Source organism: Phycicoccus ginsengisoli (genome assembly GCF_054779295.1).
In genome coordinates, this window is record NZ_BAAGYN010000001.1 from 339764 (window position 1) to 453023 (window position 113260).

Annotated in this window: 108 protein-coding genes and 1 pseudogene (2 of these 109 cut by a window edge); 75 read left to right on the forward strand and 34 right to left on the reverse strand. The window is 72.4% G+C overall.

What is annotated here, in order from left to right:
• From ACYVDO_RS01530 to ACYVDO_RS01540, 3 genes are all read left to right on the forward strand, one after another.
• Positions 1 to 1580, forward strand: partial view of a recombinase family protein gene (locus ACYVDO_RS01530; protein ID WP_460932315.1) — the 3' portion only. 37 nt of this gene lie to the left of the window's left edge; 1580 of the gene's 1617 nt are visible here — the last part of the coding sequence; its start codon lies beyond the left edge, outside the window; the stop codon is at positions 1578 to 1580.
• Between the two features lie 220 nt (positions 1581 to 1800).
• Entirely contained in the window at positions 1801 to 2430 is a 630-nt protein-coding gene (locus ACYVDO_RS01535; RefSeq protein WP_460932316.1) for a hypothetical protein, read from the forward strand.
• A gap of 156 nt (positions 2431 to 2586) precedes the next feature.
• Positions 2587 to 3270 (forward strand): hypothetical protein, encoded by a 684-nt coding sequence (locus tag ACYVDO_RS01540; RefSeq protein ID WP_460932318.1) that lies wholly within the window; start codon positions 2587 to 2589, stop codon positions 3268 to 3270.
• Here the strand turns inward: ACYVDO_RS01540 and ACYVDO_RS01545 are convergent.
• The 11 genes from ACYVDO_RS01545 to ACYVDO_RS01595 form a co-directional block, all read right to left on the reverse strand.
• Positions 3267 to 3557 (reverse strand): hypothetical protein, encoded by a 291-nt coding sequence (locus ACYVDO_RS01545; protein ID WP_460932320.1) that lies wholly within the window; start codon positions 3555 to 3557, stop codon positions 3267 to 3269. The genes ACYVDO_RS01540 and ACYVDO_RS01545 overlap by 4 nt on opposite strands.
• A complete protein-coding gene (locus ACYVDO_RS01550) occupies positions 3554 to 4120 on the reverse strand; it encodes a recombinase family protein (RefSeq protein WP_460932322.1) in 567 nt (188 codons plus the stop codon). The genes ACYVDO_RS01545 and ACYVDO_RS01550 overlap by 4 nt, the downstream gene beginning before the upstream one ends.
• A gap of 415 nt (positions 4121 to 4535) precedes the next feature.
• On the reverse strand, positions 4536 to 7031 hold the full coding sequence (locus tag ACYVDO_RS01555) for a bifunctional DNA primase/polymerase (protein WP_460932324.1): 2496 nt from the start codon (positions 7029 to 7031) through the stop codon (positions 4536 to 4538).
• A complete protein-coding gene (locus tag ACYVDO_RS01560) occupies positions 7028 to 7255 on the reverse strand; it encodes a hypothetical protein (RefSeq protein WP_460932326.1) in 228 nt (75 codons plus the stop codon). Before ACYVDO_RS01560 ends, ACYVDO_RS01555 begins: the two co-directional genes overlap by 4 nt.
• On the reverse strand, positions 7252 to 7458 hold the full coding sequence (locus ACYVDO_RS01565) for a hypothetical protein (protein ID WP_460932328.1): 207 nt from the start codon (positions 7456 to 7458) through the stop codon (positions 7252 to 7254). Before ACYVDO_RS01565 ends, ACYVDO_RS01560 begins: the two co-directional genes overlap by 4 nt.
• 232 nt (positions 7459 to 7690) lie before the next feature.
• A complete protein-coding gene (locus tag ACYVDO_RS01570; protein WP_460932329.1) occupies positions 7691 to 9205 on the reverse strand; it encodes a terminase large subunit domain-containing protein in 1515 nt (504 codons plus the stop codon).
• The gene (locus tag ACYVDO_RS01575; RefSeq protein ID WP_460932331.1) at positions 9202 to 9408 is read right to left on the reverse strand and encodes a hypothetical protein; all 207 of its coding nucleotides are present in this window, start codon (positions 9406 to 9408) and stop codon (positions 9202 to 9204) included. Before ACYVDO_RS01575 ends, ACYVDO_RS01570 begins: the two co-directional genes overlap by 4 nt.
• On the reverse strand, positions 9401 to 10231 hold the full coding sequence (locus ACYVDO_RS01580; RefSeq protein ID WP_460932333.1) for a hypothetical protein: 831 nt from the start codon (positions 10229 to 10231) through the stop codon (positions 9401 to 9403). Before ACYVDO_RS01580 ends, ACYVDO_RS01575 begins: the two co-directional genes overlap by 8 nt.
• Positions 10228 to 10476, reverse strand: coding sequence for a hypothetical protein (locus ACYVDO_RS01585; RefSeq protein WP_460932335.1), 249 nt, complete (start codon positions 10474 to 10476; stop codon positions 10228 to 10230). Before ACYVDO_RS01585 ends, ACYVDO_RS01580 begins: the two co-directional genes overlap by 4 nt.
• Complete coding sequence (locus ACYVDO_RS01590; RefSeq protein WP_460932337.1) at positions 10476 to 10766, reverse strand: hypothetical protein; 291 nt, start codon at positions 10764 to 10766, stop codon at positions 10476 to 10478. The genes ACYVDO_RS01585 and ACYVDO_RS01590 overlap by 1 nt, the downstream gene beginning before the upstream one ends.
• Entirely contained in the window at positions 10763 to 10936 is a 174-nt protein-coding gene (locus ACYVDO_RS01595; RefSeq protein WP_460932339.1) for a hypothetical protein, read from the reverse strand. Before ACYVDO_RS01595 ends, ACYVDO_RS01590 begins: the two co-directional genes overlap by 4 nt.
• Before the next feature lie 120 nt (positions 10937 to 11056).
• Here ACYVDO_RS01595 and ACYVDO_RS01600 point away from each other — a divergent pair.
• From ACYVDO_RS01600 to ACYVDO_RS01635, 8 genes and pseudogenes are all read left to right on the forward strand, one after another.
• Positions 11057 to 11680 (forward strand): annotated as a pseudogene (locus ACYVDO_RS01600) (ATPase, T2SS/T4P/T4SS family); the annotation flags it as partial.
• Entirely contained in the window at positions 11677 to 12546 is an 870-nt protein-coding gene (locus ACYVDO_RS01605; RefSeq protein WP_460932341.1) for a type II secretion system F family protein, read from the forward strand. The pseudogene ACYVDO_RS01600 and the gene ACYVDO_RS01605, both read left to right, overlap by 4 nt.
• On the forward strand, positions 12543 to 13490 hold the full coding sequence (locus ACYVDO_RS01610; protein WP_460932343.1) for a type II secretion system F family protein: 948 nt from the start codon (positions 12543 to 12545) through the stop codon (positions 13488 to 13490). Before ACYVDO_RS01605 ends, ACYVDO_RS01610 begins: the two co-directional genes overlap by 4 nt.
• A gap of 37 nt (positions 13491 to 13527) precedes the next feature.
• Complete coding sequence (locus tag ACYVDO_RS01615) at positions 13528 to 13725, forward strand: hypothetical protein (RefSeq protein ID WP_460932345.1); 198 nt, start codon at positions 13528 to 13530, stop codon at positions 13723 to 13725.
• 3 nt (positions 13726 to 13728) lie between these two features.
• Positions 13729 to 14136 (forward strand): TadE/TadG family type IV pilus assembly protein, encoded by a 408-nt coding sequence (locus ACYVDO_RS01620; protein WP_460932347.1) that lies wholly within the window; start codon positions 13729 to 13731, stop codon positions 14134 to 14136.
• Complete coding sequence (locus ACYVDO_RS01625) at positions 14133 to 14618, forward strand: pilus assembly protein (protein WP_460932349.1); 486 nt, start codon at positions 14133 to 14135, stop codon at positions 14616 to 14618. Before ACYVDO_RS01620 ends, ACYVDO_RS01625 begins: the two co-directional genes overlap by 4 nt.
• A gap of 110 nt (positions 14619 to 14728) precedes the next feature.
• Entirely contained in the window at positions 14729 to 15154 is a 426-nt protein-coding gene (locus tag ACYVDO_RS01630) for a pilus assembly protein TadG-related protein (protein WP_460932351.1), read from the forward strand.
• 108 nt (positions 15155 to 15262) lie between these two features.
• Positions 15263 to 15682, forward strand: a complete 420-nt coding sequence (locus ACYVDO_RS01635) for a cupin domain-containing protein (protein ID WP_460932353.1) — start codon at positions 15263 to 15265, stop codon at positions 15680 to 15682.
• Positions 15683 to 15706: 24 nt separating this feature from the next.
• On the opposite strand, the gene ACYVDO_RS01640 is transcribed toward ACYVDO_RS01635, so the two are convergent.
• Positions 15707 to 17641: a DUF5107 domain-containing protein gene (locus ACYVDO_RS01640; RefSeq protein WP_460932355.1), complete on the reverse strand. Its 1935-nt coding sequence runs from the start codon at positions 17639 to 17641 to the stop codon at positions 15707 to 15709.
• Positions 17642 to 17773: 132 nt separating this feature from the next.
• Here ACYVDO_RS01640 and ngcE point away from each other — a divergent pair, with 132 nt between their 5' ends.
• From ngcE to ACYVDO_RS01715, 15 genes are all read left to right on the forward strand, one after another.
• Positions 17774 to 19192, forward strand: coding sequence for an N-acetylglucosamine/diacetylchitobiose ABC transporter substrate-binding protein (gene ngcE / locus ACYVDO_RS01645; protein ID WP_460932357.1), 1419 nt, complete (start codon positions 17774 to 17776; stop codon positions 19190 to 19192).
• 136 nt (positions 19193 to 19328) lie between these two features.
• On the forward strand, positions 19329 to 20312 hold the full coding sequence (locus ACYVDO_RS01650) for a carbohydrate ABC transporter permease (protein WP_460932359.1): 984 nt from the start codon (positions 19329 to 19331) through the stop codon (positions 20310 to 20312).
• The gene (locus ACYVDO_RS01655; protein WP_460932361.1) at positions 20312 to 21220 is read left to right on the forward strand and encodes a carbohydrate ABC transporter permease; all 909 of its coding nucleotides are present in this window, start codon (positions 20312 to 20314) and stop codon (positions 21218 to 21220) included. Before ACYVDO_RS01650 ends, ACYVDO_RS01655 begins: the two co-directional genes overlap by 1 nt.
• Positions 21221 to 21440: 220 nt before the next feature.
• A complete protein-coding gene (locus ACYVDO_RS01660) occupies positions 21441 to 22649 on the forward strand; it encodes an acetyl-CoA C-acetyltransferase (protein ID WP_460932363.1) in 1209 nt (402 codons plus the stop codon).
• Positions 22650 to 22696: 47 nt separating this feature from the next.
• Complete coding sequence (meaB, locus tag ACYVDO_RS01665) at positions 22697 to 23659, forward strand: methylmalonyl Co-A mutase-associated GTPase MeaB (protein WP_460932365.1); 963 nt, start codon at positions 22697 to 22699, stop codon at positions 23657 to 23659.
• Positions 23660 to 23733: 74 nt separating this feature from the next.
• Complete coding sequence (locus ACYVDO_RS01670) at positions 23734 to 25320, forward strand: serine/threonine-protein kinase (protein WP_460932367.1); 1587 nt, start codon at positions 23734 to 23736, stop codon at positions 25318 to 25320.
• A gap of 36 nt (positions 25321 to 25356) precedes the next feature.
• The gene (locus ACYVDO_RS01675) at positions 25357 to 27063 is read left to right on the forward strand and encodes an NAD(P)/FAD-dependent oxidoreductase (protein WP_460932369.1); all 1707 of its coding nucleotides are present in this window, start codon (positions 25357 to 25359) and stop codon (positions 27061 to 27063) included.
• A gap of 136 nt (positions 27064 to 27199) precedes the next feature.
• Positions 27200 to 27808, forward strand: a complete 609-nt coding sequence (locus ACYVDO_RS01680) for a GNAT family N-acetyltransferase (protein WP_460932371.1) — start codon at positions 27200 to 27202, stop codon at positions 27806 to 27808.
• A gap of 52 nt (positions 27809 to 27860) precedes the next feature.
• Positions 27861 to 28997, forward strand: a complete 1137-nt coding sequence (locus ACYVDO_RS01685; protein WP_460932373.1) for a GNAT family N-acetyltransferase — start codon at positions 27861 to 27863, stop codon at positions 28995 to 28997.
• 205 nt (positions 28998 to 29202) lie between these two features.
• Positions 29203 to 29511: a thiamine-binding protein gene (locus ACYVDO_RS01690; RefSeq protein WP_460932375.1), complete on the forward strand. Its 309-nt coding sequence runs from the start codon at positions 29203 to 29205 to the stop codon at positions 29509 to 29511.
• A 183-nt stretch (positions 29512 to 29694) separates the two neighbouring features.
• Positions 29695 to 32814, forward strand: coding sequence for an FtsX-like permease family protein (locus ACYVDO_RS01695; RefSeq protein WP_460932377.1), 3120 nt, complete (start codon positions 29695 to 29697; stop codon positions 32812 to 32814).
• Positions 32811 to 33698, forward strand: a complete 888-nt coding sequence (locus ACYVDO_RS01700; RefSeq protein WP_460932379.1) for an ABC transporter ATP-binding protein — start codon at positions 32811 to 32813, stop codon at positions 33696 to 33698. The genes ACYVDO_RS01695 and ACYVDO_RS01700 overlap by 4 nt, the downstream gene beginning before the upstream one ends.
• The gene (locus tag ACYVDO_RS01705; protein WP_460932381.1) at positions 33691 to 34389 is read left to right on the forward strand and encodes an ABC transporter ATP-binding protein; all 699 of its coding nucleotides are present in this window, start codon (positions 33691 to 33693) and stop codon (positions 34387 to 34389) included. Before ACYVDO_RS01700 ends, ACYVDO_RS01705 begins: the two co-directional genes overlap by 8 nt.
• A 21-nt stretch (positions 34390 to 34410) precedes the next feature.
• Entirely contained in the window at positions 34411 to 34926 is a 516-nt protein-coding gene (locus tag ACYVDO_RS01710; RefSeq protein ID WP_460932383.1) for a MarR family winged helix-turn-helix transcriptional regulator, read from the forward strand.
• A gap of 172 nt (positions 34927 to 35098) precedes the next feature.
• On the forward strand, positions 35099 to 36856 hold the full coding sequence (locus tag ACYVDO_RS01715) for an acyl-CoA mutase large subunit family protein (RefSeq protein WP_460932385.1): 1758 nt from the start codon (positions 35099 to 35101) through the stop codon (positions 36854 to 36856).
• A 37-nt stretch (positions 36857 to 36893) separates the two neighbouring features.
• On the opposite strand, the gene ACYVDO_RS01720 is transcribed toward ACYVDO_RS01715, so the two are convergent.
• A complete protein-coding gene (locus ACYVDO_RS01720; protein WP_460932387.1) occupies positions 36894 to 37541 on the reverse strand; it encodes a TetR/AcrR family transcriptional regulator in 648 nt (215 codons plus the stop codon).
• A gap of 150 nt (positions 37542 to 37691) precedes the next feature.
• On the opposite strand from ACYVDO_RS01720, the gene ACYVDO_RS01725 reads away from it, so the two are divergent.
• The 5 genes from ACYVDO_RS01725 (at position 37692) to ACYVDO_RS01745 (ending at position 43073) form a co-directional block, all read left to right on the forward strand.
• Positions 37692 to 38351, forward strand: coding sequence for a hypothetical protein (locus tag ACYVDO_RS01725; protein WP_460932389.1), 660 nt, complete (start codon positions 37692 to 37694; stop codon positions 38349 to 38351).
• Positions 38348 to 39331, forward strand: coding sequence for a hypothetical protein (locus tag ACYVDO_RS01730; protein ID WP_460932391.1), 984 nt, complete (start codon positions 38348 to 38350; stop codon positions 39329 to 39331). The genes ACYVDO_RS01725 and ACYVDO_RS01730 overlap by 4 nt, the downstream gene beginning before the upstream one ends.
• Positions 39332 to 39418: 87 nt before the next feature.
• Entirely contained in the window at positions 39419 to 40393 is a 975-nt protein-coding gene (locus tag ACYVDO_RS01735) for a tetratricopeptide repeat protein (protein WP_460932393.1), read from the forward strand.
• A 91-nt stretch (positions 40394 to 40484) separates the two neighbouring features.
• Positions 40485 to 41807 (forward strand): ATP-grasp domain-containing protein, encoded by a 1323-nt coding sequence (locus ACYVDO_RS01740; protein ID WP_460932395.1) that lies wholly within the window; start codon positions 40485 to 40487, stop codon positions 41805 to 41807.
• A 672-nt stretch (positions 41808 to 42479) separates the two neighbouring features.
• Positions 42480 to 43073 carry a helix-turn-helix domain-containing protein gene (locus ACYVDO_RS01745; protein WP_460932397.1) on the forward strand — a complete coding sequence of 198 codons (594 nt, stop codon included), beginning with the start codon at positions 42480 to 42482 and terminating at the stop codon, positions 43071 to 43073.
• Here the strand turns inward: ACYVDO_RS01745 and pgm are convergent.
• Genes pgm through ACYVDO_RS01770 form a run of 5 tightly spaced genes read right to left on the reverse strand, consistent with a single transcriptional unit; the run spans position 42986 to position 52307 of the window.
• Complete coding sequence (gene pgm / locus ACYVDO_RS01750; protein ID WP_460932399.1) at positions 42986 to 44629, reverse strand: phosphoglucomutase (alpha-D-glucose-1,6-bisphosphate-dependent); 1644 nt, start codon at positions 44627 to 44629, stop codon at positions 42986 to 42988. The two genes, ACYVDO_RS01745 and pgm, sit on opposite strands and share 88 nt — an antisense overlap.
• A complete protein-coding gene (glgB, locus tag ACYVDO_RS01755; RefSeq protein WP_460932669.1) occupies positions 44626 to 47016 on the reverse strand; it encodes a 1,4-alpha-glucan branching protein GlgB in 2391 nt (796 codons plus the stop codon). The genes pgm and glgB overlap by 4 nt, the downstream gene beginning before the upstream one ends.
• Positions 47017 to 47021: 5 nt before the next feature.
• Positions 47022 to 48461 carry a maltokinase N-terminal cap-like domain-containing protein gene (locus ACYVDO_RS01760; protein ID WP_460932401.1) on the reverse strand — a complete coding sequence of 480 codons (1440 nt, stop codon included), beginning with the start codon at positions 48459 to 48461 and terminating at the stop codon, positions 47022 to 47024.
• On the reverse strand, positions 48454 to 50166 hold the full coding sequence (treS, locus tag ACYVDO_RS01765) for a maltose alpha-D-glucosyltransferase (protein WP_460932403.1): 1713 nt from the start codon (positions 50164 to 50166) through the stop codon (positions 48454 to 48456). Before treS ends, ACYVDO_RS01760 begins: the two co-directional genes overlap by 8 nt.
• A complete protein-coding gene (locus tag ACYVDO_RS01770) occupies positions 50166 to 52307 on the reverse strand; it encodes an alpha-1,4-glucan--maltose-1-phosphate maltosyltransferase (RefSeq protein ID WP_460932405.1) in 2142 nt (713 codons plus the stop codon). Before ACYVDO_RS01770 ends, treS begins: the two co-directional genes overlap by 1 nt.
• Before the next feature lie 118 nt (positions 52308 to 52425).
• Between ACYVDO_RS01770 and glgP the strand changes: the two genes are divergently transcribed.
• Positions 52426 to 55020 carry an alpha-glucan family phosphorylase gene (glgP, locus tag ACYVDO_RS01775; protein ID WP_460932407.1) on the forward strand — a complete coding sequence of 865 codons (2595 nt, stop codon included), beginning with the start codon at positions 52426 to 52428 and terminating at the stop codon, positions 55018 to 55020.
• A 122-nt stretch (positions 55021 to 55142) separates the two neighbouring features.
• On the opposite strand, the gene ACYVDO_RS01780 is transcribed toward glgP, so the two are convergent.
• Positions 55143 to 55964 (reverse strand): LLM class flavin-dependent oxidoreductase, encoded by an 822-nt coding sequence (locus ACYVDO_RS01780; protein WP_460932408.1) that lies wholly within the window; start codon positions 55962 to 55964, stop codon positions 55143 to 55145.
• A 142-nt stretch (positions 55965 to 56106) separates the two neighbouring features.
• A complete protein-coding gene (locus ACYVDO_RS01785) occupies positions 56107 to 56703 on the reverse strand; it encodes a YdeI/OmpD-associated family protein (protein WP_460932410.1) in 597 nt (198 codons plus the stop codon).
• 192 nt (positions 56704 to 56895) lie between these two features.
• On the opposite strand from ACYVDO_RS01785, the gene ACYVDO_RS01790 reads away from it, so the two are divergent.
• On the forward strand, positions 56896 to 57516 hold the full coding sequence (locus ACYVDO_RS01790; protein WP_460932412.1) for a LysE family transporter: 621 nt from the start codon (positions 56896 to 56898) through the stop codon (positions 57514 to 57516).
• A 60-nt stretch (positions 57517 to 57576) separates the two neighbouring features.
• Here the strand turns inward: ACYVDO_RS01790 and map are convergent, their stop codons facing one another.
• The gene (map, locus tag ACYVDO_RS01795; protein ID WP_460932414.1) at positions 57577 to 58347 is read right to left on the reverse strand and encodes a type I methionyl aminopeptidase; all 771 of its coding nucleotides are present in this window, start codon (positions 58345 to 58347) and stop codon (positions 57577 to 57579) included.
• 80 nt (positions 58348 to 58427) lie between these two features.
• Entirely contained in the window at positions 58428 to 60596 is a 2169-nt protein-coding gene (gene glgX / locus ACYVDO_RS01800; RefSeq protein ID WP_460932416.1) for a glycogen debranching protein GlgX, read from the reverse strand.
• Between the two features lie 35 nt (positions 60597 to 60631).
• Here glgX and ACYVDO_RS01805 point away from each other — a divergent pair, with 35 nt between their 5' ends.
• From ACYVDO_RS01805 to ACYVDO_RS01835, 7 genes are all read left to right on the forward strand, one after another.
• Positions 60632 to 61123 carry a T3SS (YopN, CesT) and YbjN peptide-binding chaperone 1 gene (locus tag ACYVDO_RS01805; protein WP_460932418.1) on the forward strand — a complete coding sequence of 164 codons (492 nt, stop codon included), beginning with the start codon at positions 60632 to 60634 and terminating at the stop codon, positions 61121 to 61123.
• Positions 61120 to 61899, forward strand: coding sequence for an enoyl-CoA hydratase/isomerase family protein (locus ACYVDO_RS01810; protein WP_460932420.1), 780 nt, complete (start codon positions 61120 to 61122; stop codon positions 61897 to 61899). The genes ACYVDO_RS01805 and ACYVDO_RS01810 overlap by 4 nt, the downstream gene beginning before the upstream one ends.
• Positions 61899 to 62861, forward strand: coding sequence for a methyltransferase domain-containing protein (locus ACYVDO_RS01815; RefSeq protein ID WP_460932422.1), 963 nt, complete (start codon positions 61899 to 61901; stop codon positions 62859 to 62861). The genes ACYVDO_RS01810 and ACYVDO_RS01815 overlap by 1 nt, the downstream gene beginning before the upstream one ends.
• 11 nt (positions 62862 to 62872) lie before the next feature.
• Positions 62873 to 63529 (forward strand): acyltransferase, encoded by a 657-nt coding sequence (locus tag ACYVDO_RS01820; protein WP_460932423.1) that lies wholly within the window; start codon positions 62873 to 62875, stop codon positions 63527 to 63529.
• A 105-nt stretch (positions 63530 to 63634) separates the two neighbouring features.
• Complete coding sequence (locus tag ACYVDO_RS01825) at positions 63635 to 64114, forward strand: DUF2231 domain-containing protein (RefSeq protein ID WP_460932424.1); 480 nt, start codon at positions 63635 to 63637, stop codon at positions 64112 to 64114.
• A 75-nt stretch (positions 64115 to 64189) separates the two neighbouring features.
• A complete protein-coding gene (locus ACYVDO_RS01830) occupies positions 64190 to 64873 on the forward strand; it encodes a response regulator transcription factor (protein ID WP_460932426.1) in 684 nt (227 codons plus the stop codon).
• Positions 64870 to 66108 carry a sensor histidine kinase gene (locus tag ACYVDO_RS01835; RefSeq protein ID WP_460932428.1) on the forward strand — a complete coding sequence of 413 codons (1239 nt, stop codon included), beginning with the start codon at positions 64870 to 64872 and terminating at the stop codon, positions 66106 to 66108. The genes ACYVDO_RS01830 and ACYVDO_RS01835 overlap by 4 nt, the downstream gene beginning before the upstream one ends.
• Positions 66109 to 66157: 49 nt before the next feature.
• Here the strand turns inward: ACYVDO_RS01835 and ACYVDO_RS01840 are convergent, their stop codons facing one another.
• Complete coding sequence (locus tag ACYVDO_RS01840) at positions 66158 to 67687, reverse strand: 1,4-alpha-glucan branching protein domain-containing protein (protein ID WP_460932430.1); 1530 nt, start codon at positions 67685 to 67687, stop codon at positions 66158 to 66160.
• 170 nt (positions 67688 to 67857) lie between these two features.
• Here ACYVDO_RS01840 and arfB point away from each other — a divergent pair, with 170 nt between their 5' ends.
• Positions 67858 to 68268 carry an alternative ribosome rescue aminoacyl-tRNA hydrolase ArfB gene (gene arfB / locus ACYVDO_RS01845; RefSeq protein WP_460932670.1) on the forward strand — a complete coding sequence of 137 codons (411 nt, stop codon included), beginning with the start codon at positions 67858 to 67860 and terminating at the stop codon, positions 68266 to 68268.
• A 63-nt stretch (positions 68269 to 68331) separates the two neighbouring features.
• On the opposite strand, the gene ACYVDO_RS01850 is transcribed toward arfB, so the two are convergent.
• Positions 68332 to 69006, reverse strand: coding sequence for a class I SAM-dependent methyltransferase (locus tag ACYVDO_RS01850; RefSeq protein WP_460932432.1), 675 nt, complete (start codon positions 69004 to 69006; stop codon positions 68332 to 68334).
• 231 nt (positions 69007 to 69237) lie between these two features.
• On the opposite strand from ACYVDO_RS01850, the gene ACYVDO_RS01855 reads away from it, so the two are divergent.
• The 10 genes from ACYVDO_RS01855 to ACYVDO_RS01900 all read left to right on the forward strand — a co-directional run bounded on the left by ACYVDO_RS01855 (position 69238) and on the right by ACYVDO_RS01900 (position 75629).
• Positions 69238 to 70176 (forward strand): tyrosine-type recombinase/integrase, encoded by a 939-nt coding sequence (locus tag ACYVDO_RS01855; RefSeq protein WP_460932434.1) that lies wholly within the window; start codon positions 69238 to 69240, stop codon positions 70174 to 70176.
• A 113-nt stretch (positions 70177 to 70289) separates the two neighbouring features.
• Positions 70290 to 70706 (forward strand): hypothetical protein, encoded by a 417-nt coding sequence (locus ACYVDO_RS01860; RefSeq protein WP_460932436.1) that lies wholly within the window; start codon positions 70290 to 70292, stop codon positions 70704 to 70706.
• Between the two features lie 439 nt (positions 70707 to 71145).
• Positions 71146 to 71340 (forward strand): excisionase family DNA-binding protein, encoded by a 195-nt coding sequence (locus tag ACYVDO_RS01865; RefSeq protein WP_460932437.1) that lies wholly within the window; start codon positions 71146 to 71148, stop codon positions 71338 to 71340.
• Positions 71337 to 71564, forward strand: coding sequence for a hypothetical protein (locus ACYVDO_RS01870; RefSeq protein ID WP_460932439.1), 228 nt, complete (start codon positions 71337 to 71339; stop codon positions 71562 to 71564). The genes ACYVDO_RS01865 and ACYVDO_RS01870 overlap by 4 nt, the downstream gene beginning before the upstream one ends.
• A 122-nt stretch (positions 71565 to 71686) precedes the next feature.
• Positions 71687 to 71848 (forward strand): hypothetical protein, encoded by a 162-nt coding sequence (locus ACYVDO_RS01875; protein ID WP_460932440.1) that lies wholly within the window; start codon positions 71687 to 71689, stop codon positions 71846 to 71848.
• A 649-nt stretch (positions 71849 to 72497) separates the two neighbouring features.
• The gene (locus ACYVDO_RS01880) at positions 72498 to 72779 is read left to right on the forward strand and encodes a hypothetical protein (RefSeq protein ID WP_460932441.1); all 282 of its coding nucleotides are present in this window, start codon (positions 72498 to 72500) and stop codon (positions 72777 to 72779) included.
• The gene (locus ACYVDO_RS01885; RefSeq protein ID WP_460932442.1) at positions 72776 to 72955 is read left to right on the forward strand and encodes a hypothetical protein; all 180 of its coding nucleotides are present in this window, start codon (positions 72776 to 72778) and stop codon (positions 72953 to 72955) included. Before ACYVDO_RS01880 ends, ACYVDO_RS01885 begins: the two co-directional genes overlap by 4 nt.
• Complete coding sequence (locus ACYVDO_RS01890) at positions 72948 to 73442, forward strand: hypothetical protein (protein WP_460932444.1); 495 nt, start codon at positions 72948 to 72950, stop codon at positions 73440 to 73442. Before ACYVDO_RS01885 ends, ACYVDO_RS01890 begins: the two co-directional genes overlap by 8 nt.
• 143 nt (positions 73443 to 73585) lie before the next feature.
• Positions 73586 to 74407, forward strand: coding sequence for a phage major capsid protein (locus tag ACYVDO_RS01895; RefSeq protein WP_460932446.1), 822 nt, complete (start codon positions 73586 to 73588; stop codon positions 74405 to 74407).
• Between the two features lie 208 nt (positions 74408 to 74615).
• The gene (locus ACYVDO_RS01900; protein WP_460932447.1) at positions 74616 to 75629 is read left to right on the forward strand and encodes a hypothetical protein; all 1014 of its coding nucleotides are present in this window, start codon (positions 74616 to 74618) and stop codon (positions 75627 to 75629) included.
• A gap of 117 nt (positions 75630 to 75746) precedes the next feature.
• Here ACYVDO_RS01900 and ACYVDO_RS01905 read toward each other — a convergent pair whose 3' ends face one another.
• Both ACYVDO_RS01905 and ACYVDO_RS01910 read right to left on the reverse strand, forming a co-directional pair.
• On the reverse strand, positions 75747 to 76154 hold the full coding sequence (locus tag ACYVDO_RS01905; protein WP_460932449.1) for a hypothetical protein: 408 nt from the start codon (positions 76152 to 76154) through the stop codon (positions 75747 to 75749).
• A gap of 3 nt (positions 76155 to 76157) precedes the next feature.
• The gene (locus ACYVDO_RS01910) at positions 76158 to 76688 is read right to left on the reverse strand and encodes a hypothetical protein (protein WP_460932451.1); all 531 of its coding nucleotides are present in this window, start codon (positions 76686 to 76688) and stop codon (positions 76158 to 76160) included.
• A 337-nt stretch (positions 76689 to 77025) separates the two neighbouring features.
• On the opposite strand from ACYVDO_RS01910, the gene ACYVDO_RS01915 reads away from it, so the two are divergent.
• Together ACYVDO_RS01915 and ACYVDO_RS01920 are read left to right on the forward strand one after the other, a co-directional pair.
• Positions 77026 to 77814 carry an electron transfer flavoprotein subunit beta/FixA family protein gene (locus tag ACYVDO_RS01915; RefSeq protein ID WP_460932453.1) on the forward strand — a complete coding sequence of 263 codons (789 nt, stop codon included), beginning with the start codon at positions 77026 to 77028 and terminating at the stop codon, positions 77812 to 77814.
• Positions 77815 to 77848: 34 nt separating this feature from the next.
• Positions 77849 to 78808, forward strand: coding sequence for an electron transfer flavoprotein subunit alpha/FixB family protein (locus tag ACYVDO_RS01920; protein ID WP_460932454.1), 960 nt, complete (start codon positions 77849 to 77851; stop codon positions 78806 to 78808).
• A gap of 224 nt (positions 78809 to 79032) precedes the next feature.
• Here ACYVDO_RS01920 and ACYVDO_RS01925 read toward each other — a convergent pair whose 3' ends face one another.
• The 3 genes from ACYVDO_RS01925 to ACYVDO_RS01935 form a co-directional block, all read right to left on the reverse strand.
• Entirely contained in the window at positions 79033 to 80490 is a 1458-nt protein-coding gene (locus ACYVDO_RS01925; protein ID WP_460932456.1) for a S8 family serine peptidase, read from the reverse strand.
• A 123-nt stretch (positions 80491 to 80613) separates the two neighbouring features.
• Positions 80614 to 81903 (reverse strand): sigma factor-like helix-turn-helix DNA-binding protein, encoded by a 1290-nt coding sequence (locus ACYVDO_RS01930; RefSeq protein WP_460932458.1) that lies wholly within the window; start codon positions 81901 to 81903, stop codon positions 80614 to 80616.
• 15 nt (positions 81904 to 81918) lie between these two features.
• Positions 81919 to 82149, reverse strand: coding sequence for a sigma factor (locus tag ACYVDO_RS01935; RefSeq protein ID WP_460932460.1), 231 nt, complete (start codon positions 82147 to 82149; stop codon positions 81919 to 81921).
• Positions 82150 to 82245: 96 nt separating this feature from the next.
• On the opposite strand from ACYVDO_RS01935, the gene ACYVDO_RS01940 reads away from it, so the two are divergent.
• The 5 genes from ACYVDO_RS01940 to ACYVDO_RS01960 all read left to right on the forward strand — a co-directional run bounded on the left by ACYVDO_RS01940 (position 82246) and on the right by ACYVDO_RS01960 (position 87211).
• The gene (locus tag ACYVDO_RS01940; RefSeq protein WP_460932461.1) at positions 82246 to 83433 is read left to right on the forward strand and encodes a cysteine desulfurase family protein; all 1188 of its coding nucleotides are present in this window, start codon (positions 82246 to 82248) and stop codon (positions 83431 to 83433) included.
• The gene (gene mnmA, locus ACYVDO_RS01945) at positions 83433 to 84518 is read left to right on the forward strand and encodes a tRNA 2-thiouridine(34) synthase MnmA (protein ID WP_460932463.1); all 1086 of its coding nucleotides are present in this window, start codon (positions 83433 to 83435) and stop codon (positions 84516 to 84518) included. The genes ACYVDO_RS01940 and mnmA overlap by 1 nt, the downstream gene beginning before the upstream one ends.
• A gap of 24 nt (positions 84519 to 84542) precedes the next feature.
• A complete protein-coding gene (locus ACYVDO_RS01950; RefSeq protein ID WP_460932465.1) occupies positions 84543 to 84938 on the forward strand; it encodes an MmcQ/YjbR family DNA-binding protein in 396 nt (131 codons plus the stop codon).
• Between the two features lie 295 nt (positions 84939 to 85233).
• Complete coding sequence (locus ACYVDO_RS01955) at positions 85234 to 86220, forward strand: uroporphyrinogen decarboxylase/cobalamine-independent methonine synthase family protein (protein ID WP_460932467.1); 987 nt, start codon at positions 85234 to 85236, stop codon at positions 86218 to 86220.
• A gap of 7 nt (positions 86221 to 86227) precedes the next feature.
• The gene (locus ACYVDO_RS01960; protein WP_460932469.1) at positions 86228 to 87211 is read left to right on the forward strand and encodes a DMT family transporter; all 984 of its coding nucleotides are present in this window, start codon (positions 86228 to 86230) and stop codon (positions 87209 to 87211) included.
• Here the strand turns inward: ACYVDO_RS01960 and ACYVDO_RS01965 are convergent.
• On the reverse strand, positions 87208 to 88710 hold the full coding sequence (locus ACYVDO_RS01965) for a long-chain-fatty-acid--CoA ligase (protein WP_460932471.1): 1503 nt from the start codon (positions 88708 to 88710) through the stop codon (positions 87208 to 87210). The two genes, ACYVDO_RS01960 and ACYVDO_RS01965, sit on opposite strands and share 4 nt — an antisense overlap.
• A 204-nt stretch (positions 88711 to 88914) precedes the next feature.
• On the opposite strand from ACYVDO_RS01965, the gene ligA reads away from it, so the two are divergent.
• The 3 genes from ligA (at position 88915) to ACYVDO_RS01980 (ending at position 93159) form a co-directional block, all read left to right on the forward strand.
• Entirely contained in the window at positions 88915 to 91158 is a 2244-nt protein-coding gene (gene ligA, locus ACYVDO_RS01970) for an NAD-dependent DNA ligase LigA (RefSeq protein WP_460932472.1), read from the forward strand.
• Entirely contained in the window at positions 91155 to 91601 is a 447-nt protein-coding gene (locus tag ACYVDO_RS01975) for a DinB family protein (RefSeq protein ID WP_460932474.1), read from the forward strand. Before ligA ends, ACYVDO_RS01975 begins: the two co-directional genes overlap by 4 nt.
• A gap of 163 nt (positions 91602 to 91764) precedes the next feature.
• Positions 91765 to 93159 (forward strand): tannase/feruloyl esterase family alpha/beta hydrolase, encoded by a 1395-nt coding sequence (locus ACYVDO_RS01980; RefSeq protein ID WP_460932476.1) that lies wholly within the window; start codon positions 91765 to 91767, stop codon positions 93157 to 93159.
• A gap of 51 nt (positions 93160 to 93210) precedes the next feature.
• On the opposite strand, the gene ACYVDO_RS01985 is transcribed toward ACYVDO_RS01980, so the two are convergent.
• Positions 93211 to 93966, reverse strand: coding sequence for a FadR/GntR family transcriptional regulator (locus tag ACYVDO_RS01985; protein ID WP_460932478.1), 756 nt, complete (start codon positions 93964 to 93966; stop codon positions 93211 to 93213).
• Between the two features lie 135 nt (positions 93967 to 94101).
• On the opposite strand from ACYVDO_RS01985, the gene ACYVDO_RS01990 reads away from it, so the two are divergent.
• The 14 genes from ACYVDO_RS01990 to ACYVDO_RS02055 all read left to right on the forward strand — a co-directional run bounded on the left by ACYVDO_RS01990 (position 94102) and on the right by ACYVDO_RS02055 (position 108898).
• The gene (locus ACYVDO_RS01990; RefSeq protein WP_460932480.1) at positions 94102 to 95406 is read left to right on the forward strand and encodes an ABC transporter substrate-binding protein; all 1305 of its coding nucleotides are present in this window, start codon (positions 94102 to 94104) and stop codon (positions 95404 to 95406) included.
• 65 nt (positions 95407 to 95471) lie between these two features.
• Positions 95472 to 96389, forward strand: a complete 918-nt coding sequence (locus ACYVDO_RS01995) for a carbohydrate ABC transporter permease (RefSeq protein WP_460932482.1) — start codon at positions 95472 to 95474, stop codon at positions 96387 to 96389.
• Positions 96389 to 97300, forward strand: a complete 912-nt coding sequence (locus tag ACYVDO_RS02000) for a carbohydrate ABC transporter permease (RefSeq protein WP_460932484.1) — start codon at positions 96389 to 96391, stop codon at positions 97298 to 97300. Before ACYVDO_RS01995 ends, ACYVDO_RS02000 begins: the two co-directional genes overlap by 1 nt.
• A 3-nt stretch (positions 97301 to 97303) precedes the next feature.
• Positions 97304 to 98455 (forward strand): galactonate dehydratase, encoded by a 1152-nt coding sequence (gene dgoD, locus ACYVDO_RS02005; protein WP_460932486.1) that lies wholly within the window; start codon positions 97304 to 97306, stop codon positions 98453 to 98455.
• On the forward strand, positions 98449 to 99114 hold the full coding sequence (locus ACYVDO_RS02010) for a bifunctional 4-hydroxy-2-oxoglutarate aldolase/2-dehydro-3-deoxy-phosphogluconate aldolase (RefSeq protein ID WP_460932488.1): 666 nt from the start codon (positions 98449 to 98451) through the stop codon (positions 99112 to 99114). Before dgoD ends, ACYVDO_RS02010 begins: the two co-directional genes overlap by 7 nt.
• Complete coding sequence (locus ACYVDO_RS02015) at positions 99111 to 100061, forward strand: sugar kinase (protein ID WP_460932490.1); 951 nt, start codon at positions 99111 to 99113, stop codon at positions 100059 to 100061. Before ACYVDO_RS02010 ends, ACYVDO_RS02015 begins: the two co-directional genes overlap by 4 nt.
• Positions 100062 to 100082: 21 nt before the next feature.
• Positions 100083 to 101312 carry a D-mannonate dehydratase ManD gene (gene manD, locus ACYVDO_RS02020; RefSeq protein ID WP_460932492.1) on the forward strand — a complete coding sequence of 410 codons (1230 nt, stop codon included), beginning with the start codon at positions 100083 to 100085 and terminating at the stop codon, positions 101310 to 101312.
• A complete protein-coding gene (locus tag ACYVDO_RS02025) occupies positions 101302 to 101835 on the forward strand; it encodes a gluconokinase (RefSeq protein WP_460932494.1) in 534 nt (177 codons plus the stop codon). Before manD ends, ACYVDO_RS02025 begins: the two co-directional genes overlap by 11 nt.
• 69 nt (positions 101836 to 101904) lie before the next feature.
• Positions 101905 to 103023: a peptide chain release factor 2 gene (gene prfB, locus ACYVDO_RS02030; RefSeq protein ID WP_460932496.1), complete on the forward strand. Its 1119-nt coding sequence runs from the start codon at positions 101905 to 101907 to the stop codon at positions 103021 to 103023.
• 137 nt (positions 103024 to 103160) lie between these two features.
• Positions 103161 to 103850, forward strand: a complete 690-nt coding sequence (gene ftsE / locus ACYVDO_RS02035; protein WP_460932498.1) for a cell division ATP-binding protein FtsE — start codon at positions 103161 to 103163, stop codon at positions 103848 to 103850.
• Between the two features lie 83 nt (positions 103851 to 103933).
• Complete coding sequence (gene ftsX, locus ACYVDO_RS02040) at positions 103934 to 104839, forward strand: permease-like cell division protein FtsX (RefSeq protein ID WP_460932500.1); 906 nt, start codon at positions 103934 to 103936, stop codon at positions 104837 to 104839.
• Between the two features lie 139 nt (positions 104840 to 104978).
• The gene (locus ACYVDO_RS02045; protein WP_460932502.1) at positions 104979 to 106325 is read left to right on the forward strand and encodes a M23 family metallopeptidase; all 1347 of its coding nucleotides are present in this window, start codon (positions 104979 to 104981) and stop codon (positions 106323 to 106325) included.
• A gap of 120 nt (positions 106326 to 106445) precedes the next feature.
• Positions 106446 to 106913 (forward strand): SsrA-binding protein SmpB, encoded by a 468-nt coding sequence (gene smpB / locus ACYVDO_RS02050; protein ID WP_316005878.1) that lies wholly within the window; start codon positions 106446 to 106448, stop codon positions 106911 to 106913.
• Positions 106910 to 108898: a DUF2207 domain-containing protein gene (locus tag ACYVDO_RS02055; RefSeq protein ID WP_460932505.1), complete on the forward strand. Its 1989-nt coding sequence runs from the start codon at positions 106910 to 106912 to the stop codon at positions 108896 to 108898. Before smpB ends, ACYVDO_RS02055 begins: the two co-directional genes overlap by 4 nt.
• Before the next feature lie 105 nt (positions 108899 to 109003).
• On the opposite strand, the gene ACYVDO_RS02060 is transcribed toward ACYVDO_RS02055, so the two are convergent.
• From ACYVDO_RS02060 to ACYVDO_RS02070, 3 genes are all read right to left on the reverse strand, one after another.
• A complete protein-coding gene (locus ACYVDO_RS02060) occupies positions 109004 to 109177 on the reverse strand; it encodes a CsbD family protein (protein WP_460932507.1) in 174 nt (57 codons plus the stop codon).
• Positions 109178 to 109330: 153 nt separating this feature from the next.
• Complete coding sequence (locus ACYVDO_RS02065; protein WP_460932509.1) at positions 109331 to 112726, reverse strand: pyruvate carboxylase; 3396 nt, start codon at positions 112724 to 112726, stop codon at positions 109331 to 109333.
• A 199-nt stretch (positions 112727 to 112925) separates the two neighbouring features.
• On the reverse strand, positions 112926 to 113260 hold the 3' portion of the coding sequence (locus ACYVDO_RS02070) for a hypothetical protein (protein WP_460932511.1). It continues 22 nt past the right edge of the window; the window shows 335 of its 357 coding nt (coding positions 23-357); its start codon lies beyond the right edge, outside the window — the gene reads right to left on this strand; it ends in the stop codon at positions 112926 to 112928.

Consider the following 113260-nt stretch of genomic DNA (forward strand, 5'->3'; position numbering starts at 1 on the left):
GCGTGACTCGGAGGGGCGCCGCCAGCGTCTCGCTCGACGTCCAGGAGCAGAAGTGCCGCCTGTGGGCCGAGAGCCAGGGCTACGCGGTGACCGGCGTCTTCGCGGACCCCGACACGAGCGGCAGCAAGAACGCACCGTCGGAGCGCGCCGGCTGGCGGGCCCTCCGGGCGAGCGAGTTCGACGTCGTGGTGATCTACCGACTCGACCGACTCTCGCGGAACTTCCTCCAGTTCTGGGACACGGTGAAGGACCTGCAGGCCGACGGGCGCACCCTCGCGAGCGTGTCCGAGAGCCTCGACCTCGGGACGGGCCCCGGGAAGATGGTCGCGTCGGTGCTGGCCGTCGTCGCGGAGATGGAGGCCGACGACATCAGTCAGCGCGTCGCGGACTCCCGGCAGCGCCTCATCCGCGACGAGGGCCGTGCGGCTGGCGGTAAGGTGCCCTACGGCTGGCGCAACGTGCCGGTTGACCCCGAGAACCCCCGGGCCGGCAAGGTGCTCGACCAGGACCCCGAGCGAATCGAGTGGGTCCGACGGATGGTCGAGCGGACGCAGGCCGGCCACTCGGTGTACTCGACGGCGCGGTGGCTCACCGAGCAGGGCGCGCCGACCCCGGCGGGCCGGAGCGCGACGTTCCAGCCCTCGACCGTGGAGCGCATCCTGCGGCACCCGGTGCTCGCCGGCATGACCCCATGGAACCCGGGCCGGGTGGGGGAGAGGACGCGGGGCGCCGACGTCCTGCGCGACAGCTCCGGCCTGCCCAAGGTCAACAAGGAGCTGGCGGTCATGTCGGTGGCCGACTGGCGCGAGATGGTCGCGGCGCTGGACCGGCGGGACAGCCCGCAGGCCCGGGCTCGGTCCCTGTGCGCGACCACTTCGGCACTGCTCTCCGGGCTCGTCCTGTGCGGCGAGCACGACGAGCCCGCCCGCATGTGGCGCGGCACGACGCAGGCACGCCCCGGGTACTCGTGCCCGGTTCAGGGGTGCGGACAGACGATCACCAACTTCGAGGACGCGGTCATCGAGGAGTTCCTCCGCGTCAAGGGCGCGGACGTGCGGTGGCGGGTCGTGCGGGAGGTCCGCACAGGCGGCGCGGCGGCCCTGCCCGAGATTGAGGCCCGCCTGGACGAGCTGGACGACCTGATCCGGCGCGCGCCGGACCGCGCCGCCCGGATGGAGCTCCAAGGGCAGCAGGCGAACCTGCTCGACCTCCGCGACGAGAAGCGCGCCGAGGCGCCAGCGGTGACATACCGGCAGGAGGGGCCGACCCGCACGTTCGCTGAGGACTGGGCCGACGCCAAGACGGTCGAGGAGCGCCGGGTCGTCCTCGACGGCGCGCTCGCAGGCATCACGGTCCGGCGCGGCCGGCCCGGCCGACGCACCCGCGAGGCGCTGATGGCGCGGCTGACGATCGACTGGCGGGAGACCTACGGGCGGTCGTTGGGGCCGCCGGACGACGAGACGCTCGCGCGCTGGGCCGAGGAGGACGAGCGGCTACACGGGCGCGTGACCGTTCCCGTCAAAGCCCGCCTGCACCATCCGGCCCCAACACTGGGAGAAGCGCCTGCACGGCGTTCCTAAGGCAGTGCCAGCGCCGGAAGGGCGTACCGCGGTCCGGTCTCCGCGCGCGTGAGCTGGCCTAACGCGGGAGGGAATGAACTACACACGTGTAGGTCGTATGCGGAGGAACGCATACGCCATTTTCGAATGCGACTTGACACGGCGTATGGCGTACCTCATTCTCGGAGAGACGCACGGGGGTCCCCCTGAGCGTTTCCTACGATTTGGCCTAGGAGGCCGAATGAGCACTAACCCCGCCGAGGCGGAACCGAACCCGAACAGCGGCACGGCTCAGGGACTGATCGACTTCCTGACGTGGGTGCTGGACAACGACTACATGAACGCGGCCACCGCCAGTGGTCTGCGCACCGGCGTGAAGAAGGTGCTCGAGGCCGAGCCCGACCTCAGCGCCCTGGACATCCGCCACGCCGACGTGGACGACATCCTGCTGCGCTTCCGCAACCGCAACCGCGGCAAGATGAAGGACAAGTCGGTCGAGGTCTACGAGAGCCGCTTCAAGTCGTCCTGCGACATGTACGTGAAGTGGCTGAACGGCGACAAGGACTGGAACCCCGTGGCCTCGCGCAGTCGGCGCCCGTCGAACGGGGAGAAGCGGGTCAGCAAGCCCCAGCCCTCGCCGGTGGTCGCCCCCCGGGAGGACGACGTGACCCACGTGGCCGCGCAGCCCGGCTTGATCACGTACCCGTTCCCGATCCGGTCCGGCCTGCAGGGCAAGATCACGCTGCCGGAGAACCTGACTCAGCGTGAGGCCGAGCGCATCAGCGCCTTCATCAAGACGCTGGCGTTCGAGGACGAGGTCGTCTACGAGCCGCGCCGCGAGATCGCGTCGGCGGCCTACGAGGAGAGCTAGGTCCCGGGAGTGGTGTGAAAAGGCCCGGCTCCCGAGATGATTCCAGCACCTCGGGGTCCGGGCTCACTCACAGGCTAGCGCTTGTCCTCCGCGAACGGCAGTTCGGCACTCCTTCTCGGGTACCGGGGCGAGGCCGAGACGTCTAGGCTGCCGCGCATGACGTGGGGGGACGGGGTGATGGCCCTGCTGACGGCCGCGAGCGTCGTCGTCGCGGCCCTCGCGCTCGGGCACGCTCGGCGAGCGACGTCGGCAGCCGGGAAGGCGGCGCTGGAGGCCGCCGAGGCCAACCGAATCGCTAAGGAGTCAAACAAGATCGCCGTCGACAGCAACGGCATCGCGGCGCGCGCGGCCCAGGACGCCCGCGACGCCCCAGTCGCCGTGGCGTGGGACGAGCTGGTGGCGGCACTCGCCGCCGTGCAGGCGTTCGACGCCGCCAGCAACGAGGTCGACGTGGGGCCTTACCTGACGGCCCTCCGGACGCGCGCGACCCTGCTGGTGGACAGGGTGCCGTGGGACCACTTCGACGAATGGCTGGCGGCCGAGCAGGTGGCGGGCGTCATGCTCATGCGCGACGCGGCGGAGAGGGGCAACGAGGTGAGAGTGAGGCGTCGGGGCAACCCGCTGAGCCCGGAGGAGGCGCTCGCCCTGAACGAGCACTTCCACCTGTGGGCCGCTGCGTACACGAAGAACCTCAGGCTGGCGCGCAAGACCGGCCCGGCCGGCGTCCCGTTCGGGCGGCTGACGGAGGAGGCGTGGAAGACGATCCGAGGGGTGTGCGTGCGCAACGGCTGGCCCGTGCCGACGGGCACGATTCGGGGGCTGGCCCCGCTGGACGCCTAGTGCTCCCTCCGCTGCCGCCGGGGGGCCTCCGCCTCGTCGGAGTCCGAGTCGGCGAGCAGGAGCAAGGCCTCCTCGTCGGTGTCGCTCATCAACTCGACCACGCCTGGACGTCCCTCGGCGACGTCGGCGCTCGCGATCACGAGGTCGCCGGGAAGGTACCAGCCGCCCTCGACGCGGCGGAGGACGAAGTTCCCTTCTGCCCCAACGACTCTCGCGACCGTACCGGGCGCGGCCGCCTCGAGGGCCGCCTCGAGCGCGTCGAGGTCGGTCGTGTCGAGGTAGCTCACGCGTACACCCCCGTCCCGGCGAGGACGTGCTGCATGGTCGCCTTGGCGACCCCGTAGTCCTTGACCAGGCGGGCGAGGGTGACGCCGTCGCGGTGGCGCTGGCGGGCGACCGCGACCTCGTCGGGCGCCAGGGCCGGCTGCCTGCCCTTGTAGGCGCCCCGGGACTTGGCGAGGGCGATGCCCTCGGCCTGCCGGGTCCTGATCAGGCTGCGCTCCAGCTCGGCGAAGGCGCCCATGACCTGCATGAGGCAGCGCGCGTACGGGTCGCTGCTCTCCGGGTCGAAGACCATGCCCTCCTTGACGAACTCGACCCGCACGCCCCGGGCCGTCAGGTCGTCGACGAGCGCGAGCAGGTCTGTCAGGCTGCGGGCCAGCCGGTCCGCGGAGTAGCAGCGGAGGGTGTCGCCCTCGCGGACGTAGGCGAGACAGGCGGCGAGGCCGGGCCGGTCGCGGTCCTTGCCGCTGGCCCGGTCCTCGAACAGCTTGTCGACCTCGCCGAGGTCCTGCCGGTCGAGGCGCTGGTCGGTGCTGGAAACGCGGCGGTAGCCGACGGTGGCTGTCATGGGTCCGCTCCTTCGGTAGTCGGCCCGGCCGGGCCGTTTGGTTGAACCTTCAACCTTATTTTGCCCAGTTTTCTGGCCGTCCGCTGACCGTTGAAGGGTTTACCCCAGCCAGCCACGACACCGTGACGGGCGCGGCGGGGAGCCGAGCCGGCGGCGCCGGCGGCGGTCGTTCGTTTCGAGTCTCGCCTACCCCAGCTCAGGCCGGTGTCGCGTTTTCGGTGCCCTCCCCGCCCGTTTCGTTCTTCCTGCTTTTGCTGGGAGTGCGACACCGGGGTGGCCTGGGGTAGGCGAGACTCGAAACGAACGACGAGCGCCCCGGGAAGGGTGCGCCCGCCGTTTCCGAGTGTCGCCGGGGTCCCGGCCCGGGGTTTCGCGGGGCGCCCCCGCCCCGGCCCGGGACCCTAGTTGGCCCGGCCTACAGCAGCGCGAGGTCCTCGGCGGACAGCGCCGGCTCGAACCACCACCGTCGGCCGCGCTTGCGCAGGACGAGACCTCCCTCGGTCGGCCGGTCCTGCCAGCGCGCCAGCCACCGGCCCAGCGTCTTGTCGTTCGGCCGGCCGCCGTGCGCCGGGCGGGGGATCACGTCCGCGAGCTCGCCGCCGAACTCGGCCTCCCGGACCGCGTCGCCCGCCGTCCAGGCGCGGGTCCCGAAGAACGCGAAGAGGGCGTCGAGCACGTCGCCGTCGTCCGCGTCCTCGGTTCCCCCGTCCCGCTCGCTGCCGCCGACCGTGCCCTTCACCCCGGCCCAGTCGAGGATCCCCTGCGTGACCTGCGTCCACCGTGTGAAGTCGTCCGAGCGCTCCGGCGCGGGGACCGGTCGGCCGGCCTGGCACCAGCCGACCACCAGCGTCAGGAGGGCCCCGAGCAGCTCCCCGCGGTGCGCCCGCACCCACGGCTTCAGGTCGATCTTGAACCCCGTCCGGGCCTCCGGGTGGGCCATCTTCGCGTCGATGGTCACCCAGCGGACCCGCCGCCGCATGTCACCGCCGAACTGCAGGTTGTTGCCCGTCACGGTCCACACCCGGTCGTTGGCGAGGCTGACCTCGCGTGTCTCCCCCAGCGGCCGGTCGGACCACACGTCGCTCGTGAGCAGCCCGTCGAACCGGGCCGAGCGGAAGACGCCGGAGAGGTTGTCGAAGGTCACGACCGGCGCCGAGGTCTGGTCGAGGATGCTCGTGATCTGCTTGCGCAGCTCCTCGTCCGAGCGGGGCAGCTCGGCCCGGAAGACGCCGCCGTGCAGCTCCCGCATGATCCACGCGAGGTACGACTTGCCGCTGCCCGGCGTCGGCGCCCCGATCGCGGTCAGGGGGTAGGGCGGCGGCACGACCTCGCGGAGGAGGGGCGTCAGCAGGGCCGCGAGGTAGGTCGCGCGGTCGTCCGGCGTCTCGAACGGGAACCCCTCCAGGAGCAGGTCGAGCAGGGCCACCGCCGCGTCCGCCTGGGCCCCGGTGACGTCGCCGCTCGGGACCGGGACCTCCAGCTCGGGGAGCAGCATGACCCCCGTGGCGTCGTGGTAGCCGGGCGTGCTCAGGACGGAGCAGTCGGCGAGCACGACCGGGGTGTGGACCACGGCCCGCAGGGGGCGCGCCCCCTCGACGTACCGGGGCGCGGCCACGAGCAGCCCCGCGACGTCCGCCGGGAGCAGCGCCGAGCGCGGCTCGGGGCCGTGGCCGCCGCGCGGGGTGACGAGCTTGAACAGGTCCGCGTTGTGGGCCATGAACGCCCGGAGCCCGGCCAGGTCGAGCCGGCGGACCTGCGCCGGGCCGTCCTCGTCCTTGCGGTTGTCGGTCAGCGGGACGTAGCCGTCCTCGTCGATCCGGGGCGTGTGGACGAGGCTGTCGTCCCGGCGGAACACGCCCGCCATCGACCCGGTGCCCAGGACCCGGCACGCCTCCTTGTATGCGTCGTCGGGGTTGGTGACGTCGATCGAGAGCTTCGCCCGCGGCCCCGGCCCGGCCGGGGAGAAGTCGTCGGCGGCGTCGCGCCGGCCCCCGTCCCACGGGCGGTCGCGCGTGGCCTCCCCCGGGTCGCGGACGCCCGCCTCCCAGCCGCGGCGGAGCGTGTCGTTTGCCTTGTGTTCGTCGGCCGGCACGCCGATCGCCTCGAAGACGTCCCGCACGGCGTCCTGCAGCGCGTCCTCGGACAGGTCCTCCACCGCGAGGTCCTCGGGGAGGCGGGCCCATAGGCCGCCGAGGAAGTACGCGGCGCCGTTGATCCGGGCGTTGCGCTCGCCGCGCTCGCTCGCGCGCAGCCACCGGAGCATTCCGTCGCGGCGCACGCGTGCCCCGTCCGCCCGGAGGGGCGCGGCGGCGACCGGCTCGGCCGGGGCGGCATCCTTGGTGAGCTCGTCCACCCACCCGGCCGGCAGGTCGGCCGCCGATGCCCAGCCGTCTTGGGGCGCGCCCGGCAGCTCGTCACCGTCGGCGTCGTACCAGTGGTACTCGCGACCGGTGTCGGGGTGGACCGAGGGCCACACGACGGCGTACCGGTGGCCCCACCACACCGTCTGGACGCCTGTCCCGACGTCCTTCCAGCGCAGCCCGGCGGGCACCCGGTAGAAGGCGATCCGGGAGCCGTCGTCGCGGGACGTGCTGTGGAGTGTCGGCGGGAGCCCGCCGAGGTCGATCTCTAGGAACGCGACCGTCTGGTCGCCCCCGTCACGGACGTCCACGTCGATGCCGACCAGGTCCTCCGGCAGGCGGAGCCCGACGTTGCCCTTGGGTCGCTGCGCCGCGAGGTACCGCAGGTCCGCGTCGGTGTCGGCATACACGCCCCGGTGCTTCTCGCCGGTCCAGCCGGCGACCGGCTCGCTCTTTGCCTTGCGCGGCAGGGAGACCGGCCCCATGCCTGCGTCGCGGTAGTGCTCGGCGGCGCGCTCGAACGGCCCCCTCGGGTTCGTGAAGACGCTCACTTGTCGTTCTCCTGCATCTGCTTGTGGTGGCGGCGCAGGTCGGACTCGCCCTCGCGCTCGGGGGACTTCGCGTTCTTCGGGGTGGAGCTCAGGGACGTGACCAGGTGGCCGTCCGGGTCGTAGACCTTGTAGTGGCTGTTGCGGCGCGAGTACACGGCGGTGTACCCCAGCGGCTCCCACCGCTCGCGGAACCACCGCAGGTTCCGGCGGTGCCGGGCGTTCATCGCGCGTCCCGCATGATCAGGCGCACGAGCCGGGCGCGCTGGTCGCCGGTGAGGGGTGGGTCGTCGGCGAGGGCGCGCTCGATGGCGGCCTCGATCTTGGCGGTGGCCAGCGCGGCTCGGGTGGCGTCGATGGCCTCCGGCGTGCCGAGGCGGACGGCTCGGGCGTGCGCCAGCGCGGCGAGGTTGACCTGTGATGTGGACATACGTGCTCCCGTGTCGAAGTGACACGGGAGGCACCTGCCCGAAACCTCACCGCGACAAGGGGTTTCGCCCCTTGCCCTGCTTTCAACCGGCTACCCGCGTACGGCTGGGTCTGCCTCACGGACCGGTGTGGCTCGCACTTTTGGCCTGACGGCCCTAGTTGCTACTGACCCCATTGCGGGTGCCACACATCCATTATTACGTGGCTTTGGCGAAACGCCTTCGCCACAGCCGCTACCAGCCGGAACGCCGCCGGAATCGGTCGTACGCGCTGAGCCTGCCGGGCACCTTCCGCGGCACCCCGACGGCCGGGGTCTCCAAGGTCCGCTTGCCGATCCGCGCCCGCTCCCGCTGCGCGCGGGACACCGGTGCGCCGCGCCGGTAGTCCAGCGCCGCCAACGACGGCAGGTTGTTGACGTGCGGAATACCGAAGTGCGGCTGGGACATCAGGAACTCGACGGCCATGCTGAGCGCGTCGGCCTGGTCGTCGCGCCCGGCTCCGGACGAGTCCATCTGTACCGTGGCCCTGCCCCCGGCGGTACTCGTCTTCACCACGACCGTGAGCAGCTCGTCCGTCTGCTCTTTGACGTCCAGCAAGTCGAGCCGGCGCTGCTCGAACGCCGACTGCAGCGCGGCGGTGCAGTTGTGGTTGTACGCGACGTTGATCGTCACCGCCTCGATCAGCACCCGGTCCTGGACCTCTTGGATCATTAGCCGAGCTTGGTTCGGGTCGATGCGGATCGGTGCGCCGCCGTAGTCCTCGTGCAGCCGGACTAGCTCGTCGCGGACCTCGGGCAGCGGCACGTTGCGCCCCAGCCGGGGCACCCAGCGACGGTGGGCGTCCTGGACCACCCGGTTGCCCTCGCGGTGACAGACGTTGATCACGGACGCGTCGTGGGAGGTCCCGAGGTCGGCGGTGATCACGTAGCTGTGCGCGGCGTCGTAGGGGCGCACCCTGACGCCGGCCGCGACGGCCGCCAGCAGGTCCTCCTCGCCCACGAGCGCATCCTCGGCGGTCGTGAACTCGTTGAGGTGGAACATGCGGAACGCCGCCAGCGAGGACAGGCCCTCGCGCTGCTTCTCCAGGTCCTCCGGGCTACGCCACGGCGCCGGGCCGGGGGCGAGGCTGTAGCGCCAGTGCTTTGACCTGCGGAACGAGGCCAGCCGCTCGTACGCCCACGTCCCGATCGGGCCGGCCGACGTCACGATGAGCACGCGGGTGTCGCTGCTCTGCTTGGGCACGCCGGAGTACGTCGCGTCCCACAGGGCACGCAGGGACGGGGTGTCTCGCCAGTTCGCGAACTCGTCGATGATCAGGAGGTAGGGGCTCGCGCCGAGGCTCGACGCCGAGTCGGAGGTCTCGACGCGCACCGTCGCACCATTGCTGAGCAGCGTGACGCCGTTGGCCGTGACCTTGGTCGGGGCTGCGTCGGACGGCATGTGCCCCAAGATGGTCCGGACGGCGGTCATGATGTGGCGAGCCTGATCCTGATCGTTCGCGAACACCTGGATCACGCCGTTGGGTGGGGCGTCGGCCAGCAGGGTCGACGTCGCGGCCACAGCCGAATCCGTCGTCTTCATGTAGCCGCGCGCCCGCTGCCAGACGTGTTGGTTCACGACCGGCTCGGCCAGCAGCGCGTGCAGGTCCGCCTTCTGTCGGGGGTCGGCCACCGATCCCCACGGGACGGGCGACGCCGAGCCCGCCATGACACGCATGGTCAGGGCCAGCCTGTATGCCGCTTCGCTCACGCCGCCCTCCCGGTGTGGTGCAGCTCCCAGTAGAGCGTGCGGAGTGTCGGCGCCTTCTGCCGGCTCGTCCGGTAGACGCCGAGCACCTCCTCCAGCGCGGTCCGGCAGCGACGGCAGGGCTGGACCACCGCGCTGTCGGACGGCGAGGCGAAGAACGCGAGCACCCTCGCGTTGCAGAGTTCGCTGTAGCAGAAGTCAAACATCGCGACCCTCCAACGCCGCGACGCGCTCCGTCAGGTCGGCGATCAACTCCATGGCGGCCGTCCAGGGGTCCAACTCCTGCACCGGCGGGCTCGTGTCGACCCAGTCCCAGCCGGCCTCGCGCGGCGGCAGGCCGGTCGCGGCCCACGCGCGCAGCCGGGGCGGGACGTGGTCGAGGCCCTTGGCCTGCGTGACGGCCCGCTCAAGGAAGTTGGGGCCGGCGGCCCCGACCTCGGCGTACACCGGACCGCAGGCGTCGCACAGGTAGCCGGTGACCATCCCCGGCCCCCGGGTCAGCGCGTTGGTGGTCAGCGGCCCGTACCACCTGAGCGACAGGCCGAGGCCGCAGGCGAGGCACGCTGGCGGGGCGCCGTCTGGCGGCGGGGTGGGGACGTCCGGCCCGGCCGCCGCCTCGCGCTCGCGTTCGAGGCGCAGCGCGACGAGGCGCGTGTGGCCCCACCGGAGCGCCTTCCTGCCGGCGCGGTCGACGTGCCCGAAGGGCTTGCGCTGGGGCTCGCGGCGCCGACCGCGCACCGGGTCGTTGAAGTCGAACAGGACCGCCGTGACGTCGACCCCCGCCAACTCGAACGCCTCCGCGGCGAGCGGGTCGTCCTCGGGCTTGCCGAGCACCCGCAGAGCGGCGCGGACGGCGAGCCCGGGACGGTCCGGGTCCAGCGTCAGGCAGGCCGGGCAGGTCGTGACGAGGTAGTCGCGCTGGGGGGTGGGCCGGCCGTAGGACGTCGTCGTGCGGCGCCGGATCATCGGCCCGTCCGACTCCACGCCGCACACCTGACAGGCGACGGGCTCGATGGCCTCGGCGGTCATCGTCGGCCTCCCTCGCGCCAGCGGGCGGCGTCGCGCTCGTCGCGCTGGTCCTGGTCGAGGAGCCGCCTGCGTTCCTCGGGGCTCCGCTGGCCCCACAGGGGGTCCATCGCGCGCCGGCGCTGGACGAGCCTCACGCGCTCGGCGAACGCGCCGCGTCGTCTGGTCGGGACGGGCCGGGCGGGGGCCGCCGACGGCCTCTCGGGCTCGCCGTATGCCTCCCCGCTGGCGAATCGGTATGGCTCCATCACTGATCGTCCTTCCGTGCGTTCTGGATGCTGTCTTGGTTCTGAAGGAGGCCGCGGCGGGCCGATTCGATGCGCTCGTTCGGGGTGCCGCCCGGCAGCGAGGCGAGGATCTCCTCGTTCTCCGCGTCGGCGGTCAACCGCCGGTCCCGCACTTGGGCCTCGCGCTCCTGGTCCTCCGTCAACAGGCGCGCCCCCCGGCGAGCGGAGCTCGCCTGCGTAGCCCGCCGGGCGTACTTGTCGGTGTGCGGGGCCGCCTTCGGGGGCGTCTGCTTGGCGACGTGCTTGCTCACGGCCGGCTCCCGGCGAGCAGGTCGGCGGCGCGGTCGAGCAGGGCTGCCGCCTTCGCTCGTGCGAGGGCCTGCCGCGCCTCCCGGATCGCGTCGGCGTCAGCCGGGTGCCAGCGGTTCAGGCTGGCGACCCGCGCGTGCGCCGCGCGGACCGTGATCTCGTTGGTGGCCATGAAATAAAGATCCCCAGAGTCCGGGGAAACTCGTTGCCCACCGGGGCGGTTCGTCGAGAACTCGACGGCCGTCGTCCGAAACTCGACGGGCGGAAGAACGCCGGGGTTTCGCCGGTTTGGACGCAGGCGGGTAAGACGACGCTGCTCAACTGTCTCAGCTCGGCCATCCCGCCGCGCGACCGGGTCGTCACCTGCGAGGAGGTGTTCGAGCTCAAGATCCCGCTGCGGGACGTCGCCTCGATGCAGTGCCGTCAGCCGAGCCTCGAGGGCACCGGCGAGATCCCCCTGCGCCGCCTCGTCAAGGAGGCCCTGCGGATGCGGCCCTCACGGATCATCGTCGGCGAGGTGCGCCAGGCCGAGAGCCTCGACCTGCTCATCGCCCTGAACAGCGGACTGCCCGGCATGTGCACCATCCACGCCAACAGTGCCCGTGAGGCGATCACCAAGATGTGCACCCTGCCCCTGCTCGCGGGGGAGAACGTCGGCAGCCGGTTCGTCGTGCCCACCGTCGCCGGCTCGATCGACCTCGTCGTCCACGTGGCGCTCGAGCACGACGGCGTCCGGCGCGTCCGGGAGGTCGTCGCGGTGCCAGGCCGGGTCGAGGGCGACGTGGTGGAGACGGCCGACCTCTTCACCCAGCGCGAGGGCGTGCTGCGGCGGGCGGAGGGGTTCCCACCCCATCCCGAGCGGTTCCGGCGAGCCGGCTTCGACGTCGCCGCCCTGCTGGCGAGGGACGAGCCGTGAGCGGGCTGCTCGTGGGGCTACTGCTCGGGTGCGGGCTCTTCTGCATCTGGTGGTCGATGTGGGTCCCGTCGACGCGGGTGGCCGCAGGCCCTCGGCGCACGACGGTCTCGGACCGGCTGCGCGACCAGCTCGTCCAGGCCGGGTACGAGTCGGTGGGCCCGCGCAGCCTGGTCTCTGGGTGCGCCATCGCCTTCACCCTCGTCCTGCTCGCGGTCCTCGCCACCACGTCGGTGGCGCCGGTCGCGCTCTGCTTCGCCGTCATGGCGGGGTATGCCCCGCTGGCGCTGGTCCGCGCCCGCGCCCGGCGCCGGAGGGCGAGCCTGCGCGAGCTGTGGCCGGACGCCGTCGACAACATCGCCTCGGGCGTGCGGGCCGGCCTGGCGCTGCCCGAGGCGCTGGGCCAGCTCGGACGACGCGGGCCGGAGGAGCTCCGGCCGGCGTTCGCCGCCTTCGCCGAGGACTACCGCACGACCGGGCGGTTCCAGGACTGCCTCGACCGGCTCAAGGAGCGGCTCAGCGACCCGGTGGGCGACCGGCTGGTCGAGTCCCTGCGCATCGCCCGTGAGGTCGGCGGCAGCGACCTCGGCAGGCTGTTGCGGACGCTGTCGACCTTCCTGCGGGAGGACGCCCGCACCCGCGCCGAGCTCGAGACCCGGCAGGGGTGGACGGTCAACGCGGCGCGGCTCGCCGTCGCGGCCCCCTGGGTGGTGCTGGCGATGCTCGCCACCCGGCCGGAGTCGATCCGGGCCTACAGCACGGCGACCGGCGCGCTGGTCCTGGTGGCGGGTGCCGTCGTGACGCTGGTCGCGTACCGCCTCATGATCCACATCGGGCGCCTTCCCGAGGACGAGCGGGTGCTGCGGTGACGGCCGCCGGTGAAGCGCTCTCGTGGTCGGGGGCCGTCCTCGGGGTGGTGTTCGCGCTCGGGCTGGTCCTGCTCTGGAGCGGCCTCCCGCGCAACCGGCGGGCCACGCTGGACGACCGGTTGCTGCCCTACCTGCGCGATGCGCCCCGCCCCTCCCGCCTGCTCTCGGTCCGGCAGGTCGGCGGCACCAGCGCCCTCGCCGCGCTGTCGCGGCCCGTGGTCGCGGGACTCGGGGCCCGGCTCGAACGCGTGCTGGGCGGGGCGACCTCGGTGCGACGCCGGTTGCTGCGCGCCGGTCGCAGCCCCGAGGTCGAGCGGTTCCGTGCCGAGCAGGTGCTCTGGGGGGCGGGCGGGTTCGTGCTCGGCCTGGCCGCCGGCGCGATCCTGTGGCTCGACGAAGGCGGGTCGGTGGTGCCTTCCGTCGTCGTGACGTTCTGCGGCGCTGGGGCCGGCGTCGTGGCGCGGGACCAGTGGCTCAGCCGCGAGGCCGAGCGTCGCGAGCAGCGCATGCTGGCCGAGTTCCCCACCGTGGCCGAGCTGCTGGCCCTGGCGGTCGGTGCCGGCGAGGGGGCGGTCGGCGCGCTCGAACGCGTGTGCCGCCTCTCCCACGGTGAGCTCTCCGCCGAGCTGGCGCGCTGTCTCGCGGACGCCCGTGCCGGCGCGAACCTGCCCACCGCCCTGCAGGGCCTCGCCGACCGCACCGGGCTGACCAGCCTGGCGCGTTTCGTCGACGGGATGATCATCGCCGTCGAGCGGGGGACGCCGCTGGCCGACGTCCTCAGGGCCCAGGCGCAGGACGTCCGCGAGACCGGCCGCCGGGCCGTCATGGACGCCGGCGGCAAGAAGGAGATCGCCATGATGGTCCCCGTCGTCTTCCTGGTCCTGCCCGTCACCGTGCTGTTCGCCGTCTACCCGGGATTCGCGTTCCTGCGCTTCTCGATCTGAGGGCCCCGCGACGAAGTCCGCAACGAAAGGAAGACCGATGACCGTCCTCACCAAGGCCCTGCTGCGCACCCAGCGGGTCCTCGACGATGCCCTCCGCCGCGGGGAGCGCGGAGACGTCCCCGGCTGGGTCATGATCACGCTGATGACCGCCGGGCTCGTCGCCGTCCTGTGGAAGGTCGCGGGCGACGAGCTCGAGGCGATGTTCCGCCGCGCGATGTCCAACGTCACGGGCTGAGGGGTGGCCCCACGGCGCGCCCGCCTGCGCCGGCTCGTCCGCGACGAGGCCGGCGCGGCCGTCGTGGACTTCGTGCTCGTCGGGGTGGTCGTCACCGTGCTGTTCCTCGCCGTCTTCCAGCTGGGGCTGGCCCTGCACGTGCGCAACACGCTCGTCTCGTGCGCGTCGGAGGGAGCACGGTTCGGGGCCCGCGCGGACGTCGACCCGGCGGTGGGGGCGGACCGGGCCCGTGAGCTCATCGCGCAGTCGCTGTCGCCACGGTTCGCCAGGAACGTCTCCGTCTCCCTGGGCGAGGCCGAGGGGGTCCGGGTGGTCGTGGTCCGCGTCGTCGCACCGCTGCCGGTGCTCGGCCCGCTCGGACCCGACGCCGGGCTGGCGGTCGTCGGGCGGGCCTTCGAGGAGCGCCAGTGACGTTGCGGGCCAACGGCATCCAGGCATCCCTGCGCCGACGACTGGGCGGCCCGACCGCGGCGGGCGAGGGTGGCAGCGCCCTCGTGGAGTTCGTCTTCCTCGCGGTGCTGATGATGATCCCCTTGATCTACCTCGTCATGGTGCTGGCCCGTCTCCAGGCCGGCTCGTATGCCGCGTCAGCGGCCGTGCGTGAGGCGGGCCGGGCCTACGTGACGGCCCAGCGGCAGGAGCAGGCCGGCCCGCGCGCGCAGGCAGCGGCGCGGATCGCGTTCGAGGACCAGGGTTTCGGCGGCGACGCGGTGCTGCGCCTGGCCTGTGACGGGGACCCGTGCCTGCGCCCGGAGGGCCGGATCACGATGGAGGCGACGGTGACCGTGCCGCTGCCGCTCGTGCCCGCCTTCGCCCGCGACGTGGTGCCGCTGGAGGTCCCGGTGACGGCCAGTCACGTCGCCGTGGTCGACCGGTTCCGGGGGGCGCCATGACGAGCCGCCGCGGACTGGCTCGGGGCACGTCACCTCGCGCTCGCGCCGCTCGGCCCATCGTCCGGGGACGTCTCCGCCGACGTCTGCGGTCCCGGGGCGAGGACGGCCAGGTGACCTTGCTCGTCCTCGGGTACACGCTGGTCGCCGCGCTCCTGGTGATGGGCACCCTCGCGGTGACCTCCGCCCAGCTGTCCCGGGTGCGGCTGCTCGACGCGGCCGACGGGGCTGCCCTCGACGCGGCCGACTCGCTCGACCTCGGCGCCTACCGGTCGGGTCTCGACGACGCCGTCGCCGTCAGCGACGACACCGTGCGCCGGACCGCCTCGGCCTACCTGGCCGAGCGCCCGCTACCGCCGGCGATGCGGGCCTGGGAGGTCGCCGCAGGCACCGGCAGCCCGGACGGGCAGACCGCCGTGGTCCGGCTCACGGGGGAGGCGGACCTGCCCTTCGTCGGGCCCCTCCTGGCGGCCTTCGGCGGCTCGGTGACGATCACCGTCGAGTCCCGGGCCAGGGCCGACCTCGACCCGGCGCCCTGAGCTCCTGCAGCCGGGAGCTTGGCCCCTCTCCGCGGGCGCAGGGCCCGGGAAGCGTGGGAGGCGGGCCCGGATCCTCGGGCCACGCAGTCCAGCACCCAAGGAGAAGCCATGCCGACCCTGACCAAGGCAAACGCAGCGTCCCACCTCGACATCCCCGGCTACGCGGAGACCTTCGAGAAGGACCTCGACGGGTGGACCGTCACCATGGAGCGGACGCTCACGGACCTCGACCTCGCGCCCTTCTACAAGGGCTGTCCTGACGACCAGTGCCAGGCGCACCACGTGGGCTACGTCGTCAAGGGCCGCTTCGCCGTGCGCTACGCAGACGGCAACGAGGAGGAGTTCACGGCAGGCGACGCCTTCGTGATCGAGCCCGGCCACACCCCCGTGCAGTTCGCCGACAGCGAGTACGTCGCCTTCACGCCGACGCCCGAGGCGAACGCCCACGCACCGGTGATCATGTCCAACATGGTGACGTACGCCCGCGAGCACGGGATCCCGATCCCCGAGCAGCTGCTGTCGCAGTAACGGGCCGGGCGAGCCGGCCCGGCCTCAGGCTTCCCGCGACATCCGGAAGTCCAGGCGCTCCGGCACCGGCTCGCCGGGCCGCAGCACGTGCCAGAGCTCGGCGGTCGGGATGTCGCCCTCGGCCAGGTCGGGCACCTCGAGCGTCTCCAGCTCGGCGAGCGCGGCCCCGTGCTCGCCCAGCGCGACGAGCGCCTGGGCGAGGAGGAGTCGCGTGCGGCCGTGCCGGCGCAGGTCCTCCGGCATGGTGTCGACCGCGGCGACCAGGGCGCCGGGCCGACCGGCGTCCAGCAGCGCGGCCAGCCGCTCGGTCCACAGCTGCCGGTCCGCCGGGGCCATCTCAAGCGCCCGGGCGTAGAGCGAGTCCCGCTCGTCGGCGTCCGCGGCCAGCACGGCCAGCCCGCGCAGGGCGGGTGCCGTGGCCGCGAGGTCCACACTGCGCCGGTATGCCGCCCGCGCGGCATCGACGTCGCCGCGGACGTGGTGCCGGACGGCCTCGGCGTAGGCCAGCCACCAGCCAGCTGCGCCTCCGGCGGCAGCAGTCGTGAAGGCCCGCTCCCAGCGAGCCGACACCGGGGGGATGGTGGGCGCGTCGACCGGGACGTCGGACAGCGCCGACACCTCGCCGGCCGCGAACCGCGCGAGCGGCGCGCTGGCGTCCTCGACGGAGGGGAAGACCACGCCGTCGGGGGCCTGCTGGCCGCGCAGGGCCAGCTCGGCGTGTCCCCAGCCCGAGCCGGTCTGCACCAGGTCCCCGGGCGGCAGCGCCGCCACCGCGGAGAGCCAGTGCGCGTGCCGCCCCTCGAGCCACTCGGGGGACACCGCCTCGTGCGTGGCCACACGCGCGGAGTCGGCGGCCACGGCATACTCCCCGCCGACCGCGCCCGGGTCGAGGTCGACGGCGACGAACGCCTCGGTCCACGACCGCGTCGCGCCGCCCTCGATGACGTCGTGCTCCATCTGGGTCTGGCACACGCCGGCCTGGATCTCCAGGTAGCGGGTGTCGGCGGTGCTCAACCACTCCTGCCAGCGGCGGCCGCCCGGGCCGGTGCCCCAGAGGAAGAGCTTGCGCCCGGTCAGCTCGCTCGTCGACGTCTGCGCGAGCCCGCGGCCGTCCGGCTCGACGGCGCACACGAGCCGACCGCGCTGGTCGGCCACCTCGTAGAAGTAGTCCGCGGCATACGTCGACGCCTGCGGGCGGCTGATGTCGACGTCGCCGTCGGGGACCGGCACCTCGACGCGGTCGAGCATCCCGGTGTAGTCGGTGCGCCACGCGTGCGTGGCCGGGACGAGCACGCGCGTCCCGGGTGTCTCGGGCACGGCGATGTTGGTCCACCAGTAGAGCGGCTTGGGCTCGGGGTCGGGGTTGACCACACGGGTCGAGGCGAGCAGCCGCGGGCCGTCGAGCCAGAGGTCGACCTGCATGACGAGGTCGCGGGTCCGCTCCCACTCCCAGAGGCGCAGGACCGGGCCGTCGGGGCCCTCGACCACGGCGGCGTGCACGGGCCTCGAGGACAGGGTCGAGTGGCCGGTGGACCCGAGGTTCCACTCGATGCCGCCGGCGAACCACGCGTCGGTGAGCCCGAAGTTGGCGAACCGCAGCCGCGGGTTGACGAACAGCAGCTCACGCCCGCGGGTGTGGTCGACGAGCGACCAGACCCGGCCGCCCAGGCTCGGCAGCACGGTGGCCGTGACCAACCCGTTCGACAGCTCGACCGCAGGCAGCGTGAGGTCGCGGTCCTGCCGGTCGTAGTCGCTCTGGATCCCGTAGGGCAGCGGGGTGCCCAGGCGGCCGCGTCCGACCCGCTCGCGCATGTCCCGGGTGGCCGACTCGGCGAGCCGCGGGACGGCGATGCGGCGTACGTGCTTCAGTGGCGGGAGCTGCCCCTCGGGACCGGGCAGGGTGCCGCGCAGGGGGAGGGGGAGGAGGCGGACACGCGCCGGCCGGAGGGGGTCTGGCATGAGCGCACCCTGATCGATATTGATTGGTTCTGTCAATGTTATTGACACAACCAATCACGCGCACCACGATGTGGGGATCATGCCGAGCGGTGGCCAATGGCGGTCAGCCGATACGTGGAGGTAGGGAATCTGATGGATCTACGTGGTGAGCAGGTCGAGAGGCGCACAGTGCTGCGCCTGGCCTTCGCGGCAGGCCTGGCGCTGCCGGCGGCCGGGGCCCTGGCGGGGTGCGCGACCGGAGGCGGGGGCAGCTCGAGCAGCAGCTCGGCAGCCGGTGGCACCAAGAGCGACAAGAACCCGTTCGGCATGGCCGACAAGTCCACCGTCGAGGCGGTGATCTTCAACGGCGGGTACGGCTACGACTACGTCACGTTCGCGGCCGACGTCATGCAGAAGAACCAGTCCGGCAGCAAGGTCACGGTCAAGCCCTCGACCCAGATCGCCCAGGAGCTGCAGCCGCGGTTCGTCGGCGGCAACCCGCCCGACCTCATCGACAACTCGGGCGCGAACTCGATCGGCCTCAACACCATCGCCGACCAGCTCGAGGACCTCAAGGACGTGTTCGCGGCCAAGAACCTCGAGGGCAAGACCATCCAGGACACCCTGTACCCCGGTGTCGAGGCCCCCGGCACGATCAACGGCAAGCTCGTCGCCATCAACTACGTGCAGACGGTCTACGCGATCTGGTACTCCGCCTCGCTGTTCGAGCAGAACGGCTGGACCCCGCCGAAGACCTGGGACGAGGCGATCGCGCTCGGCGAGAAGGCCAAGGCCAAGGGCAAGTTCCTCATGCTCTGGGGCAAGGAGGCCGCGACCTACTACCAGACCCTCGCGATCGCCTCGGCGATCAAGGAGGGCGGCGACGACGTCCGCCTCGCCCTGGAGAACCTCAAGCCCGACGCCTGGTCGAAGCCGGCCGTGCAGGGTGTCTTCAAGGCGCTCGAGACCATCGTCAAGAAGGGCTACATGAAGCCCGGCGGTGGCGGCACCCAGTTCACCGCGGCGCAAGCCCAGTGGTCGAACGACCAGGCCGCCCTGCTCTACCCCTCGGGCTCGTGGATCGAGAACGAGATGAAGAAGCAGACCAAGGCCGACTTCAAGATGACCGGCGCCCCGGAGATGACCCTCACCTCCGGCTCCAAGATGCCGTACACCGCGCTGCACTCCGCGGCCGGTGAGCCGTTCATCGTGCCCAGCAAGGCCAAGAACGTCGCCGGTGGCAAGGAGCTCCTGCGGACCATGCTGTCCAAGGAGGCCGCGACCAACTTCGCCAAGACCAAGCTGTCCCCGACGATCGTCAAGGACACGGTCCCCGCGGACGGCTTCGGCTCCACCGCCCTGCAGTCCCAGGGCGCGATGCTCAAGGGCGCCGGTTCGGACGTCTTCACGTGGAACTTCGTCGACGTGTACGGCATGAACCAGGACATGCTCGTGCCGTGGAACGCCTTCCTCGCCGGCCAGATCGACGCCAAGGCGCTCACCAGCCAGCTGCAGAAGATCACCGACAAGGTCGCCAACGACCCGTCGGTCAAGAAGGTCGAGGTCAAGTGACGCACTGCCCGGCCCGACGGTGACCCCCGTCGGGCCGGGCAGCCGTCCGCACCCGCCCGGGACGGTGTGATCGTGCTCCGCCCCGCGGCCGCCGGAACCCTCGGACCCTGGAACACGGAGAGGCCACCCACCACCCATGAGCGCAGTCGTCCCCACAACCTCGTCGACGGCGGTGGCCAGCGTCGCCCGGCCCCGCCGACGCCGGATGCCCATGGCCCGGCGCGTCTTCGTGCTGGTGACCCTGGGAATCCCGTTCGTCTTCTACACGGTGTTCGTCCTGTGGCCGTTCGTCCAGGCGTTCATCTACAGCCTCACCAACTGGAGCGGGTTCTCCGACACCTTCGAATTCGTCGGCATCGCCAACTACAAGAACCTGATGCAGGACGACATCTTCCTCAAGGCGGTCCGCAACAACCTGCTCCTCGCCGTGGTCGTCCCCCTCGCGACGATCGCGCTCTCGCTGGCCCTGGCGACCATGGTCACGGTGGGTGGTGGCAGCACCGGCGCGGTCCGGGGGCTGTCCCGCTCGTCGTTCTACCGGATCGTGTCGTTCTTCCCGTACACGATCCCGGCCATCGTCATCGGCCTGATCTGGTCGCAGATGTTCGACCCGTCGGCCGGCCTGGTCAACGGTCTCCTCACGGGCGTCGGGCTCGACGGCTTCAAGTCCTTCGCCTGGCTCGGTGAGGTCAGCACGGCGATGCCGGTGACGATGTTCGTCATCATCTGGGGCTTCGTCGGCTTCTACATGGTGCTGTTCATCGCGGCCATCAAGGGCATCCCCGCTGAGCTGTACGACGCGGCCCGCGTCGACGGCGCCGGACGCTTCCGGATGACGATGATGGTCACGCTGCCGATGGTCCGCGAGACGGTCCAGACGGCCTACATCTACCTCGGCATCCTGGCCCTGGACGCGTTCGTCTACATGGCCGCCCTCAACCCCAGCGGCGGTCCGCAGAACTCCACCCTGACGATGACCCAGGACCTGTTCAACACCGCCTTCAAGAAGGGCCAGTTCGGCCTCGCCAGCGCGATGGGCGTCGTCCTCGCGGTGCTCACGCTGCTGTTCGCCGCGGTCGTCTTCCTCGTCAACCGCCTCACCAAGGGGAAGGACCGCTGATGAGCGTCGCGAACCCGCCGCGGACCCCGCGCACCCAGGCCCCGGAGGCCGCACCCACGCCCACCTCGAGCCCCGCGTCCAAGGGCGACAGGACGGTGACGATCGTCTCCCACGTGGTCCTGACGCTCTGGTCGATCATCGTCATCCTGCCGCTCGTGTGGGTCTTCCTCTCCTCGTGGAAGACCACCGGCGAGATCTTCGCCTCGCCGCTGGCGCTGCCGCAGCACTGGAGCTTCGACAACTACATCGGTGCGTGGAACGACTCCCACATCGGCCGGTACATGCTCAACTCGGTCATCGTGGTGACGTCGGCCCTCGTGCTCGTGATGATCCTCGGTTCGGCCGCGGCCTACTCCCTGGCGCGCTACCCGTTCCCCGGCAGCGGCATCGTCTACTACCTCATCCTGGCAGGGCTGACGTTCCCGATCTTCCTGGCGATCGTGCCGCTGTTCTTCGTCCTCAAGAACACCGGGCTGCTCAACACGCTGCCCGGCCTCATCGCGACCTACGTCGCCTTCGCTTTCCCGTTCACCGTGTTCTTCCTCTTCCCGTTCTTCCGCGCGCTGCCGCAGGAGATCGCCGAGGCGGCCGAGCTCGACGGGGCGGGGGAGTGGCGCACCTTCGCCCAGGTCATGCTGCCGATGGCGCGGCCGGGCATCGTGGCCATCGCGATCTTCAACTTCCTCGGCCTGTGGAACCAGTTCCTGCTGCCCGTGGCCCTCAACACCAACGAGGACAACTACGTGCTGTCGCAGGGCATGGCACGGTTCGCCTCCCAGGCCGGGTACGCCGTGGACTTCGGGCAGCTCTTCGCCGCGGTCGTCATCACCATCGTCCCGGTGCTGCTCGTCTACATCTTCTCCCAGCGCCAGCTCCAGGGCTCCCTCTCCCAGGGCACGATGAAGTAGCGACGAGGCCGACCCTCCCTCTCGCTGCGAGGCCGACCCCTCTCGCTTGCGAGGGCGCCCCTCGCGCCTGCGCCGAGGGCGACGGCGCGGGTATGCCGTGGACCCACCTCGGGGGGCCCGCCCGTGTGGTCAGCGCCACCCGACCGGGCCGTTCCGCGTCCCCGAGGCCGCACTAGAGTGGCTGGTGGTTGATCCCCAACGGCGCTGGAGGCCTTTCGTCATGACAACTTCGCCTGACCGCACGGTGTCGGTGATCGTCGCGGGTGCCCGCACCCCCATGGGCCGGCTGCTCGGCTCGCTCAAGGACTTCTCCGGGGCCGACCTGGGCGGCGTCGCCATCAAGGGCGCGCTCGACAAGGCCGGGGTCGCCCCCGACCAGGTCGACTACGTGATCATGGGCCAGGTCCTCCTGGCGGGCGCGGGGCAGATCCCCGCACGTCAGGCCGCCGCCAAGGCGGGCATCCCCATGACCGTCCCGGCCCTGACCATCAACAAGGTCTGCCTCTCGGGCATCGACGCCATCGCGCTGGCCGACCAGCTCATCCGCGCGGGCGAGTTCGAGGTCGTCGTGGCCGGCGGCCAGGAGTCGATGACCAACGCGCCACACCTGCTGGAGAAGTCCCGCGAGGGCTTCAAGTACGGCGACGTGACGATGCGCGACCACATGGCCTTCGACGGACTCTGGGACGCCTTCACCGACCAGGCGATGGGGCTGCTGACCGAGCAGGCCAACACCGGTGACCAGCAGTTCACGCGCGAGCAGCAGGACGAGTTCGGGGCGCGCAGCCACCAGCTCGCCGCCCGGGCGTGGAAGGACGGCCTCTTCGACGACGAGGTCGTGCCGGTCTCGATCCCGCAGCGCAAGGGCGACCCCGTCGAGTTCAGGTCGGACGAGGGCATCCGCGCCGACACCACGACCGAGACCCTCGGCAAGCTCCGCCCGGCGTTCAGCAAGGACGGCACCATCACCGCCGGCACCGCCTCACAGATCAGCGACGGCGCCGCCGCGGTCGTGGTGATGAGCAAGGCCAAGGCGCAGGAGCTCGGGCTGACCTGGCTCGCCGAGATCGGTGCCCACGGCGTCGTCGCAGGCCCCGACTCCACGCTCCAGCAGCAGCCTGCCCGTGCCATCGTCAAGGCCTGCGAGAAGGAGGGCATCACGCCCGCCGACCTCGACCTGGTCGAGATCAACGAGGCGTTCGCAGCCGTCGGCCTGGCGTCGGCGCAGGAGCTCGGCATCGACCTCGACAAGGTCAACGTCAACGGCGGCGCGATCGCCCTCGGCCACCCCATCGGGATGTCCGGCGCGCGGATCGCCCTGCACCTGGCGCTGGAGCTCAAGCGTCGCGGTGGCGGCGTGGGTGCGGCCGCGCTGTGCGGCGGTGGCGGCCAGGGCGACGCCCTCGTGATCCGCGTCCCGCAGGCCTGAGACTGCCCCTCACCGCTCCGACACCGCTCCCGCACGGAGGACAACGCTTGGCTCCCCGCACCGTCGACGTCCCCGCCTTGGTCGACGCGGCCAGGGCAGGCTCACCCCGGGCCGTCGCCCGCCTCATCTCGCTCGTCGAGGACGCCCACCCGGCCCTGCGCGAGGTGATGGCGGCGCTCAGCCCGCACACCGGCCACGCCCACGTCATCGGCATCACGGGCAGCCCGGGCGTCGGGAAGTCCACGTCGACGAACGCGCTGGTCACGGCATACCGCGAGCAGGGCAAGCGGGTCGGGATCCTCGCCGTCGACCCCTCGTCGCCGTTCTCCGGTGGCGCACTGCTGGGTGACCGGGTCCGCATGCAGGACCACGCCCTCGACCCCGACGTCTACATCCGTTCCATGGCCAGCCGGGGGCACCTGGGCGGCCTGTCGTGGACGACGCCGCAGGCGCTGCGGGTGCTCGACGCCGCCGGGTGCGACGTCGTGCTCGTCGAGACGGTGGGCGTCGGGCAGTCCGAGGTGGAGGTCGCCGGCCTGGCCGACACGACGATCGTGCTGCTGGCTCCTGGGATGGGGGACGGCATCCAGGCGGCGAAGGCGGGGATCCTCGAGATCGGCGACGTGTTCGTGGTCAACAAGGCCGACCGCGAGGGTGCGGACGCCACCGTGCGCGACATCCGCCACATGATCAGCCTGGGCGACCGGACCGAGCCGGGCCTGTGGCGACCGCCGGTCCTCAAGACGGTCGCGGCCCAGGGCCAGGGGGTCGACGAGGTCGTCGAGGCGATCGACAAGCACTGGTCCTGGATGGAGGGCAACGGCACGCTGCGCGAGCGGCGCGTGCGCCGGGCCGGCGACGAGATCGAGTCGATCGCCATCAAGGCCCTGCGCGAGAAGATGGGCGACCTGCGCCACGGCAACGGCGTGGACGACCTCGCGGCCGCGGTGGTCGAGGGGCGCACCGATCCCTATACGGCGGCCGACCAGGTGGTTGCCGCCCTCGCCTGAGCAGCCGGGCCGAGGTGTGGACGCAGCGGTCGTGGGCAATAGGGTGATCCCCGGACCCGACGGAAAGGACCCCTGTGCCGCCCCAGGTGATCGCCGGACGCTACGAGGTGCTGCGTGCCATCGGCAGCGGCGGGATGGGCACCGTGTGGCTCTGCCGCGACACCGTCCTCGGACGTGAGGTCGCGGTCAAGCAGATCGGCGCCCTGCCGGGCGACCCGGCGGCGCAGGCGCGCGCGATGCGCGAGGCGCGGATCGCCGCCTCGCTCAACCACCCCAACGCGGTGGGGGTCTTCGACGTCGTCGACCAGGACGACACCCACTGGCTGGTCATGGAGTACGTCCAGGGCCAGAGCCTCGCCGAGCAGATCCGCGACGAGGGTGCCCTGCCGGCCACCACGGTCGCCGGTATCGGTGCGGCGGTCGCGGGCGCGCTCGTCCGGGCCCACGAGCGCGGGGTCGTGCACCGCGACATCAAGCCCGGCAACATCCTCATGGACGGCTCCGGCACGCCCAAGATCAGCGACTTCGGCATCGCCCGGGCGCACGCCGACGACCAGCTCACCCAGACGGGCTTCATGACGGGCACGCCGGGCTACCTCTCGCCCGAGCTGGCCCGAGGCGGCGACCCGACGCCGGCGTCCGACGTGTGGGCCCTGGGCGCGACCCTCTACTACGCGGTGGAGGGCCAACCGCCGTACGTGCCGAACGCCAACCCGCTCGCGACCCTGCAGGCGATCGCCAACGGCGAGGCGAGGCCGATGGAGCACGCGGGTCCGCTGGCGGGTGCCATCTCCGCGATGATGGAGCACGACCCTGTTCGGCGCTGGGACATGTCGACTGCCAGCGACCGGCTGCGCCGGATCGCCGACGGCGACACGACGATGGCGCTGCCGGCGGGAGCCATCCCGGGGGCGGCTGCCGGCGTCGCCGCCGGCGCGGCGGCCACCGAGCTCATCCCCGAGGCGGTCGAGGGCACCCAGCGGCTGGAGCAGGCGCCCGTCGCCGCTCCGTATGCCGCGGAGCCCGAGCCCTACCCGGCCGGCCCGGTGCCGCCGACGGGGCCGCGCGGGCCCCGCGGCGACCGTGACGACCGGGGTGGGAACAAGGCCCTGCTCTGGCTGGTGGGGATCCTCGCGGCCGTGGCGCTGCTGCTGGGGGTCCTGTACGCCGTGACCGACGGTTTCGGCAGCAACACCCCGCAGACGCCGACGACGACCACCGTGACGGCGCCGGCGAAGACCGAGACCCCCTCGTCCTCGTCGTCGTCCTCGTCCAGCAGCAGCTCCACGAGCACGACCACCACACCGTCGACGACGACCACGACGACGACCTCGGCCGCGCCGCCCGGCGACGCCCAGCTCGCCGACTTCGTCAAGGGCTACTACGGCGACGTCACCCAGGCCGACAAGCGCGACCAGACCTTCGCCGAGCTGACCCCGAAGATGCAGGCGCAGTCCGGGGGACGCGACGGCTACGAGCAGTTCTGGTCCGGCTTCGACAAGGTCGACGTGGGCCGGACCAAGGCCGACGCCAAGGCCGGCACCGTCACCGTCGACCTGACCTTCCAGCCCAAGGGCGGCAAGAAGATCAAGGAGACCCACGTGCTGACCGTCGTGCGCAGCGGCGACTCGTGGCTCATCGACACCGACCGGATGGCCTGAGCGGGCAGCCGTGGCCGGAGCGCGGGGCGGACAGCGATGAGCACAGCAGCTTCTTCCCCGCGCCCTGCCCTGCTGCTCGTCGTCGAGCCCGAGCAGTGCCCGGTCGTCACGAGTGAGTTCGAGCGGTACGCCCGGGACTACGAGGTCGTCTGCCACGAGAGCGCCGACGAGGCCCGTTCCGCGGCGTCCCGGATGCAGCAGGACGGACAGCCGGTGGCCCTGCTCGGCGTGGGCTGGCAGGTGCCGGGGGTCGACAGCGGCCTGCGGCTGCTCGCCGAGCTGCACCGCGTCCTGCCCACGGCCCGCCGGATCTGCCTCACCACCCGGGACTCCTACGGGCTGTCGCTGCCCAAGCTGCGCGAGGCGCTGGCCCGGGGCAAGTTCGACACCTTCTTGCTCATCCCGCAGGGCGCCCGCGACGAGGAGTTCCACACCGCCGTCACCGAGTACCTCTCGGACTGGGGGTGGACCGCCTCGACGCCCGAGGTCGAGGGCGTGCGGATCGTCGACGGCGCCGGGACCGCGGAGACCTCGCGCATCCGCGACTTCCTCGACCGCATGGGCATCCCGCACCGGCTGTACACACCGGACGCCCCCGCCGCCCGGGAGGTGCTCGCGGAGCTGCCGTCGGTGCAGGGGGGTGCCGCCCCGGCATACCCGGTCGTGACGGCAGGCGTCGTGGGCGGGACGGTCCTCGAGGGGGCCACCGCGCAGCAGGTGGCGCGGCTCGTGTACGGCTCGCCGCAGTCGGTCGACACCGACGGCGTCGTCGACCTCGTGATCGTCGGCTCCGGCCCGGCAGGCCTGGCGGCGGCCGTCTACGGCGCCTCGGAGGGGCTCGACACCGTCGTCCTCGAGGCCGAGGCGGTGGGGGGCCAGGCCGGGACGAGCTCGCTGATCCGCAACTACCTCGGCTTCCCCCGCGGCATCTCCGGCATGCGGCTCGCCCAACGAGCGCGGTTCCAGGCCTCGCGCTTCGGTGCCCGCATCTACACCGGCGTGTCCGCCGAGTCGATCGACCCGGCCGCGGCACCCGGCGAGCCGCACGTCGTCCACACCGAGGGCGGCGCGCTGCGGGCCCGCGCGGTCCTGGTGGCGACCGGCGTGCAGTACCGACGGATCGGGATCGAGCCGCTCGAGGAGCTCGTCGGCCTCGGGGTCTACTACGGCGCGGCCACGAGCGCGACGCGCGAGATGGAGGGTCGCCCGGTCTTCGTCGTCGGGGGCGGCAACTCCGCCGGGCAGGCCGCCCTCTTCCTCGCCCGGTACGCCAGCAGCGTCACGATCGTGGTGCGCCGGGGTGACCTGGCCGAGACCATGTCCGACTACCTCGTGCGGGAGATCGCCGCGACCCGGCTGGTCACGGTGCGCACGTCGACGCACGTCGTCGGTGGCGGTGGCGAGAGCCACCTGGAGTGGCTCGAGCTCGAGGGCCCCGAGGGGCGCGAGCGCCTCGAGGCCGGCGGCCTCTTCCTGCTCCTGGGCGCCGACCCGTGCAGCGACTGGCTGCCCACGGCCGTCGCCCGCGACGACCGCGGCTTCGTCTACACCGGCCGCGAGGTGCCGATGGACCGGTGGGTCGGTGGCCGGCCGCCGGCCGCGCTCGAGACCACCGTGCCCGGTGTGTATGCCGCGGGCGACCTGCGGGCGGGATCGATGAAGCGGGTGGCGTCGGCCAGCGGCGAGGGAGCCGCGACGGTCGCCCTGGTGCACGCCCACCTGGCCTCCCTCACCGGTCGCTAGGCCCCGGGCCGTCCGCGCCGACGGGTGGCGACCGGTCGGCGTGCGGTGGCGACCGGCCGGTGTCCGGCCGGCGTCCGGTCGGCGTCCGGGGGATATCGGGTCGCGGCGCCGGGCCGGCCCCGGTGAGACTGCACCCATGACGACCTTCGCCGCGACGACGTCCTTCGCCGAGAAACCCACGCTGACCGGCGACCTCGTGGTGCTGCGGCCGTTCGCCGAGGACGACCTCGCGGCCATCGCGGGCGCGATCGCCGACCCCGAGGTGGGTCGGCTCACCGGCTCGGTCCACTCCGGCGACGAGGCAGGGTCGCCGCCGGACGAGGCACTCCTGCGGGACTGGTACGGCTCGCGGGCCGAGCAGGAGGACCGGCTCGACCTGGCCGTCGTCGACCGCGCGACGGGGCGGGTCGTCGGTGAGGCGGTGCTCAACGAGTGGGAGGAGGAGAACGCCTCCTGCAACTTCCGCATCCTCCTCGGCCCCGACGGCCGTGACCGCGGGCTCGGCACCGAGGCCACCCGGCTGGTCCTGCGGCACGCGTTCGAGGCGCTCGGCCTGCACCGGGTGAGCCTGGAGGTGTACGCCTTCAACCCGCGCGCGCGACGGGCCTACGAGAAGGTCGGCTTCGTCCGGGAGGGTGTGCGACGCGACGCCCTGCGCTTCGACGGCGAGTGGGTCGACGCGGTCCTGATGTCGGTGCTCGACCACGAGTGGGCCCGGCACCGGGGTCGGCCCGAGCTCGGCTGACGGCACGGAAAACCCGTTGCCGCCCAGCGGAGGCGGGCCGGACACTCGACGCATGGCCACGACGACCACGCCCCGCACGGCGATCTCCGATGTCCCCGGCGGCGAGCACCCTGCCGGTTCCGGCGAGCACCTCGCCGGTGCCGCTGAGCACCTTGCTGGTGCCACTGGCGAGACGAGCGGTGTCGTCGTGCGCCTGCTCGACGTGGCCGACGAAGCCGAGGTCGCCGCCGCCCACGCGGCGCGCGTCGCGTCGTGCCGGCACGAACGCCCCTGGGCCAAGACGTGGTCCGTGCGCGAGATGGCGGTGCAGCTGCGGTCCGACAGCACGGTCGAGCGGCTCGAGCCGTACGTCGCCCTCGTCGACGGGCAGGTCGTGGGGATGGCCCTGCTGTGGTTCCCGTTGCTCGACAACACGCAGTTCACCTGGGGCGAGGTCGACGTCGACCCGCGGTGGCGCGGGCACGGGGCCGGCACGGCCCTGGCTGAGCGCATCGCCGAGCGCACCCGCGCAGAGGGGCGCCGGACGGTGCTGGTCGAGGTCAACGTCCCCGACGGCCGGCGCGGGGACCACCCCTACGTCCGGTTCGCGGAGCGGCACGGGTACTCCTACGCGAACACCGAGGTGCGCCGCATCCTCGACCTGCCGCTCGACCCCACGCGGCTGGAGGCGCTCGCGGCCGACGCGGCCACGCACCACGAGGGCTACCGGGTCGAGTCCTTCCTCGGCAGCCTGCCGCAGGAGCTGCGCGAGTCGTACTGCGCCTGCTGGAACCAGCTCGCCGTCGACGCCCCGACCGGGGAGATCGACTTCGAGGAGGAGGCGCTGAGCCCCCAGACCTACGCCGAAGAGCTGGGCCGGATGGAGCAGCAGGGACGGACCATGCTGCACACCGTGGCCATCGCGCCCGGGGGTGACGTCGTGGCGTACAACGACCTCGTGGTCAGCGCCGACGACCCGGAGGAGGTCATGCAGTGGGGCACCCTGGTGCGCCGCGAGCACCGTGGCCACCGGCTCGGCATGGCGGTCAAGGTCCGCGGGCTGCAGGAGCTCGCCCGTGTCGCGCCCCTGGCCCGGCGGATCCAGACCTGCAACGCCGAGCAGAACGCGCACATGGTCGGCGTCAACGTCGAGCTCGGCTTCCGCACGGTCGAGGTGCTCCTGTCCTACCAGCGCCACCTCCACGCCTGACCGACCCGGCCGCGGGCCGAAGTCTGGGACTTCGGCCCAGCGACCGGGTCCGGCCGCCGAAGTCTGGGACTTCGGCCCAGCGACCGGGTCCGGCCGCCGAAGTCTGGGACTTCGGCGGCCAGACCGGAGGGGCGCAGGAGCGACCGACCGTCAGGAGGGACGGACCGGGCACGCGCGTCCCGCGCCCACGGCATACGGTGGGCGCATGCTCGTCGCCTTCTCCGTCGCCCCGTCCGTCGCCGCCGACTCCACCGGCTCGGTGAGCGAGGCGGTCGCCGCCGCCGTCGCGGTCGTCCGCGCGTCGGGCCTGCCGCACCGCACCGACTCGATGTTCACGACCGTCGAGGGGGAGTGGGACGAGTGCATGGCCGTGGTCAAGGGCGCCGTCGACGCCGTGGCCGCGTTCGGGCCGCGCGTCAGCCTCGTGCTCAAGGCCGACATCCGCGAGGGGTATGCCGGGGAGCTCACCGGCAAGCTCGAGCGGCTCGAGGCCGCCATCGAGCAGCGCGGCTGACGCAGGGCGAGCGACGGTCCGCCGCCGGTCCGCCGCCATCCGACCGGCTCCCTGCCCGCGGATGATCCTTCCCCTCACGGCTGGGCGGCCGGAAATCGTTGCCGGAATGTAGTCCCACGCCGCAGGAAGCCACCCTAGGGTCGGGCCGGTAAGGCGTTCGGCACCGGGGAGGACGACGACAGCATGTGGGCGGCAATCCGCTACCGCCGGGCACAGGCGCTCGTGCTCGTCCTGCTGTCGGCGCTCATCGCGACCTGTGCGGTCGTCGCCCCGCTGTACCAGCGGGCGCTGGGCCAGGCGCAGCTCAAGCAGGCCGTCGGCGACGCGTCCGCCGTCGACACGGCCCTCACGGTGCGTGCCGGGCGCAACCCGGCGAACCCCGACTTCGGCAGCCGTGACCTCGAGGGGAACGTCCAGCCGGGCCTGAGGCGGCTCTACTCCGCCGGCATCGGGCAGGTGTCGCAGCCGTTCGACATCATCCCCCGCAAGGGGCTCAAGCCCTCGCCGGTGACGATCCTGTCGCGTGACGGCAGCTGCGAGCACCTGCGCCTCACCGTGGGCCGGTGCCCCGCCGCCGCGGACGAGGTCCTCGTGTCGGCCAAGGACCTCGCGACCTGGAAGTGGCCGGTGGGGAAGGCGTTCACGCCGCAGCCGGCCATCCCAGGGTCCGACACGGCGAAGGGCCCCGCCTTCGCCGACCTCGTGATCGTGGGCGCGTACGAGGTCGTCCCCGACGCCGACTACTGGATGACCGAGCAGCTCGACGGCAAGTCCGGGACGCTGCTCACGATCGGGCAGGACCTCATCCCGGCCGTCGACGACTTCGTGACCACCGAGGAGACGTTCGACCCCCGCTGGCGGACCGCCCAGGTGAGCCTGACCCTTCCCCTGAACCGAGAGCTGTTCACGCTCGGCAACCTCGACGAGGTGCAGCGGATCCTGGCCGACCGCATGACCCGGACCGGCGGGGTGCCCGGCGCCCTGGTCACGACCCAGCTGCCGGAGCTCATCGACGGCCTGCGGGTCGGCCAGTCCCGGCTGCGGGTGATCGTGCCGCTCCTCATGGCCCAGCTCGGCCTCCTGGCGGCCGCGATCCTGCTCCTGGTGGCCCAGGCCGCGGTCGAGCAGCGCCGGCCGGAGGTGGCGCTCGCCCGGCTGCGGGGCCGCAGCCGCGAGGGCGCCGGCCGCCTGGTCATGGGCGAGCTGGCGCTCACCACGGCGCTCGGACTGCCACTCGGCTTCGGCCTCGCCCTCCTCCTCACGAGCGCGGCCCGGTGGTTCGTGCTCCCCGACGGGGTGCCGTTCGAGGTGCCCTGGCAGGCGTTCGCGGCGCTGGCGGTCGCCGCGGTGGCCTGCGCTGTCGCGATCTGGCTCGCCGCCAGGCCGGTCCAGCGGCTGACCGTCTCCTCGCTCCTGCGGCGAGTGGCGCCCGAGCGGTCGCGGGCCGTCGGGGTCGTGGACGTCCTCGCCGTCGCCCTGGCCGTCTTCGGGGTCATCGGGCTGGCGACCGGCACGCTCGAGGGCCCGCTGGCGCTGCTCACCCCCACCCTGATCGCGCTCGCTGCAGGGCTCGTGGCGACGCGGGTCGTCGTCCCCGTCGCGGGGGCCGCCGGACGCCGCAACCAGCAGCGCGGTCGGGTGGGGCACGCCCTCACGGCATTCGGGCTCGAGCGACGGGCAGGCCCGCGCAAGGTGGTCACGGTTGTCAGCGTCGCCGTGGCCCTCACCGTGTTCGCCGCCAACGCCGTCGCCGTGGGGGACCGGAACTGGCAGGCCCGCGCGGAGATGCAGGCCGGGGCGCCCATGACCCTGGTCACCGACAGCCGCAACCCGGCCACCCTGCTGGCCGCCGTGCGCAAGGCCGACCCCACCGGGCAGCGGGCGACGCCCGTCGCCGTCATCCGCAGGGTGGACGCGGGCTCCACGGCCACCCTGGCGGTCGTCTCCCGGTCGCTCGACCCCGTCGCCTTCGCACCACCGGGCACCCCCTATCGCACCGGCGCCCTCGCACCCCCCGACGTCCCGACCGTGCAGCTGCGAGGCGATCGAGTGACCGGCCGGATCTCGTGGGACCTGCAGACGCCGGCCGGCCAGACGGTGGAACCACCCACCGGCCAGTCGGGCGCTCCGAGGCCACCGGTGACGGTGAAGCCGCTCGGTGAGCCGTCGGAGCTGCGCGTCTCGGTCACCACGGCCACCGGCGAGCGCCTCACCCGGGTCATCGCCCAGGTGCCCCTGTCGGGCAAGGGATCGGCGCGGCTCGACGCGCCCCTGCTCTGCCCGGACGGCTGCCGGCTCGACGGCCTCGAGTTCCGCAAGACCGACCCGCTGGCGTCGCAGGTGCAGGGGACTCTCACCATCTCCGGGCTCGGCCTCGACGGCCGTTCGCTCCGGCTCGGCGACCCCTCGCGGTGGAACGCCTTCGTCCCGCCCTCCGACAACACCCCCGACCGCATGGAGCTGCGCACGGGCGGCCCGGACGCGCTCGTCCTGGACCTGATCAACAGCGGCTTCTCCGTGGGGATCACCTACGCCGACGTGCCGCCCGTCGTCCCCGGCCTGCTCGCAGGCGACGTGCCGCCCGGCGGCACGGCCGAGTCCTTCGACGCGGCGGGCCTCAACGGGGCCCCGATCCGCGTGGCCTCGACCCAGAGGGTCGACACGCTGCCGCTGCTCGGCGCCAAGGGAGTGCTCGTCGACTACGAGACGCTCGCCCGGCTCGGTGGTCAGCTCGCCGACACCGGGACGCTGGCGGTGTGGCTGCGAGACCCCGCCGACGCACGAGCGGTCACCACGGCGCTGGGCGCGCAGGGCGTCGCCGTCATCGGCACCCACCGCTACACCGAGGCCAAGCAGCGCCTCGACCAGGCAGCCTCCGCGCAGGGCCTGCGGCTCGCGGTGTTCACCGGCGCGATGGGCATCCTGCTCGCCGCGCTGGTCGTCATCGTCATGACCGTCACCGGCTGGCGCACGGTCGCCCGCGACATGGCCGCCCTGCACATGTCCGGGCTGCCGCTGCCCGTGCTGCGGCGGGCCCTGGTGCGCGAGCAGGTCGTCCTCGTCGCGGTCGGGTCGCTGGTGGGCCTGGTGTGCGGGGCGCTGAGCTCGGTGCTCGCCATGCCCCTGCTCCCGTTGTTCGACGACGACGGGACGCCGGTGCCACCCCTGCAGCTGGCGCCGGCGCTCGGCCCGGTCCTCGCCAGCGCCGTCGGTGGTGCGCTGGTGCTCGTGGTGGTGGGCTGGCTCGCGGGACGAGGCGCCGGGCGGCGGATCACGCTGCAGAGAGTGAGGGACAGCCTGTGACGGCGACGGCCACCGACCCGGCCATGGAGACCTCGGCCCGGCGCGGGCTGCAGGTCTCGACCCGCGGCCTGGTCCACATCTACCGCGCCGAGGGGCACGACGTCGCCGCCCTGTCGGGCGTCGACCTGGTCGTGCACCCCGGTGAGGTCGTCGGGCTGCTCGGGCCATCGGGGGCGGGCAAGTCGACGCTCCTGACCCTGTTCGGCGGCCTCATGCGGCCCAGCGCCGGGCGGGTCCTCGTCGGCGAGCACGAGCTGTCGACGATGTCCGAGGTGGAGCTCGACGCCTTCCGGGCCGCCGAGGTCGGCCTCGTGCTCCAGGGGGCGGCGCGGAACCTGCTGCCCTACCTCACCGCCCGGCAGAACGTCGAGTTCGCCCAGCGGTCGGCCGTCAAGGCGGGCCGCGAGGTCCCGGCGGTGGGCGAGGTGCTCGAGCTCGTCGGCCTCGACCCTGCCGGCACCGCGCCGCTGCCTTCCCTGCCCCCCGGCCAGCTGCAGCTGGCCGCGCTCGCGGTCGCCCTGGCGAGCCGGCCGGGCCTGCTGCTCGGCGACGAACCCACGAGCCAGCTGCACCACACCTCGCGCGACGTCGTGCTCGACGCCCTGCACCGGGTCAACCGCGAGTGGGGCACGACCATCGTGGTCGTCACCCACGACCCCGAGGTCGCCGCCCGGCTGCCGCGCACGGTGACGATCCGCGACGGCCGGGTGGGCGGGGAGGGCCGGGCCGGTGAGGAGTATGCCGTCGTGGCCGCCGACGGCTCGCTGCCGTTGCCGCCCGCCGCGGTCGCCGCGTTCCCGCCCGGCGCGCTGGTGCGGGTGCACCGCACCGAGGACGGGACGTGGACCCTGGTGCCCGAGGGCGGGCGAGGCCGGCATGGCTGAGCTGCTGACCGGTTCCGGCCTGGACGAGCGCGTCGAGGTGCCACCGCTCGCGCTGTCCGGGGTCACCGTGCGCTACGGGTCGACCGTGGCCGTCGACACGGCGACGTTCGAGGCCTACTCGGGCGAGTTCCTTGCGGTGACCGGGCACTCCGGGGCGGGGAAGTCCTCCCTGCTCTGGGCGATCGCCGGCGCGGTGGGCTTCGAGGGAGGCGTCGTGCTGGGCGGGGACGCGGTCGCGGACCGGGCGGGGGCGGCACGGCTCGGGATCGAGGTCATCCCGCAGGGCAGCGCGCTGGCCCTGCTGCTGTCGGCGCGCGAGAACGTCGAGCTGCCGCTGCTCGCCAAGGGACTGGCTGCCCGGGAGGCACGGCACCGGGCCGAGGCCGCGCTCGCGGCGGTCGGGCTCGAGGAGTCGGGCAGCCACCTCGCCGAGGAGCTGAGCGGCGGCCAGCAGCAACGGGTGGCGGTCGCGCGCGGCCTGGCCCTGCGCGGACGGGTGCTGCTCGCCGACGAGCCGACCAGCGAGCTCGACCACGACAACCGCGAGCGCGTTCTGGGGCTCCTGCGCGCCGAGGCGGACCGTGGCGCGATCGTCGTCATGGCCACCCACGACCCCGAGGCGGCACAGCAGGCCGACGGCGAGCTGCGACTCGACGACGGACGCTGTGAGACGGTCCGCCTGCCGCGCTGACCCGCGCACTAGCCTTCCACCGTGCCCAAGCCCATCCGCCTGCCCTTCGACCCGATCACCCGGGCGGCGCAGCTGTGGACCCGGCGCTGGGGGCGGTCGTCCCAGCCGGTGGCGATGGCCAGCGCGACCTCGATCATGCGGGTGCAGCAGCTGCTCATCACCGACTACGACGCCGTCTGCGCCAGGCACGGCCTCAGCTTCGCTCGCTACGAGGCGCTCGTGCTGCTCGCGTTCAGCCGCGACGGCCGGCTCGGCATGAGCAAGATCGGCCAGCGGCTCATGGTCCACCCCACGAGCGCCACGAACATCGTGCAGCGCCTGCACGCGCAGGGCTTCGTCGAGCGGGTGCCGAACCCGGACGACGGCCGTGGCACGCTCGCCGTGATCACCCCGGCCGGGCGCGACGCCATGGAGGCGGCGACGGCCGACCTCGTCGGGATGCGGTTCGGCCTCGGCATGCTCACCGCGGCCGAGCACGAGCAGCTCTTCGAGCTGCTGCGCAAGGTCCGCGTCGGCGCGGCCGACTTCGACGCCTGACCCAGCCCCCCGGCATACCCCCTCTGCAAAACAACGGTTGCGCGGCAAACCACGGGTAGCTGTCCCGCGGGTCGTCGAGCAACCGTTGTTTTGCCGGGGGCGGGTGAGGGGCAGGAGGGGCCGGGACGGGCCGTGTTGGCGATTACTAGGACGTCCTAGTAAATTGCGCGGTATGACGCAGACCACTCCCGAGCAGTCCGGGGCCGACCGCTGGCAGGCCCGCTACGACGCCGCGCAGGCCAAGGGCCAGGTGCGCGACGCCGACTTCACGACGCTGTCCGGGATGCAGGTCGACCCGGTCTACGGCCCGGCCGACGGCAGCGAGGTGCCGGAGTCGATCGGGTGGCCGGGTGAGTTCCCCTTCACCCGCGGCCTGTACCCGACCGGCTACCGCGGCCGCACGTGGACGATCCGGCAGTTCGCCGGCTTCGGCAACGCTGTGCAGACCAACGAGCGCTACAAGATGATCCTCGAGGGGGGTGGCGGCGGCCTCTCGGTGGCGTTCGACATGCCCACGCTCATGGGCCGCGACTCCGACGACCCGATGAGCCTCGGCGAGGTCGGCCACTGCGGGGTCGCCATCGACTCGGCCGCCGACATGGAGGTCCTGTTCCACGAGCTGCCGCTCGAGGACATCACCACCTCGATGACGATCAGCGGCCCGGCCGTGCCCGTCTTCTGCATGTACCTCGTCGCCGCCGAGCGCCAGGGCGTCGACCCCGGCGTCCTCAACGGCACGCTGCAGACCGACATCTTCAAGGAGTACATCGCCCAGAAGGAGTGGCTCTTCGCGCCCGAGCCGCACCTGCGCCTGATCGGCGACCTGATGGAGTACTGCGCCGAGAAGATCCCGGCCTACAAGCCGCTGTCGGTGTCCGGCTACCACATCCGCGAGGCCGGCTCCACGGCCGCGCAGGAGCTCGCGTTCACCCTCGCCGACGGATTCGGCTACGTCGAGCTGGGCCTGTCCCGCGGCCTCGACATCGAGACCTTCGCGCCCGGCCTGTCGTTCTTCTTCGACAGCCACGTCGACTTCTTCGAGGAGATCGCCAAGTTCCGGGCCGCCCGCCGCATCTGGGCCCGGTGGATGCGCGACGTCTACGGCGCGAAGACCGACAAGGCGCAGTGGCTGCGGTTCCACACGCAGACGGCCGGTGTGTCCCTGACGGCCCAGCAGCCGTACAACAACGTCGTCCGCACCGCCGTCGAGGCGCTCGCGGCCGTGCTCGGCGGCACCAACAGCCTGCACACCAATGCGCTCGACGAGACCCTCGCCCTGCCGACCGAGCAGGCCGCCGAGATCGCCCTGCGCACCCAGCAGGTGATCATGGACGAGACCGGCGTGGTCAACGTCGCCGACCCGCTCGGCGGCAGCTGGTACGTCGAGGCGCTGACCGACCGGATCGAGGCCGAGGCCGAGGCGATCTTCGACCGCATCCTCAGCCTCGGCGGCAGCGACCTGACCTCCAGGGACACCGAGCAGCTCGCCGCCGTCATGCGCGAGAACACCGGCCAGGCCGACGGCGCCCGGTGGCCGATGACGCGCGGGATCCTGCGCGGCATCGAGGAGGGCTGGTTCATGTCCGAGATCGCCGAGGCGGCGTTCCAGTACCAGGTCGCGCTCGAGAAGGGCGACAAGAAGGTCGTCGGTGTCAACACCCACACCGGGAGCGTCAGCCACCAGCTGGAGATCCTGCGCGTCAGCCACGAGGTCGAGCGCGAGCAGGTCGCGGTGCTCGCCGAACGCAAGGCGGGCCGCGACGAGGCAGCCGTGACTGCTGCGGTCGCCCACATGGTCGAGGTCAGCCGCACCACCGAGAACATGCTCCCCGCGATGCTCGACGCCGTGCGCGCCGAGGCCACCCTGGGCGAGATCTGCGACGCGCTGCGCGAGGAGTGGGGCGTCTACCGGGAGCCGGCCCGCTTCTGAGCCACGAGGCCGCCGAGGCGGCGGTATGCCGGGTGCCTCAGTCGGCCGCGGCAGCCGCCGCCTGCTTCTGGGCGCGGTGCAGCCGGGCCCACGCGACGTCGGCGAGCAGCTCGATGAGCGCGTCGACGAAGGCGGCATCGGGCACACCGGTCACGAGCGCGCGGTGCATGACCGAGCCGACGACGACGTCGGCGAGCAGGTCGACGTCGACCATCTCCGGACGGATCTCCCCGCGCCGGATGGCCCGCTCGACGGAGGTCGCCACCACGGCGTGCAGCCGCGTGGAGAGCGACTCGCGCACCTGCACGCCGACCCCCTCCGGGTCGCGGGCCGACTCGGCCAGCAGCGCGGCATACGCCCCACCGGTGGAGGGGTCGCGCAGCAGCTGGGCCGCCTCCTCGATGCCGGCGCGCATGTCGGCGGCGAGCGAGCCGTGGTCGCCGACCTCGATCTCGTCGAAGCGGACGGCGACGGCGTGGACGGCGAGCTCGACCTTCGACGGCCAGCGGCGGTAGAGCGTGCTCTTGGCCACGCCCGCCTTGGCCGCGACGAGCTCCATCGACATCCGGGACACGCCCTTGGCGGCGAGGACCTCGCGCGCGGCAGCGGTGATGGCCTGCTCGGTCGCCTCCTCGCGGGGCCGGCCGGGGCGCCTGGCCCGTCCGTGTCGGGTTGGTCCGGTCACCTCGGCGATCATGCCACTGATGCCGGTGGTGACGGTCCGGGGAACGGCCCGAGGATTTGTCCTCGCCGGGGGCGGTGGGTCATGGTGGACGGAACTGCCGGCTGCGGTCCCCCTTCCCGCGCCGGCCCGCCCACGTAAGGAATCCGTACTGTGTCGATCCTGGCCAAACGCGCCGTCCTGGCCGTGCTGACCGGAATCGGGCTCGTGCTGCTCGTGCTCGGGGCGTGGTTCACCTCACACCTCGGCACGTCCGGCAGCGCGACCTTCCGCGCGGCCCCCGGTACCGGTGTCGTCGTGCTCGAGCCCGGTGTCCTCAACCGCGTCGACGACCCCGTGGACGTCACCGCCACCACCAAGGACGGCGGGCAGGTCTGGATCGGGCGGACCACACCCTCCGATGCGCGGGCCGTCATCGGCGGCGCGCGGCACACCACGATCACCGGCGCCACGGTGCGGACGTGGTCCCTCGACCGCACCACGACCGGCAGCGGCGCGCCCGCCGGGGACCTCGCGGGGGCCGACGTGTGGCGCCAGGTCGTGACCGGCACGGGGAGTGCGCACGTCCAGGTCGACCAGGGTGACGCCCCCGAGGCGCTGGTCGTCACCAGCCCGGCCGGCGGCACCATCACGTCGGTCACGGTGACGGTCAGCCGCGGCACCTGGTTCGCCCAGAGCCTGCTGGTCACGCTCGTCGGCCTCATCCTCGCTGCCGTCGGCGTCGCGGGCCTGCTCGGCAGCCGCCGCCGCGACCACGCGGCTCCGGCGGCCGACACCCCTGCACCCGACCCCGCCACGGAGGTGACGGCATGACCACCACCCCAAAGATCCTGGCCGCGGCCACCCTCGCGCTGGCCCTTGCCGGCTGCGGCACCGCCGAGGCCGTCGTGGGCCTGCACGACGCGCCGGCGCAGGTCACCACGACCGCCCCCATGGCCCCCGACACGGCCGAGCAGATCGCCACCCGGGTCCTCGACCGCGCCGACGAGGCCTCGAGGGCCAGCGGCGCCGAGGCCAAGGCGCTGCGCAAGGAGGCCCTCACCGGCAGCGCGCTCGCCGTCGCCGAGGCCGCGGCGACGAGCGACGACGGCTCCTCGGCGGCCGGCGCCCCACTCACCCGCACCACGCCGCCCAAGGTGCTCGCGGTCTCCCGCGGCACCGCCTGGCCGCGGGTGATGGTCGTGCAGACCGCCGCGAAGGACGGGGGCGCCGAGCTCAACCTGCTCACCTCGCCCGACGCGACGACGCCGTTCAAGCTCGAGTCGTCGGCCAGGATGCACCCCGGCGCCACGGTCGCCGCCCTGGACTCGCTGCGCAGCGGCTCGCCGCTCGTGACCGACGGAGCGGGCCTGCCCGTCGCGCCGGACAAGCTGCTGCAGGAGTATGCCGGGGCGCTCGCCTACCCCAACGCGTCACCCGCCGCCGACGTCGCCACGGACGACCCCTTCGCCCTGGCCGTGCGGGCCAACGCGGCGGCGCAGGCGAAGTCGTTCGGCAAGCTCGCCACGCTGACCCAGAAGCACGCGCCGCAGCCGGGCCCGGTCGCGATCCGGCTCCGGGACGGCGGAGCGCTGGTGTTCGGCCTGATGCAGCGCACCGACACGATCACCCTGGCCAAGGGGGGCAAGTCGCTGACGCCGAGCGCCGACGTCCAGAAGCTGGTGGGCAAGAAGACGCTGACGAAGAGCGCCCAGCTGCAGACGTACGAGATGGTGGTCTTCACCGTGCCGCCCGAGGGCAAGGCCACCATGGTCGCCGTCGACGAGGTGCTCTCCTCGGCCAAGGGGTCCTGACCCCCGGCCCGTCACCCCCGGCCCCGTCGCCGCCATGGTGACGGGGTGGCTGGGCGGTCCCCGGGCGGGTGCGGAAGAATCCTCACCATGACTGAGCAGCCGAACCCCGGGGGCGTGCGAGGAGCGGTGGACCTGTCGGGTCTGCAGAGCGCAGCGGCCCCTGCCGCGCCGACCTCCCCGTCGTCCCCGACCGCGCCGGGCACCTCCTCGGCGGCCTCGACCCCCGGTGTGCCGGGCCGCAGCGGAGTCGTCGTCGAGGGCACCGACGCGAACTTCCAGGAGATCGCGAACGCCTCCGTCAGCGTGCCCCTGCTGCTCGTGCTCTGGGCGGCCCGGCTGCCGGAGTCGCGTGCCTACCTCGACACCGTCGTCTCCGTGGCCGGCTCGTACGAGGGCCGGTTCCAGGTCGTGTCGGTCGACGTCGAGGCGAACCCGACGCTGCTGCGGGCGTTCCAGGTGCAGAGCGTGCCCGTGACCATGGGGATGGTCCAGGGCCAGCCGGTGCCGATGTTCGCCGGCGTGCAGGCCGAAGCCACGCTGCGCCAGGTGCTCGACGAGTTCCTCGGCCTTGCGGTCCAGCACGGGGTCGCCGGGCGGGTGGACGTCGCCACGGTCTCGGCCGGCGATGAGGACGGTGAGGAGGCGCCGCTGCCCCCGCTGCACCAGGAGGCCTACGACGCCATCGAGCGGGGCGACCTGGAGGCTGCCGCGGCGGCCTACGCCTCGGCCCTCAAGCAGGACCCGGCCGACGCGGACGCCGAGCTCGGGCTCGCCCAGGTCGGCCTCATGCAGCGGACCCAGGGGGCCGACCTGCAGACCGCCCGCGCAGCAGCGGCCGAGCACCCGCAGGACGTGGCCGCCCAGACGCTCGTGGCCGACCTCGACGTCCTCGGCGGCCACGTCGAGGACGCCTTCCTGCGGCTCATCGACCTGGTCCGCGCCACGAGCGGGGACGAGCGCGAGGCGGCGCGGGCCCACCTGCTCGAGCTGTTCGCGGTCGTCGGCTCGCACGACGAGCGGGTGCGCAAGGCGCGCACTGCCCTCATGTCCGCCCTGTTCTGACGCTCAAGGGCTCCGCGGGGCGGTCACCCGGCGCAGGGAAGGCTCCGGGCTGCACTTTCGGCATCAGCGGTCAGCCGCGATCATGGGGCGCATGCCGACCCCACGTGACCACCTCATCGGACTGCTGCTCGGCGCCGAGGGCGACTGGCCGGCCGCGTTCGAGTCCCTCGTCCAGCGCCTGGGCCCCGTGACCGGACCCGACGGCGCGCAGCACCGGATCGCCACCGAGCGGGTGACCATCGAGCCGTTCAACCTGCGCGACAAGCCGCGGCACGACCTGGTCATCGACCGGCTCGCGCACTGGTACTACCACCCGCGCGAGTGGCTCAAGAAGGTCGCGCTCATGGACGACGTGTACCTGCTCAACAGCCCGTTCACGTTCCAGTCCATGGAGAAGCACTCGGCCTACTGCGCCCTGCTGCGGCTCGGGATGAACGTCCCGGAGACGGTGCTCGTCCCGTACAAGAACCCCATCGACAACGTGCGCTGGGCCTACACGTCGGCGCGGTACAACAAGTCCTTCGACCTCGACGAGATCGCCGAGGAGCTCGGGTACCCGATGTTCATGAAGCCGTTCGACGGCGGGGCGTGGCGCGGTGTCTCGATGATCAGGGACCGAGACGACCTGCACGCCGCCTACAACGACTCCGGCGAGATGCTCATGCACCTGCAGAAGGCGGTCGACGGCTTCGAGGTCTTCGCGCGGGCGCTGACCATCGGGCCGGAGACGATGGTGATGAAGTTCCGCCCCGACGAGCCCATGCACGAGCGGTATGCCGTGGAGCACGGCTTCCTCTCCGAGGCGGTGGGCAGCGAGGCGATCACCATCGCGCAGACGGTGAACTCGTTCTTCCGGTGGGAGTTCAACTCGTGCGAGATGCTCGTCAAGGACGGGGTGGTCTACCCCATCGACTACGCGAACGCCTGCCCCGACGTGGCCGTCACGTCGCTGCACTACTACTTCCCGTGGGCGATGAAGGCGCTGCTCAAGTGGTCGGTGTTCTGCGTGGCCACGGACCGCAGGGCGCGGACCCAGGTCGACACCGACCCGTGGTTCGCGGTGGCGGACGACCCGGACCTGGCCTACCAGGGCAAGCTCGCGGCCTACCAGCGGCTCGCGGACCAGTACTTCGAGACCGAGCGGTACCGGGAGTTCTGCGACGCCTCGCTCGGGCACGTGGACGAGCTGGTGCTGGAGTGGGTCGACTCGGACGAGTTCCGGTCGCTGGTGACGAGCACGATCCAGCAGACCTACCCGCCGCACGAGTGGGAGCGGTTCGAGGGGCACTTCGGCGGCCTCACCCGCCTGTGGGTGGGCGACGAGCGCTCGCGGCTCGGGTCCGGTGCGTCCCGGGCCGACGAGGCGGTGGTGGGCGGCCCCGCGCCGGCCGTGTCACCGGCTGCTGACGGCTGACCGTGGTCGCCGGTGGTCCTCGCCTGGCGGGAACGCGTGACGGCCCGGACACCGTGGTGGTGTCCGGGCCGTCGTCGCGCTGGAACCGCTGGAGCCGGTGGCTCAGCAGGCGCTGCACTCCTGCGGCACCTGGTGGCGCCGCGCCTCCGGCGTCATCAGACGGGGGCGGCGCAGTCCTCGCAGCTGGTCGAGCGTCGCGAGGTTGGGGCCATGGTCACCGGAGGGCGGGAAGGTGGAAGGACGGGTCACGGGTCGGGAGCTCTGGCGCGTCGTCATGTCCCCTACAACGGAGCACCCCTCCGTTTAATTCCGGAGGAGCCCTCCGAATTCGCCGCTGTCGTCGACTCGCGCGGCGGACACCCGTGACACTGGCGTGCCGGACCAAGGACACCACGAAGGTGTGCAGGGGCACAGCAGGCGCGCGCACTATGCGTTGCCCCACCACCCGGGGCAACGCATAGTGCGCGCCGCGCCTGTCTCCGCTCTGCGCTGCCCCACGGACCGGGGCAACGCAGAGCGGGCGTGCGGCGACCTCGCGCCGGAACCGACCAGGCCGGATGCGGCCCCGGCGGGACGGACTCCGCGTCCACAGGCGCCGGTCTCGCGAGCGCCGCGTCCACAACTCCTCGGGCCGTCGCCGCGGACCGCGGGCAGGCGCGGCACCGTGGGCGCATGGACCCGGAGGACCTCGCGGCCGAGATCTCACGACAGGTGCGACTGACGCGGGCACGGCGCGTGCTGTCCCAGCGCGAGCTGGCGCGCGAGGCGGGGGTGTCCAAGTCGCTGGTGGGCAGGATCGAGGCCGCGGACCTCCCTGCAGCGGTCCACGCGTGGCTGGCCGCCCTGCCCGGGCTGGGCGTCACCCTCAGTGTGGGCGCGCGACCCGACGACGCCGAGGGTGAACCCCACGACGGCGAGGGCGCGTCACCCGACGGCACCGAGCGCACGGGAACCGCGGGCGCCGAGTGCACGAGACCGCGCGACGCGGTGGTGACGGACCTCGACGCATACCGCGACCTCGCCGGTCGCCGGTTCCCCGCACACCGACGGGTCGAGCCCTTCCAGCTCACCACCTACTGGTGGAGCCGGCACGCCGACCACCCCCTCAGCGCGCCGAACCCGCCGGCTCGCTGGTCCGGGCGCCGGGCCGCAGTCGACCCGGCACCACACGACGCGCTTCAGCCGCCGAGGGCTGCGCCCACCACCTCGCGGGCCTCGGCCTGCACCTGCGCCAGGTGCTCGGGGCCGCGGAACGACTCCGCGTAGATCTTGTAGACGTCCTCGGTGCCCGACGGGCGAGCCGCAAACCAGGCGCTCTCGGTCACCACCTTGAGGCCGCCGATCGCCGCCCCGTTGCCGGGCGCCTCCGTCAGCTTTGCCGTGATCGGCTCGCCGGCCAGGCTGTCCGCGGCGACGTCGCCGGGGGAGAGGGCCGCGAGCTTGGCCTTCTGCTCACGGTTCGCAGGGGCGTCGATGCGCGCGTAGGCGGGGTCGCCGTGCTTGGCGACCAGCTCGCGGTAGTGCTCGCTCGGCGTCCGTCCGGTCGCCGCGAGCACCTCCGAGGCGAGCAGCGCGAGCAGGATGCCGTCCTTGTCCGTCGTCCACGCGCGACCGTCCCGGCGGAGGAACGACGCGCCGGCCGACTCCTCGCCACCGAAGCCGAAGCTGCCGTCGATGAGGCCCGGCACGAACCACTTGAAGCCGACCGGGACCTCGACGAGCCGGCCACCGACGTCCGCCGCCACGCGGTCGATCATCGAGCTCGAGACCAGCGTCTTGCCGATCGCGGCACCTGCGGGCCAGCCGGGGCGCGCCCCTCCGAAGAGGTACTCGATCGCCACGGCGAGGAAGTGGTTCGGGTTCATCAGGCCGGCGTCGGGGGTCACGATCCCGTGGCGGTCGGAGTCCGCGTCGTTCCCGGTGGCGAGGTCGTACTCGTCCTTGCGCGCGATGAGCGACGCCATCGCCGAGGGGGAGGAGCAGTCCATCCGGATCTTGCCGTCCCAGTCCAGCGTCATGAACCGCCAGGTCGGGTCCACGAGCGGGTTCACCACCGTGAGGTCGAGGCCGTGCCGGTCGGCGATCTCACCCCAGTAGGCGACCGACGCGCCGCCCAGGGGGTCGGCGCCGATGCGCACGCCGGCGTCCCGGATCCGGGCGACGTCGACGACATGGGGAAGGTCGTCGACGTACGTGCCCAGGAAGTCGTAGCCCTGCACCGACGCCCGAGCCCGGCTGAACGGCACGCGCCTGACCTCGGCCAGGCCCCCGGCGATGAGCTCGTTGGCCCGGGCCGCGATGACCTTGGTCGCGTCCGAGTCCGCCGGGCCCCCGTGCGGCGGGTTGTACTTGAACCCGCCGTCGCTGGGTGGGTTGTGCGAGGGCGTCACGACGATGCCGTCGGCCAGGCCGCTGCCGGTGGTCCGGCCGTCGTTGGCGCGGATGATGGCGTGCGAGACGGCGGGGGTGGGCGTGTACCCGTCGCGGTCGTCGACCAGCACCGTGACGTCGTTGGCGACGAGGACCTCGAGGGCCGAGGCCCACGCCGGCTCCGACAGCCCGTGCGTGTCGCGTCCGATGAAGAGCGGCCCGTCGTAGCCCTGGGCGCGGCGATAGTCGCAGATCGCCTGCGTGGTCGCGAGGATGTGCGCCTCGTTGAACGCCGTCCGCAGGCTCGACCCCCGGTGGCCGGACGTCCCGAACGCGACCTGCTGGTCGACGTCCTGCGGGTCGGGCTGCAGCGTGTAGTAGGCGGTGACGAGGTGGGGGACGTCGACGAGGTCGGAGGGCTCGGCCGGCTGGCCGGCACGCGGGTCGCTCACGACCACACCTCCGCGCGGGCCGGGGACGCGGACGTCGCGGCCGGCCGGGACGTCTCGACCGGGGCGAGGTAGACGGCGGAGAGCTTGGCCACGGTCACCTCCACGGAGTACGGCTGGCCGTCGGCCGGCACCTCCTGCGCCTCCAGCTCGACGCCGGCCTGGCTGGCCGTGCCGAACTCGTCGAAGCCGCTCGTGTCCAGCACCACCCTCCACCGTCCGGCCCGGGGCACGCCCAGGCGCAGCGGGTCGCGGGAGACGCCGCCGAAGTTCACGGCCACCGCCAGCACGTCGCCCTGCCGGTCGGGGGTCCCGAACCGCAGGTAGCTGTAGGTGTTCCCGGCGTTGTCGTTGGCGTTGAGCCACTCGAAGCCGGCCGAGTCCGAGTCGAGCGCCCACAGCGCGGGGTTCGCCCGGTACACGGTGTTGAGCTCCTTGACCAGGTTGTGCACCCGGTAGTGCGCCGCGTGGTCCAGCAGCCACCAGTCGAGCTCACGCCCGTCGGCCCACTCGGCCTCCTGGGCGAACTCGCTCCCCATGAAGATCAGCTGCTTGCCCGGGTGGCTCCAGATGTAGGCGAGGTAGGCACGCACCGTCGCGAGCTGGTCGTAGCGGCTGCCCGGGACCTTGCGCAGCAGCGATCCCTTGCCGTGGACGACCTCGTCGTGGCTGATCGGCAGCAGGTAGTTCTCGCTGTAGGCGTACATGAGCGAGAAGGTCAGCAGGTTGTGGTGGTACTGCCGGTGGACCGGGTCCTCCTTGAGGTACCGGAGGGAGTCGTTCATCCACCCCATGTTCCACTTGAGGCCGAAGCCGAGGCCGCCGGCGCTGGTGGGCTTGGTGACCCCCGGCCAGGACGTGGACTCCTCGGCGATCATGACGATCCCGGGCACCCGCTTGTATGCCGTGGCGTTGGCCTCCTGGAGCAGGCCCACCGCCTCGAGGTTCTCCCGGCCGCCGTGGACGTTCGGGAGCCACTCCCCGTCGCGGCGCGCGTAGTCGAGGTAGAGCATCGAGGCGACGCCGTCGACGCGCAGGCCGTCGACGTGGAACTCCTCGAACCAGTACACGGCGTTCGCGACGAGGAAGTTGCGCACCTGCTGCCGCCCGAAGTCGAAGATGTACGAGCCCCACTCGGGGTGCCACCCACGGCGGGGGTCCGGGTGCTCGTACAGCGGCAGCCCGTCGAACTGCCCCAACGCCCACGGGTCCGTGGCGAAGTGGCCCGGCACCCAGTCGAGGATGACGCCGATCCCGGCCTGGTGCAGCCGGTCCACCAGGTAGCGGAAGTCGTCCGGCGACCCGAACCGCGCGCTGGGGGCGTAGTAGCTCGTGACGTGGTAGCCCCACGACGGCGGGTAGGGGTGCTCCATGACGGGCATGAACTCGACGTGGGTGAAGCCGAGGTCCCGCGTGTAGTTGACGAGGTGCTCGGCGAGGTCGCGGTACGACTGTCCCTTGCGCCACGAGCCGAGGTGGACCTCGTAGACGCTCATCGGCCCGCGGTGCACGTCGTTCTCGGACCGGTGGCGCAGCCAGGCCTCGTCCTGCCAGTCGTGCCGGGCCCGCTCGACGCGGGAGGCGCGGCCCGGCGGCAGCTCGGTGGCGCGCGCCATGGGGTCGGCCTTCTCCCGGACGCGGCCGTCCGCCCCGCGCACGAGGAACTTGTACAGCGTGCCCTCCCCGACCCCGGGGACGAACAGCTCCCACACGCCCGAGTCGCCGAGCAGCCGCATCGGGTGGCTCCGGTTGTCCCAGCCGTTGAAGTCACCGACGACGTGCACGGCCTGGGCCCGGGGGGCCCAGACGGCGAACGACGTGCCGACCACGGTGCCCATCGGTCCGCCGTACTCGCGGACGTGCGCACCGAGGACGGTCCACAGCTCCTCGTGCCGGCCCTCGCCGATGAGGTACCGGTCGAGCTCGCCCAGCGTCGGGGCGAACCGGTACGGGTCGTCCTGGACGTGCTCGACGCCGTCGCCGTAGGTGACCAGCAGCCGGTAGTCCTGGGTCTGGGTGGCGCCGGGCCGCAGCCCGCGCCACACCCCGTCGGACTCGTGCTCCATGGCGACCTGCTCGCCGTCGGCGAACCGGACCACGACCGAGGCCGCGAACGGCCGGAAGGCCCGGACGACGAGCCCCTCGGGCTCGAGGTGGTGCCCGAGCAGGTCGTGCGGCTGCTGGTGCCGCCCGTCGATGAACGCGCGGATGGCCTCCTCGGGGGTCGCCGGCACGGGCACCGGCTCGGGCTCACGGCGCAGCGGTGGCTCCGTGACCGTGCCGGACGCGGCCGTCCCCGCCGGTTCGGCCGGTGCCTGTGGGGCCGGTGTCGCTGCCGCCGTGCCGGGGTCGTCGGGGTTCTTCGGGTCCTTCTTGTCCTTGCCGAACATGGGGCTCATGCCAGGTCCCTTCGTGCGTCGTCGAGCAGTCGGGCCACTGCAGCGGTCGGGATGGTCAGCCACGGTGGGCGGTTGCGCGCCTCGTACACCACCTCGTAGAGGGCCTTGTCGAGCTGGAAAGCGATGAGCAGTGCCGGGGTGTCGCGCGGGTCGCTGCCCGCCGCCGCGGCGTACCCGTCGAGGAAGGCACCCTGGGCGGCGGCCGCCCAGTCGCGCGCGCTCTGCCCCGGGTGGGACTGCTCCCACGAGCCGGCGGCGTAGTCGAACGAGCGCAGCATGCCGGCCACGTCCCTGATCGCCAGCTCGGGGCGGCTGCGCTCGGCCAGCGGCCGCAGCGGCTCGCCCTCGAAGTCGAGCAGGACCCAGCCGCGGTCGGCCACCTGGAGCACCTGCCCGAGGTGGTAGTCGCCGTGGATCCGCTGCAGCCGCGGCCACGGGGCGTTGACCGCGCGGTCGAAGACCGTGGCGATGCGGTGCTCGAACGCCGCCAGGGCCGGCACCTCCGACGCTGCGGCGACGTAGCGCCCGCGCATGCCGGCGACGACCTCGGCGATGGCCACCTCCGTGACCGGGACGGTCGGCAGGACCCGCGTGAGCAGGTCGTGCACCTCGGCCGTCGCGGCGCCGAGCTCGCGGCCCGGCCCGCTGAAGTCCTCCCTGGCGCCGACCGCGCGCAGGGCCACGCGCCAGGCGTCCTCGGTGCCCGGGAAGAACTCCTGGGCGAAGGCCAGGTGGCCCTGCGCGGGCGGGGCTCCCTCGACCGGGGACGGCCACCGGGCCGACACGGCGCCGACCATGCCGGGCACCCGCCGCGACCCGCCCTCGGAGAGTGCCCCCTGGACGGTGACGTCGGGGTTCTCGCCGTCGTGGAGCATCCGGAAGACCTTGCAGATCAACGGCTTCGGTGCCCCGTCGGCGTCGACGCACTCGAACACGACGGAGGTGTTGGACTGCTCGCCGGACAGCACCCGTGACGACCGCAGGGTCACCTCCCGGGTCCACGAGCGGTGCCGCTCGCCGACCACGTCGGGCTCGACCGTGTCGGACTGCGATCCCGCCTGCGGCACGGCCCGGCCGAGGGCGAGCTCGAGCAGCTGGGCGGCGTAGACGGGGTCGTGCGGGCCGTCGTAGACCCAGCGCCGGCCCAGCACGCTGTGCTCGGTGGTGCCCACCAGGGCAGCCTGCCCACCCTCGAGCGGCGCCGCGCGGTAGGTCAACGGCACCTGGTAGAGCACGGGCACCGGGCCGGCCTCGTCGACGACGAGCAGGGTCTCGATGCCGACCTGGCCGGTCGGGTCGTCGAGGCGCCACGACCAGAGCTTGCGCAGGCGCGGGGTGGCGCCCTTCGCGGCATACCAGCGCTGCCGGCCCATCCAGCCGGTGAGCAGCTCGAGCTTGGTGGGCGACAGCGAGGCCGAGGTGTGGATCTCAGCCACGGGCTGCCGCCGGGTCCAGACGCAGCCAGAAGAAGTCGCGCGACCCCAGGGTCAGGGTGATGGTCCCGTCGTCGGACACCTTCGGGAAGCCCAGGCCACCGAACAGGTCGGTCGTCTGCGCCCCCTTGAACTCGCCGGGCACCTTGATGGTCGTCGCCTGCGGCCGGCTCGTGAGGTTGTTGACGCAGAGCACCGCCTCGGTGTCCTGGGCGTCGCCCTCGCCGGCCCACTCCACCCGCAGGTAGGACAGGACACCCTCGTTGTCGCTGGGGCAAACCTCGAACTCGCCACGCCCGAAGACCGGGTGGTGGCGGCGGATCTCGAGCATGGCCTTGACCCAGTGCAGCAGCGAGGAGCTGTGCGCCATCTGGGCTTCGACGTTGACGTTGTTGTAGTGGTAGACGAGCGAGGAGATGACCGGCAGGTACAGCTTGCCCGGGTCGGTCGTGGAGAAGCCGGCGTTGCGGTCAGGCGTCCACTGCATCGGGGTGCGGACCGAGTCGCGGTCGTTGAGCCAGATGTTGTCGCCCATGCCGATCTCGTCGCCGTAGTAGAGGCACGGCGAGCCCGGCAGCGACAGCAGCAGCGCGTGGATCAGCTCGATCTCGGCCCGGCTGTTGTCGAGCAGCGGCGCGAGGCGCCGCCGGATGCCGACGTTGGCGCGCATGCGCGGGTCGGGGGCGTACCAGCCGTACATCGCGGCGCGCTGCTCGGGCGTGACCATCTCGAGTGTGAGCTCGTCGTGGTTGCGCAGGAACGTGCCCCACTGACCGCCCGGCGGGATGGGCGGGGTGTCGGCGAGCACGTCGATGATCGGCGCGGCCTTCTCCTCGCGCAGCGAGTAGTAGAGCATCGGCATCACCGGGAAGTGGAAGCACATCTGGCACTCCGGCTCCGCCTCGGTGCCGAAGTAGTCGACCACGTCGGCCGGCGGCTGGTTGGCCTCCGCGAGCAGGATCCGCCCGGGGTACTCCTCGTCGACCATCCTGCGCAGCTTGGCGAGGAACTGGTGCGTCCTGGGGTGGTTCTCGCCGTTGTGGCCCTCCTCCTCGTAGAGGTAGGGGACCGCGTCGAGCCGGAAGCCGTCGATGCCCATGTCCATCCAGAACCGCACGACGTCGAACATCGCCTCGTGGACGGCGGGGTTCTCGAAGTTGAGGTCGGGCTGGTGGGAGAAGAAGCGGTGCCAGAAGAACTGCCGGCGCACCGGGTCGAACGTCCAGTTCGACACCTCGGTGTCGATGAAGATGATGCGCGCGTCGGCGTACTTCTCGTCGGTGTCGGACCACACGTAGAAGTCGCCGAACGGGCCCTCGGGGTCCGAGCGCGAGGCCTGGAACCACGGGTGCTGGTCGCTGGTGTGGTTCATGACGAAGTCGGTGATGATCCGGATGCCGCGGGCGTGGGCCTGCGACACCAGCTCCTGGAAGTCGGGCAGCGTGCCGAACTCGGGCAGGACCGCGGTGTAGTCGGCGATGTCGTAGCCGCCGTCGCGCAACGGGGAGGCGTAGAACGGCGGCAGCCAGAGGCAGTCGACGCCGAGCCACTGGAGGTAGTCCAACCGCCCGAGCAGGCCGGTGAAGTCGCCGGCGCCGGACCCGTTGGAGTCACCGAAACCGCGGACCAGCACCTCGTAGAAGACAGCGGTCTTGAACCATTCCGGGTCGTGCTTGAGCCCGGGCTGGTTGAGGTTGAGACCCTGCATCAGAACCTCCGGATCTCGACGACGTGCACGGGCTCGGTCTCCGGGCCGAGTCTGACGTAGACGTTCTCCCCCCACTGCCAGGACTGGTCGGTGACGAGGTCGTGTGCCGCGACCGTGTCCTGCCAGCCGAGGCCGAGCGCGGGCATGTCGAGGTGGACCATGGACTCCCTGGTGCTGTGGGGGTCGAGGTTGGCGACGACCACGACGACGTCCTCGGTGCCGTCGGGCAGGACGCGCCGCTTGGAGAACGCCATGACGTTCTCGTCGTCGACGTGGTGGAAGGTGATGTTGCGCAGCCAGTGCAGGGCGGGGTGCGCGCGGCGGATCTCGTTGAGCCGGGTCAGGTAGCCCGCGAGCGACTGGCCCTCCCTGTCACCGCCCGGCTCGTAGCGGTGCCACTGCCGGTCCTTGTACTGGTACTTCTCGTTGTCGATCTGCTCCTCGGCGCCGGGCCGGGCGACATGCTCGATGAGCTCGTACCCCGCGTAGATGCCGTAGGTCGGCACGAGGGTGGCCGCCAGCGCCGCCCTCAGCTTCCACGCCGCCGGGCCGCCGAACTGCATGTAGGGCGTGAGGATGTCGTGCGTCGTCGGCCAGAACGACGGACGCATGTACGCCGCGGCGTCGCCGGCGAGCTCACGCACGTACTCCTCGAGCTCCCACTTCTGGTTGCGCCACGCGTAGTAGGTGTACGACTGCTGGAAGCCGACCTTGCCGAGCGTGTGCATCATCGCCGGCTTGGTGAACGCCTCGGCCAGCCAGATGACGTCGGGGTGGTCGCGCGCGACGTCCTGGATCAGCCACTGCCAGAACTCGACCGGCTTGGTGTGCGGGTTGTCGACGCGGAAGATCTTGACCCCGTGGTCGATCCACACCTGGATGACGCGCCGCACCTCGGCGTACGACCCCGCAGGGTCGTTGTCGAAGTTGAGCGGGTAGATGTCCTGGTACTTCTTCGGGGGGTTCTCGGCGTACGCGATCGTGCCGTCGGCGCGGGTGGTGAACCACTCGGGGTGGCTGGTGACGTACGGGTGGTCGGGGGAGCACTGCAGCGCGATGTCCAGCGCCACCTCCAGCCCGAGCTCCTCGGCGCGGGCGACGAACGCGTCGAAGTCCTCGAAGGTGCCCAGGTCGGGGTGGATCGCGTCGTGGCCGCCGTCGGGGGAGCCGATGGCATACGGGCTGCCGGGGTCGTCGGGGCCGGCGCCGAGGGTGTTGTTGGGCCCCTTGCGCGCCGTCGTGCCGATCGGGTGGATGGGCGTGAGGTAGACGACGTCGAAGCCCATGTCGGCGATCGCCGGCAGGCGCTCGGCCGCCGTGCGCAGCGTGCCGGAGGTCCAGGTGCCGGTCTCGGGGTCCTGCACCGCGCCCTCGGAGCGCGGGAAGATCTCGTACCAGGCGCCGTACAGCGCCCGCTCGCGCTCGACGAGCAGGGGCAGGTCGGCCGACGGGCTCACGACGTCGCGCAGCGGCCGGTCGTGCAGCTCGGTGCGCACCGCGGGGGCGGTACCGGCCTGGAGCCGCGCCTGGGGCGGGCGACGGGTGTCGCGCAGGGCCGTGACGGCGTCCTGGAGCAGGGTGAGGGCTGCCGCCGGGCGCTCGACCTCCGCCAGGGCGCGCTCGAGGACCCGCGCGCCCTCCTCGAGCATGAGCTCGGAGTCGATGTCGGCCGCCACCTTGATCGAGGCGTCGTGGTCCCAGGTGGCGTAGGGGTCCGACCAGCCCTCCACGCGGTAGGACCACAGCCCCAGCTCGGCGGGGGCCACCACGGCCTCCCAGCTGTTGAGGCCCGGGTTGGTCAGCGTCATGGGCGCGACCGTCTCGACCCCCGCGGGGGAGGTGAGCACGACGGAGGCGTTGACGGCGTCGTGGCCCTCGCGGAAGACCGTGGCCCGCACGGTGAACGCCTCGCCCACGACACTGACCGCCGGCCGGTCGCCGTGGTCGACGCACGGCCGCACGTCCTGGACGGGGATGCGCCCGACCGGGACCTGCGGAGGGGTGGAGCGGGGCGCGGCGGACCGCGTCGCCGGGCTCGTCGAGCCGGCTCCGGCGCGGGACGTCCGCACGGTCGGGGGTGTGGTTGCTCGGGGGGTCGCAGTCACACGCCCGACGCTACTCGGTTCGCCCCGCGGGCACATGTCAGCGCATGGTCGCCGGACGCCTTTGCGCAGGCCAGGGGCCGTGTGGCTGAAAACCGCTGAAAGTTCTGCAAGAACACGACAACGAGGGTGGGGGGAGGGCTTAGGATGGCCCCTCGTGAAGGCCATCCGACGCTTCAGCGTCCGTACCGTCCTGCCCGAGCCCATTGCAGCGCTCGGCGACCTCGCGAGCAACCTGAGGTGGTCGTGGCACCCCCCGACCCGGGACCTGTTCCAGCGCATCGACGCCGACCGGTGGGCCAAGGTCCGCCACGACCCCGTGCGCCTCCTGTCGGCCCTGTCCCCCCGGGAGCTCGCCGACCTCGCCGGCAACCCCGACTTCGTCGCGGCCGTCGCCGCCGCCAAGGCCGACCTCGACGAGTACCTCACCGAGCCCCGCTGGTACCAGGCGTGGGCCGAGGGCCAGGAGCCGGACGAGCAGGGTCGCCGCGCACCCCAGGCGATCGGCTACTTCAGCCCCGAGTTCGGCATCACCGAGGTGCTGCCGCAGTACTCCGGCGGCCTCGGCATCCTGGCCGGCGACCACCTCAAGACGGCCTCCGACCTCGGCGTCCCGATCGTCGGCGTCGGCCTGTTCTACAAGACGGGCTACTTCAAGCAGAGCCTCAACCGTGACGGCTGGCAGCAGGAGACCTACCCGGTCCTGGACCCCGACGGCCTCCCGCTGAGCCTGCTGCGCGAGGAGGACGGCACGCCCTGCGTCATCACCCTCGCGCTGCCCGGCGGCCGCGAGCTGCACGCGCACGTCTGGAAGGCGCAGGTCGGCCGCGTTCCGCTGCTCCTGCTCGACTCGGACGTGCCGGAGAACGACGAGGCCGCCCGCGACATCACCAACCGCCTCTACGGCGGTGGCGGCGAGCAGCGCCTGCAGCAGGAGATGCTGCTGGGCATCGGCGGCGTGCGTGCGCTGCGCCTGTGGTCCCGGCTCACCGGCGCGCCGGCGCCGGACGTCTACCACACCAACGAGGGCCACGCCGGGTTCCTCGGCGTCGAGCGGATCCACGAGCTCACCCAGCGGGCCGGGCTCAGCTTCGAGGAGGCGCTCGAGGCCGTCCGGGCCGCCACGGTGTTCACCACGCACACCCCGGTCCCGGCGGGGATCGACCGGTTCGGCGCCGACCTCATCGAGCTGCACTTCGGCGGCGACAACGCCGTGGCCGGCGTGCCGATCGACCGGCTGCTCGCGCTCGGCGCCGAGGACTACCCCGGTGGCCAGGCGGGCATCTTCAACATGGCCGTCATGGGCCTGCGCCTGGGCCAGCGGGCCAACGGCGTGTCCCAGCTGCACGGTGTCGTCAGCCGCGAGATGTTCGACGGGCTGTGGCCGGGCTTCGACGACGACGAGGTGCCGATCACCAGCGTCACCAACGGTGTCCACGCCCCGACCTGGGTCGACCGTCGCGTCTACGAGCTCGCCGCCAAGCACCTCGGCACGACCGACATCGAGCGCGACCACGCCTGGGACCGCATCGCCGACGTCCCCCGCCAGGCGATCTGGGAGACCAAGCGCGAGATGCGCGCCCAGCTCGTCCAGGAGGCCCGCCGGCGCACCCGGTCCTCGTGGAAGAAGCGCGGCGCCAGCCCCGCCGAGCTCGGCTGGGTCGACGACGTCCTCGACCCGGACGTGCTGACCATCGGCTTCGCCCGTCGCGTGCCGACCTACAAGCGGCTCACCCTCATGCTGCGCGACCCCGAGCGGCTCAAGCGGCTCCTGCTCGACCCGGAGCGCCCGATCCAGCTCGTCATCGCCGGCAAGTCCCACCCGGCCGACGAGACCGGCAAGCAGCTCATCCAGCAGATGGTGCAGTTCGCCGACGACCCGCAGATCCGGCACCGGATCGTCTTCCTGCCCAACTACGACATCGCCATGGCGCAGTACCTCTACCCGGGCTGCGACGTCTGGCTGAACAACCCGCTGCGCCCGTTCGAGGCGTGCGGCACGTCGGGCATGAAGGCCGCCCTCAACGGCGGGCTCAACCTGTCCATCCTCGACGGCTGGTGGGACGAGTGGTACGACGGCGAGAACGGCTGGGCCATCCCGACCGCCGACGGCGTCGAGGACGTGCACCGGCGCGACGACATCGAGGCCGCCGCCCTCTACGACCTCATCGAGACGACCGTCGCCCCCCGGTTCTACGACCGCGACACGGACGGCCTGCCGCAGAACTGGCTGGGCATGATGGTCCACACCCTGCAGACCCTCAGCCCGAAGGTGCTGGCGAGCCGAATGGTGCGCGACTACACCACCCAGCTCTACGGCCCCGCGGCGCGGGCGGGCTGGGCGCTCAACGGCGAGACCTTCGCCGGTGCCCGGGAGCTCGCGGCCTACAAGGCCAGGGTCGTGGCCGCGTGGCCGAACGTCCGGGTCGACCACGTCGAGTCCTCCGGGGTCGGCGACAGCCCGCAGATCGGGGAGACCCTGCACGTGCGGGCCTACGTCTCGCTCGACGGGCTCGACCCGCAGGACGTCGACGTCCAGGTGGTGCACGGCACCGCCCGCGACAGCGACGAGCTCAAGGACGTCGAGGTCAAGTCGCTGGACTTCGTCGAGTCCTACGAGGGCGGCCGGCACCAGTTCGCCGGCGACTTCGCGCTGGCGCGCACCGGATCGTTCGGCTACACCGTGCGGATCCTGCCCCAGCACGCCGGGCTGGCGAGCACGAGCGAGCTGGGGCTCGTCGTCAACGCCTGACCCTCGTCACCCACCCCGTCGGTATGCCGCGTGCGCGCCCTGCGCACGCGGCACACCGCTGTCCGGGCCGGGCCGGGTGAGCCGGGCCGCGGGTCCAGGGGACGTCCCGCGGCTCCGGCCCGTCACCGGCCGCGCAGCAGCGCCACCACGGGGGCGAGCGCGTCCGCGTGCTCGGCCCCCGCGCAGACGTAGGAGACCCCGGTGGTCTCACGTCGCCGCAGCAGGGTCTGCGCCATCTCCTGCGGCGAGCCGCTCAGGTAGCTCTCCGCGCCCGCGTCGCGCAGGCGGTCCAGGGTCACGCCCATCCGCTGCTCGAGCCAGGGCGGCACCTCCTCGCCCACGGTGACCAGGTTGACGTTGAGGGTGACGTCACCGGCGCGCTCGGCCGCGGCGTCGAGGACGGTCGCCGCCATCGCCGCGAGCTCGGCCGCGGTCGCGAACGGGGACGCGCCCAGGGCCACCACGTCCGCCGTACGTCCGGCGAGGGCGAGCATGCGTGGACCCGCGGCGGCCACCGTCACGCGCAGGCCCGGCGTGCGCTCGCGGACGGCGGCGATGGTGCGCTCGAGGTGGCGCACCCGGTCACCCGGTGAGCCGAAGGGCAGGCCGAGCTGCACCGCCTCGCGCTCGGAGTCGGGCCGGCCGGCGCCGAGGCCCAGCTCGACCCGGCCCTCGGCGAGCGCGTGGAGCGAGGCCCCGTCGGCCGCCACGAGACCGGGCGTGCGCAGCGGGGTGGCGAGCACGTACGGCCCGACGGTGAGCGTCCTGGTCACCGACGCCGCGGCGGCGCAGGCGACCACGGCGCCCGTGGCGTCGAGGTTGTCGGGCACGAGCAGGCTGTCGAAGCCGAGGTCCTCGACCCGGCGCGCGAGCTCGGTCCACGCGGGACCGGAGCGGGGCAGGGCGACGAGGCCGATGCGGAACGCGGCGGTGCTGCTCACCATGGGACGGCTCCTTCCGTGTGGCGGTCCGGGACACCTGCCGTGGCACGGTCCGGGACACCTGCAACGGTGCCGCGTCGCGTCGTGCGGCGCGTCGTCCGCAGGGCGTCACCTCGGCTACTCCCGGTGGAGCAGCCGTCCGCCGTCAGTCGGGTCGTCGCGCCTGCGGCATCGGTGTCTCGCCGCGCGCCAGCATCTCGACGAAGCGCCGGATCCGCCGGGCCCGGGTCCCGGGGCGCCTGGCTGCCGACACGTGGTGGACGACGGCGTGTCGGTTGCTCGAGGGGAGCACGTCCCACGTCGCCCGGGCCCGTGGCGATGCCTCCAGCGCGGTGCGGAGGTCCTCCGGCACCTCGGGTGGCTCGCGGCCGCCGTACGCGCGCTGCCAGCGGCCGTCGGCCCTGGCTCGCTCGACCTCGGCCCGGCCGGCCGGCTGCATCCGCCCTTCGGCGAGGAGCCGCTCGGCCCGCTCCACGTTGCGCCGCGACCAGGGGCTCCGCACCCGGCGTGGAGTGAACCGCACCCGGTAGGTCGCCTCGTCGCGCTGCCGCAGCCCACCGTCGATCCAGCCCTGGCGCAGGGCCTCGTCGAGGGCCTCGTGGTAGTCCAGGCGGGTCGGCCCCGTGACGCGCGGGCGGCACAGCACGAGCCAGACGCCTCCCGGCGTGGCGGCGTGGTGCTCCGCCAGCCAGGCCCGCCACGCCTCGGCGTCCGGGAGGAGGAGCTCCGGGGTCGCGCCCACGCCGTGATCCTCGCGCAGTACCGACAGCCGGTCCAGGGACCGTGGGCCCTGCGGAGCGGGCCTTGCGGAGCGGACCTTGCGGACCGGGGCTTGCGGAGCGGGCCGTGCGGAGCGGGCCGTGGGAGACCGCGGTCCCTCCCGCGGAGCAGACGGCCACCGACTTCTCCGGCCGCCCCCCGTAGGATCCCGGTCGTGTCGTGGTCGGTGTGGTTCGCCCTGGTCGGGGCGGCGGTGCTCATCTCGCTGACACCGGGTGCCGGTGCGATCAACACGATGACCAACTCGATCGGGGTCGGTTGGGCGCGGTCGGTCTGGGGGATCCTCGGCCAGCAGCTGGCGCTGCTCGTGCACATCGCGGTCGTCGCGGCCGGGGTCGGCGTGCTCGTCGCCGAGTCGCATGTGCTGTTCGAGGTGATCCGGTATGCCGGTGCCGCCTACCTCGTCTACCTCGGCGTGCGCCAGCTGCTCGCGCGGCCGGAGGCGGTCGACGCGGAGGCACCGGTGGTGCGGACGACCCCCGGGGCGATGTTCCGCCAGGGCGTCCTGGTCAACCTGACCAACCCCAAGGCCGTCGTGTTCTTCCTGGCCTTCACGCCCCAGTTCATCCGGCCGTCCCGTCCGGTGGCGCCGCAGTACGCCGTGTTGGCCGCGACCGTCGTGGTGGTCGACGTCCTGGTGATGTGGTTCGTCTTCGCCGTGGCCGCGCGCGGCTTGCGGCGGCTGAGCCGGACGGAGTCCGGCCAGCGCCGCCTCAACCGGCTGTTCGGCGGCCTCTTCGTCGGGGTGGGCGTGCTGCTGGCCTCGGTGCACTGACCCGCGGGACAGCTCAGGCCGCCCGCGGTGGCCGGCCCAGGGTGCCGGTCCTGCCAGTGGCTACCGGGGCAGCGTGAGGACCTCGGCGCCGTCGTCGGTGATGGCGATGGTGTGCTCGCTGTGGGCGGTGCGGCACCCGGTCGCGCTGCGCAGCGTCCACCCGTCGTCGTCGGTGACCAGCTGGTCCGTGTCGGCCATCACCCACGGCTCGAGGGCGAGCAGCAGCCCCGGTCGCAGGGTGTACCCGCGCCCGGGACGCCCGGAGTTCGACACGTGCGGGTCCTGGTGCATCGTCGACCCGACGCCGTGACCGCCGAACTGGGTGTTGACGCGATACCCGGCGGCGGTCAGCACCTCACCGATCGCGTGCGACAGGTCGCCCACCCGGGCTCCCGGGCCGGCTGCCCCGATCCCCGCCGCCAGTGCCTGCTGGGTCGCCGCGATGAGGTCGAGGCTCTCCTGGGGGCGCTGCTCGCCCACCACGAAGCTGATCGCCGAGTCGGCGACGACCCCACCGAGGGACACGGCGAGGTCGAGGCTCAGCAGGTCCCCGTCGGCGAGGGTGTGGTCGTGCGGCAGGCCGTGCAGCACCGCGTCGTTGACCGAGGTGCAGATGTGGTGGCCGAAGGGGCCGCGGCCGAACGACGGCTCGTAGTCGACGTAGCACGACACCGCCCCCGCGGAGACGATGTGCTCACGGGCCCACCGGTCGATGTCGAGCAGGTTCGTCCCGACCCGGGTGCGCGCCCGGAGGTCCTGCAGGATCCCGGCCACGAGTGCGCCGGTGTCGCGCGCCCGGGACACCTCGGCGGGGGTCAGGATCTCGATCACGGACGCAGCCTTTCACGACGCCGTGCGGTCCCACGAGTCGGCCACGGACGTTCCCGCTCGCCCGCCCGCGGGCTCGCGCCCTAGGTCTCGTCGAGCGCCCGGTAGACGCGCAGGCTGCCGGCGGTGACCTCGACCGGGCCCGGACCGACCGGCGCGGCCGGTGCGCCGGGCACCTCGTCGGCCGAGTCCCAGAGCAGCTCGTACGCCGTGAGGCCGGGCGGGGCGGGCAGCGTCACCTTGCCGTCGAAGGCCTCGCCGTGCAGGACCAGGAGCAGCGAGTCGTGACCGAGCCACGCGCCGTTGAGGTACATGGCGAGGGTCCGCGTGCCCGGGTCCTCCCACCGGCTGCTGTCCATGGGCAGGCCGTCGGCGTCGAACCAGGCCAGGTCGGTCGACCGGTCCTCGTGGACCTCGCGTCCGGTGAAGAAGGTCCGCTGGCGCAGCACCGGGTGCGCCGCGCGCAGCCGGGTGAGGAAGCCGGTCGTGCGCAGCAGGTCGCGCTGCCACGGCTGGAGGCCCCAGTCGAACCAGGAGACCTCGTTGTCCTGGCAGTAGGGGTTGTTGTTGCCCCGCTGCGTCCGCCCGAACTCGTCGCCGGCGTTGAGCATGGGGACGCCGGTGGCGAGCAGCGTGGTCGCCAGCAGGTTGCGCATCGAGCGGCGCCGCGAGACCTCCACGGCAGCGAGCTCGGCCCGGCTCGCGCCGGACTCGGCCCAGCCCTCGATCCCGTGGTTCCACGACCGGTTGCCGTCGCTGCCGTCCCGGTTGCCCTCACCGTTGGGGCCGTTGTGCTTGGCGTTGTAGCGGGTGAGGTCCGCGACGGTGAACCCGTCGTGGGCGGCGACGAAGTTGACCGAGGCGACCGGCCCGCGGTCACGCGCGCCGAACAGGTCCTGGGAGCCGGCCAGCCGGGTCCCGAGCTCGCGCACCCCGTGACCGGCCTCGTGGCCCGAGGCCTGCGCGCCGAGGTCCTGGAGCCAGAACGTGCGCACGGTGTCGCGGAACCGGTCGTTCCACTCCGAGAAGCCGGGCGGGAACTGGCCGGTGCGCCAGCCGTGGATGCCGACGTCCCACGGCTCGGCGATGAGCTTGACCCGGGAGAGCACGGGGTCGGTGCGCAGGGCCACGAGGAAGGGGTGGTCGGGGTCGTAGTCGTCGGTGCGACCACGGCCGAGCGCGACGGCCAGGTCGAAGCGGAACCCGTCGACGTGGCACTCCTGCACCCAGTACCGCAGCGAGTCCAGCACCATGCGGCACACCATCGCGTGCCGCAGGTCGAGGGTGTTCCCGCACCCGGTGACGTCGATGTCCTGGCCGCGCTCGTCGAGCCGGTAGTACGCCCGGTTGTCGAGCCCGCGCCAGGACAGCGAGCCGCCGTTCCGCGACGACTGCTCCGCGGTGTGGTTGTAGACGACGTCGAGGATGACCTCGATGCCCTGCGCGTGCAGCAGCCGCACCATGCCCTTGAACTCGTCCAGCACACCCTGCGGCTCGGTCGCGGAGGCGTAGGCGGCGTGCGGCGCGAAGAACCCCAGGGTGTTGTACCCCCAGTGGTTGGTGAGGCCTCGCCGGGCCACGTCCGGCTCGGTGGTGAAGGCGTGCACGGGCAGCAGCTCCACCGCGGTGGCCCCCACCTCCTTGAGGTGGGCGACCACGGCCGGGTGGCACAGGCCGGCATACGTGCCCCTCAGGTGCTCGGGCACGTCGGGGTGCAGGCGGGTCAGCGACTTCACGTGCGCCTCGTAGAGGACCGAGTCGGCCAGGGGGTGGTGCGGCGGGCGGTCGTCGCCCCAGTCGAAGCGGTCCTCGACGACGACGCAGCGCGGCACCGAGCCGGCGCTGTCGAGCCGGGAGCGGATCACGTCGTCCCCGCGCAGGCGGTCGTCGACCTGGTGGCCGAAGACCGTCGGGTCCCAGGTCACGTCACCCTCGATGGCGCGCGCGTACGGGTCGAGCAGCAGCTTGTCGGGGTTGTAGCGCAGGCCCTCCGCCGGCCGCCACGCCCCGTCGGCGCGCAGGGCGTAGCGCTGGCCGGGACCCACGCCGGGGAGGAAGCCGAACCAGATGCCGTGCGTGCGCTGGGTCAAGGGGATCCGGCGCTCGGTGCTGCCGTCGGTGTCGCCGGCGTCGAACAGGCAGACCTCGACCGACTCGGCGTGACCGGCGTAGACGGCGAAGTCCGCACCACCGTCGAGGAGGGTCATCCCGAGGCTGGGAGGAAGGTCACGCGTGAGCGTGGCGGGCGCCATGGCCCTCAGCCTAGGCACTGGTTACGGTTGACCCCATGAGCGACCCGACCGCCCTGCCCAACTTCCCCCCGCCGCCCGGTGAGCACCCGCTGCGCGGCCGGGTGCTGGACGCCCTCATCGACCTCGGGGTCGCGCCCAACGTCGACGGCGACGGCGACGTCGCGTTCACCGTGCAGGAGCAGCAGCTGTTCGTGCGCTGCACCGAGGGCGACTTCCAGATCATGCGCGTGTTCGGGCAGTGGGCGATCAGCGACGCGGTCCCCTCGGACCCGCTGACCCGGCTGGCGACCTGCAACGAGATCACGCTGCAGATGAACAGCGTGAAGTGCGGCCTGGCCAACGACACGCTCGTGGTCACCAGCGAGCACATCGTCGACCAGAACAGCGACGTCGCGGCCCTGGTCAACATCGCCATCCAGCTGGTCCTCACCGGCGTGCAGCTGTGGCACGAGCGGATCATGGGCGGCGAGGGCGGGGCGAGCGGTCCCGGCGCCGGGCAGCCCGCCCCGGACGGCGACCCCGCATGAGCGACCTCGTCTCGCTCGAGGTCGACGGCGGCCTCGCGACCATCCGCCTCACCCGGCCGCCGATGAACGCCCTCAACGCAGAGGTGGCGGACGCGCTCATGGGCCTGGCCCGCGAGGTGACCGAGCGCTCGGACGTGTACGGCGTCGTCGTGTGGGGTGGCGAGAAGGTCTTCGCCGCCGGCGCGGACGTCAAGGAGATGGCGCAGAAGTCCTACGCCGAGATGGCCGAGTACTCCCACCGCCTGCAGGACTTCGCCCGCTCGATCGCGCGCATCCCCAAGCCGACGGTCGCCGCCATCACGGGCTACGCGCTCGGCGGCGGGCTCGAGCTGGCGCTCGCGTGCGACTTCCGGGTCGCCGCGCGCAACGCCAAGGTCGGCCAGCCCGAGATCCTGCTCGGCGTCATCCCGGGCGCCGGCGGCACCCAGCGACTGGCCCGGCTCGTCGGCCCGGCGAAGGCCAAGGACCTCGTGTTCTCCGGCCGCTTCGTCAGCGCCGACGAGGCCCTGTCGATCGGGCTCGTCGACGAGGTCGTCGAGGCGCAGGACGTGTATGCCGCGGCGCGCGCCCGCCTCGAGCCGTACGTCGGAGGGGCGAGCGTGGCGATCCGCGCGGCCAAGGAGGCCATCGACCGCGGTCTGGAGGTCGACCTCGAGACCGGTCTGGAGATCGAGCGGATGCTGTTCCACAGCCTGTTCGCCACCCGGGACCGCGAGATCGGCATGACGTCCTTCGTGGAGAACGGTCCGGGCAAGGCGAACTTCGAGGGCCGCTAGTGCCGACCGACCCCGCGCCCGTGGTGGACGCGACCGCGGAGATGGTGGCCGCGGCATACGAGGACAACAAGCTCGCCCAGGTGCTCTACCACGACTGGGAGGCGCAGACCTACGACGACAAGTGGTCGATCTCCTTCGACGAGCGCTGCGTCGAGTACGCCCGGGACCGCTTCGAGGCGATCGTCGGCGACGTCCCCGAACCGCAGCCGTACGCCACGGCGCTCGAGCTCGGCGCCGGCACGGGCTTCTTCTCGCTCAACCTCAAGCAGGCCGGCCTCCTCGACGAGGTGCACGTGACGGACCTGTCACCGGGCATGGTCGAGGCGGCCAAGGCCAACGCGGAGGCCCTGGGCTTCGCGGTGCAGGGCCGCGTGGCCGACGCGGAGCGGATCCCCTACGACGACAACACCTTCGACGTCGTCGTCGGTCACGCGGTCATCCACCACATCCCCGACGTCGAGGCCGCGTTCGGCGAGATGCTCCGGGTGCTCAAGCCGGGTGGCCGGTTCGTCGTTGCGGGGGAGCCCACCACCATCGGTGACTGGTACGCCCGGCAGCTCGGTCGCCTGACGTGGAAGGCCACGACCACCATCACGCACCTGCCGCCCCTGCGCGAGACGTGGGCCAAGGACAGGGCGGCGCTCGACGAGTCCTCCCGCGCCGCGGCCCTCGAGGCCGTCGTCGACCTGCACACCTTCGATCCGGGTGACCTCGCCGCCATGGCGAGGCGAGCCGGGGCCGTCGACGTGCGCACGCGCACCGAGGAGCTGACCGCAGCGTTCCTCGGCTGGCCGGTCCGGACGTTCGAGGCCGCGGTGAAGCCGGGCGTGCTCGGCTGGGGCTGGGCGATGTTCGCGTACGGCTCGTGGAAGCGGCTGTCCGCGGTGGACCGCGTCCTGGCGCGCGCCGTCCCAGCCCGCTTCTTCTACAACGTCGGCATCACCGGCGTGAAGCCTTCCTGACCGACCCCACCATGTCCGAGGCCGCCAACGCCGACATGTCGCCCGCCGAGCACGGTGAGGGTGCGCCCTTCGGCCTGCCGCGGCCCATGGCGTGGTTGCGCTGGGTGGGATGGTCGCTGCGGCACCGCGCCTTCACGCGGCACCACCTGCTGTCCTACCTGCGCATGGCCCGGGCCAGCGCGCGGTACCCGTCGCTGCGCTTCGAGGGACCGTGCTTCATCGGCCCTGACGTGCGGTTCGAGGTGCGCGAGGGGTATGCCCGGCTCGTCGTGGGTGCGTACACGCACGTCGGCGCGCACGCCAGGGTCCGGGCCCACGAGGGGACGCTGCGGATCGGCGAGAAGTCCGTCATCGGCATCCGCAACACGATCAACTGCTGGCTCGACATCTCCATCGGCCGCGCCTGTCTGTTCGGCGACGACGTGTACGTCTGCGACTTCGACCACGTCACCGAGCGACTGGACGTGCCGATCAAGGACCAAGGGATCGTGAAGTCCCCGGTGCGCATCGGCAACGACGTCTGGCTCGGCACGAAGGTCGTCGTCACGAGAGGCACGCTCATCGGCGACCACAGCGTCGTCGCAGCCTCCGCGGTGGCGCGGGGGACCTACCCCGAGCGGTCCGTCGTCGCCGGGGTGCCGGGCCGGGTGGTCAGGACTCGGTCCTGATCCGGTCAGGAGAGGACAGACGCCTGCAGGGCTTGAGACTGCCTTGAGAATCGGCTGGAACGGTCGAGCAGAACGACCGAAACCTTTTGCCGCAAGGAGTCTCCCGTGCCCTCCACGATCTTCGGGCTGCCGACGCACCCCCTCGTCGTGCACGCCGTCGTCGTCCTCGTCCCGCTGGCCTGTCTGCTGGCCCTGGCCTCCGTCGCGTCCCCGCGGTTCCGGCAGTGGGCCCGGTGGGCGACCCCGGTGACTGCGCTCGTCGCCCTCGCGCTGGTGCCGGTCGCGACCGACTCCGGTGAGGGACTCGAGCAGCGGGTGCCGCACAGCGCGCTCGTCGAGCAGCACGCCGAGCTCGCCGACGGCCTGCTGCCGCTCATGGCCGTGCTCGCGCTGTTCGTGGTCGTGCTGAGCGTCCTGCACCGGCGCGGGACCCGCGGCGTGGTGACCATCGCCGTCGCGGCGGCCGTCGGGCTCGCCTCCGTGGCGACCATGGTGCAGGTGGTGCGGATCGGCCACAGCGGCGCCACTGCCGTGTGGCACGGCACCCCGGCCGCGGCCCCCGGCGGCGGCGACGGCGACAACTGACCGGTCGGGCACGACCGGTCCCGCACCAGAGGCGTCGGCGACACGCGGCTCGGCTCGCCCTGCGATAGTGGGCCCGTGCAGGACGACGACACCTCCTCCCGTCCCGGGCTGCTGCTGCTCGAGGACGACGCGGACCTCGCGGGCATGCTCACCGAGCTGCTCACCGTCGAGGGCTACGACGTCACGGCGGTGCGGACCCTCCAGTCCGCCCTGCACTCGGCGCTGACCCGCACCTACGACCTCATGGTCGTCGACCGCCGGGTCCCCGACGGCGACGGGGTCGAGCTCATCGGCCGCCTGCGCAGCCGTGGCCTCACCACCCCGGCCCTCGTGCTGACCGCCCACGGCACGGTCCGCGACCGGGTCGAGGGGCTCGACGGCGGGGCCGACGACTACCTCGTCAAGCCGTTCGAGGTCGACGAGCTGCTCGCCCGCGTGCGGGCGCTCATGCGCCGGCACCTCGACGCCGCACCCACCGTCCCCTTCGGCGACGGCGCCCTCGACATCGAGGGGCAGCGCGCGACCAGGCCCGACGGGACCGTCGTCGAGCTCACCCCCGGTGAGACCGCCCTGCTCTCCCAGCTGGGCCGCCGCCCCTCGCGCGTGTTCAGCCGGGAGGAGCTGCGCGACGTCATCTCGCCGGGGTCCAACAGCGCCTCGCTCATCGACACCTTCGTGTACTCGGTACGCCGGAAGCTGGGGGCCGAGGCCGTCCGCACGGTGCGCAGCGTCGGCTACCGGGCCGGCCAGTTCCGGTGACGGGCGAGGGAGCCGACCGGGCGCGGGCCCGACGGCTCATCTCGCTGCAGGCCCTCGGAGGCGCACTGGCGGGAGTCGCCGTCGCGGGGCTGGTCGTCCTCGGGGTCGTGCTCGTGGGCCAGCGGCGCGACCTGGACTCCCAGCTGCGCGAGCTGGTCGCCACCGCCCCCACGGAGGGACTGCCGGCCGGGACGTGGGTGGTGACCGTGCCGGCGTCGGGTGGGCGCACCGCGACCGCCGGGGCTCCCGAGGAGGTGCTCGAGGACCAGGCGCAGGTCGAGGCGGCCCGGCGGCTCACGAAGCCACGCGTGAGCGAGCTGCAGGCGCGCTCGCGGGAGTACCAGACCATGACGGCGGTCCGCCGGGGTGTCGTCGTCCAGGCAGGCGTCGACCTGGGGCCCTACGAGGGGGAGCGGCACCGGTTGCTCGTCGGCCTCCTGCTTGCCGCCCTGGGGGCGGGTGCGGTGGCCCTGGGCCTAGGCACGCTCCTGGCCAGGCGGGCGCTCGGGATCTGGGAGCAGGCCCTCACCCGCCAGCGCCGCTTCGTCGCCGACGCGAGCCACGAGCTGCGCACCCCGCTCGCGCGGATCTCGTTGCGGTCCGAGCTCGTCCAGCGCAGGCTCGCGACCGACCGCTCACGTCCCGAGGTCGACCAGGACGAGTGGGGCCGGCTGGTGGCGGACGTCGCCCTGCTGCGCCGCGAAGCGACCGGGCTGGCCGACGTCGTCGAGGACCTGCTGGCCGCCGCCGACCTCGAGGAGTCGCCCGAGGCGGGGGAGCTCGTCGACCTCGCCGCCCTCGCGCAGGACGTGGTGTCCCGCAACGAGGTCCTGGCCCAGCAGCGCGGCCGCGCTCTCGAGCTGGACGTGACCGACGTGCCTCCCGTCCGGGGTGCCCAGCCTGCGCTGCGCCGGGCGGTGGACGCGCTCGTCGACAACGCGCTGCGGCACGCCGGCAGCCGGGTCCTGGTCAGGGTCCGCGCCGGCGAGGCCTCGGGGCCGGAGGCCGCCGAGGTCGTGGTCACGGTCGACGACGACGGACCCGGCTTCACCGAGGGGGAGTCCGAGCGGGTCTTCGAGCGGTTCGTCCGGGGATCCAGCAGCGACCACGGGTTCGGCATCGGCCTGTCGCTGGTGCGGGACGTCGTCCACCGCCACCAGGGCACGGTGTCGGCGCAGGAGGCTCCCGGTGGTGGAGGCCGGGTCGAGGTGCGTCTCCCCGCCGCCCAGGCCTGAGCACCGGGCCGCGCCCGTCTCGCGGTGGGCCGCGGCCACGCCGTGGGCGTCAGCCGGTGAGGAGCGTGCGGGCGTCGAGCTCGGGAAACGCCCTGTCCCGAGCCGCCAACCGCGCCGCCTCCTCCCGCGCCTCGTGCCGTCGCCCGTCCTCGACGAGCTGGGCCAGGGTGTGGAACTCCCGGCGGTGCAGCTCGGCGCGTCCTCGGGCGTAGTCCACCGACTGGTCCCTGGTGACGAGGAAGGCCCAGTCGCTCGACAGGGCGTGGAAGAGGGTCGTGAGCAGCTGGTCGAGGTCCGGGCGGCGCGTGCCGAGCCGTCCCGCGTCGCGCTCGCGTCGGGTGAGGTCGAGCCAGCGTCGTTGCAGCCACTCGTTCTCGTGCGCGATGTCGCGCACCTGCCGCCCGGCCCACACCGAGAAGTCCTTGCCCGCGCCCCACGAGCCGGGGCCGAGGTCGAGCCCGCCGGCCACGAGGCCCGACTCGATCGCCCCCGACAGCGTGGTGACCCGGACCCCGGCCGCGCGCAGGGCCCGGATCGCGGCGCCGAGGAACGCCGGGCCCTCGTGCCACCAGTGTCCGAACAGCTCGGTGTCGTAGGCCGCGACGACCAGTCCCGGGGTGCCGGAGGCCTCGGCCACCGACCCGAGGCGCGAGCGCACCGCCGCGACGAAGTGCTCGACGTCGCGGGACAGCTGGGCCTGTGCGGCCCGGGGGTCGTACGGCCGCTTGGCCGCCGCGCCGACGTCGGGGGCCGTGATCGCCCACAGCCGGGTGCCCGTGTACTCCTCGCGCGCGTGGAAGTCGCGGTAGGCCGGTGCCGCCGGGTAGCCGGTGCGGGACGACCACACGAGGTTGGTGACGTCGAGGTCGCGAGGGACCGCGAGCAGGTCGGTGCCGCGGATGCGCCACGCCCCGTGGGGGTGGCCGCCGGAGTCGCGCACGGTCTGCTCGTCGACGACGAAGTGCCGGACCCCGGCAGCCGACAGCCCTTCGGCCAGGTGCGGCGCCCAGGCGCACTCCGGCAGCCACACCCCGGCGGGGCGCTCCCCGAAGCGCCACACGGCGTCGTCGAGCCCCGCACGCAACGGGGTCGTGACGAACTCGGGCTGCAGCAGCGGCAGGACGGGGTGGGCGGCCGGCCCTCCCAGCAGCTCCACGACGCCGTCGTCACGCAGGCTGCGCAGGACCGGTGACCCGCCGGCGCCCCACCGCGACTCCAGGAGCTCCGCGCACCGTGCGGCCGCGGCATACTCGCGCCGGCCTGCCGTGCGACGCGTCTCGTCCCGGTCGAAGCCGAGCTCGCGGGCCCGCTGCTCCCACAGGCCGACCCAGGTGCCGGTCTCGGCCCGCATCCTGGGGTGGTCGAGCTGCGCGGCCAGGACAGGGGTCACCCCGAGGGTCAGGACGTCGCGATGGCCCTGTGCCGCAAGGGAGTCCAGCTCTGCGACGAGCGGCACGTACGACTCGGCCCAGGCCTGGAACAGCCACTCCTCGCCGAGCGGCCAGACCCCGTGGCCCGGCAGCCAGGGGAGGTGCGAGTGCAGCACGAGGCAGAACGCACCGGGGACGGCCGAGGTCATGACCAGCCAGTGTGCCGCACCGGTCTCGGCCTGCCCGGGGCGCCAGGGCGTCGTGCGAGGTCGGGTGGCGCCGCGTGTGGTGGAGTGGAGCCGTGAGCAGCGCGTCAGGGAGCCGACCGCAGCCCGGAGCCGCCCTCTCCGTGCCTGCCGGGCCCGGCCTGCCCCACGGGATGCGGATCGACGCGGGGGAGCTGGTCGAGCGGTTCTCGCGGGCATCAGGCCCTGGGGGCCAGGGGGTCAACACCACCGACAGCCGGGTCGAGCTCGAGTTCGACCCGGCAACCTCTGGTGCGGTCGCCGCCCTGCCCGAGCCGGTCCGCACGCGCCTGCTGACCCACCTGGCGCCGAGGCTCGTGGGCGGTCGCCTCCTCGTCGTCGCGTCCGAGCACCGGGCGCAGCGGCAGAACCGGGTCGCCGCCCGCCAGCGCCTCGTCACCCTGCTCCGCGAGGCGGCCCTCCCGGAGCCCGCACTGCGCCGGGCCACCCGGCCTACGGCGGGGTCGCGCCGCCGGCGGCTCGACGCCAAGAAGCAGCGGGGGCGGGTGAAGGCGGCACGTCGCCGCCCCACCGGGGACTCCTGACCGGAGCGCGGCCCACGCCGCGCAGGGGGACAGCCCCCGAGGGTCCGGCGCCCCGGCGGGCGCTCAGGCCGCCGTGACCACGGCCACCAGGTCGAGGCAGTCGTCGTCCGCCGGGCCCAGCACGAAGTCGTCCACGGCCACCGACGCCACGAGCGCGCGCAGGCGGTCGGGCCACAGGTCGGGGTGGTCGGCGACGGCGTCGGCGACCTGGCCGTGGGCGGACTCCCACGCGCGCAGCCGGGTCCCGTGGTGCAGCCCCAGCAGCTCGACCCCGCTGCCGGGCAGCCAGCGGACCAGCTCGGCCGCGAGCTCCGCGGCGTCGTACTCCCGGCAGTGGTACGCGTTCGGTGGCGGCTCGTGGCGTCCGAGGCCGGGGGAGAAGGTAAGCCGGTTCGGCGTCGACAGCACGAGCGCCCCCTCGGGCCGGGTCACGCGGGCCAGCTCGCGCACGTACTCCCGCGGGGTCCAGATGTGCTCGAGGACCTGCAGCGACGTGGTGACGTCGGCCGCCGCGTCCGCGAGGGGCAGCGAGGTCAGCGCCCCGCGCAGGTACGCCGCGTGCGGGCCGCCGTGGCGACGCGCGGCGTGGGCGCACGCCGCCGGGTCGTAGTCGACGCCGACCACGCGCACCCCGGGCCACGCGCCGCGCAGGACGCTCGCGGCATACCCCTCACCGCTGCCGGCGTCGAGGACGACGGAGGGGGCGGCAGGGACGAGGTCGGGCACGGCGGCGTACACGACCTCGTGCCGCCGGAACCAGTAGTTCTCATGCCAGATTCCCGGGGCGGTTCGCTCGCCTGTGAGTCGCAGGTCAGGCCATCTGACCTGCGAAAACGCCCCTGATTCGGTCACCTGATAGCCTGTCCTCGGTTCTGCACAGCGCAGGATGCAACGATAACTCGGAGCGGTCCCCCGCCCGGCTGGCACCGGGCAGAGGACCTAGGACGGACCTGACTAGGAGGCCCACCCATGACCACCATGATGCCGACCGGATTCGCCCCATGGGTGCAGGACTACGACCTGCATCTCAGCAGCGGCGGTGTTTCACCCAAGACCCGTGAGGTGTACGCACGAGCGGTGCGCCAGTTCTGCGCTTGGCTGGCCGAGAACCATCAGGCGATCAACGACCCCTCGGCAGTCGAGCGACGACATGTCTCGGGCTGGCTGGCCAGTCTCACGGAGCAGGGGCGCGCCGCCTCCACCCGGAGCGTGCGGCTCAAGGCGCTCTCCCTGTTCTGCGACTGGCTGATCGCCGAGGGCGACTCGGGCATGACCACGAACCCCTGTGCCGGGGTGGATCGGCCCAAGGTCGTCGCTCCGGTCATTCCGATCCCCACTGATGCGGTGATCGCCAAGGTGCTCGCCGGGTGCAACGGGCAGGGATTTGTGGACCGACGCGACCACGCGCTCCTGCGCCTCTTGGCCGACGCGGGCCTGCGGCGCTCGGAGGCGGTCGGCCTCGACGTGGAAGAGATCGACGTGGCGGCCCGGCGAGCGGTGGTTGTCGGCAAGGGTGGCAGGCGGCGGGTGGTGGCGTTCTCGTCCAAGACTGCGCTCGCAGTGAGCCGGTACCTACGCACCCGCGCACGCCATCCGGGCGCTCCGACCTCGAGCGCGCTGTTCTTGTCTACCCGGCGCGCCGACCGCCTCGGCTGGCGCATGACCGGGGGTGGGGTGGCCAACATGCTGACGCGGCGCTGCGAGGCGGTCGGAGTCGAGCCGATCCACCCGCACGCCCTGCGGCACGCGGCCACCCATGCCCTGCTTGGCATGGGTGCGACCGAACAGGATGTGGAAGAGCAGATGGGATGGACCGGGGGTCAGATGGTGCGCCGGTACGGCGCGGCACTGCGCCACGGCCGCGCGCTGGACGCATTCGACCGGATCATGCCCGGCGACCGGTTGTGACCTCGCCGGAGCCACGGTGGGGCGCTGGCGAGGGGCTGCCCCTGCCCGACTGCTCCGATCCGCTCACGGCCCCGCTGACGGGCTGTGTGCGCTGCGCTGCGGTCGCCTGCCCGGTGCGGCGGCACGACCGCTCCGACGACCAGTGGCGGCAGTGCTGGCACGACCTCGACCGCGAGGACGCCCACGCCCTCTACCGGCACCACTGGTGCCTGCCGGGTGACGCCCTGCCGCTGCCCGACGACGACCCGCACGGGCTGTACTTCGACCACGACGACGCGCCGGACGCCTGCCGGTGGGTTGCCCGCTGGCGCACGCGGCTGCTGACCCTCGCCCCGACCCTGCCCGACGATCGACCGCTCGGGGTGGTTCTGCTCGACCCGGTAGGCGGGTTGGTGAGGCTCTCCTCGCACACCTCCTACCGAGACGCCGGACCAGCCCGCACACGGGCAGGCCGGAGGCCAGCCGACGACGGCATGGCGGAGGCGAAGGCGCGAGCGATCGTCCTGTGCCTCTTGGGTCACCTCCACTAGGGCGCAGACATAGGCCCACGGCCAGACGCCCGTAGCGGCCATTGACCGCAACATGCTGTCGCGCAACGGTTTTCGCGCGCCTAGATCGCGCCCCACCCCTTGACAGCACTCAGCCCAACCCGACACAATTCGGACATCGCCCCGCACCGAGCGGGGTGATCGTCACCGGGTTGACGAAGCCACCGAGGCATCCCGTCCGTAGTGGATGACGGGTACCGCGACCGCACGGTCAGCAGAGCATCCACGCCGCCGAGGGCGGTAGCCGCAGGGCTTCCCTCGACCGCTGCGGGTCGGTAACAACCACCGAGGTTGACCCGCGCCCCCGGATCGATGCAGCCGCACGGCGCACTCCGGGCCACCGTCCATGCACCAAGGACGGCGCGGTCGCCCTCTGGCTTTGGCGCTTCCCTCCGTCCTTGGGTTCCTCGTAGGAGCCCAGATGTCACAGAGCATCACCACCGACCCCACCGAGCGGGTCACTCTTCGACGGTCCGAGGCTGCACGCCGGTACGGCGTATCGGCATGGTTCATCGACCGACTGATTCGCGAGGGCACTCTCAGCGCTCACAAGGTGGGCCGAGTCGTCCTCATCGACTTCGCCAGTGCCGAAAGCGTTCTGGGAGGCGGGCGATGACCGCGACGCCCACCGAGCGAACCATGCAAGCCCGGCTTGCGGCCCACGAGTCGTGGGCGCAGACGCCGGACCGCGCTGCCCGGACGGCACCTGCCCGCGCGGCCCTCGAGGCGAAGTTCCTAGCGGAGGCGGGTGGCGACCCAGTCCGTGCCGCCAACGGCCGCAAGGCCTACTACGCCCGACTGGCGCTGAAGTCGGCGCAGGCCCGGCGCAAGGGGGCGTGATGGCGGAACAGCGAAGCGGCTCCCACGAAGGGAGCCGCCCGAGTCATCGAGCCTCCACGCCGTCCGACCAACACGAGCGTACCGAGGAACGCCCGTCCACGGAGCACGGCACCTTCACGGACATGCTGGCCCGCCACGCCCGCGACCGGGAGGAGCGACTGGCCCGAGCCATGTTCGAAGCGGACATGGACCGTCGCTGGCGAGAGGCCGCCGAGCGTATGCCGCCGATGGCCAACGGCCGCCGCGACCCGCTCGGGCGGGTGACCGACGGGCGGCAACCATGAGAACCGTCGAGCCCGTGGTGGGGGGAGTCTCGCGCCGGGACTGGCGGATGCTGGTTCAGCGGTCGCGGCTGCCGTCCAGCGTCAAGGTCACCCTGCTGGCCCACGCGAGCATGAGCCGCCACCACTTCCACGACGACCTCGCCAACGAGCACGCCATCACGAGGAAGCGGCTGGCCCACGCCGTAGGCAAGGACGAACGGTCGGTGCAGCGACACCTACGCCGAGCCGAGTCGGACGGGTGGCTGGTGCGCCACCGCAACGGCCACAACGGCATCCAGCAGTCGGTGTTCCACTACGTCACTCCCTCCAGACCGGTGCTGTGCACTGATGTGGGGTGCTGGAGTAGAGAGACAAGTAGGGAGACAGGTAGGGAGACACGCACTGCTCCCTACGTAGGGAGACAGAAATGTCTCCCCTATGTAGTTACCTACCGACACGACCGCGACACGCCCTCCGGTGCGCTGCGCTGCCGCCCACACCATGCGCTGAGCGCCAGACCACAGACCGCCTCGACAGACGAGATGACCGGGTGGCCCCGTCGTTGTCCCGGCCTCCGTCTGTGCCCGCTCACCGAGCTCGCGTCACCTCTGTGTCGTGGCGCCACGCCGCGTCACCTCAGCCGGGTACGGCACCTGCACCGGGCACCCGCATGATCGCGACCCTCGACGTGTACGCCACGAACGGCTCACGGTTCGCGCTGCTCACTACGGACGACATCGACGCGGGCGGGGCGTGGCTCCGGCGCAGGGGACTCCCGGCCTTCTGGTGCAGGAGGCGCAGGGGCTTCCTCGCCCGGCCCAGCGACCTGCCGGACATCACCACCATGGCCCGGCACGAGCGCGTCCGCGTCACCGTGCACCGGGCCGCAGGACCGAGGGAAGCGGCAATTCGCAGGCGCTACGCCACCACGACGCACAGGAGTACGGAATGAGCGAGAACAGGATCGAGCGTCCCGAGCCGGGGAGCGAGTTCACCAGCATGACCGCGACCGGGGAGCCCATGGGCGGCCTGATGCACGTGCGAGGGGTGACCGTGACCGAGGACGGCGGCGACGAGTGGACGGGCTACGTCGTGTTGCCCAACAACAAGGAGGAGACCGGTGACTGACCAGACCGAGGAGGAGCGTGACGATGCCGCGACGGAACACAAGCAGCCAAGCACTACGCCGACGACGGAGGTGGAGGCTGTTCCTGCGGGCGAGGATGGAGGGCACGACGGTTCCGAGGAAGCCGAAGTAGGGGACCGGCAGGCACGCCGCTACGCGCAGACTCGCGCGAGGCTGAAGGAGGTCAGCGCCGAACGGGACACGCTCGCCGAGCGGGTGTCCGCCTACCAGCGGGCGGACGTGGAGCGCATCGCGGGCCGTCACCTGTCCCGGCCGGACCTGATCTGGGACAACGGGCTGACGCTGGAGGCCGTGCTCGACCCGGAGAGCGGGACCGTGGACGCGGACGCGGTGGAGGAGGCGGTGCAGGGCATCGCGGAGCGGCTGCGCGGGGCTCTGCCGCCGCCCGCCCATCACCTCGACCTCGGGCCGAAGCGCACTGTCCGACAACAGGGTTCGTCGTGGGCGGGTGTGTTCAAGGGGCGGTGACCCATGCGATGATGGAGCCGTCCCCTTGACGCGTGAGTTCCGCGTCAAGGGCGACGGTCCCGCGCACGTCGTGACAGCCGACAGCCGAGGTCAGGGCCGAGCCCGCTCGGAGCGCAGTGTTCTCACTGCCTCTGGAGTCCCTCATGGCTGCTGTCACCACGTCCGACCTCTACACGTACCAGTCCTTCCGCGATCTGGTCGTGGCCCCGCTGTTCACCCAGTCCAAGGTCCTGTCCTCCGGACTGACCCGACTCGACACCGACTCCACCCACGTGACCATCCCCGTGGTCAGCGGGGGAGCGGCTACGTGGCGCGATGAACTGGAGGACCTCGGCGACGCCGGGATCACTGCCGACGAACTCGAAGTGACCCCCAAGAAGTTGGCGGTCGCCCAGATCGTCTCCTCTGAAGCCGCCGATGACGCCGACGCCGCCCAGACCCTTGGGCAGGCGATGGCGAGCGCCGCCGCCAACGCCGTGGACCTTGCCTTCTTCCGTGGCGGTGGGACCAAGGGTCCAGCCGGTCTGACCGGGACCACCATCGGCTCGGTGGACGCCGCCCCCACCGGGCTCGACGCGTACACCGACGCCATCACGCAGGTGGAGGCCGCAGGGGCCACGCCGAGCGTCATCTGGATGAGCCCCGCGACGTGGGGCACGCTCGCCAAGGTCAAGACCACCACGGGGTCCAACGCCCCAGTGCTCGTGCCTCAGTCCAACCCCGGCGCGGCCCCCGTGCGCAGCATCGCCGGAGTCCCGGTGGTCGTCACCGCTGGCATCCCCGACGACGAGGCCGTCGTCGCCGACGCCAGCCGGGTCGTGGTGGTGATGCGCCGCGACGGCCGGGTCGAGGTGGACCGCTCCGTGAAGTTCCTCAACGACGGGGTGGCCGTCCGGCTCATCCTGCGGGTCGCGTTCGCCGTCCCGTACGCCGGTGCCGCCGTCCGTATCAAGGACATCCCCTAGCACCCAAGAAGCCTCCGCGTTTCCACGGCATGGACGCGGAGGGGTTCGCTGCCCTTACCTCCTTTCGGGCAGCGACCGAACCGCACGGTCGGCGGTTCGCCCGGCCCGAGGTACCGGAGAGGGTGGCGTCGGGCCGGGCTCCGACACGCCCCAAAGCGGCCAGACCAAACGCCGTTGGGATGTCGCAGGGACCTGTCAACATCAATCCATGACTGACGGCCCGCAAGCGCCCCTACCCACGGTGCTCCTCGAGAATGTTGATGTCTCCTTGTTAGGCATCGACCCCGAAGCGCCGGTGGCTCCCGAACTGCTCACAACCTGTGCGTCGATCTTGGCGGTCGCAGCGGTCGACGCGGAGCGGTGTCGGCTCATTGTCGCGGGGGACTTCGTGGCATCGGTGCAAGAGCGCAGCACATCCGACTACTACCGAGAGAACTACGACCTCCGCAGGAGCACGGGCATGGTCGCCGCGAAAACCATGACGCTGGCTGACGGATCTATCGACGTTTTGGTCCCAGCAGGTTGGTTCTCGTTGGACCTGACGTCGGAACAGGCGGACGAGGTGCGCTCACTCGCTGTGCGAGCGGTGTGGCATGAAGCGCAGCACGTGGCAATTGCTCAGGCTGGCGAGTCGGACCCGGAAGCCTTCGTAGGAGAGCCATGGGCGCGACGGAACTTCTTGACAGTCGCAGATCAGGTGATTGAGGAGTACCGGGCCGAGCGCGCCTTAGCAGGTGACTTCGTAGTAGGCGGGCACGGCTGGGACTTAGGTGAGGTACTCGAAACTTGGAGGAACGATCTCATCCGAATCGCGTGCGTCGAGTATCAAGAGCATCTGGACGTCGGACGCCTCTGGTTCGGAATCGGTCAGGAATGCCAAACCATTTGGAAACTGCTTGCCTACGTGGCCGCCACTCTGCCTGCCGACGCGGACCCAGTCGCCTCGGTCGGCGATGACGTCAGTACGCATCCCCTTTGGAGCCGGATGGTGGGACCGCACTGGCTCCGCTTTGTCGAGATTCTCAGACCAGTACCCCCGGGGTCCGATCGGGTCGAGAGGGCAAGGATCGAACGATTTGCTGGTGATTTGGCAGACGAGCTCAGTACATGGCTCAAAACGTTGGGCTTCGACTTCTCCGACGGCGCGGATGGAAACTCGACGTTCTACATCACGGACTGGTCCTTGCTCACGGAGGGGTCCGAAGAGCGTGACCCGGCGTGAACATCACGGCGTAGAGCGTAAGGGCCCCGTCTGCAATAACCTGCGCCCACGCACGCGCGCTTGACCGGGGGTTCCGCTTCGCTTGACTGCCGAAAGGGAGGCCCCACCCCGAAAGGTCTAGGCCAATAGCGCGGCCCAAACGGTGATGCCGAACGCGAGGTATCCCACGAAGACCAGCCCGATCTTGCCCCAGTAGAAGACGCGAGGAACGAGAGCCACACGGTCGGGGGCCTCAACGCTCTCAGACGGGTCACCGCCCTTCTTCTCGCGGCTTCGAATCCATCGACGCAGGACTTCGCTGCCCACCGAGTACTGCAGCACATCAAAGGCGATCGCAAAGGCGAACAGGATGCCAGCGAAGATGAACCCCTTGGGGGTTCCCTTGACAGCGGAGAGGTCGCCCTTGTCCGTCTTGGTGAAGAGCCAGACAGCGGCGATCCCGGCGAGAGCGAGAACACGCGCCTGATCGCTCGCTTTCGCCGTGCTCGCCTCGTACCGCGCCCACGAGTCCCTGATGGTTGGCACTCGCTACTTGCCCTTCCGCCGGATCATCGGTCCCAAGTCATCCCCGCCGCGACGAAGTGCGTCTGAGAGGGGCGTCGCGTAAGCATCTGACCTCGCGGCTCTGTATTTGGTCCCAGTCTTCGTCGAAGTGGACTTCTTCGTCGAAGTGGACTTCTTCGCCGTCGCGGACTTGGTGGCGGTGGTCTTCTTCGCGGGGGTGGACTTCTTCGCCGTCGCGGACTTGGTGGCGGTGGTCTTCTTCGCGGGGGTGGACTTCTTGGCTGCGCCCGCCTTGGCGGCGGTGCTCTTCTTGGCGGCGGCGGACCTCTTGGCCGCGGGGGCCTTGGTGGCGGTCGTCCTCTTCGCGGGTGTGGACTTAACAACGCTGCGGGTCCCCGCCCCGACAGGCAGTTCTGAACCGCCCAGAGCCCGAAGGATGTCCGTGATCGTCTGGAGGGATGCCTCCGAGTCGACCGACACGACTAGTTCGTTGGAGCCGGACCTCACGTACCTGATGTCCACAACCCTCTCCTCCCCTGAGGTGAACGAGGGCACGCTACCGGTGCTGAAGGACCGATGGGCAGCATTTGGCCATCAGCGCAGCGGCTCTCAGTGCAACGAGAACTCATGGCACAGCGCTAACGGGCCTGCCGCCCGCCCCGCACCGCCGCACAGCGCTGGGCAACAGATAGCCAGTAGTTCTCGTGCCAGAACCCGGGCACGGTGCGCTCGCCGGTGAGGTCGAGCCGTGTGTCCACCGTCACCTCCTCCTCACCCCACCGGGGTGCTCGTGGTGAGCGTCACGCGGCTCCGGCGTGGGGAATCCCGGTGCGGGCTGTAAGGATGGCACCTGACCAGATACCGATCCCACAGGGAAGAGGACGATCAGCGCATGAACATCGTCGTCTGCGTGAAGTACGTGCCGGACGCACAGTCCGACCGCACGTTCAACGAGTCCGACAACACGACCGACCGGGTCGGTGTGGACGGGCTGCTGTCCGAGCTCGACGAGTACGCCGTCGAGGAGGCGCTCAAGATCGTCGAGGCCGGCGAGGGCGAGGTCACCGTCGTGACCGTCGGCCCCGACCAGGCTGCCGACGCGCTCAAGAAGGCGCTGCAGATGGGCGCCGACAAGGCCGTCCACGTCAAGGACGACGCCATCCACGGCTCGGACGCCCCGGCCACCTCGCTCGTCCTCGCCGAGGCGGTGAAGAAGATCACGGGCGGCAGCCCCGAGCTCGTCCTCACCGGCATGGCCTCGACCGACGGCACCATGAGCGTCGTCCCGGCGATGCTGGCCGAGCGGCTCGGCCTGCCGCAGGTCACCTTCGCCTCCGAGCTGACCGTCGACGGCAGCTCGCTGACGATCCGCCGCGACGGGGACGCCGCCTCGGAGACCATCACCGCCTCGCTGCCCGCGCTCGTGTCGGTCACGGACCAGATCAACGAGCCGCGGTACCCCTCGTTCAAGGGGATCATGGCGGCCAAGAAGAAGCCGCTCGAGGAGTGGAGCCTCGCCGACCTCGGCGTCGACGCCTCGCAGGTCGGCCTCGACGCCGCCTGGACCAGGGTCGAGTCGTTCACCAAGCGCCCCCCGCGCGAGCAGGGCCAGATCGTCACCGACGAGGGCGACGGCGGCGCGAAGCTCGCGGAGTTCCTGTCCGCCCAGAAGTTCGTCTGAGCCGACCGGACCAGCAGGAAGGAATCGATTACCCATGGCTGAAGTACTCGTCCTGGTCGACCACGCGAACGGCACCGTTCGCAAGACGACCGCCGAGCTCCTGACCATCGCCCGCCGACTCGGCGAGCCCTCCGCGGTCTTCGTCGGCGACGGCTTCGACGCCGCCAAGGAGGCCCTGGCGAAGTACGGCGCGGAGAAGGTGTACCGCGTCGAGTCGCCCGACGTGACCGGCCACCTCGTGGCCCCGCAGGCCGAGGTGCTCGCGCAGCTCGTCGAGAAGACCTCCCCGGCCGCCGTGCTCATCCCGAGCAACAGCGCCGGCAAGGAGATCGCCGCCCGCCTGTCCATCAAGACCGAGTCGGGCCTGATCACCGACGCGGTCGACGTGCAGGCCGGTGAGGGCGGCGGCGTGTCCACCACCCAGTCGGTCTTCGCCGGGTCGTACACCGTCAAGGCGACCGTCACCAAGGGCACGCCGATCATCACGGTGAAGCCGAACTCGGCCGCCCCCGAGGAGGCCGCAGGCGCGGCCGCCGACGAGGTCCTCGACGTGGCCATCTCGGACGTCGCCAAGGCCGCGACGATCACCGAGTCCAAGCCCAAGGAGGCCACCGGCCGCCCCGAGCTCACCGAGGCCGCGATCGTGGTCTCCGGTGGTCGTGGCACCGGCGGCGACTTCTCCCCGGTCGAGGCGTTCGCCGACAGCCTCGGTGCCGCCGTGGGGGCCTCGCGCGCCGCGGTCGACGCCGGCTGGTACCCGCACACCTCGCAGGTCGGCCAGACCGGCAAGCAGGTGTCGCCGCAGCTGTACGTCGCCTGCGGCATCTCCGGCGCCATCCAGCACCGCGCCGGCATGCAGACCTCCAAGACGATCGTCGCCATCAACAAGGACGAGGAGGCGCCGATCTTCGAGCTCGTCGACTTCGGCGTCGTGGGCGACCTCTTCCAGGTCCTTCCGCAGGCCACCGAGAAGGTGCAGGCCGCCAAGGGCTGACCCGACCGCGGTCGGCGCCCCCGACAGACGACGAACGCCCCGGACCACACGGTCCGGGGCGTTCGTCGTGTCCCGACCGCGGCGTGCCCCGAGGGAGGCACGCCCTGGCCGAGGGCCGTCGTGCTCCAACCTGGGCCCTCATGGGGCTGGCCGGCCGGCGCACGAACGAAGCCCCCGGACTCCCCTCACGGGTCCGGGGGCTCCGCGGCGATGCCGCTGGGCTGTCAGCGGATCGCGGTCGCGGCGGCCACGGCGTCGACCAGGCCGTGGCCCTTGTCGAAGCTCGTCGTGCCGTTGGTGCCCGCCTGGTACGGCGCGCCGTCGGTGTACTTGTAGGCGGTCGACTCGATGGCGGCCTCGACCTGGGCCGGGGTCGCGTTCGGGTTGGCCTGGAACAGCTGGGCGACGATGCCGGAGATCATCGGCGTGGCCATCGAGGTGCCGGAGATGGTGTTGTAGTCGCCGCCATCCTTCGGGTCCAGGCCGGTGCTGCACACGGGCAGGTAGATCCGGCACGAGGACGTGATGTTCTCACCGGGCGCGGAGATGTCCGGGTAGGTGGACTGGTCGCCGTTCCTGCCCCGCGAGGAGAAGTCGGAGACGGTGCCGTCGCGGGTGCCGGTGTCCTGGTCGTTGTAGGACGCGACCGAGAGGATGCCGGGGGTCGGGTCCTGGCCGGGCGGGTTGGACAGGCTGGCCGACCCGTCGCCGCCGTCGTTGCCGTTCGCCCAGACGGTGACGACGCCCTCCTTGACCAGCTGGCGCTGCAGCTTCACGGTGGCCGAGTTCGGGTCGAACGCGCCGCCGCCGCTGGGGCCGTAGGAGTTCGAGGTCACCTTGATCGGCGGGCACGTGCTCGCCGGGACGCCGGCCCCGCACGGGGCGGCGTGGTTCTCGAGCACCCAGTTGAGCGCGGCGTCGGCGCCGATGATGAACAGGACTGCGCCGGTGCTGATCGACACCAGGCTGGAGCCGGGGGCGGCGCCGTGCATCCTGGTGCCGTCGGAGAGGGTCACGTCGCGCCCGGCGACGATGCCGTTGACGTGCATGCCGTGGCCTCCGACCGCCAGCAGGTCGGTGTCGAGCGACCCGGCGTCGACCGGGGCGCAGGTCGACTCGGTGAGCGGCTCGCAGACCATCTTGAGGTTCTTCACGACGGCCGAGCTGCCGTCGGGGTTCTTCAGGAACGGGTGGGAGGGGTCCACCCCGGAGTCGATGACGGCGACCGACACGCCCCTGCCGTCGAGCCTGCTGCCGTCGGCGCCCACGAGGGTGTTCCGAGCCTCCTCGCCGCGGGTGGCCCTGTTCGCGGTCGAGAGGTACAGGGTGATCGGCTGGTTGCCCTCGACGTACGTGACGCCGGGCTGGGCGCGGACGGCCTGCACCTGCGCGGGGAGACCGGTGGCGACGACCACGCCGATCCTGCGGAAGGTCGTGACCCGGCGCAGGCCGGCCGCCCGGACGGCCTCGCTCGCGGCAGCCGTGTCGGTGCCGTGGACCAGGACGGTGGTGGGCGTTGCTGCGGCGAGCGTGCCGAGCTGGGTGCCCAGCCAGGGTTGGACGGGTGCGAGCGCCCGACTCGTCGGCAGGAGACCGGCGGAGGCCGGCGTGGCTGCCACGACGGAGGCGAGGGCACAGGAGGCTGCTGCTGCCACGAGAGCCGTGCGGGACTTCGTCAGCATGGGCAATGGGATCCCTTCCGGAGCTGGACCAGCGCTGTTGATGGTCCTTCTGCCCGGTCCAACGACCCCCTCCGCGCACGGTTACGGAAGGAAGGAGTAAAGAACCGGCAAAGCGGGCAGCGGTCAGCGCAACACGCCGACGCCACTCTGGCGCCTGGTCAGGCGGGCGTCGAAGCCCACCACCTGCTCCGGGGTCCCGGCCACGAGCACGGCGAACGGCGTCCCGGCCAGGCCGCTCTCGGCACCGATCACCGGGGTGCCGACCCCGGCGCCGCCCGTGGTCCGCACGGCGACGGACGCGACACCCTGCGGCAGCACGCCCCACACGAGGGTCCGGCCGCCGGCCAGTGGCACGCTCGCCCAGCCGAAGGCGGACTCGGGGTCGGGACCCTCCACCCGCAACTCGCGCCCGCTCGTGCCCACCGCGGCGGCGCCACCCTGGAGCTCCAGCCGTGCCGTGCCGCCCAGGACCTGCTCGAAGGTGATCGTGAACGAGACGACGGCCTCGCGCGGCCGGGAGGTGGTCCTGGGCGGACCGGTCACCGTGACGTCGTACGGCGCCAGGAGCGAGGGGACCTCGCCGTCCATGTCCAGGGCGATGCCGATCGAGCCCGTGCCGGCCTCACCGATCGTCCACGTGGGCAGGCCGGCGTCGTGCGTCAGCCACCCCACGTCCCTGGCGACCGGGTCCGCCGCGGGCGGCCGGGTGAGCTCGACGACGTATGCCGTGAAGTCGCCGGCGGGTGCCGTGGCCACCCGGTGGGGGGCCATCTCCCCGCCCCCGGCCGGCTGGTACACCACCTGCTCGGCCGCCCGCGGTGCCACGCCGACGAGCACCGGCTGGCCCGCGGTGCCGAGCACCTGCCGCCACACGGCACCGCTCTCCAGCAGGGCCGCGCTGGCGGGAGGTGCTGCCACACCGTGCTGCGTGACGGCGACCGTCATGATCCCGCGGGCGACCGAGACGGCGTACGTGCCCTCGGCCGTCCGGATGGTGGTGCGGCCCGACAGCTCGGGGTGGCGGGGGTGCCAGCCCGGGCCGGGCAGCGTCGAGCCGGTGACCGGTGCGCTGGTGCCGGCGGGAGGAGAGGTGGTGCGGTCGCGCCCGCCGGCGGTGACCACCCCGGTGGCGACCACGGCCACGACGACCGCCGCCGCCGCGACGGCCGCGGCCAGGGTGGCCCGGCGGCGACGCACGCGCCGGAGCCCGCGCGAGGACGAGGACTTCACGGTCCCGACGCTCACCCCGAGCAGGTCGGCCACCGCGCGCTCGGACAGGTCGGCGTAGTGGCGCAGGACGACCACCTCGCGCTCTCGCTCCGGCAGTGCCTGCAGGGCCCGCACCAGGTCCACCCGGTCCCCGGGCCCCTGGCTGCCGTGGTGGGGACCGGGGGCGTCCCGGACCTCCTCCACGAGCACGAGCCTGCGCTAGCGCCGCCACTGGCTCACCACGTGGTTGCGCAGCACCCGGTGGCAGTACGCCTCGGGCTCCTCGAGCCTGATCCGCGGCCACACGACGTACACCCGCACGAGCGCCTCCTGCGCGGCGTCCTCGGCGCGCCCCGGGTCGCCCGTGAGCAGCCACGCCGTACGCAGCAGCCGGGGCAGCGCCCGCTGGGCGAACTGCTCGAACGACCCGTCGTCCCGCCGGCCCAACACCCCACCCCCTGCACCGAAGTCTGCCGCGAGCGCGGCTGCCGTACCCGACGCCCACGCCGACCGGAAGGTTGAGTCCCCGACCCGTAAACTTTGCGGGTGACCGCGTACCTCGACCATGCCGCCACGACGCCCCTGCGCGCGTCGGCGCTCGCGGCGATGACCGAGCAGCTCCGGGTCACCGGCAACGCGTCCTCGCTGCACACCTCCGGCCGGCGGGCCCGCCGGGTCGTCGAGGAGTCCCGCGAGCAGCTGGCCCGCACCCTGGGCGCACGGCCGTCCGAGGTGGTGTTCACCTCGGGTGGCACCGAGTCGGACAACCTCGCCGTGGCCGGGACCTTCGCGGCCCGGCGCGAGGCGGACCCTGCCCGCGTCCGGATCGTGGCCAGCGCGATCGAGCACCATGCCGTCCTGGACTGCATCGACCACCTGGTGGCGCAGGAGGGGGCCAAGGTCACCTGGGTCGAGCCGGACGCGCAGGGCGTGGTGCGCGTCGACGAGGTCCGGGCGGCGATCGCCGACGACCCGGGGTCCGTCGCCCTCGTCACGGTGATGTGGGCGAACAACGAGGTCGGCACCGTCCAGCCCGTGGCCGGGATCGCCGCAGCGGCGCACGAGCACGGCATCCCCGTGCACACCGACGCGGTGCAGGCGGTCGGCCACGTCCCGGTGGACTTCGCGGCCAGCGGGGTGGACCTGCTCACCGTGACCGCGCACAAGCTCGGCGGCCCGATCGGCGTCGGTGCGCTGGTCGCGCGGCGCGACGCCGCGCTGGCTCCCCGGTCGTTCGGCGGGGGGCAGGAGCGCCAGGTGCGCAGCGGCACCCTCGACACCCCGGCGATCCGGGCGTTCGCCGTCGCGGCACAGGAGGCCGTCGGCGAGCTCGAGGCCGAGACGCAGCGGCTCGTGGCCCTGAGGGACCGGCTCGTCGAGGGGGCCCTCGACCTCGGGTACGGCATCACGGTCGGCGGTGCGTGGCAGCCCGGGGACGCCACCCTGCGCCTGCCGGGCAACGCCCACCTGCTCGTGCCGGGGTGCGAGGGCGACTCCCTGCTCTACCTGCTCGACGCGGCCGGCGTGGAGTGCTCGACCGGCTCGGCGTGCCAGGCGGGCGTGCCCCGCCCGTCGCACGTGCTGCTCGCGATGGGGCTGTCGGAGGAGCGCGCCCGGGGGGCGCTGCGGCTGACCCTCGGGCACACCTCGACGGACGCCGACGTCGACGCGGTCCTGGCCGCGCTCCCCACGGCGGTCGAGCGGGCCCGCCGGGCCAGCGGGTGGACCGGCTGATGCGCGTCGTCGCCGCGATGTCCGGCGGGGTCGACTCCGCCGTGGCTGCCGCGCGCATGCTCGACGCCGGCCACGAGGTCGTCGGCGTCCACCTGGCCCTGTCGCAGTCGGCCGCGACCCTGCGCGAGTCCGCACGCGGCTGCTGCACCATCGAGGACGCCGGGGACGCGCGCCGGGTGGCCGACGTGCTCGGCATCCCGTTCTACGTCTGGGACATGGCCGAGCGGTTCCGCCGCGACGTCGTCGAGGACTTCGTCGCCGAGTACTCCGCGGGGCGCACACCCAACCCGTGCCTGCGCTGCAACGAGAAGATCAAGTTCGCCGCCCTGCTGGACAAGGCCCTCGCGCTCGGCTTCGACGCGGTGGCGACCGGCCACTACGCCCAGGTGGTCGAGCGCCCCGACGGTGCCCGCGAGCTGCACCGGGCGGTCGACCCGGCCAAGGACCAGTCCTACGTCCTCGGGGTCCTCGACGCCGACCAGCTGGCGCGCGCCTTCTTCCCCCTCGGCGACACGACGAAGCCGCAGATCCGCGAGGAGGCACGCGAGCGCGGCTTCTACGTCGCGAACAAGCCCGACTCCCACGACATCTGCTTCATCAGCGACGGCGACACCCGCGGCTGGCTGGCCGAGCGGCTGGGGGAGCGGCCGGGTGAGGTCGTCGACGCCACGACGGGAGCCGTCGTCGGGACGCACACCGGCGCCTACGCGTACACCGTCGGGCAGCGCCGGGGGCTGGGGCTGGACCGGTCCTCGCTCGACGGCACCCCGCGCTACGTCGTCGGGGTGGACACCGCCGCCAACCGGGTGACGATCGGCACGGCCGAGCTGCTCGGGGTCGACGCCATCCGCGGCGACCACGCGCGCTGGTGCGGCCAGGCGCCGGACGGCGTCGTCGAGGTGGGCGCCCAGGTGCGCGCCCACGGCGAGGAGGTGCCGGCCACGGCGTGGGCGGACGGCGACGAGGTGCAGGTGCGCCTGGGCTCCCGGGTGCGCGGCGTGGCGCCGGGCCAGTCGGTGGTGCTCTACGAGGGCACCCGGGTCGTGGGATCGGCCACCATCGCCGCGTCCTGGCTGGAGCGCTGAGCCGGTATGCCGGGGGGTCAGGAGGTGCCGGACCGCACGATCCACGACGGGTCGCCGCTGGCGCGGGTGCGGGCCCTCTGCCTGGCGCTCCCCGCCACCGAGGAGCGGACGTCGCACGGTGAGGCGACGTGGTTCGCCGGGGGCCGCAAGGCGTTCGTCATGGCCGCCGACCGGCACCACGACGACCGGGTGGCGGTCTGGGCGGCTGCACCGGAGGGTGTCCAGGAGGCGCTGGTCGCCGAGGACCCGGACCGCTGGTTCCGCCCGCCGTACGTCGGCCACCGGGGGTGGGTCGGTGCCTGGCTCGACGTCGACGTCGACTGGGAGCGGCTCGAGGACGTGGTCGACGACGCCTGGCGCCGTGTCGCGCCCGCGCGGCTGGTCGCCCAGCACGACGCGGCCGGACCGGCGGGCGGCTGACGCCCGACCCGGCGACGACCGGTACGCGACGGCTGCCGGCGTGGCGCCCACGACGCGCCGAGCGCCCACCCGAACTGGTCTCCGGTCTGCGCGGCGCGTCGCGGCCCGCCACGGCCCGCCGCGGCCCGCCACGGCCCGCCACGGTCCGTGGTGTCCGGGGGCTCTGCGTTGCCCCGGCTGCTGGGGCAACGCACAGCACGCGAGCCAGCGCCCGTTGCCGCCCGCCTGCCGTCACGGGCCGGTGCGTCGCCCACCCGGGCCTGGCACCGTCGGTGGGCGTCGGTAGCCTCGGCCCGTGGCACGCGCGACCGGCATCGGCTCCCTCCCCGGCACCGACGTCCGGGAGGCGCTCAAGGGCGTGCGCGAGCTCCTCGCCGACGGGCACCTGCCCTACCTGCCCGAGCTGCCGGCGCGGGGGCCCGGCGCCGACATGGTGGGGCGCGGCGCCGCCCTGCTCGTCGAGCTGCCGGTCGACCTGCAGCCGTCGGGGTGGCGGTTCGTCGACCGCCCCGGACGCGACGCCGAGCGGGCCGCCGCCTACCTGCGCCAGGACCTCGACGAGCTCGCTGAGGCCTTCGAGGGGTACGAGGGCGAGCTCAAGGTGCAGGCCACCGGGCCGTGGACGCTTGCCGCCGCCGTCGAGCTCAACCGGGGTGAGAAGGTCGTCTCCGACGAGGGGGCGGTCCGCGACCTCGTCGGCTCCCTGACCGAGGGGCTGCGCGTCCACCTGGGCCGGGTGCGGCAGCTGGTGCCCGGTGCCCGGCTGGTCCTGCAGGTCGACGAGCCGTCGCTGCCGGCGGTGCTGGCCGGCCGGCTGAGTACGGCGAGCGGGTACGGCCACCTGCGCGCCGTCGACCCGCAGGTCGTGGCCACCGGCCTGCGCGACGTCCTGGCCGCCGCCCCCGAGGGCGTGGCGACGGTCGTGCACTGCTGCGACCCCGGCATACCCCTGCCCCTGCTGCGCCAGACAGGGGTCGGCGCCATCGCGCTCGACACGACCGCCCTCACCCCCCAGCGCTGGGAGTCCCTCGCCGCGACGGTCGAGTCCGGGGTCGCGGTGTGGGCCGGGTGCCTGCCGACCGACGGCTCGGGCACGGCGCGCGAGGCGGCTGCCGCGGTCGAGCGCGGCTGGACCGACGCCGGTATGCCTCGTGCCTCCCTCGGGGACCTCGTCGCCACCCCCGCGTGCGGCCTCGCCGGACTCACACCCGAGGGGGCCTGGCGCGTTTCACGCGCAGCGGTCGACGTGGCCGCGGAATGGTCCGAACGAGCCGAGAGTTGACGCCCGAGTGAGCAGCACCGTCGCGGCCCCACCCCGCACCCCCGACACGACCGGGCCGGCTGCGCCGCGCGTGCCGTGGCAGGCCAAGTACCTCCTGCTCGCCCTCATCTGGGGCTCGAGCTTCCTGCTCATGAAGGTCGGGTTGCGCACCATGGCGCCGCTGCAGATCTCGGGGCTGCGCATCCTCGCCGGCACGCTGACCCTGCTCGGGCTGCTGTCGGTGACGGGTGGTCGGCTGCCCCGGGAGCCGCGGGTGTGGGGTCACCTCGCCGTGTCGGGCGTGTTCCTCACGGCGCTGCCGTTCAGCCTGTTCGCGGCGGGGGAGGAGCGCGTCTCCTCGGCGCTGGCCGGCATCGGCAACGCGACGACCCCGCTGGCCGCCGTGTTCTTCGCCCTGCTCCTGCTGCCCTCCGACCGGCTCTCGCCGCGCAAGCTGGCCGCCGTGCTCATCGGCTTCGTCGGGGTCGTGGTCATCATGCAGCCGTGGGAGTCCGCCGGCCGGCCCGACCTGCTCGGCTTCGGGATGACGCTCGTGGCCGGCGCCTGCTACGGCCTGGGCTGGACCTACAACCGCCGGTTCCTCGGCACGGCCGACCTGGGTGGCCTGTCGATGCCGACGGCCCTGCTGCTCGTGGGGACCGCCCTGATGGTGCCGGTCCTGCTCGTGTGGTGGCTGCTGCACCGCGACGCGTACGCCGCCCCGTGGTCCGGCCACGCCGACCCCGCCGGCGGCGGCTGGGTGCTGCCGCTGCTGGCCGTGCTCGCCCTGGGCGTGGTCGGGACGGGGCTGGCGTACATGCTCCAGTTCGACGTGGTCCGCGGGGCGGGTGCGACCGTCAGCACGACCGTCACCTACCTCATCCCGGTGGTGTCGGTGGTCCTGGGCGTCGTCGTCCTGCACGAGCACCTCGCCTGGCCGCAGCTCGCCGGCGCCGCGGTCGTGCTCGTCTCGGCGGTCGTCATCGGCCTGCCCGCCCGCAAGCGGGCCTAGGCGTCGGCGGGCTTGCTGACCTCGCGGCGCAAGATCTTGCCCGTGGCCGTCTTGGGCAGCTCCTCGACCTGCCAGAGGTGGCGCGGGTACTTGTAGGCGGCGATGTTGTCCTTGACGAACTGCTTGACGTCCTCGAGCGTCGCCGTCGCCCCCGGCCGCAGCGCCACCGCGGCTCCGACCTCCTCGCCGAGCAGGTCGTCCGGCACCGACACCACGGCCGCCTCGACCACGTCGGGGTGCTGGTAGAGCACCTCCTCGACCTCGCGCGGGTACACGTTCATGCCGCCGCGCAGGATCATGTCCTTCTTGCGGTCGACGATCGTGTAGTAGCCCTCCTCGTCGACGGTCGCGAGGTCGCCGGTGCGGAACCAGCCGTCGGGGATCGCCTCGGCCGTGGCCTCGGGCTTGTTCCAGTAGCCCTTCATCACGTTGTCGCCGCGGATCGCGATCTCGCCGACGCCCTCGCCGGGGCCGACGTCCTGGCCGTCCATGCCGACGAGCTTCATCTCGCAGCCGGGGATCGCGACGCCGATGGTGCCGGGCTTGCGCTCGCGGTCGGGCATGTTGAACGACGCGACCGGTGAGGTCTCCGACAGCCCGTACCCCTCGAGGATGATGCAGCCGAACTTGTCCTCGAACGCCTTCTGCACCTCGTGCGGCATGGCCGACCCGCCCGAGCAGCAGACGCGCAGCGACGAGGCGTCCATGCCGTCCGAGCGCGGGTGGTTGAGGATCGCGGCATACATCGTCGGCACCCCGAGCATGATCGTGACCCGCTCCTTCTCGATCACCTCGATCGCCCTCTCCGGGTCGAACCGGGGGATGAGCGCCAGCGACGCGCCGGCGACCACGGCGGCCTGCAGCCCCACGACGAGCCCGAAGACGTGGAACAGCGGCAGGCAGCCCATCAGGACGTCGTCGGGGCTGGTGTGCTGGATGTCGATCGCGCTGCGCCTGGCGTTGAGGTGGATGTTGGAGTGGGTGAGCTGGGCCCCCTTGGGCCGGCCCGTCGTGCCCGAGGTGTAGAGGATGAGCGCGTCGTCGTCGTCCGCGCGCTCGGTCGGCTCGGCGATCGGCGTGCCCTCGGGCAGGACGCCCTCGACCGGGCCGAGGGGCGTGCACTCGACGATGGTCGTGCCCGAGCTCTGCGCCCCCTTGGTCGCCTCGCCGACGAAGTCGGGCCAGACGAACGCCACCTTGGCCCCGGAGTCGGTGAAGAAGTAGTCGATCTCGCCCGACTTCAGCAGCGGGTTCATCGGGACGACGACGCCGCCGGCGAGCAGGATGCCGTAGAACACCACCGGGAACGCCGGCACGTTCGGGAGGATGATCGCCACCCGGTCGCCGGGCTCGACGCCCGCCGCCCGCAGCTGGCCGGCCACCTTCGCCGCCATGGCGTGGAGCTGGCCATAGCTGATGCTGTTGCCCTCGATCCGGATCGCCGACTGCTCGGGCGTCCGCTGGGCGGTGGTGGTCAGGTCGGTGGCGATGTTGGTCATGCTGGGCGCTCCACTCCGTCGGGGACGTTTGGCTGCATCCTCCCTGCTGGCGCGGGGTTTGGCTACGGATCCGCGGTATGCCGGGTGGCTGCCACCCGGACGACGGCCCGGGACGGCCGCCGGTGCCCGCAGTCCGTGCCCGCCGCCGGCGCCGGGCGCCGGTGCCCGGCCGTCCCGGGCGGGACGTCGGGGGTGTGCGGCAGGATGAGGCGCGTGAGTGAGAACGGCACGAGCGCACCCGCCCGCGACGCCCTCGTCTCCGAGGTCGTGCCCGAGGAGGCCCGCCACGAGTGGGCCGACCTGGCCGACCAGGCGAGCGCGGCGCAGTTCGCCTACCACGTCAAGGACGCCCCGACGATCAGCGACGCCGCGTACGACCAGCTGATCCGCCGGCTCAACGAGCTGGAGGGGGAGTACCCCGAGCTGCGGTCCCCGGAGAGCCCGACGCAGCAGGTCGGGGGAGCGGTCTTCTCGACCGACTTCCAGGCGGTCGACCACCTGGAGCGGATGCTGTCCCTGGACAACTGCTTCTCCCCCGAGGAGCTGGCCCAGTGGGCGGCCCGGGTCGAGCGCGACGCCGGCACCACGGACCTGCACTACCTGTGCGAGCTGAAGATCGACGGGCTCGCGGTCAACCTGCTCTACGAGAACGGCCGCCTCACCCGCGCCCTGACCCGTGGTGACGGCCGCACCGGCGAGGACGTCACCAACAACGTCAGGACGATCGAGGGCATCCCGCACCAGCTCTCCGGCAGCGACCACCCCGCCCGGGTGGAGATCCGCGGTGAGGTCTACTTCCCCGTCGAGGCGTTCGCCGACCTCAACGCCTCGCTCGTCGAGGCCGGCAAGGCGCCCTACGCCAACCCCCGCAACACGGCCGCGGGGTCGCTGCGGCAGAAGGACCCCCGCGTGACGGCGACCCGTGGGCTGCGGATGCTGGTGCACGGCATCGGCTTCCGCGAGGGCTTCGACCTCACGCGGCAGTCCGAGGCGTACGAGCTGTTCCGTGCCTGGGGGCTGCCCATCTCGACCCACTTCACGGTCCTCTCCACGATCGCCGAGGTGCAGGAGTACGTCGCCTACTACGGCGAGCACCGGCACAGCGTCGAGCACGAGCTCGACGGCATCGTCGTCAAGGTCGACGAGGTCGGGCTCCAGCGCCGGCTGGGGTCGACATCCCGGGCACCGCGCTGGGCGATCGCGTACAAGTACCCGCCGGAGGAGGTCAACACCAGGCTCCTCGACATCCAGGTCAACGTCGGCCGCACGGGGCGGGTGACGCCGTTCGGCGTGATGGAGCCGGTCGTGGTCGCGGGCTCGACCGTCGAGCGCGCGACGCTGCACAACGCAGACGAGGTGAAGCGCAAGGGCGTGCTCATCGGCGACACCGTGGTGCTCCGCAAGGCCGGCGACGTCATCCCCGAGATCCTCGGCCCGGTCGTCGACCTGCGCGACGGCACCGAGCGCGCGTTCGTCATGCCGACCCACTGTCCCTCGTGCGGCACCGAGCTCAAGCCCGAGAAGGAGGGCGACAAGGACATCCGCTGCCCCAACGCCCGCACCTGCCCCTCGCAGCTGCGCGAGCGGCTCGCCGGGCTGGCCGGCCGCGGCGCCTTCGACATCGAGGCCCTCGGGTGGGAGGGCGCCGGTGCGCTGCTCGACTCCGGCGTGCTCGAGGACGAGGGCGGGCTGTTCGGCCTGCGCGACGAGGACATCGCGCAGGTCCCCCTGTTCACGAGGGCGGCGAAGAAGACCGACGCCGAGGAGTCCGTGGTCGACGGGCGCGTGCTCTCGGCCAACGGCGCGCGGCTGGTGGCCAACCTCGAGCAGGCCAAGGGCCAGCCGCTGTGGCGCGTGCTCGTGGCCCTGTCGATCCGGCACGTGGGGCCCACCGCCGCCCGGGCGCTCGCCCAGCACTTCGGCACGATGCAGGCCATCCGCGACGCCTCCGTCGAGGAGCTCGCCGGGGTCGAGGGCGTGGGTGGTGTCATCGCCGACGCCGTCCGCGACTGGTTCGACGGTGAGGGCAACGACTGGCACGTGCGGATCGTCGAGCAGTGGGCCGCCGACGGGGTGCGGATGGAGGACGAGCGCGACGAGTCGGTCGAGCAGACCCTCACCGGCATGACGGTCGTCGTCACCGGCTCGCTCGAGGGCTTCAGTAGGGACGAGGCGAAGGAGGCGATCCTGGCCCGAGGCGGCAAGGCGTCGGGCTCGGTGTCGAAGAAGACCGACTGGGTCGTCGTCGGCGAGAACGCCGGGTCCAAGGAGGACAAGGCGCGCGAGCTCGGCCGACCCATCCTCGACGAGGCCGGCTTCCGGCAGCTGCTCGAGACCGGCACGGCCACACCGGTGGGCGGGTCGTCGGGCGAGGCGGGCTCGTCGGCCGACGGGGCGGCGCAGGCCGCCGGGGACGACACGGACGACGGTGCGGGGGAGGGCGCGTGATCTCCCCGGAGGTCTACCTGCGGTTCAGCGACGCGGCGCTCGTCGCCATGCGCGACATCGTCATCGAGCTCGGCGACGACCTGGCCAACCGCCGCCCCGACCTGCCCGGCGCCAACAGCCCGGTGCAGATCCTCACCCACTGCCTCGGGGTCTGCGCTGCCTGGGCGTCGACGACCAACCTCGACCGGCCGGTGCCGCGCGACCGCGACGCCGAGTTCACCGCGACCGGACCGGTCGCCGAGCTCGCCGCCGCCACCGACCGGCTGCGCGCCGACTTCGCCGGCTGGGTCCGGGACGCCAGCCCGGCCGACCCTCCCGTGCGCCCGGTGCGCCGTGACGAGTACGCCACCCAGGGCGAGGTGCTGCTGCACGTGTACGAGGAGCTGGCCCAGCACCGCGGCCAGCTCGAGCTCACCCGCGACCTGTTGCGCGCGACGGCCTGACCCCCGGACGTCCGGCGCCGGTAGCCGCCCGCGAGGCAGTCGGGACCGGCCGCCGCGGTGCCCTCGGCCGGCATACCCGCACGTCAGGGGCACATCGGGCAACGGCGCACTGTGTGCCGCCCCCACATTGAGCCCCCTGCGGGCCGCGCGAACGATGGCCCCCATGCGCCCGACAACGACGTCACGCCGGCGGTACGCCGCCCTCGCCACCTCCGCAGCCCTGGCCCTCGGCACCGCGCTGCTCACCGCCGGCCCCGCCGCCGCGGACAAGCCGCAGGGCGCACACTGTGCCCGTGAGTCCAAGATCCGCGTCCCCGGTGCGGAGGTCCAGAAGACCGCCTGCCTCGAGGACCTCACCACGGCCGGGACCACCAGGACCGGTCACACGAACCCCAGTGACTGGGCCGGCCTCAACGCCCCCGGCACGGTGAACCCGACCGGCGTCCCCGGCATCCAGGTCGACGGCTACTTCCCCGACACCTCGACGTCCAACACGAACAACGGCTGGAACCACGACAGCCAGTTCGTCCTGCGCATCCCCGACCACTGGAACGGCGGCCTCGTCGTCAGCGGGTCGCCCGGCAACCGCGCGCAGTACGCCAACGACTTCATCATCAGCGACTGGGTGCTCTCCAAGGGCTACGCGTTCGCCGCCACGGACAAGGGCAACGTCGGGCTGAAGTTCTACGACGACGGGTCGACCCCCGGCGGCTCGGTCCGCGAGTGGAACAGCCGCGTCACCCAGCTCACGATCGCCGGCAAGCGGGTCCTCAAGCAGGTCTACGCCAAGGCGCCGGCGAAGACCTTCATGTTCGGCATCTCCAACGGCGGCTACCTCACCCGGTGGCAGCTGGAGAACCGTCCGGACCTCTACGACGGCGGCCTCGACTGGGAGGGCACCCTCTTCCGCGCCGACGGCCCGAACCTGTTCACCTACCTGCCGACCGCGCTGAAGAGCTACCCCGCGTACGCGGCGACCGGCGACCAGGCGGCGCACGACGCGATGATCGCGGCCGGGTTCGTCCCCGGTTCGGAGTTCCTGTGGCCGTTCCACTACTCGGTGTACTGGGACCTCACCCAGCGCATCTACCGCGAGGAGTTCGACCCCTCGTACGACGGCGACCTCAAGGCGGGCACACCGTTCTGCGCCAGCGGCACGCCGAACTGCGATGCCGACTACGACTACGCCTCGCGTCCCCAGCCGGTGAAGGACGCGATCGCGAGCGTGCAGCTGACTGGCCGCGTGGGCAAGCCGCTCATCACGGTCCAGGGCTCGCTCGACACGCTGCTGCCCCCGCGGACCGACGCCGACGTGTACGACCGGCTCATCGACTCTGCCGGCCGCGGTGACCTGCACCGGTACTACACGATCACCGACGGCACCCACACCGACGGGCTGTATGCCGCGTTCCCCGACAGGTTGCGCCCCCTGCTGCCGTGCGCTCGGTCCGGCTTCGACGCGCTCACGGCCTGGGTCGACCGGGGCGTGCAGCCGCCCGCCGACCGGACGGTCCCGCGCCCCGCGAGCGGCGACCTGGTCAACACCTGCCCGCTCTGACGGGCTCGGCGGCCGGCTCCGAGGAGCTGAGCCGCTGGCGGCACCCTCGGCTCAGGCAGGGCCGGGGGTGCCCGTCTGCTCCTGCCAGATGGCCTTGGTCTCGTCCATGGTGCGCTCCATGATCCGGACCATCGAGGCGCGGGCCGTCTCCAGGTCCCGCCGTTGGATCGCCTGGGCGACGTCCACGTGCATCTGCAGGGCGTCGACGTGCGGGTGGTGCGGCATCAGGCCGTACGCGTGGCGCCCGGTGAGCACCTCGGCGATGGCCTGGTGCAGGTGCTCGAACATCTCGTTGCGGGAGGCGGCGAGGACGCGGTGGTGGAACTCGATGTCCAGGGCGAGGAACAGGTCCATCTCCCCGGCCTGGCCCGCCTCCCACATCCGCGCGGCGAGCGCGACCAGCTCGCTGGCCTCCCGCGGCTCGGCCCGCTCCGCCGCCAGGCCCGCGGCCGCCGGCTCCACCGCGCTGCGCAGCTCGGTGATGGAGCGCAGCTGGCCGATGCGACCGGCCCCCGCCAACCGCCAGCGGATCACGAGCGGGTCGTAGACGTTCCAGCCGCGGGGGTGCTGGATGATCGTCCCGACCCGCCGGCGTGACTCGACCAGCCCCATCGAGGAGAGGACCCGCAGGACCTCCCTGACCACCGGCCGGGAGACGGTGTGCTGCTCGGCCAGGTCGTCGATGAAGAGCACGGTGCCGGGCTCGAGCGCCCCACCGCAGATGGCCGTGCCGAGGCTGTCGAGCACATGGGCGTGCAGCCCCGACTGGGTCGTGCGGTCGTCGTCGACCTCCGCGGGGTGCGCCATGGGATAAAGCATACGCATGAGTTCCCAGGGTTGCTTAAAGCAGGTTTATTTGCCTAACATCGTCCAATCGACAGACGAAGGAGTCTGTCCGGCGACGGTCCCAACGGCGGGGCGGCCAGGAAGAAGGAGACAGGCGTGAGACGTCCCTCAGCAGTGACCGTTACCTCTCTGGCCGTCGTGACGGCCCTCGCGCTGGCCGCCTGCGGGGGTGGCAGCGGCAGCGGCGACGAGGGAGGCGCGGGTTCCAAGACGCTCCGGGTCACCGTGGCCAACCACGTGTGGACCGAGAACCTCAAGAAGTCCCTGCCGGAGTTCGAGAAGCAGACCGGCCTGAAGGTGGAGCTGACCCAGCTCGGCGAGGACCAGCTGTCCGACCAGTACAACGTCAAGCTCAACGCGGGCTCCAGCGACCTCGACGTGATGATGTACCGCCCCCTGCAGGAGGGGAAGCTCTTCGCGAAGAACAAGTACCTCGCGGACCTCACCGACAAGGTCAAGGGCGACAGCAGCTGGAACTGGAGCGACTTCCAGGCCGGGCCGGTCACCTCGACCACGTACAAGGACAAGGTCGTCGGCGTGCCGCTCATCACCGAGCAGGAGGTCCTCTACTACCGCAAGGACCTGCTCAAGAAGGCCGGGATCGCGCAGCCCCCGAAGACCCTCGACGAGCTCAAGGCCGACGCCCAGAAGGTGGCGGCGCAGAACCCCGGCGTGGCCGGGTTCGTCGCCCGGACGGCGAAGTCCGCCGCGGTGACCCAGTACTCGAGCTTCCTCTACAGCTTCGGTGGCGACTTCATCGACGACAGCGGCAAGGCCACCGTGAACAGCGACGCGGCCAAGAAGGCGTACGCCTTCTACGGCGGCCTCATCAAGGACTCCGGGCCGAAGAACGTCAGCACGGACATGAGCTGGCCCGAGGCGATGGCGATCTTCACCCAGGGCAAGGCCGCCTTCTACACCGAGGCCGACTCGCTCTACAAGAACGCCACCGACCCGGCCAAGTCGAAGGTCTCGGACACCGTCGGCTTCGCGCCCTTCCCGGCCGGCCCGGCGGGCTCCAAGCCGTACAACGTCCCGTCGTGGGCCCTCGGCATCAACGACGCCTCCAAGAACAAGGCCAACGCCTGGAAGTTCATCCAGTGGGCGACCAGCAAGGAGCAGGTCCTCGCGAACCAGCAGTCCGGCGTCCCCGGCGCCCGCAAGTCCGTGTGGAGCGACCCGCAGGGCACCTCGACGTACCCCAAGGACCTCGCCGCGGCGATCGCCGTGAGCACGGAGAACGGGGTCGGCCATGACCGCCCCCTCGTGGTGAAGGTGCCCGAGGCGCGCGAGATCGTGGGCCAGCCGATCGTCGACGCCATCACCGGCAAGGACCCGGCCGCCTCGGCTGACCAGGCCAACGAGGCCTTCCAGAAGCTCCTGGACGACGAGAACAAGTGACCGTGGGCCGGGGGCGCACCCCAGCGCCCCCGGCTCCCAGCCGACGACGCACCCCGGAGCACCCCATGTCAGCCAGCGCCCTGAGCCACGACTCGACGCCACCCCTGGCCCGCTGGGCGAACAACCACCGCAAGTGGCTGTTCGCCGGTCCGGCCATGGCCTTCGTCGGCGTCCTCATCGTCTTCCCGATCGCCTGGACGGTCTACCTCAGCCTCACCGACGCCGAGGGCTCGGTCCGGGCGGAGAAGAGCTTCGTCGGCCTCGCCAACTACGCCGACGTCCTCTCGGACACCACGCGGTTCTGGCCGGCACTGCTGCGCACCGTGGAGTTCACCGGCGTGGCGCTGCTGTTCGAGGTCGTGTTCGGCATGGCGATCGCGCTGTTGCTGTGGCGGCCGTTCCGCGGTGAGAAGTGGGTGCGGGTGGCCATCCTGCTGCCGCTGGTCGCCACCCCGGTCGCCGTCGGGATGATGTGGCGGCTCATCTTCGACCCCAACATCGGTTTCGCCAACCAGCTCATCGGCTGGTTCGGCATCCCGCCGCAGCCGTGGCTCGCCAGCGAGAAGGCCGCGCTCATGACCACGGTCTTCATGGACGTGTGGCAGTGGACCCCCATGGTGGTCCTCATCCTGCTCGCCGGCCTCACCTCGTTGCCGCACGAGCCGAACGAGGCCGCCCTGGTCGACGGTGCCACTGCCTGGCAGCGGTTCCGCTTCGTCACCCTGCCGATGCTCATGCCGACGGTGGTCGTCGCGATCCTGCTGCGCGGCATCGACGCGATCAAGACCTTCGACATCCTCTACGCCACCAAGGGCAAGGGCGGCGGGTCCTACCACGAGGTCGAGACCCTCAACGTCTACGCCTACGGGCTGTCATTCGACTACAACGAGTACGGGATCGCCTCGGCAGTCCTCATCATCTTCTTCCTCATCATCGTCGGCTCGATGTGGGCCCTCACCGCCCGCCGGAAGGGAGTGCTCTGATGTCCGCCACCAGCTCCGGTGCCGCCACGGCCGCAGCCGGCCCACTGCCCACGACGGGGGCGGGGGCTCCCGGCAGTGCGCCGGCGCCCCACCGCCGGCCACGCCGCGCGGCCTACCCGGTCTTCCGCGTCGTGGCGCTGGTCGTCGTGGTGCTGAGCCTCCTGGCGCCGCTGGTGTGGATGCTGCTGGCGTCGTTCAAGACGAACGTCGACATCTACGACGCCTCGAAGGCGGTGTTCTTCCGGCCCACGCTGGAGCACTACGACAAGGTCCTCAAGCAGGCGAACTACGGCCAGTTCGTCGTCAACAGCTTCTGGGTCGCCTTCGTCTCGACGGCGGTGTCGATCGTCCTCGGGGTCCCCGCCGCCTACTCCATGAGCCGGTTCTCGATGAACCGGTCGGCGCTCGTGGTGCTGATGGCGCGGGTCATCCCCGGCGTCTCGCTGCTCGTGCCGTGGTACTACGTCTTCTCCAACCTGCACATGGTCGGCGGGTACACGGTGCTGATCCTCAGCCACATGTTCGTGGCGCTCCCGCTGGTCGTCTACATCATGATGGGCTACTTCGACAGCCTGCCCCTTGAGCTGGAGGAGTCGGCGATGGTCGACGGGCTGACGCCGATCGGGGCGTTCCGCAAGATCACGCTCCCGCTGTCGGTTCCGGGCATCGCGACGGCCGGGATCCTGTCGTTCATCTTCTCCTGGAACAACTTCATGTTCGCCCTGGTCCTCTCGGGCGCCGACACCAAGACCCTGCCGGTCGCGATCTTCAACTTCGTCGGCTATGCCAGCATCGACTGGGGTGGGCTGATGGCGGCTGCGACCGTGGTGACCGTGCCCATCATGGTCATCGCGCTGTTCACCCAGAAGTACATCGTCTCCGGCCTGACCGCCGGCGCCACGAAGGGCTGAGCCGTGGACACCACCATCACCAGGGTCGAGACGTTCCTCGTCGCTCCGCGCTGGCTGTTCGTGCGGGTCGAGACGCAGGGTGGGCTCGTCGGCTGGGGCGAGGCCACCTGCGAGGGCCGCTCGGAGACCGTCCGCACCGCCGTGGACCAGCTGTCCGAGGTCCTGCTCGGCCGTGACGCCCTGCGCATCGAGGACCACTGGCAGGTCATGACCAAGGGGTCCTTCTACCGTGGCGGCCCGATCCTGGCCAGCGCGGTGAGCGGCCTCGACCAGGCGCTGTGGGACATCGCCGGGAAGTGCTGGGGCGCCCCGGTGCACCAGCTCCTGGGTGGCCCCGTCCGCGACCGGATCCGCGTCTACGGCTGGGTCGGGGGTGACGAGCCCGCCGAGGTCGCCGACCACATCGCCGAGCAGGTGCAGGCCGGCCTGACCGCCGTGAAGATGAACGCCAGCGGCCGGATGAGCCCGCTCGCCTCGGTGGCCGAGCTGGACGGGGTCGTGGCGCGGGTCGCCGCCGCCCGGCAGGTCCTGGGCGACGGCCGCGACGTCGCGGTCGACTTCCACGGCCGGTTCACCCTGGCGAACGCGCGACGGGTCGCGCCCCTGCTCGAGCCGTTCCGGCCGTTCTTCCTCGAGGAGCCCGTCGTCCCCGAGAACTCGCACCTCATCGGCCAGCTCGTGCAGTCGACGACGACGCCGGTCTCCACGGGGGAGCGGCTCTACTCGCGCCAGGAGTTCCTGCCCGTCCTCCAGGCCGGCATCGCCGTCGCGCAGCCGGACCTCTCGCACGCCGGGGGCATCACCGAGGTGCGCAAGATCGCCGCGCTCGCCGAGACCTTCGACGTGCAGCTCGCCCCGCACTGCCCGTTGGGGCCGCTGGCGCTCGCGGCCTGCCTGCAGGTCGGGTTCGCCACGCCGAACTTCCTGATCCAGGAGCAGAGCATCGGCATCCACTACAACCAGGGCGCGGAGGTGCTGGACTACGTGGTCGACCCCGAGCCGCTGCGATTCGTCGACGGCCACATCGAGCGGCTGACCCGCCCGGGCCTCGGCATCGAGGTGGACGAGGCCGTGGTCCGCGCCGCGGACAAGCGCGGGCACGCCTGGCGTGGTCCGGTGTGGCGCCACGACGACGGCTCGTTCGCCGAATGGTGACGCCTCCCGGGGCGACGGACGCGGGCGCCGCTGCGCGCTTCGTGCGCGGGCTGTCCGAGGCCAGGGTGATGGCGATCATCCGTGGACACGACCCGGACGCGGCGCAGGCCAGCGCCATGGCGCTGTTCGAGGAGGGGATCCGCTTCGTCGAGGTGGCGTTGACGACACCGTCCGCCCTCGACGTCCTGGCCCGCGTCCGCGCTGCCGCCGGCCCGCAGGTGCGGCTCGGAGCCGGGACGGTCCTGACCGCGGAGGACGTGGACGCGGCGCTGGCCGCGGGCGCCGACTTCGTCGTCACGCCGGCCGTGGCCCCCTCCGTGCGTGCTGCTGCCGAGCGCGGCGTCCCCTGCGCGGCTGGTGCCCTGACCCCGACCGAGGCCCTCGCGGCCAGGTCCGCAGGCGCGGCCGTCGTGAAGCTGTTCCCCGCCTCGCTCGGGGGGCCGGCCTACCTCAAGGCCCTCAGGGACCCCTTCCCCGACCTCCCGTTCATGGCCGTGGGCGGCGTGGGGATCGACGCTGCGCCCGGCTACCTCGCGGCCGGTGCGCTCGCCGTGGGTGTCGGGGGACCGCTGGTCGGTGACGCGGCCTCCGGTGGCGACCTGGGTGCGCTGCGCGCCCGAGCCCGCAGGTATGCCGCACTGTCCGGAGGCACGTCATGACGCCCCGCCCGCAGGTGGTCACCCTCGGCGAGTCCATGGTGGCCTTCCGCTGGCCCGGGCCGTTCGCCCTCGGCACCCCGGCGGTGGCTCGCCTGGCGGGGGCCGAGTCCAACGTCGCCATCGGCCTGGGCCGGCTGGGTCACCAGGTGGCGTGGGCCGGCGTGGTCGGCCAGGATCCGTTCGGCGACCTGGTCCTGCGTGAGCTGCGGGCCGAGGGTGTCGACGTCCGCTGCGCCCGGCAGGACCCCGACGCCCCCACGGGCCTGATGTTCGTGGAGACCAGGACCGCCGACCTCGTCCGGGTCGAGTACCGGCGGACGGGCTCGGCCGGGTCGACCCTCCAGCCGGGGGATGCCGAGGCGGCGCTGGACCCGGCTCCCTCGATGCTGCACCTCACCGGGATCACGCCGGCCCTCTCCGACTCGGCAGCGCAGGCCGTGACGCGTGCTGCCGAAGTCGCCTCCGCCGCAGGGACGGTGGTGTCGCTCGACGTGAACCACCGCTCGCGGCTGTGGACCTCCGCCCGGGCTCGAGCGGTGCTCCGCGCACTGCTGCCCCACGTCGACGTGCTCATCGCGTCCGAGGACGAGCTCGGGCTGGTCGCCGACGGCGACGAGGACGCGGCCGTCGGCGCGATCCGCGCCGCCGGGGTGGGCCGTGTCGCCCTCAAGCGCGGTGCCGCCGGCAGCACCCTGTGGGGAGCGGAGGACCGGTGGGACGTCGCCGCCCTGCCGGTCACGGCCGTGGACGTCATCGGTGCGGGCGACGCCTTCTGCGCAGGGCTGCTCTCCGGGTTCCTCGACGGACTCGACGACGCGGCAGCCCTCGAGCGCGCGAACGCCCTCGGAGCAGTCGCCGTCAGCACCCACGGCGACTGGGAGGGCCTGCCGAACCGGCAGGACCTCGACCGCATCGCCGGTGCCGCAGCCGGCTCCGCCCACCGCTGACCACCCGGAAGGTGTGACCCCGTGAAGATCACTGCTGTCGACGTCGTCGTGTGCAGCCCCGACCGCAACTTCGTGACCCTGCGCGTCACGACCGACGACGGCCTGGTCGGCCTCGGCGACGGCACGCTCAACGGCCGCGAGCTGGCCGTGGCGTCCTACCTGAGCGACCACGTCGCCCCGCTGCTGGTCGGGCGCGACGCCCACGCCATCGAGGACACCTGGCAGTTCCTGTACCGCTCCGGCTACTGGCGCAGAGGGCCCGTGACGATGGCTGCGATCGCCGCCGTCGACGTGGCCCTGTGGGACCTCAAGGCGCAGGCAGCGGGCCTGCCCCTCTACCAGCTCCTGGGCGGCGCCTCCAGGACGGGGATCATGGCCTACGGTCACGCGTCGGGACGCGACACGGCCGAGCTCTTCGACTCGATCCGCGAGCACCTCGAGCTCGGGTACCGCTCCATCCGGGTCCAGACCTCGGTCCCCGGCATCAACGCCGTCTACGGGGTCGCGGCCCAGCCGACCAGCGAAGGCAGCCGGTACGATTACGAGCCCGCACAGCGGGCCGCGTTGCCCGCGGAGGAGGACTGGGACACCCGCGCCTACCTGCGGCACCTCCCCTCGGTCTTCGAGGCGGTGCGGGCGGAGTTCGGCCCCGAGCTGCCCCTCCTGCACGACGGGCACCACCGGATGACGCCGATCCAGGCCGCCCGTCTCGGGAAGGACCTCGAGCCGTACGACCTGTTCTGGCTGGAGGACTGCACCCCCGCCGAGAACCAGGAGGCGCTGCGCCTCGTGCGGGCCCACACCACGACGCCGCTGGCCATCGGCGAGGTCTTCAACACGGTGTGGGACTACCAGACGCTGATCCGCGAGCAGCTCATCGACTACGTGCGCTCCGCGGTCACCCACACCGGCGGCATCACGGCGATGCGCAAGCTGCTCGACTTCGCGGCGCAGTACCAGATCAAGTCGGGCATCCACGGCCCGACGGACATCTCGCCGGTCGGGATGGCCGCGGCCCTGCACCTCGACCTCGCCATCCACAACTTCGGGATCCAGGAGTACATGCGCCACGGCGCCCTCACGAACGAGGTCTTCGTCCAGACCTTCACCTTCGAGGACGGCTACCTCCACCCGGGCGACCAGCCCGGGCTCGGCGTCACGCTCGACCAGGCCGCGGCGGAGCGCTTCCCGTACCAGCCGGCCTACCTGCCCTTCAACCGGCTCAAGGACGGCACGGTCCATGACTGGTGAGCAGGACGCCGCCCACGGGAGCACCCGCCGTCACGTCGTCGTGATGGGTGTCTCCGGGTGCGGGAAGACGACGGTGGCCGAGGGGATCGCCCGGGCGACCGGCATGGTCTTCGCGGAGGCGGACCAGTTCCACTCCCGGGCCAGCGTGGCCAAGATGCGTGCCGGCCACCCGCTCGAGGACGTGGACCGCTGGCCCTGGCTCGAGTCCCTGGCCGCGTGGATGTCCAGCCAGGACAGCCAGGGCCACTCGACGGTCATCGCCTGCTCGGCCCTGCGCCGGGCGTACCGCGACGTGCTCCGCACCGCCCCGCCACCGGTCCAGTTCGTCCACCTCGCGGGTCCCCCCGAGGTGGTGCGGGCCCGCCTTGCCGTCCGGGAGGGGCACTACATGCCGGCGAGCCTGCTCGACTCCCAGCTGCGGACCCTCGAGCCCTTGCAGCCCGACGAGTCGGGCGTCGTCCTCGACCTCACGGGCACGCCGGAGGAGCTCGTCTCCCAGGCCGTGACGTGGCTCGGGTCCTGACCCGCACGCGCCGGCGGTGAGGGCCGGCCCGGTCGGGGACGCGACGTGGGTGCCCTAGGCTTGACCTTCGTGGCGACCGACTTTTCCCAGGAGATCAAGGACCTGCGCAACACGATGGCCTCGGTGCGCGAGGTCACCGACCTCGACGCGCTCCGGGCCCAGATCACCGACCTCGAGGCGAAGTCCGGCGCACCCGACCTCTGGGACGACCCCGAGGCCGCGCAGCAGGTGACCTCCGCCCTCTCGCGCGCCAACGCCGAGTACGAGCGGGTCACCGGCATGGACGCCCGCATCGACGACCTCGAGGTCCTCGTCGAGATGGGCACCGAGGACGGCGGTGACGCCGCGACGATGGCCGAGGCCGAGGCCGAGCTGGCCTCGCTCAAGAAGGCCGTGGCCGAGCTCGAGGTGCGCACGCTGCTCTCGGGGGAGTACGACGAGCGGGCGGCGGTCGTGACCATCCGTGCCGGTGCCGGCGGCGTGGACGCCGCGGACTTCGCCGAGATGCTGATGCGGATGTACCTGCGCTGGGCCGAGCGCCACGGCTACCCCACCAAGGTGATGGACACGTCCTACGCCGAGGAGGCGGGCCTGAAGTCCGCCACCTTCGAGGTCGACGTCCCCTACGCGTTCGGCAACCTGTCGGTCGAGGGCGGCACCCACCGGCTCGTGCGGATCAGCCCCTTCGACAACCAGGGCCGGCGCCAGACGAGCTTCGCCGCCGTCGAAGTCATCCCGCTCATCGAGTCGACGGACTCGATCGAGATCCCCGAGAACGAGATCAAGGTCGACGTCTTCCGCAGCTCGGGCCCCGGCGGCCAGTCGGTCAACACCACCGACTCCGCGGTCCGGATGACGCACATCCCGACCGGCATCGTCGTCTCGATGCAGAACGAGAAGAGCCAGATCCAGAACCGCGCCGCCGCCCTGCGGGTGCTGCAGTCCCGGCTGCTGCTCCAGAAGCAGGCCGAGGAGGCCGCGGCCAAGAAGGAGATGGCCGGCGACATCAAGGCGAGCTGGGGCGAGCAGATGCGCTCCTACGTCCTGCAGCCCTACCAGATGGTCAAGGACCTGCGCACGGAGCACGAGGTCGGCAACCCCTCGGCCGTCTTCGACGGCGACATCGACGGCTTCATCGAGGCCGGGGTGCGCTGGCGCAAGGAGCAGGAGAAGGCCAGCCAGGCCTGACCGGGGCGCAACGCCGAGAACCGGCGGCTGCGCGGCATACGAAGGTTGCCGACCTATCCTGCGGGGGTCGCGCGTGGTCCACCCCGTGCGGCGCGGTATGCCGTCCGTCCACCTCCCGTAAGGCACCCCCTCCGCGCATGATCCGTTTCGAGAACGTCAGCAAGGTCTACCCGCGGTCCACCCGCCCGGCGCTGAGCGACATCACCCTCGACGTCGAGCGCGGCGAGTTCGTCTTCGTGGTCGGCGCGTCGGGCTCGGGCAAGTCCACCCTCCTGCGGCTCGTGCTCAAGGAGGAGGGGGTCACCCAGGGCAGTGTCCTCGTGGCAGGGCAGGACGTGGGCCGGCTCCCGTCGCGCAAGGTGCCGCGGCTGCGGCGCGAGATCGGCACGGTCTTCCAGGACTTCCGGCTGCTGCCCAACAAGAACGTCTACCAGAACGTCGCCTTCGCCCTGCAGGTCCTCGGGCGCTCGCGGCACGCGATCCGCCAGGTCGTCCCCGAGACGCTGGAGATGGTCGGTCTCGAGGGCAAGGAGAAGCGGCTGCCGCACGAGCTCTCCGGTGGCGAGCAGCAGCGAGTCGCCATCGCGCGCGCGTTCGTCAACAAGCCGCCGATCCTGCTGTGCGACGAGCCCACCGGCAACCTCGACCCGACCACGAGCCTGGACATCGTGCGGCTCCTGGACCGGATCAACCGCACGGGCACCACGATCGTCATGGCCACGCACGACGACGACATCGTGGACCAGCTGCGCAAGCGGGTCGTCGAGCTGAGCAACGGGCACGTCGTCCGCGACGAGAACAAGGGCGTCTACGGCACCGGGCGCTGACCCGGAGGCCCGACCGACGCGCGAGACCCCCGCACGACCCAGGCACGAGACCCAGGCACGAGACTCGGAGAGAACCGAACCCCATGCGACTGCAGTTCATGCTCAGCGAGATCTGGATCGGCCTGCGCCGGAACGCCTCGATCGCCGTCTCGGTGATGCTCGTGACGATGGTGTCGGTCTACCTCATGGGCATCGGGTTCCTCGCCCAGAGCCAGGTGACCACCCTCAAGGGCTACTGGTACGACCGGATCCAGGTCTCGATCTTCATGTGCGGCAAGGACTCGATCGACGCGAACTGTGCCGGCAAGGCGGTGACGCCCGAGCAGCGCGACGCGCTCAAGGCCCAGCTCGAGCAGATGAAGCCCCTGGTCAAGAACGTCTACTACGAGTCCGAGCAGCAGGCGTTCGACCGGTTCAAGGAGCAGTACCGCAACTCACCCCTCTCGGAGTACCTCCAGGTCGGCGACATCCCGCAGAACTTCCGCGTCCAGCTGACGGACCCCAAGAAGTTCGACGTCGTCGTGAGCGCGTTCGAGGGGGCGCCGGGCGTCGGGCGGGTGCAGGACCAGCAGAAGACCCTGGAGAAGCTGTTCGCGGTGATGAACGTCGTGACCGTCGGCTCCCTCTTCCTCGCCCTGCTCATGGTGCTCTGCTCCGTGCTGCTCATGGCCACCACGATCCGGCAGGCGGCGTTCAGCAGACGCAGGGAGACCGGGATCATGAAGCTCGTCGGCGCCTCGAACTTCACCATCCGGCTGCCCTTCGTCATGGAGACGGTGCTGGCTGCCCTGGGCGGCACCGGTCTGGCCATCGCGGGTCTCTGGGCGACGACGCACTACCTCATCCCGAAGGTGTCGGCGGTGCTCCAGGACGCACCGCTCGTGGGTACGAGCGACATCTGGTACGTCGCCCCCTGGCTCGCGGTCCTCATGCTCGTCGTCGCGATCCTCACCAGCTGGGTGACGCTGCGCCGGTACCTGCGCGTCTGAGCCGGAGCCCGCACCGGCACGACCGAGTGAAGGCCCGCACCGGGACGACCGGTAAGGGCCCGGGCCCGGCTCGTCCGATCGCCCGAGGCTCGCCGCGCTTCCCCCGAAACCGGTGAGGTTTGTGTTACCAATGAGGCCTATGAGCGCGTTCCCCCCGTCTCAGCGTGCCTCGCGGCGGCTCCGGCTGTCCGCCTTCGGCCTCGCGGTCGCCTGCTCCCTGGGCATCGCCGCCCCCTCGGTGGCCGCCATGCCGACCGCCTCGTCGGGCGCGGTCGTGCGCGCCCCCGGGTCGACCGACCCCAACAAGGCCAAGAAGCAGGTCGACAAGGAGATCGAGTCGCTCAAGCAGCAGCTCGACGACACCTCGGTCGCCCTGCAGAACACCTACTTCGCGCTGCGTCGCACCCAGGCCGCCCTGCCCGTCGCCCAGGCCGCCCTCGACAAGGCGACGGCCGACGTCTCGGCCGCCGACGCGTACAACGACGACATGGCGGTCAAGCTCGAGGTGGCTCAGGCCAACGAGGCGCGGGCCGTCGACGAGCTGGCCTCGACCCGCAAGCAGCTCTCCGCCAGCCGCACCCGCGTGGCGCGGTTCGCGTCCCAGCTCTACCAGGACCAGGGGATGGGGCAGCTGTCGGTCGCCCTCAGCGCCACCACCCCGGACGACTTCGCCAACCGCATCGCCATGAACGACACGGTGATGGACGTGCAGCAGCAGTCGCTGCAGCGGCTGGCGACCGCCCGCGCGGCCGCCACCGCCCAGGAGGCGCACATCCGCGCCCTGCGGGAGGAGGTCGCCGCCGCGAAGAAGGCCGCCGAGGCGGCACTGGCCAGGGCCCAGGCCGCGCGGGCGAAGGCCGCCGACGCCAAGGCCAAGCTCGATGCCCTCGCCGTGCAGCAGGCGGCCCAGTCCCAGACCCTCGAGGCCCAGAAGGCCAACGAGCGCAAGAGCCTCGACGCCGCCCAGAAGGAGCAGGCTCGGCTGCAGGCGGTCCTCGTCGCCCGTGCGAAGGCCGCCAAGGCCGCGGCCGCGGCCAGGGCGGCGGCGCTGCGCCGGGCGCACAAGCCCGTCCCGGCCCCGCCCAGCAGCGGCGGCGGCTTCCTGTCCCGGCCGTCCGACGGCTGGATCTCCTCGGAGTTCGGGATGCGGTTCCACCCGATCCTGCACTACTGGCGCCTGCACGCCGGCCGCGACTACGCCGCCAACTGCGGCACCCCGGTGCGCGCCGCCGCGCCCGGGACCGTCATCTCGGCCGGCTGGGCCGGCGGCTACGGCAACCGGATCGAGGTCGACCACGGGATCCTGCGCGGGGTGGACCTGGTGACGGCGTACAACCACCTCGAGCGGATCGTGGTCAGCGGCGGCCACGTGAGCCGCGGCCAGGTCATCGGGTACGTGGGGACGACCGGTGAGTCCACCGGCTGCCACCTGCACTTCGAGACCTACGAGGACGGCATCCCGAAGGACCCCCGTCGCTGGCTGTGACCTCGCCCGACCGCTGACGAGCGCCCGGGAAACCTCCCGGCGACCACGTTCGTCCGACCGGTAGCGTTGGACCGCCGGGCCGCGCGACGTGGCACCGGACCGACACGGACAGGAACAGCAGTGGCCAAGGAACAGGCGCGCAAGGTGGTCGCCAGCAACCGCAAGGCCCGCCACGACTACCTCATCGAGGACACCTACGAGGCGGGCCTGGTCCTCATGGGCACCGAGGTGAAGTCGCTGCGCATGGGACGTGCCTCGCTCGTCGACGGGTATGCCGCGTGGCGCGGAGACGAGCTGTGGCTCGAGGGCGTGCACATCCCCGAGTACGTCGAGGGCACGTGGACCAACCACACGCCCCGCCGGCGCCGCAAGCTGCTGCTGCACCGCGAGGAGCTGGCCAAGCTCCAGCGCAAGTCCAGCGAGACCGGGCACACCATCGTGCCGCTCAGCCTCTACTTCAAGGACGGGCGCGCCAAGGTCGAGCTCGCGGTCGCGAAGGGCAAGCGCCAGTACGACAAGCGCCAGACGCTGCGCGAGCGGCAGGACCGTCGCGACGCCGAGCGGGCGCTGCACTCCCGGGGGCGGTGACCGTGCGCGGGGGGACGTGGACCGGACGCCGGGGCACGCCGACCGGACGGCAGGGCGCGCCGACCGGACGGCAGGACGCGCGCAGGCGAGGCACTACCGTCGGTGCGGTCCTCGCCCTGCTCGTCGCGCTGGCCGTCTCGGTGCTCGCACCGGCGACCGCCCACGCGGCCGGGCAGGAGAAGGCGACGAGGTACCACGTGGACTTCGTCCTGCGGGGGGACGGCTCCGTCGACGTCACCGAGAACATCACGTGGCAGTTCCCCAGCGGGGAGTCCAGGCACGGGATCGAGCGGTACGTGAAGATCCGGGCCGGCTACCAGGACAGCCCGACCACGTACCGCGAGTACCCCATCAGCGACGTCTCGGCGAGCTCGCCGTCCGGCGCCCCCGCCGACACCCGCGTCATCGACGACAACGGCGCCTACGCCAAGATCCGGGTCGGGCGGCCGGACCAGACGGTCGAGGGCACGCAGACCTACGTCGTGCACTACCGCCTCGGCGCGGTGATGAACCCGTTCAGCGACCACGCCGAGTTCTACTACAACCTGCTCGACACCTCGAACAACCAGCTGTACGAGAATGTCACGGCCTCGGTGACGGGACCGAGCCCCGTGGACAAGGTCGACTGCTTCATCGGTGAGCCGGGGTCACGCCAGCGCTGCGACAGTGCCCCGGGCCCGACGGCGACGTTCTCCGTGGGCACGGTCGAACCCCGCTGGGGGGTGTCGATCCTCGCCTCGCTCCCGCTGGAGGGGTTCGGCACCCTGGCGCCCCAGCTGCACGAGGGAGCGGTCTCGGGCGACCAGGTGACGACGGCCGAGGGGTCCAGGGTCCTGGGCGCCCTGGCGCTCGGCACCGGGATCACCCTGCCGCTGCTCGCGGCCGGCCTCATGGGCCTCCTGGTCTGGACCCGGGGCCGCGACGAGCAGTACGCCGGGCTCACCCCGGGCCTCGTGCCGGGGGTGGGGCAGCAGGCGACGGTCGTCCGCGGCGCCAGCCCCACGGTCGCCGTCCAGTTCACGCCTCCCCAGGGAGTCCAGCCCGGGCTGGTCGGCACCGTCATCGACGAGACGGCGAACACCATCGACGTCGCCGCCACCCTCGTGGACCTCGCCGTGCGGGGCTACCTGCGCATCGAGCAGGTCGGGGAGGGCGGTTTCGGCCACCGCCAGGACTGGCGGCTCACCCGGACCGAGCCGACGCCCGAGCAGGCCCGCACGCCCCTGCGCGCCTACGAGGCCGAGCTGCTCGCCGGCGTGTTCTCCGGCGGCGGGCAGGTGGTCGACCTGTCCGACCTGAAGAACCGGTTCAAGCCGACCCTGAGCAGGGTGCAGGCGCAGATGTACGACGAGGTGGTCCAGCGGGGCTGGTTCCGGCGGTCGCCGCAGAGGCAGCGGGGCACGTGGCAGGGGCTGGGGTTCCTCATCGCCGCCGCTGGCTTCGTCAGCCTCTTCTGGCTGCACGAGCCGCTCTCGCGGATCGCGTCCGGTGCGGGTCTGCCCTTCTCACCGTCGTTCGCGCTGTCGATCGGGGCCGTGCTGGCCGGGGTCATCACCATGGTCCTCGGCAGCAGGATGGCGGCCCGGACGGCCGACGGCAGCGCGGTGCTCGCGCAGTCCAAGGGCTTCAAGCAGTACCTCGTGACGGCCGAGGCGGACCAGATCAGGTGGGAGGAGGCCCAGGACGTCTTCAGCCGCTACCTGCCCTACGCGATCGTCTTCGGGGTGGCCTCGCAGTGGGCCTCGACCTTCCAGCGGGTCGCCGAGGCGGCGGCCGCCGCCGGGCACCCCCTGGCCATGCCGGTCTGGTACCTCGGGGGCGACTACGGCTCGTTCGGCGGCATCGCCGACGGGATGGACTCGTTCACGAGCACCGCGGGCAGCACCTTCACCAGCACCCCCGGCAGCTCCGGCGGCTCCGGGTTCTCCGGAGGGGGAGGCTTCTCCGGAGGAGGCGGGGGCGGCGGGGGCGGCGGCTCCTGGTAGCGGCCGGACACGACATAGCCCCGACACGACACCGCCCGGACACGACACCGCCCGGACACGACACCGCCCGCTCGCAGTGGCGAGCGGGCGGCCTGGGACGTCGGGTCAGTCGCGGAACGCGTCCTTGACCTTCTCGCCCGCCTGCTTCACGTCGGCCTTGGACTGGTCGGCCTGGCCCTCGGCCTCGAGGCGCTCGTTGTCGGTGGCCTTGCCGGCGGCCTCCTTGGCCTTGCCCTCGGCCTGCTCAGCGGCGTTGCCCATCTTGTCGCCCATGCCCATGTCGCTCTCCTCGTGTCGTATCGGTCTCCTGGGGCGCACCGGCCGCTTCTTGACCGTGCTCCTTCGACCGTAACGCGACCGCGGCGACCCTGCAGGTCTGGCGACGCCGCAGGTCAGGGCCCTGCCGTCCACCCGGAGGCGCCGGGTGGACGCTCAGGTGGCCAGGACGAGGAGCAGGTCGCCGCCCTCGACCTGCTGCTGGCTGCCGATGGCGAGCCGTCGCACGGTGCCCGCCACCGGTGCGGTGATGCTGGCCTCCATCTTCATCGCCTCGATGGTGGCGACGACCTGGCCGGACTCGACCGGCGTGCCCTCCTCGACGGCCAGGCTGACCACCCCGGCGAACGGCGCGGCCACCTGGCAGCGGTCCGCCGGGTCGGCCTTCTCCGCGGTCCGCACGTCGACGGCGACGGCCTCGTCGCGCACCTGGACGGGGCGCAGCTGGCCGCCCATCGTGAACATCACCGTCCGCAGGCCGCGCTCGTCGGCGTCGGAGATCGACTGCAGCCCGATGATGAGCCGCTTGCCGGGCTCGAGGTCGATCTCGTGCTCGGACCCGACCTCGATGCCGTGGAGGAACTCACGGGTGCCGAGGACGGCGAGGTCGGAGTAGGCCTCGCGCGACTTCTCGAAGTCGGCCGTCGGCCCCGGGAACAGCAGGCGGTTCAGCGTGTTCCTCGGGTCGGCCTTGAGCGCCTCCTGGTCGTCCGGGGACAGCTCGGACAGGCGCGGCCTGGGCGTGCGGCCCTGCAACGCCTTGGTGCGGAACGGCTCCGGCCAGCCACCGGGCGGGTCGCCCAGCTCGCCCGACAGGAAGCCGATGACGGAGTCCGGGATGTCGTAGGCCGTGGGGTGGGCCTCGAAGTCGTCCGGGTCCGCCTTGGCGCCGACCAGGGCCAGCGCGAGGTCGCCGACGACCTTGCTGCTCGGCGTGACCTTGACGATGTTTCCGAGGATGCGGTTCGCCGCGGCGTACATGTCCTCGACCGCCTCGAAGTGCTCGCCGAGGCCGAGCGCGATCGCCTGCTGGCGCAGGTTCGACAGCTGGCCGCCCGGGATCTCGTGGGTGTAGACGCGGCCGGTGGGGGCGGGCAGGCCGGACTCGAAGGGGAAGTAGAGCTGGCGCACGGCCTCCCAGTAGGGCTCCAGGTCGTTGACCGCGCGCAGGTCGAGGCCGGTGGCGCGCGGGGTGCCGTCGGTGGCCGCGACGAGCGAGGACATCGAGGGCTGGCTGGTGGTCCCGGACAGGGCGGCGTTGGCGACGTCGACGGCGTCGACCCCGCCGTCGATCGCGGCGAGGAGGGTCGCCAGCTGTCCGCCCGCGGTGTCGTGGGTGTGCAGGTGGACGGGCTGGTCGAACCGCTCGCGCAGGGCCGTCACCAGGGTCCGGGCCGCCGGGGCGCGCAGCAGGCCGGCCATGTCCTTGATGGCGATGACGTGCGCGCCGGCCTCGGCGATCTGCTCGGCGAGGCGCAGGTAGTAGTCGAGCGTGTAGAGCTTCTCGCCGGGGCTGGTCAGGTCGCCGGTGTAGCAGAGGGCGACCTCGGCGACGGCGGTGCCGGTCGCGCGGACCGCGTCGATGGCGGGCCGCATCTGGTCGACGTCGTTGAGGGCGTCGAAGATCCGGAAGATGTCGATGCCGGTGCTCGCGGCCTCGGCGACGAACGCGTCGGTCACCTCGGTCGGGTAGGGCGTGTAGCCGACCGTGTTGCGTCCACGCAGCAGCATCTGCAGCGGCAGGTTCGGCATCGCCTCGCGCAGGGCGGCCAGCCGGTGCCACGGGTCCTCGGAGAGGAAGCGCAGCGCCACGTCGTACGTCGCCCCGCCCCAGGCCTCGACCGAGAGCAGCTGGGGCGTCAGCCGCGCGACGTGCGGGGCGACGTGCATGAGGTCGCGGGTCCGCAGCCGGGTGGCGAGCAGCGACTGGTGCGCGTCCCGGAAGGTGGTCTCGGTGACCCCGACCGGGACCTGCTCACGCAGGTCGCGTGCCCACTGCTCGGGGCCGACCCGCAGGAGCCGGTCGCGGGCGCCGGGCGCCGGGGGAGTGCTGCGGTCGATCTCCGGGAGCTTGGAGCGTGGCGAGACGCGGGTGCGCCCGGGACCGTGCGGCTGGTTGACGGTGACCTCGGCGAGGTAGGTCAGCAGCTTGGTGCCCCGGTCGGCGGGGACGCGGGCGGTGCGCAGGGCCGGGCGCTCGTCGATGAACGCGGTGGAGAGGCGGCCGGCCTGGAAGTCCGGCTCCTCGAGCAGCGCCTGGAGGAAGGGGATGTTCGTCGACACCCCGCGGATCCGGAACTCGGCCAGGGCCCGGCGGGCGCGGCGTACGGCCGTGGGGAAGTCGCGGCCACGGCAGGTGAGCTTGACGAGCATCGAGTCGAAGTGGGCACCGATCTCGGCGCCCACGAAGACGGTGCCGCCGTCGAGCCGGACGCCGGCGCCCCCCGCGGAGCGGTAGGTCGTGACGCGTCCGGTGTCGGGGCGGAACCCGTTGGCGGGGTCCTCGGTGGTGATGCGGCACTGGAGGGCGGCGCCGCGGATCCGGAGCATGTCCTGCGACAGCCCGAGGTCGGCGAGGGTCTCGCCGCTGGCGATCCGCATCTGGCTGCTCACCAGGTCGACGTCGGTGATCTCCTCGGTGACGGTGTGCTCGACCTGGATCCGCGGGTTCATCTCGATGAAGACGTAGCGCCCGTCGGGGGCGAGGAGGAACTCGACGGTGCCCGCGTTGACGTAGCCGATCTCCCGGGCGAAGGCGACCGCGTGGGCGCACATCCGCGCCCGGAGCTCGGGGTCGAGGTTCGGCGCCGGCGCGATCTCGACGACCTTCTGGTGGCGTCGCTGGACCGAGCAGTCACGCTCGAACAGGTGCAGGACACCGCCGTCGGGGCCGGCGCCCGTGCCGTCGCTGAGCACCTGGACCTCGATGTGGCGAGGGCTGAGGACCGCCTCCTCGAGGAAGACCGTCGCGTCCCCGAACGCCGACTCGGCCTCGCGCATGCACGCCTCGAGCGCCTCGCGCAGGTCCTCGCGGCGCTCGACCCGGCGCATGCCCCGGCCACCGCCACCGGCCACGGCCTTGGCGAACACCGGGAAGCCGATCTCCTCCGCGCCGCGGACCAGCTCCTCGACGTCGGTGCTCGGCGGGGCGCTGCGCAGCGTGGGGAGGCCCGCCTTCTTCGCGGCCGCGATGGCGCGCGCCTTGTTGCCGGTGAGGTGCAGGACCGGTGCCGGCGGCCCGACGAAGGTGATGCCGGCATCGGCGCAGGCCTGGGCGAGGTCGGGGTTCTCGGAGAGGAAGCCGTACCCCGGGTACACCGCGTCGGCGCCCGCCTCGAGGGCCACGCGCACGATCTCGGCGGGGTCGAGGTAGGCCCGGACGGGGTGCCCCTCCTCGCCGATCCGGTACGCCTCGTCGGCCTTGAGCACGTGCTCGGACTTGCGGTCCTCGTACGGGAACACGGCCACCGTCTTGGCCCCGAGCTCGGTGGCGGCGCGGAAGGCGCGGACGGCGATCTCGCCACGGTTGGCGACCAGGACCTTGCTGAACACGGGACCTCCTCGGGGCGGACGAGCGGTCCGCGGGAACGGGCGGTGCGCGCTCGATCCTAGTGAGGGTCCCGATGGCTGAGACGGTACGACCGGTATGCGGACGGTTAGGGTGGGACCGGCCGCAGGGGCCACGGCGTGACCCGAGCAGGCGTCACGTGCTCACCCTCAGGAACGAGCCGGGAGGCCCTGTGGCAGGACGTCATGCGGCGCATCGCCGGGTCCTCACGCCGGCACGCGCCCTCGTGCTCCTCACGGCGCTCGCCGTGGTCGCCCTCGTCCTGCTCGTCCGGCCGTCCGACCGGCCGGGGCCGCCCCCCTCCTCGGTGCCTGCCGTCCCCACGGTGAGCAGCACGTCGCCGCTGTCGTCGGCCACGGGCTCGCCCACCCCGTCCGGCAGCCGGTCGGGCACGGGGACGACCACGATGACCCGCAGCGGCACCACTGCGCCCCCGACGTCCCGGTCGTCCGCACCCGCGGTGCCGCTGCCGACCTCGCCGCGGGCGGCCACGTCGCCGCCGACCACCGTCCCGTCGC

What these genes read in the sequence shown, in the direction of transcription:
- ACYVDO_RS01535 (WP_460932316.1), top strand. Translation starts at nt 1,801, where the DNA reads ATGAGCACTAACCCCGCCGAGGCGGAACCGAACCCGAACAGCGGCACG.
- ACYVDO_RS01540 (WP_460932318.1), top strand. Translation starts at nt 2,587, where the DNA reads ATGACGTGGGGGGACGGGGTGATGGCCCTGCTGACGGCCGCGAGCGTC.
- ACYVDO_RS01550 (WP_460932322.1), bottom strand. Translation starts at nt 4,120, where the DNA reads ATGACAGCCACCGTCGGCTACCGCCGCGTTTCCAGCACCGACCAGCGC.
- ACYVDO_RS01560 (WP_460932326.1), bottom strand. Translation starts at nt 7,255, where the DNA reads ATGAACGCCCGGCACCGCCGGAACCTGCGGTGGTTCCGCGAGCGGTGG.
- ACYVDO_RS01565 (WP_460932328.1), bottom strand. Translation starts at nt 7,458, where the DNA reads ATGTCCACATCACAGGTCAACCTCGCCGCGCTGGCGCACGCCCGAGCC.
- ACYVDO_RS01575 (WP_460932331.1), bottom strand. Translation starts at nt 9,408, where the DNA reads ATGTTTGACTTCTGCTACAGCGAACTCTGCAACGCGAGGGTGCTCGCG.
- ACYVDO_RS01580 (WP_460932333.1), bottom strand. Translation starts at nt 10,231, where the DNA reads ATGACCGCCGAGGCCATCGAGCCCGTCGCCTGTCAGGTGTGCGGCGTG.
- ACYVDO_RS01585 (WP_460932335.1), bottom strand. Translation starts at nt 10,476, where the DNA reads ATGGAGCCATACCGATTCGCCAGCGGGGAGGCATACGGCGAGCCCGAG.
- ACYVDO_RS01595 (WP_460932339.1), bottom strand. Translation starts at nt 10,936, where the DNA reads ATGGCCACCAACGAGATCACGGTCCGCGCGGCGCACGCGCGGGTCGCC.
- ACYVDO_RS01615 (WP_460932345.1), top strand. Translation starts at nt 13,528, where the DNA reads ATGACCGTCCTCACCAAGGCCCTGCTGCGCACCCAGCGGGTCCTCGAC.
- ACYVDO_RS01635 (WP_460932353.1), top strand. Translation starts at nt 15,263, where the DNA reads ATGCCGACCCTGACCAAGGCAAACGCAGCGTCCCACCTCGACATCCCC.
- ACYVDO_RS01640 (WP_460932355.1), bottom strand. Translation starts at nt 17,641, where the DNA reads ATGCCAGACCCCCTCCGGCCGGCGCGTGTCCGCCTCCTCCCCCTCCCC.
- ngcE (WP_460932357.1), top strand. Translation starts at nt 17,774, where the DNA reads ATGGATCTACGTGGTGAGCAGGTCGAGAGGCGCACAGTGCTGCGCCTG.
- ACYVDO_RS01650 (WP_460932359.1), top strand. Translation starts at nt 19,329, where the DNA reads ATGAGCGCAGTCGTCCCCACAACCTCGTCGACGGCGGTGGCCAGCGTC.
- ACYVDO_RS01655 (WP_460932361.1), top strand. Translation starts at nt 20,312, where the DNA reads ATGAGCGTCGCGAACCCGCCGCGGACCCCGCGCACCCAGGCCCCGGAG.
- ACYVDO_RS01660 (WP_460932363.1), top strand. Translation starts at nt 21,441, where the DNA reads ATGACAACTTCGCCTGACCGCACGGTGTCGGTGATCGTCGCGGGTGCC.
- ACYVDO_RS01675 (WP_460932369.1), top strand. Translation starts at nt 25,357, where the DNA reads ATGAGCACAGCAGCTTCTTCCCCGCGCCCTGCCCTGCTGCTCGTCGTC.
- ACYVDO_RS01680 (WP_460932371.1), top strand. Translation starts at nt 27,200, where the DNA reads ATGACGACCTTCGCCGCGACGACGTCCTTCGCCGAGAAACCCACGCTG.
- ACYVDO_RS01685 (WP_460932373.1), top strand. Translation starts at nt 27,861, where the DNA reads ATGGCCACGACGACCACGCCCCGCACGGCGATCTCCGATGTCCCCGGC.
- ACYVDO_RS01690 (WP_460932375.1), top strand. Translation starts at nt 29,203, where the DNA reads ATGCTCGTCGCCTTCTCCGTCGCCCCGTCCGTCGCCGCCGACTCCACC.
- ACYVDO_RS01695 (WP_460932377.1), top strand. Translation starts at nt 29,695, where the DNA reads ATGTGGGCGGCAATCCGCTACCGCCGGGCACAGGCGCTCGTGCTCGTC.
- ACYVDO_RS01705 (WP_460932381.1), top strand. Translation starts at nt 33,691, where the DNA reads ATGGCTGAGCTGCTGACCGGTTCCGGCCTGGACGAGCGCGTCGAGGTG.
- ACYVDO_RS01715 (WP_460932385.1), top strand. Translation starts at nt 35,099, where the DNA reads ATGACGCAGACCACTCCCGAGCAGTCCGGGGCCGACCGCTGGCAGGCC.
- ACYVDO_RS01730 (WP_460932391.1), top strand. Translation starts at nt 38,348, where the DNA reads ATGACCACCACCCCAAAGATCCTGGCCGCGGCCACCCTCGCGCTGGCC.
- ACYVDO_RS01735 (WP_460932393.1), top strand. Translation starts at nt 39,419, where the DNA reads ATGACTGAGCAGCCGAACCCCGGGGGCGTGCGAGGAGCGGTGGACCTG.
- ACYVDO_RS01740 (WP_460932395.1), top strand. Translation starts at nt 40,485, where the DNA reads ATGCCGACCCCACGTGACCACCTCATCGGACTGCTGCTCGGCGCCGAG.
- ACYVDO_RS01745 (WP_460932397.1), top strand. Translation starts at nt 42,480, where the DNA reads ATGGACCCGGAGGACCTCGCGGCCGAGATCTCACGACAGGTGCGACTG.
- glgB (WP_460932669.1), bottom strand. Translation starts at nt 47,016, where the DNA reads ATGTTCGGCAAGGACAAGAAGGACCCGAAGAACCCCGACGACCCCGGC.
- treS (WP_460932403.1), bottom strand. Translation starts at nt 50,166, where the DNA reads ATGCAGGGTCTCAACCTCAACCAGCCCGGGCTCAAGCACGACCCGGAA.
- ACYVDO_RS01770 (WP_460932405.1), bottom strand. Translation starts at nt 52,307, where the DNA reads ATGTGCCCGCGGGGCGAACCGAGTAGCGTCGGGCGTGTGACTGCGACC.
- ACYVDO_RS01780 (WP_460932408.1), bottom strand. Translation starts at nt 55,964, where the DNA reads ATGGTGAGCAGCACCGCCGCGTTCCGCATCGGCCTCGTCGCCCTGCCC.
- glgX (WP_460932416.1), bottom strand. Translation starts at nt 60,596, where the DNA reads ATGGCGCCCGCCACGCTCACGCGTGACCTTCCTCCCAGCCTCGGGATG.
- ACYVDO_RS01805 (WP_460932418.1), top strand. Translation starts at nt 60,632, where the DNA reads ATGAGCGACCCGACCGCCCTGCCCAACTTCCCCCCGCCGCCCGGTGAG.
- ACYVDO_RS01810 (WP_460932420.1), top strand. Translation starts at nt 61,120, where the DNA reads ATGAGCGACCTCGTCTCGCTCGAGGTCGACGGCGGCCTCGCGACCATC.
- ACYVDO_RS01820 (WP_460932423.1), top strand. Translation starts at nt 62,873, where the DNA reads ATGTCCGAGGCCGCCAACGCCGACATGTCGCCCGCCGAGCACGGTGAG.
- ACYVDO_RS01840 (WP_460932430.1), bottom strand. Translation starts at nt 67,687, where the DNA reads ATGACCTCGGCCGTCCCCGGTGCGTTCTGCCTCGTGCTGCACTCGCAC.
- arfB (WP_460932670.1), top strand. Translation starts at nt 67,858, where the DNA reads ATGCGGATCGACGCGGGGGAGCTGGTCGAGCGGTTCTCGCGGGCATCA.
- ACYVDO_RS01855 (WP_460932434.1), top strand. Translation starts at nt 69,238, where the DNA reads ATGACCACCATGATGCCGACCGGATTCGCCCCATGGGTGCAGGACTAC.
- ACYVDO_RS01865 (WP_460932437.1), top strand. Translation starts at nt 71,146, where the DNA reads ATGTCACAGAGCATCACCACCGACCCCACCGAGCGGGTCACTCTTCGA.
- ACYVDO_RS01870 (WP_460932439.1), top strand. Translation starts at nt 71,337, where the DNA reads ATGACCGCGACGCCCACCGAGCGAACCATGCAAGCCCGGCTTGCGGCC.
- ACYVDO_RS01875 (WP_460932440.1), top strand. Translation starts at nt 71,687, where the DNA reads ATGCTGGCCCGCCACGCCCGCGACCGGGAGGAGCGACTGGCCCGAGCC.
- ACYVDO_RS01880 (WP_460932441.1), top strand. Translation starts at nt 72,498, where the DNA reads ATGATCGCGACCCTCGACGTGTACGCCACGAACGGCTCACGGTTCGCG.
- ACYVDO_RS01885 (WP_460932442.1), top strand. Translation starts at nt 72,776, where the DNA reads ATGAGCGAGAACAGGATCGAGCGTCCCGAGCCGGGGAGCGAGTTCACC.
- ACYVDO_RS01895 (WP_460932446.1), top strand. Translation starts at nt 73,586, where the DNA reads ATGGCTGCTGTCACCACGTCCGACCTCTACACGTACCAGTCCTTCCGC.
- ACYVDO_RS01900 (WP_460932447.1), top strand. Translation starts at nt 74,616, where the DNA reads ATGACTGACGGCCCGCAAGCGCCCCTACCCACGGTGCTCCTCGAGAAT.
- ACYVDO_RS01915 (WP_460932453.1), top strand. Translation starts at nt 77,026, where the DNA reads ATGAACATCGTCGTCTGCGTGAAGTACGTGCCGGACGCACAGTCCGAC.
- ACYVDO_RS01920 (WP_460932454.1), top strand. Translation starts at nt 77,849, where the DNA reads ATGGCTGAAGTACTCGTCCTGGTCGACCACGCGAACGGCACCGTTCGC.
- ACYVDO_RS01925 (WP_460932456.1), bottom strand. Translation starts at nt 80,490, where the DNA reads ATGCTGACGAAGTCCCGCACGGCTCTCGTGGCAGCAGCAGCCTCCTGT.
- mnmA (WP_460932463.1), top strand. Translation starts at nt 83,433, where the DNA reads ATGCGCGTCGTCGCCGCGATGTCCGGCGGGGTCGACTCCGCCGTGGCT.
- ACYVDO_RS01965 (WP_460932471.1), bottom strand. Translation starts at nt 88,710, where the DNA reads ATGACCAACATCGCCACCGACCTGACCACCACCGCCCAGCGGACGCCC.
- ligA (WP_460932472.1), top strand. Translation starts at nt 88,915, where the DNA reads ATGAGGCGCGTGAGTGAGAACGGCACGAGCGCACCCGCCCGCGACGCC.
- ACYVDO_RS01980 (WP_460932476.1), top strand. Translation starts at nt 91,765, where the DNA reads ATGCGCCCGACAACGACGTCACGCCGGCGGTACGCCGCCCTCGCCACC.
- ACYVDO_RS01985 (WP_460932478.1), bottom strand. Translation starts at nt 93,966, where the DNA reads ATGGCGCACCCCGCGGAGGTCGACGACGACCGCACGACCCAGTCGGGG.
- ACYVDO_RS01995 (WP_460932482.1), top strand. Translation starts at nt 95,472, where the DNA reads ATGTCAGCCAGCGCCCTGAGCCACGACTCGACGCCACCCCTGGCCCGC.
- ACYVDO_RS02000 (WP_460932484.1), top strand. Translation starts at nt 96,389, where the DNA reads ATGTCCGCCACCAGCTCCGGTGCCGCCACGGCCGCAGCCGGCCCACTG.
- ACYVDO_RS02010 (WP_460932488.1), top strand. Translation starts at nt 98,449, where the DNA reads ATGGTGACGCCTCCCGGGGCGACGGACGCGGGCGCCGCTGCGCGCTTC.
- ACYVDO_RS02015 (WP_460932490.1), top strand. Translation starts at nt 99,111, where the DNA reads ATGACGCCCCGCCCGCAGGTGGTCACCCTCGGCGAGTCCATGGTGGCC.
- ACYVDO_RS02025 (WP_460932494.1), top strand. Translation starts at nt 101,302, where the DNA reads ATGACTGGTGAGCAGGACGCCGCCCACGGGAGCACCCGCCGTCACGTC.
- ftsE (WP_460932498.1), top strand. Translation starts at nt 103,161, where the DNA reads ATGATCCGTTTCGAGAACGTCAGCAAGGTCTACCCGCGGTCCACCCGC.
- ftsX (WP_460932500.1), top strand. Translation starts at nt 103,934, where the DNA reads ATGCGACTGCAGTTCATGCTCAGCGAGATCTGGATCGGCCTGCGCCGG.
- ACYVDO_RS02045 (WP_460932502.1), top strand. Translation starts at nt 104,979, where the DNA reads ATGAGCGCGTTCCCCCCGTCTCAGCGTGCCTCGCGGCGGCTCCGGCTG.
- ACYVDO_RS02060 (WP_460932507.1), bottom strand. Translation starts at nt 109,177, where the DNA reads ATGGGCATGGGCGACAAGATGGGCAACGCCGCTGAGCAGGCCGAGGGC.